The following is a 98830-nucleotide window of genomic DNA, read 5'->3' as shown; positions in this document are numbered from 1 at the left end:
TCCAATATTCACCTCGGGGGTGCTACATGAAAAAGTTGAAAAACAAAACCAAAAATAAGAACGACGATAAGCAAACTATTCTTTGTTATTGAACAAGGTAACGAGGACTGAACCACTCATTACGGTCTGGCTCTCATAGGTGCKTTACTGGCTAACACCAAGTTAAAAACACGCCTAAACAAAACAATGGCTACTGAGCAAAARAATCCCCATATCTCTATATGGAGCGTTGCTATTGCCTACATTGGCTTGKTGTGCCAGRGTAAGAGTGACTTTGACCATATAGAACCGTTCCGAGAAGATAAWTTTTTCTCCATCTCATTACAGGAGTTATGCAGTATCAGGAAAATAGTTCCAACTCCATAACCCCAGTTTCAAATATTGCGGCCAGAATTTATCAATAAGACTTGAAAAACGCTCGGTTGCCGTGTCAAAATAGACTTGGATCAACTGCTCACAGCAGCGGATCCGACAGCTGGCGTTGAAAAAGTACCTTACCAYTTYGMWKWGGGAWSKKGCATGATTAACCAGRCCRCWAATGTAGGCAAAAGCTAGAAGCCAGGCYGGAGTCCCGGAGTGYTTGCGTATTCCGGACTGGGAAAACAGCAGAGACAGGTCAAACAAATCCCAGATTGACTTAAGGACCGGTATTCCGGCACCTTGACCATGATCCTTTTTCTCGAAAGTCGGTTTACATAGTTCCTTCATTCGTATCACCCATATCACCAGAGTGATGGTAGAAAGTACCATCCAAAGCGATTATGGGGGACTTCCAGAAATGTCAAGTCTTTTTGCCAGTTATCAGAGTCTTTTTAAAAAAAACTTTTTGGGGTTATGAATTTCCATTTATTCCCATCAAGTGCATAACTCCTGTTATTAACGGAAAAAAAGATTATTCAGAGCAATGAGGATCAAAACTAAGACAAGAGAGATCTACCGGCACAGACATGGAGGGATCAGATTGGGTTACTCTCTCTGGCGTAAAGTGATTGCCAGTTTACTATGCATTTTTCTGCTAACCATTGGACCCCCGGCCCAGGCAGCCGGGACGGAGGATGCCGTCCGGGCGGAAAGGGTTGTATTGGTCCTGATTGACAAAATAAACGTTCAGGATTACGAAGGCACCCAATTAGCCAACATAAAAGCTTTAGCCAACCGGGGTTCCACGGGGCTGCTGAACAATAATACCGGCGCCGGCATTTATTCGGAACATACCTATCCCACCATTGGCGGCGGAGCCCACCTGATTGGTGCCGGGGAAGCCTTCAATGGTTTTAATGCTTATGAACAAGTTACGGGCACTTCGGCCGCTAAGGAATACCATCGCCGGACCGGCTGGCAGGCCCCGGAGGGGTCCGTCCTTCAGTTGGCCATTGGCAAGTTGACCCGTACCAATGAAGCCCTGCCTTACCCTGCGATACCCGGCGCCCTGGGCCAGGCCCTGCAGGAAGCGGGAAGGAAAACCGCAGTCATCGGCAACGCCGACACCGCCGGGATTCACAGAAGGTTGGCCACCACCATCACCATGGATAAACAGGGTTTGACGGCTATGGGATGTGTAGATGAAACAGTCCTGCTGCAGGACCAGGCCGTTCTTGGTTCCTATCGCACCAATTTTGCCAGGGTATTAAAAAAGTTTAACGAATACCGGCATAACGGCGCATCTTTTATTGTTATTGAAACAGGAGATGCCACCAGAATCTATGAAGAAAAGGACAAAGGCACCGATTTCACCTATGCCAGGCAAAGGGCCGATGTCCTTAGTGGGATCGACAGGTTTGTGGGTGATTTAGCAGATGAAATGGATTTTTCCAGGGAAGTTTTGCTGGTGGTTACCCCCACCCCTACAACTGAGGCGGTCAAGGAAAATAACAGTTTAACTCCCATCATTGCCGTGGGGCCGGGTTTTCAACCGGGCTCCCTGTTAACCTCCGGCACCACAAAGAGGGACGGCATTGTCATGAACACCGATATCGCTCCCACCGTTCTCAGATACCTGGGGTTGGAGCCGGTGGTTAGCATGTCGGGACGCCCACTCCTGGTGTCCGGTTTAAAGTTACAGGAAACCGGCTTAAATTATCTGAGCACTTTAAACAAGCAGCTGGTTACAACCTACCAGGCCAGACCTCCGCTGCAGTCAGCCTATGTTTTGCTGCAGCTGATTGTGTTGTTTACGGCCATGTACGGCATCTTCTTCAGGCGGCATATGGCGGAGCTTATCAAACCTTTCCTGCTGGTGGTTATGGCGGTTCCCCTGGCCGAACTCTTAATGCCGCTGTTACCCCGGCATTCGGTGGCAGTGATGGCCGTCATGCTCGTTATCACCACTCTGGTGGTTGCGGGTGCGGCGATCCTAGTTAACAGAAAGCTGGGATTAGATCCCTTTATCTTTATCTGCATCGCCAGTGCGGGAACCATTTTAACCGACCTCCTAAATGCGTCTTATTTACAGAAACAGTCCCTGTTGGGGTATGACCCCATTGTGGGGGCCAGGTTCTATGGCATCGGCAATGAGTACATGGGGGTCTTAATTGGTTCCATCATCATTGGCACCACCGCTCCATTCAATACTGGGCCAAATGGCGCCGGCCACTTATTGCAGCCAGCGGTTTGCTGTTCCTTTTTACCGTGTATGCCATGGCAGCGCCCAACATCGGGACCAATGTGGGGGGCACCATCGCGGCCGCCTCTGCCCTGCTGGTGACATTTCTTTTGCTGATGGGCGTTCGTTTCCGGTTCCGCACCGTCATGCTGGTAGCCTTGCTGGTGGTGGTGGCGGTCCTTGGTTTTATCGCCTTTGATCTTTCCAGGCCGCCGGATTTGCGTTCACACATGGGAACACTGCGTCCCTCGTCTTAAATGCAGGACCCGGCCAGGCATTGGAGATCATCCAGCGGAAATGGGCCATGAATATGAAACTGCTGCGCTATACCGTCTGGAGCAGGATACTGCTGGCCAGCCTGGCGGTCCTGGCCCTATTGTTTTACCGGCCCAGGGGTGTAATGGAAAATATCCGGTTAAAATACCCTTACCTGTTTAAAGGTTTTATCGGGGTGGTTACCGGCGCCCTGGTTGCTTTCGCCTTTAACGATTCCGGTGTTGTGGCTGCGGCCACCACCATGATTTTTGGCGCCCCGCCGCTGGTTTACCTGGTGTTATCGGAACAAAGGCCGGACAACAAGCATACCATTTAGTAAAACCTGCTTTCGGTTAAAGAACTTCCTTAAGTAATTTTTGATGAACAGGCATGACCCTGGGATACTATAATAATTGAATATAGGGGTGCAGGAGTGAGAAAAACCCTTAAATTGTGGCAGAATATTTAGTTAAATTCATAAATCACGTGAATAAAGTTGCAAATAAATATATTCGCCAATTAGAGGCAAAATTTGCGTAAAATTTTATTGACAAGGAAAAAGTTTATGCTAAAATTGATTTTGGTTGGAATTAGCCAGCCCGGAAAAAATGGTAAATGGGCTTGTTAGTTCCAACATTTTATTAATTAAAGGAGGAGGATAACTATAATGAAACCTTTGGGCCGCCATGTCTTGGCTGAAATCTATGGCTGTGATTTTGAAGTCCTCAATGATGTGAAGAAGGTTGAGGAAATTATGGTTAACGCAGCACTGGAAACGGGGGCTGAGGTCCGCTAAGTCGTATTCCACAAGTTTAGCCCACAGGGTGTTAGTGGCGTTGTAGTCATCAGTGAAAGCCACCTTGCCATTCATACATGGCCTGAATTAGGCTATGCTGCGGTCGATGTATTCACCTGCGGGGATACAGTGAATCCCTGGGATGCATGCAACTTCTTAACCAGAGAATTTGGTGCTAAGGATATGGCTGCTCAGGAGACTAAGAGAGGAATCCTGCCTGGAATGGCGCCGCGTATGGTGGCCGTAAACTCATAGGAGGGATATTTATTAGTACCAAGAGTAGTAGGAACTGACGAGCCTGGCTCATCGGAAAGATGGAGCGAGGCTCGTTAGTTTTTTTGTGCCTTTTTTCAGGCCCTGAAGGGAGGAAATTTGTTAAGCTTAACGAAATAATAATAAGTTAACCGCCAAAAAGGGGGCTTTTTGATGTCAGGCGACGTTTTTGCAAGCATCAGAGAAGATATTCAGATTATTCATAATACGATTAAAAGTCAGTTATCTATTAAAGCCGGGCATGTAGATGAGTATGCGCATGTGGAATTTTCCCCGATGGAAAATTTTATTCGCCCAGCGGTGGTTTTGATTGCGGCCGGATTATACAACTGCAGGTCTCCTAAGGTGATTTCCCTTGGTGCCATTGTGCAGTTTATTTTTATGGCTTCCCATATTCATAAGCAGATACCGGAAACCTCCGTCCAGTCTCGCCTGGGGGACCCCCGGGACGGCACCCAATTTCCTGTCCTGGTGGGGGATTACCTTTACGGCAAATTTTTTACCACCCTCTGTGATGCTGAACTTTTGCGCTTCCTGCGCCCCCTGGCCGAAATCATTGGCTTTATGCATGAGGGCGGCATCCTGCACAAAAAAAGCCTGCACAAGTTAGAAGACAATAACCAACTGGTTAATGACATAGTACGATTGGAAACAGCGGAATTAATGGCCGGCGCCGCCCGTTTGGCGGGGGACCTGGCCGGGGCTCCGGAAGAAGACCGGGAATCCCTTTACGAGTTTGGGGTAAATCTGGGTATGGTGTACGGTCTCCTGCAAAGGAACCGTTTAAACGTTCAGAGTATGAAATACTTCGATCAAGCCTTAATGGCTCTGGACAAGTTGCCCAACCGTCCGGAAAAAGCCATGTTGAATTATCTTGTGCATGCTTTGCGTTTAACGGAAGAGGACGTTCGTAAGGTCGTGTAAAGAAGGGAGAACTACCGTCTTGCAGCAGTACAACGGGAAAAGCAAAGAAGAGTTTGTGCACGGGGTGTTTTCCACCATCGCACACCGCTACGATCTGATGAATACCACCCTGAGCTTTAACAGGGACAAATACTGGAGACGTTTTGCCGTATCGCAAACCGGTTTGCAGCCAGGAGGGACCGCCCTGGATGTAGCCTGCGGCACGGGCATGTTGTCCATTGAGCTGGCCAAGGCCGCAGGGACCTCCGGCCGGGTGACCGGGCTGGATTTTTGCGAGAACATGTTGGCCCAGGCTGTTCGCAACATTGAAAAAACACCTTATAAAAATAACATTGAGCTAATCCAGGGCAACGCCATGGCCTTGCCCTTTGCGGATAATACCTTTGATTGTGCCACCATCGGTTTTGCTTTGAGAAACGTTCCTGATGTAGAAGGCTGTATCGCAGAAATGAGGCGGGTGGTAAAGCCGGGGGGAAGGGTGGTTTCCCTGGAACTGGCCAAACCCAGAGCTCCGGTCTTTAAGCAGCTTTACTACCTGTACTTTGAACAACTGGTACCCCTGCTGGGGAAATTGGGCGTGGGGAAGGACGGCCCGTACCAGTGGCTGCCCAATTCGCTGAAAATTTTCCCTCACCAGTCCGCAATCAAAGACATCTTCACCAAAGTGGGGCTCAAAGACGCCGTCTATCACGAGCTCACCGGCGGCATTGTGGCCGTTCACGTTGGCATCAAGTGAGAAGAGAGATGTGGGAAGTGAGAAATTTTTCATTTAAGGTCCAAAAAAGTCCCTCTATAAATATTCAGTCTAGGGATGGTGCATAGAACGTGGCGTATCAGGACTTAAGAGATTACTTGAAAACCCTTGAAAACAAAGGCTTATTGAAGAGAATTAAAACTGAGGTCAGTGTGGACCTGGAAATTACTGAAATTACGGACCGGATTTGCAAAATGGGCGGCCCTGCACTGCTGTTTGAAAATGTGAAGGGCTACCCGATGCCGGTGGTCACCAACCTGATGGGGTCCCTGGAACATATGAAAACGGCCCTGCAGGTGAAAGAACTGGACGACATCGGCAGGGAAATGATGGAATTTCTGCAGCCGCCCGAACTTCCCACCAGCTTCATGGACAAGCTGAAAGCTTTGCCCAAGCTGGCACAGCTTTCTTCCTTTATACCGAAAACCGTCCGTACTGGCCCTTGCAAGGAAGTGGTTGTCAGGGACAAGCCTTCTCTGGCTTCGCTGCCGGTTCTCAAGTGCTGGCCCCTGGACGGTGGCCCCTTTATTACATTGCCCCTGGTGTTTACCAAAGACCCGGACACCGGCCGGAGAAATGTCGGCATGTACCGCATGCAGGTTTATGATGAAGTAACCACCGGCATGCACTGGCACAAGCATAAAGATGGCGCCGAAAACCACCGCAAACAAAAGCAAAAAAAGCAGCGCCTGGAAGTGGCTGTGGCCCTGGGGACCGACCCGGCCTGTATTTTCTCTGCCATTGCGCCGATGCCGCCGGGCATTGATGAAATGCTGCTGGCCGGCTTTATCCGCAAGGAACCGGTGGAAATGGTCAAATGTGAAACCGTTGACATCGAAGTGCCGGCCCGGGCTGAAATTATTCTGGAGGGCTATGTGGACCATGAGGAAACCCGCTGGGAGGGTCCCTTTGGCGACCACACCGGCTATTATTCCCTGGCGGACTACTACCCGGTCTTTCACTTAACCTGCATTACTCATCGCAGGGACCCCATTTACCCGGCCACCATCGTAGGCAAACCACCCATTGAAGATAACTTTATCGGCAAGGCCATCGAGAGAACCTTTTTGCCCCTGCTGCGGCTGCAGCTGCCCGAAGTGGTGGACATGAACATGCCGCCGGAGGGCGTTTTCCACAACTGTGTCATTGTTTCGATAAAAAAGCGTTATCCCGGTCATGCCAAAAAAGTTATGAATGCCCTGTGGGGGATGGGTCAGATGATGTTTGCCAAGCTGATCATCGTAGTGGATGACCATGTGGATGTCCAGAATCCCTCTGAAGTGGCCTGGCGGGTTTTCAACAACATTGACGCCCGGCGGGATGTCATGATTGTGGACGGACCCCTGGATGCCCTGGACCATTCCTCTCCCATGCCCTACTACGGCGCCAAGATGGGCATTGATGCAACCAGGAAATGGCCCGCCGAAGGACATACCCGGGAGTGGCCCGGTGACATCGTGATGAGTGAAGACATCAAGTCCCTGGTGGACAGGAAGTGGAAAAGCTATGGCTTCTAAATTTAGGGTCTTTCTCGAAATGATTAAGTTTGAACATACCATTTTTGCTTTACCCTTTGCCTACATCGGGGCGCTGCTGACCGAACAGCAGATTCCCTCGCTGCATGATTTCCTCTGGATCACCCTGGCCATGGTGGGCGCGCGGACGGCGGCCATGTCCTTTAACCGGCTGGTGGACCGGCATATTGATGCCAAAAACCCTCGCACGGCGGCCAGAGCGCTGCCTAGGGGCCTGCTGGGAGTGACCGAGGTATGGGTTTACGTGTTTGTATCCTTCGGCCTGCTGGCCGTGTCTGCCTATAATCTGAGCCCCCTGGCTTTTAAACTGTTCCCGGTGGCGGTCTTTGCCCTTAGTTTTTATTCATTTACCAAGCGATTTACCTGGACCTGTCATTTTTGGTGCGGCATCGCCCTGGGGTTGGCTCCCCTGGGAGCCTGGGTGGCCATCACCGGCAGCTTTCACCCGGCCCCGGTCCTGCTGGGGGTGGGTGTCTTGCTCTGGGTAGCGGGTTTTGACATCATTTACGCCTGTGATGACTTCAACTTTGACCGGCGGGAGGGCATTTTTTCCATTCCGGCCCGGTTTGGCATTAAGAATGCCCTGAAAATTTCAACCCTTGTGCATGTTTTAGCCCCCCTCTGTTTCCTGGGGGTAGGCGTTATGCTACATTTAGGTTTGTTTTATTTTATTGGTGTTGCCATTGCCACCGGCCTGCTGGTCTACCAGCATATTCTGGTTACACCCGAAGACCTTTCAAAAACCGGACTTGCCTTCTTTAATTTAAACGGAACCCTGAGTGTCGTGATGTTTGCCTGCACAATGGCAGACATTTTGCTTCCTTTGAAGGTGTTTTAGGAGGCCTCCCTAGCAACCAGCCGCAGCAACCTGGCTGGCAAAGAAAGGAGAAAACCATGGATTATCTTTTTGCAAACAGTCAATTGCGAGATATCAAGGCAAAGGTAGAAGCCGGAGAAAGGCTGTGCAGAGAGGACGGCTTGCGTCTTTATCAATCCAATGAATTATTGGCCATCGGTTACCTGGCGGACATCGTGAGAAAACGCAAGAACGATGATAAAACCTTTTTTATCGTAAACCGGCATATCAATCATACCAATGTTTGTGAGAATCTTTGCAAACTATGTGCCTTTGGCAGGAAAGCAGAAGATGCAGCAGCCTATACCTTGTCCCTTGACGAAGTGGAAGCAAAGGCAAAAGAGAGTCATGGATTAAAGGTTTCTGAAATACATATAGTAGGAGGCCTAAATCCAGAGCTTAAAATCGATTATTATGTGGAAATGCTGCAGCGTGTCCGTGCTGCAGCGCCCGGGGCAATCATTAAGGCCTTTACCGCTGTAGAGATTGACTATTTAGCCAGAACCCATAACCTGTCCCTGGAACAGGTATTCAAAACGTTAATGGATGCGGGGTTGGATTCTTTGCCCGGAGGTGGGGCAGAGATTTTTGCTCAACGGGTACGGGACATCATTTGTGAGAAAAAGATCAGCGGGGAACGCTGGCTGGAGGTTCATGAAGCAGCCCATCGTGTTGGAATGAGAACCAACGCCACCATGCTTTACGGGCATGTGGAGACAATCGAGGAGAGAATTGATCATCTGCTTCAATTACGGGAATTACAGGATAAGACCGGTGGCTTTTTAGCATTTATCCCGCTGGCCTTCCATCCTAAAAATACCGCTTTGGCATCTCACAAGTTGTCGTTGACCACCGGCTACGATGACTTAAAAACCCTGGCCATCGCAAGACTGATGCTGGACAACTTTGATCATATCAAGGCCTTCTGGGTCATGATTGGTCCAAAGATTGCCCAGGTATCTTTGTCCTTTGGGGTAGACGATTTGGATGGCACCGTTATTGAGGAAAAAATTGTCCATGATGCCGGGGCGGAAACCGCTCAATTTATGGCTAAAAATAAATTAATCAACTTGATTAAGGCTGCAGGTAAGCGACCCGTTGAACGAGACACCCTGTACAATGTAATTGGGGAGGGTTTTTAGTGGCCAGAATACGGTTTGGGCAGGTGGATTACCTGAACACGCTACCGGTCTTCCATGCTTTGGAGGATGGCATTCTGCCCTTTGATGGTGAGCTGGTCAAAGGACCACCCACCATGTTGAATAAAATGTTTTTGGACGGTCAACTAAACGTAGCCTCGATATCCTCGATTGAATATGCCAGAAATATTGATAAATGCATGATTCTGCCTAACTTATCGGTCAGTGCCGACGGGCCGGTCAAGAGTATTCTTTTATTCAGTCATGTACCTGTCACCGAACTGGACCGAAAAAAAGTCTGTCTGACCTCTTCTTCCGCCACCTCCGTGGCTTTATTAAAGGTGCTCTTTGACCACTATTATCACGTGGATGCCAATCTTGTTACCGTACCGCCGGATCTGGAGAAAATGATGGCAGAAGGAGATGCCGCTTTGTTGATTGGCGATGATGCCATGCGGGCCCACCGGAGGGTCCTGCAGGATCAGCTGCCTTATCACGTGACGGATCTGGGTGACGTTTGGAAGCAGTTTACCGGCGAAAAAATGGTTTATGCCCTGTGGGTGATCCGCAAGGATTTTGCCAAAGAGCATCCCAAAGATGTTCAGGCCCTTTGCAACCTGCTGGTTGAAGCAAAGCAGATTTCTCAGGACACCATGGCCGTACTGTTGAAAAAAGCAGGCGCCGCACCGGTTTACCCATGGATTATCTCGAGGACTATTTTAAAACCATTAACAATGAATTTGAAGAGGACCACCGCAGCGCCCTTTTAACTTTCTATGATTACTGTTACAAAAGCGGCCTGATTGAGGAACGGGTGCGTTTGTCTTTTTGGGGTGAAGAAGATGTCTAAGGTGAAAGAAATACTGGCAAAGGCTGTGGCAGGTCAAAGGCTGAGTGTGGAAGAGGGCGTTGCCCTCTTAAATTCTTCTGATCTGATTGCTTTGGGGGCGGCAGCAGACGCTGTCCGGCAAAGATTGCACCCGGAAAACCGGGTAACCTTTATCATTGACCGTAATATTAACTATACCAACATTTGCGGCTGCAAATGCCGTTTCTGCGCCTTCTGGCGGGAACCGGGCGCCGGGGATGCCTATGTGATCACCCGGGAAGAGTTATATCAAAAAATTGACGAGACTGTTGCCGCCGGGGGAACGGAGCTGCTGATTCAGGGTGGGCTGCACCCTGATTTGGGATTGGACTATTATGTCGGGCTGCTGAAAGACATCAAGGAACGATACGACATTCACATCCATTCCTTCTCGCCCCCGGAAATCTGGCATATCGCCAGAAAAGAAGGTCTTTCACTGCGGGAGGTTTTGCAGAAGCTTAAGGATGCCGGTTTAGACTCACTGCCGGGCGGCGGCGCTGAAATCCTGGACAACCGGGTGCGTAAGGCCATCAGCCCGGAAAAGATCACCTGGGAAGAATGGATGGAGGTCATGACCACCGCCCATGGTCTGGGGATGAAAACCACCGCCACCATGATGTTCGGGCATATTGAAACGGCAGAAGAACGCATTCTCCACCTGGTCCGGGTCAGAGAGGCCCAGGAGAAAACCGGCGGGTTTACGGCCTTTATTCCCTGGAGTTTCCAACCCAGGAATACAGACCTGGGAGGGGAAACCGCCTCCGGGGTGGAGTACCTGAAGACCCTGGCGGTGGCCCGGCTGATGCTGGATAACGTGAAGAACCTGCAGGCTTCCTGGGTGACCCAGGGGGCCAAGCTCGCCCAGGTGGCGCTGCGTTTTGGCGCCAACGATTTCGGCAGCACCATGCTGGAGGAAAATGTGGTGCGGGCCGCCGGGGTTACCTACCGGGTGGCTCTGAAGGAGATCCTCCACTGCATCCGTGATGCCGGATTTAGACCGGCCCAGAGGACAACGGATTATAGGATTATCAGGGAAATGTAAAACAAAAGAAGTGAGATGTTTGCCCCATCTCACTTCTTAAATCCACCTCCCAGGGGGTGGCTTTTGTTATCCCAGGTTTTTAAAAGCGCTGCCGTTGGTGCCGCAGATGGGGCACTTCTCTGGGGCTGTGCGCTCGTGAATGTAGCCGCACACGGGACAGAGATAGTAGTCGATGTCTTCCTTCTTCTCCAGGGCCTCTAAGGCTTTCTTATACAGGTCGGCGTGCACCTTTTCGGCTTCATTGGCATAATGGAAGGCGCGCTTGGCTTGTTCATTGCCTTCTGTTTCTGCTGTCTCGATAAAGCCGGGGTACATCTGGGTAAATTCATAGGTTTCCCCGTCAATGGCTGCCTGCAGGTTTTCAGCGGTGGATTTAATGCCACCCAGGGCTTTCAATTCACTCAGGGCATGCAGGGCTTCCGCTTCGGCGGCGGCTCTGAATAACTTGGCGACGGCAGGATAGCCTTCCTGGTCAGCCTTGGCGGCAAAGGCAAGATATTTGCGGTTGGCCTGGGATTCCCCGGCAAAAGCGGCTTTCAGATTGTTTTCGCTGGTCATTGAAAAATCCTCCTTACTTATCTTATTTGTTTTTTTATGCCTGTTAAGACAGTTAATAGTATAGTATTACCAAATTATATGCGCAAGAACCTGGCACAAGAGTTAAGATTGTTGTAAGGAATCGGAAAACAATTTGTTATTTCCCATTTATGCAACACCAGTTATAATAAAACAATAGACAAAATACATTTTGACAGGGTGATGATAAAAGATGAAGATTTCAACACTGTACCAGCAGAAAAAAACAGTTATTTCCTTTGAGATATTTCCTCCCAAAAGCACCGCCCCCGTGGAGACAATTTACGCAACCCTGGAGGCTTAATTAAATTAAACCCGGATTTTATCAGTGTTACCTACGGTGCCGGCGGGAGCAGCCGGGACAGGACCAAAGAAATTGCATCCAGGATTAAAAACAGGTACCAGGTAGAGGCCCTGGCCCATTTGACCTGTGTGGGACACTCCTGCGGAGAAATTGATCAAATTTTAAAGGGCCTGCAGGAAGAAAACATCGAGAACGTGCTGGCGCTGCGGGGCGACCCGCCGGCAGACAACCCGGATTATGATTTTTCCGGTTGTGACTTTCAATATGCCTCCGATCTTGTCAAATATATCAAAAACAACGGCGATACCTGTGTAGCCGCGGCTGCTTACCCCGAAGGCCATGCCTGCTGCAATCGTTTGAGCGAGGACTTGGAACGGTTAAAATTTAAGGTGGATCAAGGGGTAGATTTTTTAATTACCCAGTTATTCTTTGACAACAGAGTTTTTTATAACTTTATGGAAAATGCCCGTAGAATCGGCATCCAATGTCCGGTAGCTGCCGGTGTCCTGCCTGTGTTGAACGCCAAGCAGATTAAGCGGATTATTTCCTTGTGCGGGGCTTCCATGCCGGCCAAACTTCTGATGATGGTGGATAAATACGTAGACAACAGTGAGGATATGGAAAAAGCCGGCATTGAATTCGCCAGCCGGCAAGTCCAGGATTTACTTGATAACGGTGTGGAAGGCATTCACCTGTACACCATGAATAAACCCCAGCAGATTACCGAAATACTAAGAAATGTGGGCAAAGCCTAAAATAACCCCAATACCGCACCCCAAAGTGCGGTATTTGCTTAATACTATTTCAAGTCAAGAACCGTCCCCAACTTGAAAAGGGATAGCGTTGAGGTTTAATTATGCAGAATATGAGAATTGCCCTGGTCCAAATGAAATCAAAATTGGGGCAGGTGGAAAAAAACCTGGCCACCATGCAGCGATTTGTACGGGAGGCCGCGGAAAAAGCGGTGGATATCATCTGTTTTCCCGAAATGTGTGTACAAGGTTATGACCGGGAAGCGGCCTGGGAGCTTGCGGAAGACATTGCCACGAGTCAGTTCATTGCTTCCCTGGTGCAAATGGCCAGGGAAGGTAATATAACGCTGATTACAGGTATGGCAGAAAGGAATCATGAAGAAAAGAAGCCCTTCATAACCCAAGTGGTAGTGCATCCTGACAGCACGGTGGAAAAATATCGCAAAACTCACCTAGGAAAAAGCGAACAGCCATATTTTTGTGCAGGGGATGAATTTAAGGTTTTTTCAACCCCCAAGGCGAAATTCGGCATTCAAATCTGCTGGGATATGCATTTTCCGGAAATGACGACCATTCTGTCCCTGAAGGGATGCGAAATTATCTTTGCTCCCCATGCCTCTCCCTCCATTGTGGGTGACCGCAGAGACATCTGGTTGAAGTACCTGCCGGCCAGGCTTATGATAACACCGTCTTTATCGGGGCCTGCAATCTGGTGGGGGACGATGGCCGGGGACATCATTTTTGCGGGGGAGCTCTGATCATTGACCCTAAAGGCAATGTCATAGCGGAGGATTTCCGGGGAGCAGAGTCGATGGTGATGGCGGATTTAGACTGCACCAAAATTAACATGATCAGGGAACAGAATTCCAAATCCATGGCAAACAGTTTTTATTTGCAGGCCAGAAGACCGGAACTGTATAAAGAATTGGTAGGAAAACCAAAAAATCAAGCACGGATTCATTAAACCATGATTAAATTTTGTGATTTAATACGAAATAAACATTGATTTTTTATCGATTTTTTTAATATACTGAAAACTAACAATACTCGGACAAACTTATGCAATCTATGTGGTCAGACCATCATAATACTTGACTACTTTACCGGATGCTTTTATAATATTGCATTAATTGGTTAACAATTTAAAATATTTAGTTCCGTTTTCCCTAAGACTTCTTATCTCCGGCTTGACATTAGGGGGTATAGCTGTCCAGTGCGGCTTGTTCTCCTGCATAATTATACATTTGCTTGCAATAAACTGAAGATACCGAATGTTAAAGAAAAGATATCAATAATATCAGAAGAAATCGTTCAACTTTATGACAACCAATAAAATTTTTGGCTCCAACATGGTTACACCAGTAAGCCAGGAGGCTGTTAAACCTGTTGGCCAAAAGAACAAATCAGGGAGGTGGAGATGAACGAAACATTAAGGGATTTAGGCGTTTTTTATTATCGTGATTTCACCACTGTTTTGTATCTTTTTGTATTGTTTGTTTTTATTATTTTGCTTTTTACTTGATTCCTTACTTGCAGTCTACAACATTGAGCAAAGGAGACGAAATTATGGAATGGACACAAGTCATTAACCCGTTAGATAACTTGTTCCTGTCTGCCCTGGTGGCAGCTATTCCGATCTTATTTATGTTTTATGCCCTGGCCATTGCCAGGATGAAGGGTCATATAGCAGGTAGTATTACCTTACTTCTGGCCATTGGTGTTGCTGTCTTTGTGCACGGGATGCCCGCCAATTTGGCAGTTTGGTCCTCCATTTACGGTGCCTTGTACGGATTGTTTCCCATTGGTTGGATTGTTCTTACCGCAGTATTCCTTTACCAGTTAACTGTTAAAAGCGGTCAGTTTGAAATCATTAAGGACTCCATTGCAGCCATTACCGATGACCGCCGCCTGCAGGCCCTGTTAATCGCCTTCTGCTTTGGTGCGTTCCTGGAAGGCGCCGCCGGATTTGGTACCCCTGTGGCCATCACCGCCGGTATGCTGGTGGGCTTGGGCTTCAACCCCCTGTATGCTGCCGGTCTCTGCTTAATCGCGAACACCGCGCCGGTTGCCTTTGGCGGTATCGGTATCCCTATCATCACCGCCGGTGCGGTTTCCGGCATTGATGCCATGGCCATCTCCCAAATGGTTGGTCGCCAGTTACCCTTCCTGTCCGTATTTGTACCCTTCTGGTTGGTATTTATCATGGCAGGCTGGAAAGGCGCCAAGGAAGTTATGCCCGCTATCATGGTATGCGGTGTGTCCTTCGCAGTTGCCCAGTGGTTCTCGGCCAATTACCTGAGCCCCATGCTACCCGATATTATCTCCGCCCTGGTATCCATCGTAGCTATGGTACTCTTTTTAAGAACCTGGAAACCTAAAAATGTGTGGCGTTTTAAAGATGAGCCGCCAGCTACTCTGCAAGTCAAGAAGCATTCCTTTGGTGTAATCGCCAAGGCCTGGTCTCCCTTTATCGTTCTGACCATTCTGATCGGTGACTGGGGCCTTAAGTCCGTAAAGACTCTGTTGGATGTTGTCACCATCAAGATTCCTTTTGATGCCATTAACAAAGTGATTATTGCCGGCGGAAAACCCATTGAAGTGGTTTACAAGTTCAACTACCTGTCTGCTGCCGGTACTGCCATCCTAATTTCTGCCATCATTACCGCCTTAATCCTGAAGATCAGCTTCGGTGATTTTATGAAGACCTTCAGGGAAACCGTGAAAAGCCTGACTTTCCCGCTCATTACCATTGCCTGCGTATTAGGCTTTGCATATGTAGCAAACTGGTCTGGTATGACACCTACACTGGGTAAAGCATTTACCGTAACCGGAGCCCTGTTCCCGTTAGTTTCTCCAATCCTTGGCTGGCTGGGCGTGTTTATAACCGGTTCTGACACCTCTGCCAACGCGCTGTTCGGTAAAATGCAGGCCGTTACCGCTACCGATATCGGGGTGGATCCTGTGCTGACAGTGGCTGCCAACACTTCCGGCGGGGTTGCGGCCAAGATGATTTCTCCCCAGTCCATCGCTGTTGCCACCGCTGCATGCAACCTGGTAGGCAAAGAAGGCGACCTGTTCCGCTTCACCGTACTGCACAGCTTGTTCTTTACATCCATCGTTTGCGTCATCACCTACCTGCAGGCCTATGTATTCACCTGGATGATTCCCGTTTATGAAACCACCAAGCAAGCTGCAGCCAAGTTGTCTCCGGAAGCCGTTGCCGCCGCTGAGGCCGCCCTGCGCAGCCAGGGAGCCCTGATTATGGCTGCTACCGCCGTGGTTGTGCTGGCGATCGCCGTTTATGCTTACAAACAAGTAGGCGACGGCAAGTTTGGCAAAGACAGCGCCAAAATCAGCGTTCACTAAAAGTTAAGTAAGAAAGTTATGGGATCCATGATTCCATAACTTTCTTCCGAAAAACTGGTTTTTCATGTGTTTTTATTCCATACTATAAGGATATAGAAAAGTCATTAAGCAAAATGCACACCTGGAGTGTTGCCTGTGGACTTTAAACCAATTAAAGCAAAAAAAATCTATGAAGAGATCGTCGACCAGATCAAAGGTATGATTGCCCGGGGCGAGCTTAATCCAGGCGACAAACTCATTCCGGAACGTGAACTGGCCGAACGTATGGGAGTAGGACGTTCGGCGGTACGCGAGGCCTACCGTGCCTTGGAAGCCATAGGTATCATTGAAATCAAACCGGGTGAGGGAACCTTCGTCCGAAAAATAGGTAACAAGCCTATGACAGATATTATGTCGCTGGCGGTTTTGACCGGTAAGGACACTCTTTTTGAGCTTCTGGAATTAAGAAAAATTGTTGAAACAGAAGCAGCTGCCCTGGCCGCCGTCAGGCGAACGGACGAGGATTTAAAGGAAATAAAAAACTGGCTTGAGCAGATGAACCAGGACATCGAGAACGCTAATCTGGGCGATCTGTCTGATTTAAAATTTCATTATGCGATCACAGATGCTGCACATAATTCATTGCTGACAAGGCTGATGAATTCGATCTCGGAAACCATGAAACAGGAAATGAAAACCGCCCGGGAAAACCTGTACCTGACTCCCGGGACTCCCAGCAGGTTGTATGAACAGCATAAAGTGATTTATGAGGCCATTGCCAGAGGTGATGAGATCGCCGCCCGGTCTGCAATGTTAAAGCATCTGTCAAGAACGGAAAAAGAACTAAAAGAAAAATTGATTCTATCCAACCTTTCATAATAAAATCCGGCTTCGGCCGGATTTTGTTTTTTCCGAAATATCTTTGGTTTGAGTCTCTGTTTTGTGCTACAATATTTACAGTTATTAATTATTTGGATTTTTATTAAAGTAAGATAAAATTTATTCTATAAACAGTCAGCTTGGAGTGTTTATTGTGGACTTTAAACCAATCAAACCCAAAAAATATACGAAGAGATTGTTGAACAAATTAAAGAAATGATCGTGCGGGGTGAACTGAACCCGGGCGACAAGCTGATTCCTGAAAGAGAGCTGGCAGACCGGCTGCAAGTTGGTCGCTCCGCTGTTCGGGAGGCTTACCGCACCCTGGAAGCCATTGGCATTATCGACATAAGACCCGGCGAGGGGACCTTTGTGCGGGAGATCGGCACAAAATCCATGACAGATATCATGTCCCTGGCGGTGCTAACGGGGAAAGATACGCTGTTTGAACTTTTGGAGCTGAGAAAAATTATTGAAACAGAGGCGTCCTCGTTGGCGGCCTTGCGTCGGACAAAGGAAGATCTGAACAATATGAAATACTGGTTGGACAAAATGAACGAGGACATCAATAGAGGCAGCCTGGGGGATTTGTCCGACTTGAAGTTTCATTATGCCATAACCGACGCGGCCCATAATTCCCTGCTGATGAGATTGATGAACTCCATCTCTGAAACCATGATAAAGGAAATGAAGAATGTTCGGGAGAAATTATACCTTACCCCGGGAACGCCAAAACGTCTTTATGAACAGCATGTAATTATTTACCAAGCAATTTTAAACGGGGATGAAAAAGAGGCCAGAGACGCCATGATGAATCATTTGATTAACGTGGAAAAAGGCCTGATTCAAAATATGAGTAGACCGGTATCGTAATAAAACTCACCCGCCCAGCCCGAGCTGGGTTTCTTGCTTTTTAGGCATTTTATGCCATATAATGAGTGGAGAACGTGAGTACGGAGGAACAAAATGAGGTCTGTAATTGACAAATCGTTGCTTAGGGAACTGCCAAAAGTTGATGAAATCATGAAACACCACAGGATTGCCCGGTTACTGGAAATACACCCGAGGCCGGTGGTGGTTGACGGGGTCAGGGGGGCCCTCGATTTTTATCGAAAAGCTATTTTAAACGGGCATTATACCGGGAACCCTGAAGAACTTAATGAACTGGTGCTTGAAAAGTCATTGGCCCTGGTAGCAGCGGAAACCAGGTTTAATTTGCGCAGGGTGATCAATGCCACCGGCGTGGTGCTGCATACCAACCTGGGACGGGCGCTGCTTTCCAAATCAGCCCGCCATGCTGTTGACGCCGTAACCTCTGCCTACTGCAATTTGGAGATCAATCTTGACACAGGAAAACGGGGGTCCCGGTATGAGCCAGTGGAAGAACTGCTCACACGGCTGACCGGCGCCGAAGCGGCCCTGGTGGTAAATAACAATGCGTCGGCGGTGCTGCTGGCCCTGGGAACCCTGGCCAGGGGCAAAGAAGTCATTGTGTCCCGGGGGCAACTGGTGGAAATCGGAGGCTCCTTCAGAATTCCGGAAGTGATGGAGCAAAGCGGCGCCACATTGGTGGAGGTAGGGGCCACCAATAAAACCCACCCGGCGGACTACCGCAAAGGCATTACGGAGAATACAGCGTTATTGCTTCATGTCCATACCAGCAACTATCGCATTGTGGGTTTCACCCGGGAGACCTCTGTTGAAGAACTTGTGGAAATCGGCAGGGAGTCCGGTATCCCGGTCATGTCCGATTTGGGCAGTGGTTTTTTGGTGGACCTGGCCCGGTATGGTTTGCCCAAGGAACCCAGTGTGCAGGAAACCGTAGCCGCCGGAGCGGATGTTGTGACCTTTTCCGGTGACAAACTGTTGGGCGGTCCCCAGGCGGGAATTATCGTCGGAAAACGCCAATATATAGAAAAAATGAAGAAGAATCCCCTCACCCGTGCTGTCCGTATCAACAAATTTACCGTGGCGGCCCTGGAAGCCACCCTCAGGGAATATTTCGATCATGATAACGTTCTGAACAAGATTCCCACCCTGAGAATGCTGACAGAATCCACAGACGTCATCTTGCAAAGGGCGGGGGAGTTGGCTGCCAAGCTTAAATCAAAACTTACCGCCGGCGTGGAGGTCAAGATTGTCCAGGGGTCATCCCAGGTGGGCGGGGGGTCCATGCCGACGGCAGAATTGCCCACCTATTTAGTTTCCTGTGTAACGGAAAGCCTGTCGGTGGACGAGCTTGCCATTCAACTGCGCGGGGCGGAACCTGCGGTGGTGGCCCGGGTGCAGGACGGCCAATATCAGCTGGATTTACGGACAGTTCAAGCGGAAGAAGTGGACCTGCTGGCGGAAGTGATGGCCGGCGTACTAAATTCTGCGGAGGTGTCCCGGTTATGAAACATATTGTTATCGGTACAGCAGGGCACGTGGACCACGGCAAAACCCTGCTGATCAAGACCTTAACCGGCACCGACACAGACCGGTTAAAGGAGGAGAAAAAGAGAGGCATTTCCATTGAACTGGGGTTTGCACAGTTAAAACTGCCCAGCGGCAAGCAGGCAGGTATTGTGGATGTGCCTGGGCATGAACGGTTTATCAAAAATATGCTGGCCGGGGTAGGGGGCATTGACCTGGTTTTGCTGGTCATTGCCGCCGATGAGGCGTGATGCCCCAGACCCGTGAACATGTGGACATTATTCAATTGCTCCAGGTAAAGAGGGGGATTGTGGTCTTAACCAAGGTGGACCTGGTGGATGAAGAATGGCTGGGGTTGGTCACCGAGGAGCTAAAGGAATTCCTGAAGGGTACAGTCCTCGGCCAGGCCCCGGTGATTCCGGTATCCTCCGTCACCGGGCAGGGAATCCCCCAGTTGCTGCAGTTGATTGACAAATTCGTCGATGACACTGAAGAGAAAGTCAGTACCGGGAAATTAAGGTTACCAGTAGACAGGGTGTTTTCCGTTACCGGCTTTGGGACAGTGGTTACAGGTACCCTTTTGGCAGGCCGGATTACGGTGGGAGACACTGTACAAGTTATGCCCAACAATTTGGTGTCCCGGGTGCGCTCTGTCCAGGTGCACGGCAGAAAAGTGGAGCAGGCCCGGGCAGGACAGCGTACCGCGGTGAATTTGACGGGGTTGGAAGTGGAGGAAGTAAAAAGGGGCAGTGTCCTGGTCACCCCCAACAGCGTAGAGCCGTCGCACCGGATGGATGTACGGTTCCTGCTGCTGGAGAGCGCCCCCAAAGTCCTGAAAAATAGGGCCAGGGTAAGGCTGTATCTGGGCACCGATGAGGTCCTGGGCAGGATCAGGCTGCTGGACAGGGAGGAATTGGAGCCGGGACAGGAAGTCTATGCCCAGTTGGAGTTGGAGGGAGAAGCCGTTGCCGGTAAGGGCGACAGGTTTGTCATCCGCTCCTATTCTCCCATGCGGACTATCGGGGGAGGCACTGTCATTGATGCCAATGCGCCCAAACACAAACGTTTCCGACCCGAGGTGCTGGAGGCGCTGGCCACCAAAGAAATGGGGACCCCCGAAGAATTAATCGACCAGTTCCTGACCGGCAAGCAGGGGTTGTTTACCGCTGAGGAATTGATGTCTGCCACCGGGTTGCCGGCTCCGGATGTCAGCGCCGGTTTGCAAAAGCTGACCGCAGAGGAACAAATTAAAGTCATTCCGGCGGATAAGAAGGACCTGTTTGTATCGATGTCGGTCTATCGCACCTGGGGCCAGGAAATGAGAAGCATGTTGGAAAGCTACCAGCGGGAATATCCCCTGAGGGAGGGGTATCCCAAGGAGGAGTTGCGTTCCAGAAGGTTTTCCTTCGTTACCCATAAGAATTTCCAGCATCTCTTACAGGCTTTCGAGACCGACGGCGTGGTTAAACTCCATGACAAAACCCTGGCCGGCCCCGACTTTACCGGAGAACTGTCCGCCGGGCATAAGAGACTGGTTGACTCCATGATTAATACCATTCAGGAGGGTCATTTTCAACCCCCTTCCTGGAGTGAAGTGGTGAAAAATCATAAATTGAAGGACAGCGAAGCACAGGAGTACCTGCAGTTTCTGTTGCGGACAGGCAAATTGGTAAAGCTGGGCGATGATGAACTTTATTTTTCCGCCGAACGGTACCGGCAGGCCAGGCAAATGATTATTGATTTTCTGAAAGAAAACAAGGAAATCTCGGTGGCCCAAACCAGAGATTTACTCAACACTTCCCGCAAATTCACCCTACCCTTGCTGGAATCATTTGACCGTGAAAGGATCACCCGCCGGGTAGGGGATAACCGTGTTCTAATATAGGAGACAGTCCGTGACTGTCTCTTTTAAATAGGCCCCGGTCTATTTTATTTTGGCCGAATTCCCGAGGGATCGCCATGGTAGATTCTGTCATGATGCACTCCAGGTTTGTTTTAGCCCGCTGGAGCGGTTTAGCCCGGCTGGAAAACCTGCTGGGCGGCAAAGTTATGGCGCCCCGGTGTTCTCACTGCCAGAAAGGATGAATCCAATGATAAAAACCTTAACCGTATCCGCCGGGGAAGGCAGATACCGGGTGGAACTTGTCACCAGTTTTACTGCGGAGGGGTTGGTATGCCAGTTGTATGGAGGCGAAAGACCCCATGTGGGAGCGGTGGTTCTTTCCATACCCAGGCCCAGTTTGCAGGATCCTTGTCAATGGAGCAGCAATTCCAGTGTTTTGCCCATGCTGGGACACAAGGAGGATGAACTGGCCAAACCGGTTGCAGAAAAATTAGCCAAATATTTTAAGCAGCCGGTGGTGCTGGTAGCAGGCATCCATATTGATCATGCCACCGGGGAAGAAATAAAACTCCTGGTGGATCACTGCTGGCAAACCGTGGACAAGCTTTTAAATTACCCGGAAAGGGACACAATATCCCTAGAAAAGTGACGGGGTGAAAAACCTTGGAAAAATTATGTGTGTTATGTAATAGGCTTTACACGCTAACCATTGGCTGTCCCAACTGCGGCCATGACCTTGATGATCTGGGAGTGGTCCAGGACTTTTATGACCCTTACAGCGCCTATGAAGATCAAAAAAATTTTGAAGATGGCTACAAGGGTTATACCGAAGAATGCTGTGTCCATTTGCTTGCTTGCGATTCCTGTGGCTGGAGTGAATTCCGCCCCATGAAGCGCTTCCAGGAAGAGGTCTTAACCAATGAAATACCAGTTTTGACAGACATTACGTTGAGAGACAATCCTGTTCACTGTCCATAATAACAGTGGAGGTGAATAAAATGCGGCAGAATATGAATTTCACCGAGCGTTTGCTAAGCGTGGTGGGAGGTCTCGCATTTACCGGATTGGGTCGCTCTGAAAACTTTCGTAAATCGATGCTGGGAAAAGGGATGGCGCTGCTTGGATTGAAGACTACGGCAGTGGGGATCATCGGATATGATCCCGTCATCGACTGGCTGGGTCAGGAAGATGAAGATGAGGATTTCTTTTAATAGGTAAACGTCCGGTTCCTGCCGGACGTTCTTTTCTAGGAAATTTTCTGAGGAGGGATACCGGTGTCATTTGATCGGAGAAAGGAGAAGGGACCCTTTGATATCATCGGAGATGTGCACGGCTGCTTTGACGAGTTGACGGAGTTACTGGTCAAACTGGGCTATCATAAACAGAATGCAAGTTATCGGCATCCTCAAGGCCGTAGAGTGATTTTCCTGGGTGACATGGGAGACAGGGGACCACACTGCCTGAAAAGCATAGACCTGGCCATGCAGATGGTACACCGGGGCGATGCCCTGTACGTGCCGGGGAATCATTGTAAGAAATTAAGCAAGGTTTTAAAAGGAGGGAATGTTCAGGTCAAATACGGCTTGGAAAAAACGGTGGAGGAACTGGCAGCATTGTCTCCTCCGGAAAGAGAAATCTTTACCAATGAATTTTTATCCTTTTATAATGCCGCCCACCCTTATTTGATTCTGGATGACGGGAATTTGGTGGTGGCCCATGCAGGAATCAAGGAGGACATGATTGGCCGGTTAAACAAACGGGTCGAAAGTTTTTGCCTGTACGGCGACCCCACCGGTGAAGTAACGCCGGAAGGACTGCCGGTTCGAAGGGACTGGGCCAAGCATTACAGTGGTAAAGCCCTGGTGGTTTACGGGCATATGCCTGTGGAGGCGCCGGAATTTCGCAATAATACCATCGATATCGATACCGGTTGTGCGATGGGCGGCAAGCTCACGGCGCTGCGCTATCCGGAGCGGCAAATTGTACAAGTTTCGGCCAAAGAGGTGTATTATTTACGGCCGGAAATGAGAGCGTTGTCTGCGACAAGGTAGTTTAATTCATTTGATCCGATAAATCAGCATCACACAGGGGGCAGAATTTTAATATCCCGGTGGCTGCAATCTCCTGGCTGCAGCGCTTGCATTTGTAGAAGTAAATCATGGTGACTCCACAATGGGGGCAGGTATCCAGGCCCAATTCAATTTCCCTCTGGCAGTAAGGGCAAACAACCATACCAATGACCTCCGTTTTGAGAAGTGGGAAGTGAGATGAGAGGTGAGATGCTATACACTCCTTTGTTGTCTCAGAGCCTGCAATATAGTATGCAAAGAAAAATAAAAAGTCCGGTTTTTTCCGGATTTTTTATTGCTCTTGTGAGGTATAAAAGTGTTTTGCAAAGATGCTCTTACTTTGTCGAATGTAGATGTTTGCTCGTTGACAAATATTCACGGTCTTGGTAGTATGAGTTTGGACATGTTAATTAATCCGTATATGCTTGGGAATTGGCTCAAGTGTTTCTACCGGGCAACCGTAAATTGCCCGACTACGGAGGGAAAGTGTACCTAGGGTTCCACAATCTTTAGAGTTGGTTTGGTCCAAGCGGTACAGGCGTTTTTACGCTACACCTATAGGGATAAAAGCCCAGGAGGTAGGTTTCGCTCTGATGAGTATGAAAACCTATCGTCCTGGGCTTTTTACTTACATAAGGATCAGAAAAGCGAAGGCTCCAACAAGCCGCCGGGCTTTTCTCAGCATTATATCTTTGTTACGTTAGCTGCCTGCGGTCCGCGATTGCCGTCTACGATTTCAAACTCAACCGGTTGACCTTCCTCAAGGGTACGATAACCATCGGTCTGAATAGCAGAGTAGTGAACAAAGACATCGGTGCCGGATTCGGCTTCAATAAAACCGTAGCCCTTATTGGCATTAAACCATTTAACCTTACCTTGCAATGTATTTCCTCCTCAAAATTAAATAAAGCATTAACGCTTCCATCCTAAAGTATGGGCAATAAGTTACCAAACTATTCCTGACAAAAGAAATTATTTGACTTATGCTTAAAACTTTTCCTTCATAATTTTACACAAAGTGATTTTTAAATAAATTAAAAACAAAATATCGCCCGTCATGCAGGTCGGTATTTCCAGGGGGTGGGATAAGAAACGTCCGGTTTGTGATTTTTCTTAAAATTATTAAGGAGGGGTAAAAGGGTGAAAAAAATCTGGTCTTTTGTATTGATGCTGGTATTATCCGTTGTTCTGGTCGGCTGTGGCGGCGGCGAGAAGCCGAAGGCGCAGGAAGGTCAAAAGGAACCCGCAGCCAATGAAAAGTTAAAAGTTGCCTTTATTTACGTTGGTCCCGTCGGCGACGGCGGCTGGAGTTATGCCCATGACCAGGGCCGTCAGTTCTTACAACAACAAATGCCGGATGTAGAAACCAGCTATATTGAGTCTGTTCCTGAGGGCGCCGATGCCAAGCGTGTTTTAACCGAACTGGCCGAAAAGGGCAACAAGATCATTTTTGCCACCAGCTTTGGTTACATGGATCCCATCATCGAAGTAGCAAAAAATTACCCTGATGTGAAGTTCTTACACTGCTCCGGTTACAAGACCGCAGACAACGTCGGCACTTACTTCGGCCGCATGTACCAGGCCCGTTATCTCACCGGTATTATTGCCGGTAAAACCACCAAGAGCAACACCATAGGCTATGTTGCCGCATTCCCCATTCCCGAAGTTATTCGCGGCATCAACGCCTTTACCCTGGGTGTTCGCTCCGTTAATCCCAACGCCAAAGTAAAAGTGGTTTGGACCAACACATGGTATGATCCCGCCGCTGAAAAAGAAGCCGGCAAGAGCTTGCTGGAAGCAGGCGCCGATGTGGTTACCCAGCACCAGGATACTCCCGGCCCCCAGCAGGCTGCTGAAGAAAAAGGTAAATTCGGTATCGGCTATAATAGCGACATGAGCAAAATGGCTCCCAAGGCCGTTATGACCTCTGCCGTTTGGAACTGGGGTCCCTACTATGTTGAAACTGTCAAAGCCATTAAAGAAGGAACCTGGAAGAGCAGCCAGTACTGGGGCCCATGTCTGATAAAATCGTTGACCTGGCTCCCTACGGCCCGATGGTTCCTGAAGATGTGAAGAAAATGGTAGAAGCCAAAAAGCAGGAAATTCTGGACGGTAAATTCGATGTCTTCACCGGTCCTATCAAAGATCAAACCGGTAAAGAACGTGTGGCTTCAGGACAAAAGATGACCGACGCAGAAATGCTTTCCTTCGACTGGTTTGTTGAAGGCGTAGAGGGTACCATTCCTAAGTAAAAATAAATCGCTGCTGGCAGGGAATCCTGCCAGCAGCTGAATTTAAGGGGCGAAGGGACTTGACTGCCGATTTTCTGGTGGAAATGAAACAAATCACCAAAAGGTTCCCGGGGGTGCTGGCCAACGACCGCATTGATCTGCAGGTAAAGAAAGGAGAAATCCTTGCTTTGCTTGGGGAAAACGGTTCCGGCAAAAGCACCCTTATGTCCGTTCTGTCAGGACTTTATCGACCGGACGCCGGTGAGATTTATGTTGAGGGCAAAAAGGTGACCTTTAAGTCACCCCGGGAAGCCATTGACGCCGGGATTGGTATGGTACACCAGCACTTCAAGCAGGTGGATACCTTTTCAGTGGCGGAAAATATCATTTTGGGCAGTAAAGAAGCGAAATTCCTGCTGAAGGCAGGCAAAGTGGAAAAAGAGATCGAAGAACTCTCCCGGGGCTATGGTCTGCAGGTGGACCCAACCGCCAAGATCTGGCAGTTATCCGTTGCTGAAAGGCAAAGGGTGGAGATTGTCAAGATGCTGTACCGGGGGTCCAAACTGTTGGTCCTTGATGAACCCACGGCGGTTCTTACCCCCCAGGAGGCCCGGGAATTGTTCCAGGTGGTCCGGCAGATGACGGCCCGGGGACAGTCCATTATTCTGATTACCCATAAATTAAATGAAGTCATGGAAGTGGCGGACAGGGTCACCGTTTTGAGAGGCGGCATGGCTGTTGCCACCAGGGAAAGAGAGCAGGTAAATCAACGGGAACTGGCCAGACTGATGATGGGCCAGGATATGGTCGTTCCCAGCCAGAAGAACCCCGGTCAGTTTGGCCAAACGGTACTGCAGCTTGACCGGGCCTCTGCGGACAGTGACAGCCGTCGGCCCGGGTTAAGGGAGATTACCTTAACCGTCAGGCAAGGGGAGATCCTGGGAATTGCCGGTATCGCCGGCAACGGGCGGCGGGAACTGGCGGAGGCCATAGTGGGTTTACGCCCAATTTCCAGCGGTAAAATTCTCATCGGCGGTAAAGATGTTACCAATCTTTCACCCCTGGAAATCATTGAAGAAGGCGTCAGTTATATTCCGGAAGACCGCCTTGGTTCCGGACTGGTGCCCAACCTTGGTGCCGTGGATAATCTGATTTTAAAAGAATACCGCAGACCTGGGCTGGGCAGGGGTCCGTTCATCAACCGTCGCAAGGCCAGGGAGTTTGCCACCCGGTTGATCCGGGAAGTGGACGTTAAAGTTACAGGCCTGGAAGCGCCGGTTAAAATGCTCTCCGGCGGCAACCTGCAAAGACTTCTTCTGGCCAGGGAACTGGCGTCCTCCCCCAAGGTGATTGTGGCCGTTTACCCGGTGCGGGGACTGGACATTGCCGCAGCGGAAGCGGTCCATAAAATGCTCCTGGAGCAAAGGAACAAGGGCGCAGCCATTGTTTTGATATCCGAGGATCTGGAGGAACTTCTCAAACTCTCCGATCATATCGGCGTACTGTATAAAGGGACGCTGATGGGGATTCTGCCGGTGGAAGAAGCGGAACCGGAGAAAATTGGACTGATGATGTTGGGGTCACAACCAGGGGAGGTTATGGCATCATGATAAGGTTGGAAAGACGCTCCGCACCCTCTCCTGCAGGGTTGATTTTAATTCCTCTGACAGCCATTCTTCTGGCCCTGCTGACAGGGGCTGTTTTTCTCTATATTAACGGCCTGGGGTCGCCCAAAGGCATTAGCTGGGGGCAGGTGCTGGCGGTCTATACCGGCATGCTGGACGGGGCCTTCGGTTCTGCCTACGGCCTTTCGGAGACCATTGTAAAGGCCATCCCCTTAATGATTTGCGGTCTGGGCGTGTCCATTGCCTTCCGGATGCAGTTGTGGAACATTGGCGCCGAAGGCCAATTTTATATGGGAGCCTTTGGGGCAGCCTGGGTGGCTTTAAGCTTTTCGGACCTGCCCGTCTATGTGATGCTGCCTGCCATGGTGCTGATGGGAATGCTATGCGGCGGGCTGTGGGGACTAATCCCGGCCATCCCCAGGGCCTATCTGGGCGTTAACGAAACCATTACCACCCTGATGCTGAACTATGTGGCCATTTTATGGGTGAACTATCTTGTTTTCGGTCCCTGGAAAGACCCCCAGGGCATGAACTTCCCGCTAAGCAAGCCCTTTACGCCGGCGGCCGTTTTACCCACATGGGGAAACAGCCGTGTCCATCTTGGTTTGGCCTTTGCGCTGGTGCTGGCGGTGGTGCTCTGGATTGCCTTACGACAGTCCCGCTGGGGCTATGAGGTGACCGCAATCGGGGAAAGTCCCAGGGCGGCCCGCTATGCCGGGATGAATATTACGAAGAATATTTTGCTGGTGATGTTTTTCAGCGGAGCTATGGCCGGACTGGCGGGGATGGCGGAAGTTTCTGCCATTGCCCAAAGGATGCAGCAGGGGCTGAGCCCCGGCTATGGCTATACCGCCATCATTGTGGCCTGGCTGGCCAAATTAAATCCCTTTGCCGTCCTTTTGGTCTCGGTGCTACTGGGCGCCTTGCAGGTCGGGGGGTATAGTGTGCAGTCCAGCGGTGTGCCCGCCGCCATTGTCTTTATGATTCAAGGGGCGTTGTTATTCTTTGTTCTGGGCGGCGAATTTTTCAACCGTTATAAAATTGTCTGCAAGGGCAAAACAAAGATGGAGGTGTAGCCGGTGACCCAGGAATTTCTGATAACCATTTTGGCTACCGCCATTACTGCAGGCACTCCCATCCTCTATGCCGCACTGGGGGAACTACTGGCAGAGAGATCCGGCATCCTTAACCTGGGTGTTGAGGGGATGATGCTGGTGGGCGCTGTAACCGGTTTTGTATTTGCGGTCCGGACCAATGACCCCTGGGTGGGTATTCTGGCAGCCATGCTGGGTGGCGGGGCACTGGCCCTGGTTCATGCTTTTTTGACAGTAACCTTGCAGGCCAACCAGGTGGTCAGCGGTCTCGCTCTGACTTTATTTGGTACGGGGCTTTCCGGGTTTATCGGCAAACCCTATATCGGCATTCCCGTCGAAAATGCCTTCAAGCCGGTAACGCTGGGATTCCTCAGTGATATTCCCGTCCTTGGACCTGTTTTCTTTCACCATGATCCACTGGTTTATATTACCTATATTTTGGTACCGGTCCTCTGGTTTTTTATTTATTACACTCGTCCCGGTTTGCACCTGCGGGCTGTGGGAGAAAACCCCGCTGCCGCTGATTCACTGGGAGTCAGTGTCTATCGAGTGAGGTATCTCTATGTTACCCTGGGCGGCATGTTGGCGGGGATAGGCGGCGCCTATCTTTCCCTGGCCTATGCTCCTACCTGGCTGGAAAACATGACCGCCGGCCGGGGCTGGATTGCGGTGGCCTGGTAATCTTCTCTATCTGGAATCCTCTGAGGGCCATGCTGGGCAGCTATATCTTCGGGGGCATCGATGCGCTGGGTTTTCGCGCCCAGGCCATGGGTGTGATGATACCGTCCTTCTTTTTAAAGATGTTGCCCTATATCTTCACCATTCTCGTATTAATCATGGTAACTCGCAAAGCTATGGCCAACCGAGTGGGTACCCCGGGAGCGTTAGGCTTGCCCTACGACCGTGAAGAACGCTAAACAGAAGGGGGATCCTAATGCAGCTTTTAATAGATAAAATCTTAAACAACAGTCAAGTTGTATCCGATGAAATTTTGCGTGTGGATTCTTTCATCAATCATATGATCGACCCCAACGTGATGCTGGAGATTGGCCGTGAATTTGCCAGACGGTTTTCGGATGCCAAGATTACCAAAGTACTAACGGTTGAAGCTTCCGGCATCGCCGTCGGTTTGACCACGGCCATGGCGCTTAACGTACCTTTGCTGTTTGCCAAGAAGAAAATGCCTTCTACCCTGCAGCATTATTATTTGTCCAATATTTATTCCTTTACCAAAAACGAGTCCGTGGACATCTATGTGGCCAAACAATATTTGAACCGTCATGACAGGGTTTTGATCGTAGATGATTTCCTGGCCCGGGGAGAAGCCCTGAAGGGCCTGACTCAACTGGTCAAGCAGGCCGAAGCGGAGTTGGTGGGAATTGGCATTGTAATTGAAAAGGCATTCCAGGGCGGGGGCAAGGCCCTGCGTGACTCCGGAGTAAGAATTGAATCGCTAATTAAAATTAACAGCTTGGAAGGCGGAAAACTTCATCTAGAAGAATAAAGACCGGGACCCCCGGTCTTTATTCTTCTATCCCGATCCCCCAAAAAGCTATTCAAATTTTGTCGTTTCCCTAACCACATTATGGAACTTTCTGTTCAGACATTACGTCAATAAGGTAACAGGAGGGAAATCTATGCAAAAGACCTTGGGCTATGTCCTTATCGGCGCTTTGTTCATGAGTGCCGCAGCATTTTGGCCTATTGGGTTGGGGCAAGCTGACGAGACCAATAAAGTAACAGTACCGCAAACCCCAAAACAAAGTGCCACTGCAGACAATTCGATAAAAATACCGCTCCGGCCGGAGCTGGCACAAATAAATCCAGCCCCTATGTCACCCGGGGAGAATTTGCCGTAAAGCTGGTCAACACGCTGGAGTTAAACCTTGACGGCTATCGTTTCTTTAAAGCCCCGGAGGTGACGGACTTTTTTGATGACGTTCCAACCGGTGATCCACAAGCCAGTGCCATTATGATCCTGGGTTATAACGGTGCCATCCAAACCTCGGACAGGTTCTTCCGCCCGTCAGAAATGATCCTTCGCGAGGAACTGGCTCAGGTTTTGGGCAGTTTGCTGAAGCAAAAAGCCCCCAACCAGCTGGGTCCTGTGGCCAACGAACCCCAGATTAAAGATTTGGCCCGGGCAGGCAGCGAGGCAGCGGATGATATAAAGCTTATGGTAGGCTTAAATATCATGTACTTGAACCAGGACGGCAACTTCCGGCCCAAACAAGGGGTAACGCCACAGGAACTGGCAGCCGTTTTAAAGGAAATGAAGCGGACTGTCGGTATACATGACAGCGGCGTTGCTGCTAAAATCATAACGGCAAAAGAAGGCGGCCGGGAATTGGAGATTTCCTGGGGTGAAAAGCCTTCCAGCGGTTATGAGATTTACATCGAGGACATGAAATTAGACGGCAATACATTAATGGTAAACTACCGCACAAAGGAACCGACTCCCGGCTCCTATAACTCAACGGTGATTACCGAACCCAAGGATACCAAGCCCATCCCCTTCAATTACCCGGCCCAATTAAACATTCAACTGAACAAATTATAGGAAAAAAGCCGAAAAAAACCGACCGCCAACAGGTCGGTTTTTTCCTTCAGTATTAGGAAAAGCTTGGTTTCGCCAAGCTTTCCATGAATGGTATTTACTTGTCAGCGAATGATTAAAACCGGGCAGGAGGCGTGTCGGGAGACACGGTTGCTTACACTTCCCATGATATAGCCCTTAATTTCTCCTAAACCACGGCTTCCGACAACAATCAAATCATAGTTTTCGGCCCTGGCTTTTTCTAAAATTTCGTCTGCCGGTTGGCCCATGACAATAAACGTATCAACCTGTATGGTTTTATCCGAAATGGAAGAAACATATTGTTCAAGCATTTCTTTGCCATTCCTCATTAACTCATCAATAATAGCTTGCTGTGCATGACCTAATCGATCCACTGCCGTATTAACATAGGGAGGTAGACTGGGTACCACATGCATGAGCGTCATCTTAGCTCCCAGCTTTTTTGCTAACTCAACTGTATGGGACAGGGCCTTTGTAGCACGATCCGAACCGTCCAGGGGTACCAAAATTTTGTTATACATGGCATTCCCTCCTTGTTTTTACGATCATATTTCTCTTTTTAGTTGGGAATTCCTGCAACTTCCGGAGGGGATGAAAAATTTGATCTACCCCTTGGACGTGTAAAAGCGTGGTATTAAAAATTTAAACCGGTGCTCCATCGATCACCCCCTTCGTACTTCGGTTGTTAAACTTTATGAAGGTATTCACATGATTAGAATGAACTTTTTGCAGGGAAAATTTACGAGCAAGGTTAAAAGAAGGTAAAAAAAAGCACAAGAAAGTTCGAATTCAATAGGATTATGTTTTGACAAGGTTAAATATCTATGTTATATTATTTTTGTCAATGCGGAAGTGGCTCAGTGGTAGAGCATCGCCTTGCCAAGGCGAGGGTCGCGGGTTCGAATCCCGTCTTCCGCTCCAGTATGTAAGCAGGGAAGCGTCCCTGCTTTTTTAGTTCTGTCACTACCTTTTACGGTATCCTTATTCCGGCGTTATAAGTGCTTGTTTCTTGCTAATGATATCCGGTGAATCATGGTTGCCTGCCACAAATACATAGGGGACCGGTAAATCTTTAAGCTGACCATTCTGTTATATACTATATAGCGTAAATTTTCTGTCATGAGTCTTTCAAGAAAGTAAGGGAATAAAGTGAAGGTACGAGTTTTTAAACGCGCAACCGGAGACGGCTATGATCTGAAAGTTTTACATCCCGGGGCCACGGTGCAGGATTATTTGGATGCCATGAATGATTTTATAGATAAAAACTCTCAACCTCCTTGCCGTGGGTGTGATGAATGCTGCTGGGAACGTATTCCCCTTACCAGCATCGATGTGATAGGCTATGTTGAAAAGTTGGGAGATCAACTAAAGCTGGATTCCCAGTGGCCTCTGCTGGATTTCCTGAAAAAGTATGCCTACATTTATGTTGAAGGTGGCGCGGTGGATATTAGTTTAGGTTTTACCATAGAAGGGGCCTGTGGTTTTCTCAATCAAGAGGACCGTATTTGTTCCAGCTATGCCGCTCGTTCTCTGGTTTGTCAAAGCTTCATCTGCATGGAAAGCACCCAGCGGGCCCGGGAACTGCGTTCCGAGTTGGTGAATACCGGCATGGATGAATTGGTCCGTCTGTGGCTGGTGCAAAGTCGACAGGCAGGCCGTAAGCCTATGCTCATGAAAAACATCATGCAGATCCTATTCTGGAAGACTATCCTGCCAACGGCTTCACCAAGAAAACCAGCTATAGCCAGGTACTTCTGGCAGAGGTTTGCAGCCAAAGGTTATGGAACAAATTAATCAGGCATGGTTTCCAGCAACTTTCTCCGGTTAATCCGGGGTCCAAGGCAGGGATTGCCAAAAGGAATGTCGAAAAAAATATCTGGTGATCGCAATGGTTACGGAAATCATGGAAATCCGCAAACGCAACCAGTTGAAAAAATTAAATGCCCTGGTGAAGGAGATCATCGAAGTAAGGCAATACCTGAAGTATTTTGAAGGTCTCAACTTGCCCGACTACCAGGCTATGATTTCTCAGGTTCCCCTGGGCGTCGAGCCAGGTTGTTAATTCATTTGCAGCAGCGGCAGTCTGTTGAATATTATGGTTTTTTGAACTTAAGTCAAAAGAAACGGCATTAAAGGAAGCCATCCAAAAAACTTCGGAGGATTTGGATAATCTATTAAAAACAGGGAAATAATAGAGACATGATTACTGATCTCAATTCTTACCGGCATAAACAGAAACTGGCTCATATCAACGAACTGGTCAAGCATTTGACAGCTGTACGGGCGGACATTCGCAGGTTAAAGATGGAAGAATGTCAATTGCGAAATACCATCAGAGAATTGGCGCAGGAGTTAGACTGGCCGGAGTAAAAATATGTCCTTATTAATTTGTAAATAGAAAGATACCGGGTGTTTGGTCAATTGACTAACACCCGGTTATTTATCCGGGGCACTGCAGCAGATGGTTGTTAAAGTAGAAGAGCTGAACCAGGTTGCTGAGGAATTGACTAATTGCATTAACAAAAACCGATCACGGCTGTTAATGGCAGGTATAAAAATTAGAGAGGAATAGAGTGAGGTGGAAAATACTGGGGATAAATCAGTGAATAATGTGGATAAGATGGAATTAATTTACAGATTGTGAATGGATTTTACATTTTATACTGTACCCTGGGAACCTTAAATATCGTGTGTCCGGTTACTAATGTTAGCAGAAAGTAGTTAATTTATTTAATGTAAACCTATTTAGATAGTTATAATTATAACGGCGCCCGGATAAGCAAGAAAATATAAGTTAGGTTTTGGGTGATAAACGTGGCATAATAATGTGAAACATAGGGGGACACCCGGAAGGAGTTTAGACAATGCCGTAGTCAGGGGCCTTATTATAATACTGGTTCAAGACCCTAAAGACACCTCGAGGGGGGAATCCGGCAGGGATTAAATAGGGTCAAGAACCTTCTACTCCAATATATGGTAAGTATTTGCAGGTGTTACTGGTACGGATGAAAAATTACAAAACAAAAAAGAAAAACTTTTACTAATTACTCCAAACACAAAACCCTGGCTTCATACGGCCAGGGTTTCAGTTTCTCACTTACTGATTGTATCCACCATAGGATCCATTTCCGAAGAATAGCAGGATCAGTACTAATAAGAAGATGATAAAAGAGAAGTTACTGCCATATCCAGTTCCGCCGCCTGCAGCACAGCCGCCACTATAACCAAAACCCATAATTTAGCCCCCTAATATTTTTTCGGACCCTTGCCCGATAGGATATATTATGACTGGCTCAACCGGAATGTTACACGAAATAGGTTTTTAATGATTCCAGTACCCTACGGTTAGTTTTAATTTCTTATACCTCAGCGTGTTTCGTTTGACCACTCATTATGGACCTCCGAATTAATCAAGTGTTATTTTACAGTATGTGGATTAAATATATTGGGTTACTTTTTATGCGAAAAAGCCAAAATAGTGAGCCCTTTGCAACTATTAGGAAATATATGCCGGATATTACAATAAAGTTTATGAAATAGAAGAAACACAAAAGACCTCCCGGAACTTCGGAGGTCTTTACTTACCCGGACTATGCAGTCCAGTCGGAAGCCTTGAATTTACTGGCGGGAGTGTGTGAGAATCGAACTCACCATGGACAGGAACGCTGCCCAACGACTGGTTTTGAAGACCAGGAGCACCACCAGGCACCATCCACCCCCATGAATTTTAAACCTATTTAACAAAAGCAAATGCAAAAACTATTATAGCATGGTAAGGACTTAAAGGCAACAAACCACTGTACTTTTAGTCTTGAGAACTTCATAACCCAGTTTGTCTAGATTCGGGTTATAATAAGGATGAGACTGGCTGTCCTCTACGTGCTTTAGAACTTTATGGAGGAAGCTTCGTATGGTTTCCGCATCTAACAGATCAACAAGATCATTTCTTTGGATAAATCTTTTCGTCATTGTTGATCTCCCCTAACCGTAGGATATCTATGTTTAAAACCTAGTATTTCAACCCCGGGGTATAATTTTCCTGCTTGGATAATCCACTGCCAGCTTTGGAAAGATACTCTTATAAAGGAAATTTCTCAGAATAAAGAAGGTCTTTCTTAATAAAGAGGAATTTATTAACTACTGGCGAATAAGTACCTGTTACGGTGGTAAGATAAGTAATCAAGTAGGTGACAGATTGCATTATGCTGGATTTTTTTAGCCAGGTCAGGGAAGATTTACAGGTGGTTGAGCATGAGATTAAAGCCATTGTTCAATCCCGGGACCCGCTTTTAACCCAAACTTCGATGCACTTGTTAAATGCCGGAGGAAAGCGTTTGCGTCCGGCTTTTGCGCTTTTGGCCGGTAAATTATACAACGATAATCTGGATAAACTTTTGCCCCTGGCTGTGGCTTTAGAACTGATTCATATGGCCACCCTGGTGCATGACGATGTGGTGGACGACTCCCTGACCAGAAGGGGTACCCCCACGGTAAAAGCCAATTGGGGCAATAAAATCTCCATGCATACCGGAGACTATCTTTTTGCCAAATCCCTGGTATTGATTTCCCGGTATGAAAATCCTATCATTGCAAGGGTATTGGCGGAAACCAGTGTGAAGATGTGCGAAGGAGAAATCCACCAAATTTCCACCGCCTACAGTGCGGGGCAAAACTGGCGGGACTATTTCTATCGCATTGAGCGTAAGACAGCCCTGCTGATTGCCGCCAGCTGCCAGTTGGGTGCCGTGGCCGCCGGAGCACCGGAAAAGGACCACAGGCGGCTGAGAAGATATGGCCACCAGCTTGGGATGGCCTTTCAGATTACGGATGATATTTTAGACATGGTGGCAGACCAGCAGCTTCTTGGGAAACCCATAGGCGGTGACCTGCGCCAGGGGATTTTAACCATGCCGGTGATCTACTCGCTGGAGAAAAGCCCGCAGCGCAAGCGCCTGCGTGAACTGGTTGAGATTCAAGACAAGACGGACGAGCAGGTTTCAGAAGCCATTGAAATCATCAAGGAAGCGGGAGGTATTGAATTTTCCTTTCATGCCGCCCGAAGATATATTGAAAAGTCAAAGAGTAATTTGGTGTCCCTGCCTGATAAGCCGGTGAAGCAGACCTTTTATCAGATAGCGGATTTTATTGGTATCAGGAGGTTTTAAAGGGTACCCGAAGATGGAAAACTTATATCCGATTTATTTAAAGCTGGCAGGTCAGCTTTGCCTGGTGGTGGGCGGCGGCAAAGTGGCCGAGCGAAAGGTTGGTTCACTGCTGGAGTGTGGAGCCAGGGTAAGACTGGTCAGTCCTGCGGTTACGTCCCAAATAGAGGAATGGGCCAACCAGGGCAAATTGGAACTGCGGCAGCGGCAATACCAAACTGGCGATCTGGAAGGGGCTTTTCTGGTATTTGCCGCCACCAATCAGGAAAAGGTCAACCGCAGGGTCTCTGAGGAGTGTTTGTCAAGAAACCTGGCGGTCAATGTGGTGGATGACCCGCCCAGATGTAATTTTTTTGTACCCTCGGTGATTCGTCGAGGAAAACTGTCCATTGCGATTTCCACCAGCGGCGCCAGCCCCGCGCTGGCTGCCAAAATCAGGCGCCAGTTGGAACGGCAGTTTGGACCCGAGTACGAGGAATTCATGGAAATCCTCGCGGACCTGCGCCGCCAGGTATTGGCCGGCGAAGCGGACATCCAGCAGAGGAAACAAATTTTTAGCCACCTGGTGGAATCCGATATTCTCGATCTCTTAAGAAAAAAGAAGTATGACCAGGTAAAGGAGCGCATTCAAAATGCTTATCGCGGTAATCGGAGTTAACCACCGCACAGCACCGCTGGAAGTGCGGGAGAAACTGGCTTTTCCGGAATGGGGAATGAAGGAATGGCTGGGAAAACTGCTGTCATGCCCAGGCATTGACGGCTGTGCCATTGTTTCTACCTGTAACCGGACCGAAATCTATATCGCCCCGGTGGAATTGGACACCGGCATGAATTCCGTGTGGTCTTTTTATCTGAGAAATCCGGCCTGGACATTTCTGAGATAAAAACTACACCTTTTGCCATACGCTTTATGACGCCATCCGTCACCTGTTCCGGGTGGTGTCCGGTCTGGATTCCATGATCCTGGGAGAGACACAAATTCTCGGCCAGGTCAAAAAGGCTTATGAAATCGCTCTGGAAGCCCAGACTACCAACGTTGTCCTTAATACCTTATTTCAACAGGCTATTACCACCGGTAAAAGAGTCAGGACCGAAACCGGTATCGATCAAAACCCGGTCTCCATTCCCTATACCGCCGTTGAGTTGGCCAAGCAGAATTTGGCTCCCTGGAGGGCCGTTCTGTTCTGGTGGTGGGGGCCGGCGAAATGAGTGAGTTAACGGTGGTCAATTTAGTGGCCAACGGCGTCTCCAGTGTCATTGTTTCCAACCGCTCCTACGACAGGGCAATGCAGCTGGCAGAAAAGTTTAACGGGGCTGCGGTAAAATTTGACCAACTCTTTCATTATATGACCCAGGCCGATATCGTGATCTCCAGTACTGCGGCCCAGCATTGTGTGATCAAATATCCCGACATGCAAAAGGTCATGGACCGGCGGGGCGGCAGAGCCATTATGATGATTGACATCGCGGTACCCAGGGATATCGATCCGGCAGTCCGCAAAATTCCCGGTGTCAACCTGTATGACGTAGACCATTTGCAAAACGTCGTGGACGCCAATTTGGCCGAAAGACGAAAAGCGGCGGTGCAGGCCGAGGGAATTATTGAAGAAGAGTTAAATGAATTCATGTGTTGGGTTTCCACCCGGTTTGTGGTGCCAACCATCACGGCATTAAAAAAGATGGGGGAAGAAATCAAGCAGCGGGAGCTGCACCGGGCCTTTAACCGGTTAGGTGATTTGGATGAGCGGCAAAGAAAAATTATCAGCTCCCTGGCCAATTCAATTGTCAACCAATTACTCCATAACCCGGTGATTAAGCTTAAACAGTCTGCCTTATCACCGGAAGGTCATCTATACATCGAAATTGCCCAAAACATTTTTAATCTGGATGTGGAAGGGCAGCGGCCCCAGGTTAAAAACATCACCTCGGAAAAAAAGAAAAAAGTAGCATCCTGTTCCGCCTCCGGCTGGGACAAGGGAATCACAGCAATGGTGGCAGACGGCAGGTTGAGGGAATAAATTTTGGGAGGCGCCATGAAACGTAAAATTACCGTAGGGAGCAGAGACAGCGCCCTGGCTCTGTGGCAGACCCGCTGGGTGGTTGAACAACTGGAAAAGCAAAATCCGGAAGTAACATTTGAAATCGTAACCATGAAGACCAAGGGCGATAAGATGCTGGATGTGGCCCTGGCGAAGATTGGCGATAAAGGGCTCTTTACCAAAGAGCTGGAAATAACAATGCAGCAAAAGGAAATTGATTTTGCTGTGCACAGCCTGAAAGATTTGCCCACTGTGCTGCCGGAAGGGCTCACCATCGGGGCGGTCTGCAAGCGGGACAATCCCGGGGACGCGCTGGTCTCCAAGGATGGCCGCAAGCTGGAGCAGCTCCCCAGAGGGGCGAGAATCGGCACATCTTCTCTACGCCGGTGTGCCCAGCTGTTAAACTACCGGCCTGACTTTCAACTGGAAGCCTGAGGGGAAATTTAAATACCCGTATGAAAAAACTGGTGTCCGAGAGCCTGGATGCCATTGTCCTGGCTGCGGCCGGCATTACCCGTATGGGTTGGGACGATATGATTGCTGAGATAATTCCTTTCAATATATGTTTACCTGCTGTGGGGCAGGGAGCCATTGCCGTGGAGTGCAGGGAAGACGATCAGGAGATGGTGCAACTTCTTCAAGGGGTGGAGCACTCTGCCACCAGAGCCGCCACCGATGCCGAGAGGGCGCTGCTGCGGCACCTGGAAGGGGGCTGCCAGATCCCCATCGGGGCCTTTGGAGAAGTGGTAAAAGAAAGACTTACGCTAACCGCCGTTGTCGCCACGCTGGATGGCAGCCAGGTGATCCGGACCCAGGGAGAAGCAGCGGCGGGTCAGGCAAAACAACTGGGGATCGAAGTGGCTGAGAAACTACTGGCCCTGGGCGGCAAAAAAATATTGCAACAAATTAGGTCAGGGGAATGATGAAGATGACAACAAAGGGTTTCGTTTATCTGGTTGGCGCCGGTCCCGGAGATCCCGGCCTCATTACAGTAAAAGGATTAAATTGCATCCGTAAAGCTGACGTGCTGGTTTATGACCGCCTGGCCAGCCCGCGATTGCTGGCCTATGCACGTCCGGAAGCCGAACGAATCTATGTTGGAAAATCACCCGACCGGCATGCCATGGTGCAGGAGGAGATCAACCAACTGCTGGTGGATAAAGCGAAGGAAGGCAAAGTTGTTACCCGGTTAAAGGGGGGCGACCCCTTTGTCTTTGGCCGGGGTGGTGAAGAAGCGGAACTTCTGGTGGAAAATCATATTCCCTTTGAGGTGGTGCCGGGGATTACTTCCGCCATCTCAGTACCGGCCTATGCCGGCATTCCGGTCACCCATAGGGGTTACACATCTACGCTGGCCATTATCACCGGCAATGAGGATCCCAGTAAAGATGATTCCAGCATTGCCTGGGATAAGATTGCCACCGGTGCCGGAACACTGGTTTTCTTAATGGGGATGGGGAATTTGCCAGGCATTTGCGCCAGGCTGATGGAATTTGGCCGGCCCCCGGAAACTCCCGTTGCCCTGATCCGCTGGGGCACCCGGCCGGAACAAAGGACCATTACCGGCACGCTGGAGAATATCCATCAAAGGGCCACCGAAGCAAACTTTAAAAACCCTGCCGTGATCGTGGTAGGGGAAGTTGTTAAGCTGAGAGATAAACTGGCATGGTTTGAGAACAGGCCGCTGTTTGGCAGGCGGGTCATTGTGACCCGTTCCCGGGAACAGGCCAGTGTCTTATCTTCTGCCATCGAGGCCCTGGGCGGCGAAGCATGGGAATTTCCCACCATTCAAATCGCTCCCCCGGAGGACTTTACCCCGCTGGATAAGGCCATCACGGATGTTCGTTCCTATCGCTGGGTCATTTTTACCAGTGTCAACGGTGTAAAAATGTTCTTTGACCGGATGCGTGAGAATAAAAAGGATATTAGAGATTTAAGCGACGTGCGGCTGTGTGCCATCGGACCCCGGACAAAGGAAGAGCTGGAGATGCGGGGACTGATGGTGGACTATGTGCCCGGTGAATACCGGGCGGAAGAGATTGTGGAGGGCCTGAGGGGCAAGGTACTGCCCGGCGACCGGGTGCTGCTGCCCAGGGCGGACATTGCCCGCAAGCTGCTGCCCCGGGCGCTGGAAGAGATGGGTGCCGTGGTCCATGAGGTGGTTGCCTACCGTACCGTTTTAGGAGACAGGGATGCCGCAGCCATCCGGCAGGCCCTGGCTGACGGTGAAGTCAGTGTGGCTACATTTACCAGCTCGTCCACTGCTCAAAATTTTGTTAAACTATTAGGTGAAGAAGGTTTACCACAGTTAATGGAGAAAGTGACGGTAGCCAGCATTGGCCCCATTACCTCCCGCACCGCCAGGGAACTGGGACTGCGGGTGGATATTGAAGCAAAGGAATATACCATTAACGGCTTGGTACAAGCCATGACTGATTATTTTACCGGCCGGGAAGATGCCTAGCATCTCCCGACCGGATTAAAATTTATAAAAAGCTCTTTTGGCAATGTTGCTTATTGGAAAAGCCCGTTTTATTATAAAGGCATAAAATCTATAGGATTTTTATAAACCGTAAATGAACGCTTTGCTTTGTGTTAATGACATTAGGCATCTTACGGGTTTTCTAATAGCAACAGTCTTTTAGAAAATAGCGTATAGAAAAGTGGGAGCATTATGATAAGTATTAGTAAATTACTTTGCGGTTCAGAAAACTTTGGGGACTCCCTGCGTTACGCCCACGGCTCCAAAGGGCAGGTCCACGGCGCTGTGGCCGGCCACGGGCCGGTGGTGGTATGGAACTCCACCCGCACCTGCAACCTCAAGTGCCGTCACTGTTATTCTGAATCCGACAGCAAAAAATATGATGAGCTGAGCACCCGGGAGGCAAAACAGTTTATTGACGATTTGGCTGAATTCAAGGTGCCCGTATTGCTGTTTTCCGGCGGGGAACCCTTGGTGCGGCCGGATTTCTTTGAACTGGCCCAGTATGCCAGTGAAAGGGGCATTCGAACTACCATTTCCACCAATGGTACCCTCATTACACCCGAGGTTGCCCGGCGCATTAAGAACATTGGCGTCGGTTATGTAGGCATCAGCCTGGACGGCATCGGGGAAGTCAATGACGAGTTCCGGGGACGCAAGGGTGCCTTTGAGGCAGCGTTAAACGGCATTCGAAACTGCCTGGCCGTGGGCCAGCGGGTGGGCCTCCGTTTTACCATTAACCGTCATAATCATAAAGAACTGAACAGTGTTTTTGACCTGATCGAAAAAGAAAATATCCCCAGGGTGTGTTTTTACCATCTGGTCTACTCCGGCCGGGGCAGCGAAATGATTAAGGAAGACATTACCCATGAAGAAAGCCGCGCCGCCCTGGATTTAATTATTGAGCGGGCCCTTGATTTTCACCGCCGGGGTTTGGACAAAGAAATACTTACCGTAGACAACCACGCTGACGCCATCTATATCTACCTGAAACTGCTGAAGGAAGACCCGGAGCGGGCCCGGCAGGTCTTTGAACTACTCTCCCGCAACGGCGGCAACCGGACCGGGATTGCCATCGGAGAGGTGGATTGGGAGGGGCATGTTCATGCGGACCAGTTCACTCGCAATCACCGCTTTGGCAATGTGCGGCAGCGGAAATTCGGAGAGATCTGGACCGATCTCAGCCATACCATCCTGGCCGGCCTGAAAAACCGCAAACCTTTGCTGCAAGGCCGCTGCGCCAAGTGCAAGTGGTTGGACCTTTGCAACGGCAATTTCCGCGCCCGGGCGGAAGCAGTCCACGGCAACTTCTGGGCCGAAGACCCCGCCTGTTATTTAACCGATGAAGAAATAGGAGCAAATGGCTAGACTTATGGGTCTTTTCTCTGGGGTCTCGTTGTTACTGAATCCGGAGCCTAATAATACACCCTAAAGGAATGCCCAAATGACCAGCAACGAGATTCGTAAGAAATACGCAAAAGTCTAGCAACAGGACCCGTAAGCATTACCTATAAGGCTAACAGTGGAGGTGTTCACCGTGCCCCTTTTCCCAAATATCCGGCACCGCCGTTTACGACTGAATGAAAGGGTCCGGCGGCTGGTGCGGGAAAACCACCTGTCAGTGGATGATCTCATCTACCCGGTATTTGCAACCTATGGCCGGGGCGTGCGCCGGGAGGTGCCCAGCATGCCCGGCGTCTATAATCTTTCCATCGACATGCTGCTGAAAGAGTTAAAGGTTGTAGAGGAACTGGGGATTCCCGGCATTCTTGTTTTCGGTGTTCCCGAGGAGAAGGATGAGGCGGGGTCCGGCGCCTATGACCCGGACGGCATTGTGCAGCAGGCAGTGTGCGCCATTAAAAAGTCTTTCCCGGATTTACTGGTGATTACCGATGTCTGCCTGTGTGAATATACCAGCCACGGGCATTGCGGCTTGATAAAAGAACAAACGGTGGACAACGACTCCACCCTGGAATTGATTGCTGAAACCGCCCTGTCCCATGCCCGGGCCGGGGCAGATATGGTTGCCCCTTCCGACATGATGGACGGCCGGGTGGCGGCCATCCGCGCCAAACTGGATGCCGGGGGATACGCCGATATCCCGATCATGGCTTATTCGGCAAAATATGCTTCTGCCTATTACGGCCCCTTCCGGGAAGCCGCCGGCTCCACCCCCCGGTTCGGGAACCGGAAAACCTATCAAATGGACCCGGCCAACGGGGATGAGGCCATCCGCGAGACGGCCCAGGACATTGAGGAGGGTGCGGACATTGTAATGGTGAAACCGGCCCTGGCCTATATGGACATCATCCGCCGGATCAATGACCGGTTTGGCTACCCGCTGGCTGCCTATAATGTCAGCGGTGAGTATTCCATGGTCAAAGCGGCGGCCAAACTGGGCTGGATCGACGAGCGGCGGGTTGTGCTGGAGACATTAACAGGCTTTAAGCGGGCCGGGGCAGATATCATCATTACCTACCATGCCCTGGAGGTTGCCCGCTGGCTAAGGGAGGCTTAAATCATGATCATTTCCTGGAACACCACCAACGCCTGTAACCTCTACTGCGCCCACTGCTACCGGGATGCCGGCGTGAAAGCGGAGGAAGAACTCAGCACCGAAGAGGGCAAAAGACTGCTCGATCAAATTGCCGAGGCAGGCTTTAAAATCATGATCTTCAGCGGCGGCGAACCGCTGATGAGACCGGACATTTACGAACTGGTGGCCCACGCCAGGTCAAAGGGCTTGCGGCCGGTTTTCGGCAGCAACGGCACGCTGATTACCCCGGAGGTGGCCCGGCGTCTTAAAGAATGCGGCGCCACCGGCATCGGGATCAGCCTGGACAGTGTGGACCCGGCCAAGCACGACCGTTTCAGGGCCCAGGAGGGGTGCTGGCAGGCCGCCGTAGAAGGGATGCGCAACTGCCGCCAGGCCGGGCTGCCCTTTCAAATTCATACTACGGTAATGGATTGGAATTACCACGAGGCCGAAGAACTGACCGATCTCGCCGTCAGGGAAGGCGCCGTAGCCCATCACTTTTTCTTCCTGGTGCCCACCGGCAGGGCGGTCAACATTGAACAGGAGTCCCTGCGGGCCGAACAGTATGAGAACTTATTGGCCAGGATTATGGAAAAACAAAAGCAGGTGGACATAGAGTTAAAGCCCACCTGTGCGCCCCAGTTTATGCGGATCGCCAAGCAAATGGGAGTCAATACCCGGTTTCAGCGGGGCTGCCTGGCCGGCACCGCTTACTGCATCATCAGCCCCAAGGGAGATGTGCAGCCCTGCGCCTATTTAAACATTCCCCTGGGAAATGTAAAAGAAACATCCTTTGTGGACATCTGGCAGAACAACCCTGTGCTCAAAGAACTGCGCACCCTGGATTATAAGGGAGGCTGCGGCACCTGCGGCTTTAAGAAACTGTGCGGCGGCTGCCGGGCCAGGGCGCATTTTTATCACGGAGACTATATGGCCGAGGAACCGTGGTGCCTATACCATGGTCGAAAGGGGTATTAAATGCAGCTGGATCATCTCGACAGGCGACTTCTCAATCTGGTTCAATCGGATTTCCCCATTTGCCCGCAGCCCTATCAGGTATTGGCGGAGCAGTTGGGAATCACCGAGCAAGAGGTCTTGCAACGTTTGGAGCGATTAATGCAGCAGGATGTGATCCGCCGTTTGGGAGGCGTTTTTGATTCCCGCAAATTGGGATACAAGGGGACCTTGTGTGCCGTTAAAGTTCCTCAAGACCGTATCGATGAAGTGGCTGCAGTGATCAACAGCTATTTGGGGATTACCCATAATTATTTACGGGATCACGAGTACAATATGTGGTTTACCATTTTGGCCCAATCTCCAGCTAAAGTGGAACAAATTCTGAAAGAAATCAAAGAAAAAACGGGCATTGAGGATATTATTAATCTTCCTTCCCAAAGGTTCTTTAAGGTTTTGGTGAATTTTGATGTCCGAGATGAAGATTAAGCTTGCGAGGGAGAATATGACGTTAAGCGAACTGGATCAGCGCATCGTGATGGAATTGCAGTCGGGTTTGCCCCTGGTCAGCAGGCCCTTTGAGGCTCTGGCCAGGAGGTTGGGGATCACCGAAGAAGAATTTTTGGCCAGGGTTCATGCCATTCAACAGGCCGGCATTATGAGGCGGATTGGCGCTGCCCTGCGGCATCACCGGGTTGGTTTTACCGCCAATGCCATGATTGTCTGGCAGATCCCCGAAGAAAAGATTGTAGAAGTGGGAGAACAAATGTCCCAATTGCCGGAAGTGACCCACTGTTACCAGCGGGTATCTTTGCCCCAGTGGCCCTATAACTTTTATACCATGGTGCACGGCCACAGCCGGGAAGAATGCAGGCGGATTGCAGAGCAGTTAGCACAAATGGCCGGTGTAAACGACTACCGACTTTTATATAGCGTGGCTGAATTGAAGAAAAGCAGCATGAAATATTTTATGGATTAGGAGGGTACCCGATGGCTCCCAGTTACCAAAAATCCAAGGAGTTGTTTGAACAGGCCCAAATGGTGATCCCCGGTGGCGTCAACAGCCCGGTGCGGGCCTTCAAGTCCGTAGGAATGCCCCCCCCTTCATTGCCAGGGCCAACGGTTGCCGCCTGTGGGACATGGACGGTAATGAATATATTGATTATGTCGGCTCCTGGGGACCCCTTATTTTGGGCCACCGTCATCCTGCGGTGATCCATGCCATTCAAAGGTGCCTGGAACGGGGCACCACCTACGGCGCTCCCACCGACCTGGAAGTAACCCTGGCCCAAATGGTGGTGGAGGCGCTGCCTTCGGTGGAGATGGTCCGCATGGTAAACTCCGGCACCGAGGCCACCATGAGCGCCCTGCGTTTGGCCAGGGCCTATACCAACCGCAGTAAAATCGTCAAATTCGAGGGCTGCTACCACGGCCATCACGATTCCCTGCTGATCAAAGCCGGGTCCGGGGCCTTAACCACGGTGTGCCCACCAGCCCGGGGGTGCCGGAGAATATCGCCGGCAGCACCATCAATGCCCGTTACAACGACCTGGAACTGCTGGAGAAAATCTTTGCCGAAGCGGGCTCTGAAATTGCCGCGGTGATTGTGGAACCCCTGGCCGGCAATATGGGGGTTGTGCCCCCCGCAGAGGGATTCCTGCAGGGCCTGCGCAGCCTGTGCAGCAAACATGGCGCCCTGTTAATCTTTGACGAAGTCATCACCGGCTTTCGTTTGAGCTATGGCGGGGCACAGTCCTACTATAACGTGCTGCCGGATTTAACCTGCCTGGGCAAAATTATCGGCGGCGGTTTGCCCGTGGGTGCCTACGGCGGTCGCAAGGAAATAATGCAAATGGTATCACCCGCAGGCCCGGTGTACCAGGCGGGCACTCTGTCCGGCAATCCCCTGGCCATGACAGCGGGCATCGCCACCCTGGAACAGCTGCAGCAGCCGGGGGTTTATGAAGAATTAAACCGCAAGTCTACCCTGCTGGCCCAGGGATTAAGCCAGGCAGCCAGGGCCGCCGGTGTGCCGGCCAGCTTTAACCGGGTGCAGTCCTTACAGACTTGTTTCTTTACCAGGCATCCTGTGAACGATTTTGCCAGCGCTTCCACCTCCGATACCAGGCGTTACGCCGCGTTCTTCAGAAGCATGCTGGAGCAGGGCATCTATTTGGCTCCTTCCCAGTTTGAAGCGGCCTTTGTTTCCACCGCCCACACCGACAAAGACATTGAACGCACCGTGGAAGCCGCTTACCATGCATATAAGGCTGCGGGTAAAATAGAATAGTATAAAACACAGTAAGGACAGGCACAGACAAAACCTGTCCTTCTATTTACCCTTACCCTGTGGCCTGGTAGAGATTGGGGAGAGGTGAGAATTTTGGCAGAGGCGGCCATCACAATAATAACCGCCTTTTTGGTTAACCTACCCTTAGGACGCTGGCGTGCCAGGACCCGTAAATATTCACTGCCCTGGTTTCTGGCCATTCATTTATCCATTCCCTTAATCATCTGGCTGCGCTATCATTTTCATTTGGGGATAGGGTATATACCTTTTACAGTAGGGGGTGCTGTGCTGGGGCAGCTGGCAGGGTCCTACAAATATGTTGTCATAACAAAATACACTTGTAACAGGAGGGAAATGCCATGATTATTACTACCACACCATCCATTGAAGGAAAACCCATTAAGCAGTATTACGGGCTGGTTTGTGGGGAAGCCATTATGGGTGCCAACATTGTCCGGGATATTTTTGCCAGTATCACCGACATCGTCGGGGGACGGAGCGGGGCCTACGAGGACAAATTAGCCCGCGCCCGGGAAATCGCCGTGGAAGAAATGACAGAGCAGGCAAAGCGTATGGGGGCCAATGCGGTGGTCGGCGTGGACCTGGATTACGAAGTCATCAGGGAAGGCATGCTGATGGTAACCGCCAGCGGCACGGCGGTAACCATCTAAAACATCTGTAAATTAAAAGGAAAGCACGGCCATCGCCGTGCTTTCCTTTTGAAAGATTAAAGAACCGTGTCAAGGTTAACCAGCAGCCAGAGCTGGTCGCCCTTTTTAACAACGCCCTTCAGGAAGTCGATATTGTCGCCGATCATGTTGGGAGGTTCCACTTCGCTTTCGGTATAACGTCCTACCTCAAGAACACTGTCCACGATCATGCCCACTTTGCTGCCCTTATTTTCTACCACAATAATTCTGGTATCTTCATTTTGTTCGGTTTCCGGCAGGCCAAGACGACGGTTGAGGCTGATCACAGGCAGAATGGTCCCCCGCAAGTTAATAATGCCCTCGATATAATAATTGGTATTGGGTAGGCGGGTCACTTCAGCCATGCGAATAATTTCCTGGGTTTCGTTAATGGGGAGGGCGTACTGTTGATCGTTGAGCTGGAATACCACCAGTTGGTCTTCCTGACCGACTGCCATAATAATCACTCCTTTAATTGATAGCACAAGCTGCAACCGTTAAAAGCTTAGATAAATATTCTACACCGGCAGAATATTTCCTCTGTGGGAAACGGTGTCTAACTTTGTTATTTTTTACTTAAAAGAATTACAAAAAGATTAATTTTCATGAAAAAACCCAAAATCAATTGACTGATAATTCTTTACAGATATAATAAAAGTAAGACCTGACAAAACCGGGGTTTCCTGCTGGTTTGGAGGGTTGTGACAACGCAGGATATTCCCTGAGGAGAAGGGCCAGGGGGCCTTGGACCAAGGGGTATGCCATTTACTGGTGTACACTACCCGTCTATGCCTTTCTCCGGCATAAACGGGTTTTATTTTTTTGGGGGTGTTTGCTATCAATCGTCGCATCGGTGTGGTGGGAATTGTTATTGAGGACCGAAACAAGGCCCCGGAGATTAATCATATCCTGAGCCAGTACTCGGATATCATCATTGGCCGTATGGGGATCCCTCATAAAGAACGGGCACTTTCCGTCATCTCCCTTATCGTGGAGGGAACCAATGATGAAATAGGAGCCATGACAGGAAAGCTGGGAAATATTAAGGGAGTCCAAGTAAAGTCTGCTCTAAGCACCAAATATTAGGGGGTGGGCAAGCTGAAATACCGGATTGAACAGGATCTCATCGGGTTCAAAGAAATTCCCCTGGATGCCTTCTATGGCATTCATACCGCCAGAGCAGCGGAAAATTTCAGCGTGTCCCGGCAAAGGGTTCATCCTGAACTGATTAAAGCCATGGCAGTGGTCAAACAGGCAGCGGCGGAAGCCAACATTTCCCTGGGTCTTTTGGATCCGACCCTTGGCAGTGCCATTTTCCAGGCCGCCGCGGAAGTGGCGGAGGGGAAATTTGCCGACCATTTTATCGTGGATGCCTTGCAGGGCGGCGCTGGCACCTCAACCAACATGAATGTCAACGAAGTGATCGCCAACCGGGCCATCGAGATCCTGGGGGGGAGCAAAGGGGACTATACCCTGGTGCACCCGGTGAACCATGTCAACATGTCCCAGTCAACCAACGATGTTTATCCCACGGCCCTGCGGATTGCGGCCATCCGCCTGCTGGTGCACCTGTCCCAGTCCTGCGCCAACCTGCAGGGGGCGCTGCAGGCCAAGGAAGCGGAGTTTGCCGGAGTGTTGAAGGTTGGCCGCACAGAAATGCAGGATGCCGTTCCCATTACCCTGGGGCAGGAATTCTCCGCCTGGGCCGAGGCCATCGCCCGGGACCGCTGGCGTTTATACAAGGTAGAAGAGCGCTTGCGCCAAGTGAATCTGGGCGGCACAGCCGTCGGTACCGGGTTAAATGCCGAGCGCAAGTATATCTATTCCGTTATTGAACGGCTGAGGGCGCTCACCGGCCTGGGTCTGGCCCGCAATGAAAACATGATTGACGGCACCCAAAACGCCGATGTATTTGTGGAAGTTTCCGGACTGGTGAAGGCAAACGCCGCCAGCCTGGCGAAAATTGCCGGGGATTTGAGGCTCCTCTCCTCAGGACCCAGGGCAGGCCTGGGAGAAATCAGACTGCCGGATTTGCAGGCCGGTTCCTCCATTATGCCGGGGAAAGTGAACCCGGTGCTGCCGGAAATGATTACCCAGGTGGCCTACCAGGCCATGGCCCAGGACCTGGCCATCACCCTGGCTGTGCAGGCGGGGCAGCTGGAACTGAACGCCTTCCTGCCCCTGGTGGCAGCCAACCTGCTGCCGGCCATGGAGACCCTCAGCAAGTCCATGAACCTGCTGGCAGAGCGTTGTATCAAAGGAATTCAGGCCGTGCCGGAAAAATGCCTGGATCACCTGCACAACGGCGTCGGCATTATCACCGTCATTTCGCCCCATGTGGGTTATGATGTAGCCTCGGAACTGGCCAAAAATGCTTTAAAAACCGGCCGGCCGGTTAGGGATGTGATTTTAGAGGCAGGCCTGTTCACCGAGAACGAATTAGATGATCTGCTCAGGCCGGAGGAGGTAACCCGGCCGGGTATCGCAGGCAGACGCAAAAAAAGAAATTTATCATAACAAAGGAGGCGAGAATATGGACAGTACACCAAGGGGAAACCGGCTCCATATAGCCATCTTCGGACGCCGCAACGCCGGTAAATCCAGCCTCATTAACGCGCTAACCAACCAGGATATTGCCGTTGTCTCCAACGTGCCGGGAACCACCACCGACCCGGTTTACAAGGCCATGGAGATACTGCCGGTGGGTCCTGTGGTGATTATCGATACGGCAGGCATTGACGACACCGGTGACCTGGGGGAACTAAGGGTACAGCGTTCTTTGGACGTATTAAATAAAGCGGATATGGTGCTGTTAGTCATTGATGCCGGGGCCGGCGTAACCCAATTTGAACAGGACATCGCCGAACGCTGCAAGGAGAAAAAGCTGCCGGTGGTGGCGGTGCTCAACAAAATTGACGCTCTCCCGGTGACTGAAATACAAATCAATGAAACCAAAGAAAAACTGGGTGTGGAACCGGTGGCCGTCAGCGCACTGACCGGAGCAGGGATCTCAGATTTAAAGATCGCCATTGTGAAGTCCGCCCCACCCAGCTGGGATGACCAAACCATTGTGGGGGATTTGCTCAATCCCGGTGACGTGGCGGTGCTGGTGGTGCCCATTGATTTGGCGGCACCCAAGGGACGGTTAATTTTACCCCAGGTACAGACCATTCGGGACATTTTGGATCACGATGCCATGGCCTATGTGGTAAAGGAACGGGAATTAAAGGAATGCATCGCCACGTTAAACAAAAAACCGAAAATCGTCATCACCGACTCCCAGGCCTTTCTTAAAGCGGATGCCGATACGCCGCCGGATGTGCTCTTAACTTCCTTCTCCATTCTTTTTGCACGCTATAAAGGAGATCTGGAATCCCTGGTGGCAGGGGCCAAAGCCATTGAGAAATTAAAACCCGGGGACAAGGTGCTGATTGCCGAGGCCTGCACCCATCACCGGATGGAAGACGATATCGGAACCGTCAAGATTCCCCGCTGGCTGCGCCAGATCGTGGGGGGCGAACTGGAGTTCCACTGGAGCAGCGGTCACCGTTTCCCGACGGATTTATCCGAATACAAACTGGTGGTCCACTGCGGCTCCTGTATGATCAACCGCCGGGAAATGCTCTCCCGGATTATGCAGGTCCAGCAGGCCGGCGTGCCCATCGTCAACTACGGGGTGTGTATCGCTTACGTCCAGGGGATTCTCAGGCGAGCGCTGTCCCCCTTCCCCATGATTCAGGAAATGTTGGATGACGAGGAATAGATCGGGTTAAAAGGAAGGGGTGATACCCTTGAGAAAGGAATTTGCCACTGCTCTGGACAAAGCGGCCAGTGGAGTTGAGTTAACCAGGGAAGAAATCATTACGCTGCTGCAGGCCCGGCCCGGGGAAGAAGAAAGACAGCTGTTTGAGCTGGCGGACCGGGTACGTCGGGAAAATTTCGGCGACGAGGTGCACCTGAGGGGATTATTGAGTTCTCCAACTACTGCCGAAACGACTGCCACTATTGCGGCCTGCGGCGCAGCAACAAAGAAATCCAGCGGTACCGTATCCCCCTGGAGGAAATCGTTGATACAGCCAAATACGCAGCGGAGCTCGGTTATGGCACCATCGTTTTACAGGCCGGCGAGGACCCCTATTACTCGGGTGAAGACCTGGCAGAAATGATCCGTAAAGTAAAAGAGGCGGGGGACTTTGCCGTTACCGTTTGCGTCGGCGAGCGCAGCCGCAAAGATTATGAACTGATGAAAGAAGCCGGTGCCGACCGTTACCTGTTAAAGCATGAGACCGCAGACCCGGCGCTGTTTGCCGAATTAAGGCCCGGCACCTCCCTGGACGAAAGGATGAAACGGCTGAAATGGCTGCGGGAACTTGGCTTCCAGGTGGGCTCCGGCAATATGGTGGGCCTGCCGGGGCAGACGGTGGAGACCCTGGCGGATGACATACTGCTGTTAAAGGAACTGGACGTCGAGATGGCAGGCATTGGGCCATTCATCCCCCATGACCAGACGCCTTTAAGGGACGCTCCTGCCGGTGATTTAAACCAAACCCTCAAGGCGCTGGCCGTGGCAAGATTGGTCCTGCCGAAAACGCACCTGCCGGCCACAACGTCAACCGGAACTCTGCACCCGGCAGGCCGCAAGATGGCCCTGGGCTGTGGCGCCAATGTCATTATGCCAAATTTGTCGCCGGCTAGTTATCGACAGATGTATCAGATTTATCCCGAGAAGGCCGGCAGCAAAGAAAATGCGAACGAATCCCACGAAAAAATTACCTCTTTGGTAAAGGAAGTGGGTCGCAAGATCGGTACGGGACGGGGCGACAGCCCCAAGGAACATTTTAAAAACCGTCCGGCCCGCAGGGCCGGGGAAAGGTAGGGTTATCGGAATGGCAGTGAACAAGGCGGAGATCTACAATAACCAGTGGGAACCGGCCGACTTTATTAATGAAGGGGAAATTAACCGTTTGCTGGAGGAAGCCAAACAAGCGTCACCGGCCAGGGTACGGGAGATCATTGAAAAGGCCAGGCAGGCCAAGGGGTTAACCCCCGAAGAAGTGGCCATTTTACTGCAAAACGAGGACCAGGAACTGCTGGACCTGATGTACCGGGTGGCCAGTGAAATCAAGCTGAAGATTTACGGCAAGCGCCTGGTGCTCTTTGCCCCCCTGTATATCAGCGACCATTGTGTCAACAACTGCGTCTACTGCGGTTACCGCCGGGATAACAAATTTAAGCGGCGCAAGCTGACCCAGGCGGAAGTGGCGGAAGAGGTAAAAGTGCTGGAATCCCTGGGACACAAAAGATTGGCGGTAGAGGCAGGGGAACATCCCGGCGAGTGTCCCATCGAGTATGTGCTGGAGTGCCTGAAGACCATTTACAGTATCAAATTTGACAATGGCAGCATCCGCCGCTGCAACATCAACATTGCCGCCACCACCGTTGAAAATTACAAAAAACTGAAGGAGGCCGGCATCGGTACCTACATTCTGTTCCAGGAAACCTACCACCGGGAAACCTACAAAAAAATGCATCCCAGCGGACCCAAGGCCGATTATGACTGGCACACCACCGCCCATGACAGGGCCATGCTGGCCGGCATCGACGACGTGGGTTTCGGCGCTCTGTTTGGCCTCTATGATTACAAATTTGAAGTCATGGGCTCATGATGCACGCCCTGCATCTGGAAGAACGCTTTGGTGTGGGACCGCACACGATTTCCGTGCCGCGGCTGCGCCCGGCCCGGGGAGTGGATTACGACAACTTCCCCTATTTGGTCAATGATGAGCAATTTATGAAGCTGGTTGCCATTATTCGCCTGGCTGTTCCCTATACCGGTATGATTATTTCCACCCGTGAGCGACCTGAATACCGGGATATGCTGTTAAATTACGGTATTTCTCAAATTTCCGCCGGTTCCTGTACCGGCGTGGGCGGCTACAAAAAAGAATCAGAGCGCAAACAGTGCATTGCCGGCGGAGGTGCCAATTGTGACGCTGGCGAAGAAGATGCCCCACAATTTTACGTGGATGATCACCGGAGTCCCGACGAGGTGCTGCGCAATGTCTGCAAGTCCGGCTGGCTGCCCAGCTACTGCACCGCCTGCTACCGCAAAGGACGCACCGGCGACCGGTTCATGGCCCTGGCCAAGAGCGGCGAAATTCAAAACGTCTGCCAGCCCAACGCCATCCTGACCTTTAAAGAATACTTAATGGACTATGCTTCCCCTGAAACCAGGGAGGTCGGGGAAGAAACCATCCGCCGGCACCTGGATGAGATCGGCAACCCGCATATTCGCAAGATCACCGAAGACAGACTGAAACAAATCGAAGCCGGTGAGCGGGATCTATATTTCTAAAATCCTGTATACTTGGTTGGTAAATATTGAAAAGCAAGCAAAATCGTGCTAATATTGAACTAGACTTGACAAAGAAGTGGGTCAGCAAAGGTGCTATTTATCAATAGCGCCTTTTTTATACATTTTAGTTTTATAAATATTAAAAATTTTCAAGTCAGAGTAAAAGCGTTAAATGTTGGTCAAAACCAAAAGATTATAACCTGTAATTTGAGGTGGGACAATGCCCGTTAATCATGAACAAAATCTTCTTTATATATCATTGGGGTTTAAGATTCGCGAATTAAGAAAGGAAAAACAAAAGACGCTGCAAGAACTTGCCAGGGAGGCGGGTATTTCCGCCGGCCTGTTAAGCCAGGTGGAAAGGGGGACGGTGCAGCCTTCCCTGGACACCCTTTGGAAGATAACCAAAGCCCTTAACATCCCACTTTTTTATCTGCTGGAACAGGTGGAAAACAAAAGTGTGGTTGTGGTAAAACAAGAAAATCAAAAAAAGCTGGAAACACCCAACAGCAATGTGGTCTACCGGTTCCTGTCGCCTGACCTGAATCGAAAGATCGAGTTCATGATGATTACACTCAAGCCCGGCCATAACCACGGAGAATTGCTAAGCCATGCCGGCGAGGAGTGCGGGGTTGTCATTCAAGGCACCATTGCGGTCCGCATAGGGGAAGAGCTTTATATCCTTAACCAGGGTGACAGTATTTATTTTGACAGCAACATACCGCACCGTTTTTATAACCCGGGTAATGAGGAGGCCGTCGGGATCTGGGCCATGACACCTCCTACGTTTTAATAAAAACCAAGTCAATCTGGAGGTGATTGCAAAAAGAATTTTTAACCAGCTAATTAATCATTTAGTATTTGATGAGGAGGAAAGAAGATGAAAAGGTTATTACCGGTATTGCTGGCGCTGCTCGCTTTGCTGGTCAGCGGCTGCGGCGGCGGAGGGGAAGAAAAAAAGCAGAATGTCTCTAAATCTCCCTCCGACACCCTGATTATCGGGATGGCCATGGACCTGGCCACCCTTGACCCGGCTGTCTCGATGGACAACGCTTCATGGAAAATCACCTACCCCTGTTATGACAGGCTTGTGAAATACAAAACCGAAAACGGCAAGGGAAGTACGGAAGTGGAACCCATGGCGGCCGAGTCATGGCAGGTGTCGCCGGACGGCAAAGAGTGGACCTTTACACTGCGGAAAGACATCAAGTTCCACGATGGTTCACCCTTAAATGCCCAGGCCGTAAAGTTCTCCTTTGACAGGGTGCTGAAAATGGCGAAAGGCCCGGCTGATTATTTTCCCACACTGGCCTCGGTTGATGTGGTGGATGACAACACTGTAAAATTCACGCTTAAAGAGGCCTTTCCGCCGTTCCTTTACACACTGGCTACCAACGCCGGCAGCATTATCAACCCCAAGGTAATTGAGCACGAAAAGGACGGGGACATGGCTTCCGGCTGGCTGGGGGAACACACCATGGGCAGCGGACCCTATCAATTGGTTGAGTGGAACCGGGAACAACACCTGAAGCTGGCGGCAGTGGACAATTACTGGGGAGGTCAACCGGCCCTCAAAACCATTCTGACGAAGATTGTCAAAGACCCGTCCGCCCAGCGGCTGCAGTTGGAAAACGGTGATATTGACATTGCTGAGGGAATCCCGGTGGACCAGTTGGAACCGTTGGAGGGCAACCAGGATATTAAAATTCTGGAAAACCCCAGCCTGCTGGTGAACTATGTCTATCTTAACAACAAGAAAAAGCCCCTTGATAACAGTAAAGTCCGCCAGGCTCTCAACTATGCGGTTGACTATGACGGAATGATCAAGGGTGTGATGCAGGGAAACGCCACCCAGGTTAAAGGGCCGATTCCCCAGGGGTTATGGGGTCACGATCCCAACGTAAAGCAGTATAAGTTGGATTTGGACAAGGCCAAACAGCTTCTGGCAGAGGCAGGCTATCCCCAGGGCTTTACCTTAAAGCTGCTGTACTCCGACTATAAGCTGGTGGGAGCAGGAGGCCCTGACCATTCAGGACAACCTCTCCAAGATAGGGGTCAAGGTGGAGTTGGAAAAACTTGCCTGGGCAACGCTGAGAGACAAGGTGGACCGCGCTGATTTTGATATCTGCCTTGGTGTTTGGAGTCCCGACTATGCTGACCCGCACATGTTTATGAATTACTGGTTTGACTCCAACAACCACGGCTTGGCCGGCAACCGGGCCTTCTATAAAAATGATCAAGTTGACCAACTCCTAAGGGAAGCGGCCCGCATCAGCGACCAGAAGAAACGCACCGAGCTGTACCGGCAGGCCCAGGACATCGTGATGGAAGAAGCTCCCTATATACTGTTATTCCAAAACAATACTCTGTTACCCATGCGCAAAAACATTGAAGGCTATGTGTACAACCCCATGCTGGAAAGCATGTATAACTTCGAGGGTATGAAGAAGTAACAATAAAAGGGTTTGCGGGAGCCGCTCCGGTGGCCCCGCAAAATCCCTATGGGAGTTAAATCATATGTTTTTACTACAGTATTTATTTAAAAGGATACCCCGTCTCCTGTTTGTGCTGTTTGGCGTAACTCTTTTTACTTTCATCATCTCGCATATGATACCCGGTGACCCTGCCAGGATGTTAATCGGTCAGCGGGCCAGCGAGGAAACCCTGAACCGGATGCGGGCCGAGATGGGATTGGACCGGCCGGTATACGTCCAGTACCTGCAGTACATGAAAAATTTATCCCAGGGAGATCTGGGCCTTTCCATCAGAACCCAGCAGCCGGTTGTCAAGGAATTGAAAACTTTTTTTCCCGCCACTCTGGAGCTGACGCTGGTAAGCATGATCATTACCCTGCTGATGGGTATTCCCCTGGGGGTTCTGGCTGCTGTCAAACGAGACAAAATAGCCGATCACCTGAGCAGATTGGTGGCCCTGCTGGGGGTTTCAACCCCATTATTTTGGTCCGGTCTGATGGTGCTGCTGCTTTTTTATAAACACCTGCAACTATTTCCGGCAGCGGGCAGGATTGACGTTTTTCTTACCCCGCCCCCTGCGGTCACCGGCATGTATTTGCTGGACAGCCTGCTGGCCAGGGATTTCACGGTGTTTTTCAACGCCCTGCACCACATCATGCTGCCCGCCTGCTGCCTGGCCTACATTCAACTGGCCATTATTGCCCGGCAGGTGCGGGCCAGCATGGTGGAGGTTTTAGAACAGGACTATATTCGCACTGCCAAGGCCAACGGTATTCCAAGGTACAAAATCATCTACCAGTATGCCTTGAAGAACGCCTTGCTCCCCACGGTAACGGTGGCCGGTCTGATTTTTGGCGAACTGCTGGGCGGCGCCATTATCACGGAAACAATTTTTGCCTGGCCGGGTATGGGCAAGTATGTAGTGGACTCGGTAAGTTTTCTGGACTTTCCGGCCATTATGGGCTTTACCCTGGTGGTTGCCTTTTGCTATGTAATGATAAACTTGCTGGTTGATCTCCTGTATAAATTACTGGATCCACAGATACGGGAGGTGGGGTAAGCATGCCGTCAGGCAAGTTGGAGTTTTACCGGTATGTTCTCATGAAAAACCCGTTAACGTTGGTAGGATGCTGTATTGTCTTTCTGATGGCAGCGGTTGCAATTCTCGCCCCGGTTCTGGCCACCCATGATCCGGTTGCCATTAATATGACCGAAAAACTCAAAGCCCCCGGCGCTGGCCATTTTTTTGGCACCGATGAGATGGGCAGGGACATCTTCAGCCGTATTATTTACGGCAGCAGGTACTCGCTGGGGGTCGGCATATCCATTGTGCTGGTGGCCGCGCTGGTGGGGACAGCCCTTGGCAGTACGGTGGGATACATCGGCGGCAGGACCGACCAAATTGCCATGGGGATCATGGATGTTATTCTTTCCTTTCCCTCCCTGGTACTGGCCATGGCCCTGGCGGCTGCCCTGGGACCAAGTCTGTTTAATGCCATGCTGGCTGTTTCGCTGGTGAAGATTCCGGTCTACGTGCGGCTGGTCAGAGGTCAAGTCCTTTCCTTAAAGGAAAAACAATATGTTAAGGCTGCCCGCTCCTTTGGCTCTTCCACCGGTTGGGTTATTTGTAAGCATATTCTTCCGAACTGCACCTCCCCCGTCTTAATACAGGTAACCCTGGGGATCGGAGAAGCCATCCTCATTGCGGCTTCACTGAGTTTCATCGGGCTCGGCGCGCAGCCTCCGGCCCCCGAGTGGGGGGCCATGATCAACACGGCCCGCACATATATCCTGGACCAATGGTGGTATGCAACATTTCCCGGCCTGTCCATTTTCATTACGGTAATGGGATTTAACCTTCTGGGAGACGGTGTCAGGGATATCCTGGATCCCAGATCAAAAAATAAGCCGGGAGCGATCAAAATGACTGCACTTCTATCTGTTAAAAATTTAACTGTGGATTTGCCCACGGGCAGAAAGACGGCCCGGGTCCTGCACGGTGTATCATTCGATATTAAACCCGGCGAGGTGCTGGGTCTGGTGGGCGAATCCGGGTCGGGAAAATCCGTGACCGCCCTTTCCATATTGCAACTGCTGCCCGGCGGTAAAGGGGGCATATCCGGCGGGAGTATCTGCTTCAAGGAGCAAAACCTCATTGACAAAACGCCGCAGGAAATGAGGAAGATACGGGGCAAAGACATCTCCATGATTTTTCAGGAACCAATGACCAGCTTAAACCCGGCTTTCACCATCGGCAAGCAGATCATGGATGTCATTCTTGCCCATAATAACATCTCCAAAAGGGAGGCCAAAGAACATGCCCTGGATATGCTGGGCAGGGTACAAATTCCCGACCCGGCGAGGACCTTTGCCAGCTACCCCCATCAACTGAGCGGTGGAATGCGCCAGCGGGTCATGATTGCCGGGGCCTTGTCCTGCGGGCCCGGCCTTTTAATAGCGGACGAACCCACAACCGCGCTGGACGTAACCATCCAGGCCCAGGTTCTCCGGTTAATCAAGGAGGCTACCATGCAGGCAGGCGCCTCTGTTTTACTGATCACCCATGACCTGGGGGTGGTGGCCCAAATCTGCGCCCGGGTGGCTGTGATGTATGCCGGGGAAATTGTGGAAATAGGGGATGTTAATGAGACCCTGCTGTCTCCCCGTCACCCCTACACCAGGGCGCTGTTAGAGACGGTGCCTGAGCTTACACCGGGTTACCGTAAGAAACTGGCATCCATACCGGGTTCAGTGCCGGATGTTTTTGCCCGAATTTCGGGATGCCGGTTTAATGACAGGTGTTCAGTAAAAAAAGATATTTGCCTTGCACAAAAACCGCAATTGGTATGTGTTAACGGCAATCACAAGGTAGCGTGCTGGACCTGAGTTCAGTTGGAGGATGCACAGATGGAATATATTCTCGAACTTTATAATCTGAAGAAGCATTTTACAGTCAAAGAAGATTTCTGGGGGCGGCAAGAAAAGATCATCAAAGCCGTTGACGGGATTGACCTGAAACTGGTTAAGGGGGAAACCCTGGGGTTGGTAGGGGAGTCAGGCTGCGGCAAAAGCACTTTGGCCAATCTAATTACCAAACTGGAGGACCCCACCGAAGGACGCATTATTCTGGGGGGAACGGATATTACCTGCCTGCCTGAAAAACAACTGAGGCCTTTGCGTTCACGCATGCAGATGATTTTCCAGGACCCCTATTCTTCGTTAAATCCCCGCATGAAGGTGGAACAGATCCTTACCGAGCCAATGGCTGTCCTGGGGCGTTGGACAAAGGGCGAGATGAGGGACAAAGCCCTGTATCTTCTGGAGAAGGTAGGGCTGTCGGCCCAGCATCTGGACAGGTATCCCCATGCCTTCAGCGGGGGTCAGAGGCAGCGTATTTCCCTGGCCAGGGCACTTACCACCGACCCGGAGCTGTTGATCCTGGATGAGCCCACATCGGCGCTGGATGTTTCGGTACAGGCCCAGGTGTTGAATTTACTGTCGGAGTTGCAGGCTGACCTGGGTTTGACCTATATCTTCATTTCTCATAACTTATCTGTGGTGAACTACCTGTGTCACCGGGTGGCTGTGATGTACCTGGGAAAAATCGTTGAAATGGGACCCGTGGAAAATGTTCTTCATGATCCCCGGCATCCTTATACCAGGGCTCTCATTGACGCTGTACCCAGAATCAAGAGGGAAACAAATTGTGGCCTGCACGGAGGTAAATCATTAGGAAGATGAACAAAGTAAAACAAAACCTGATCGACGCCCTGTCAACCGGTCGGGAACCGGTCACCGGTGTTCTGGTGGCCTATCAATTCAACAGAGATATTGCTGAAAAAATAGCACAGATTTTGCCCTTTCCGGTACAAATGCTGGACGCAACCAGGGACGTTTCAGTATTGGAAATGATCAACGGCAATTACAGCCACGTCATAGAACTTTATCATCCTGCCAAGGATGGGTACAGTATTTGCAAGCAATTACGCAACTACTTCTGGGACAGGGGCTACAAAACGCTCTCACTCTTTGACTGGGCAGAGGAGTACCTGCAAGATGATTTCTGGGGGGATACAGATTACCCCAAACTGGCGGCAGACATTGCCGAGCTCAGGAAAAAAATGCACCGGGCCAGAAGATTTAAAATTACTTCCGAACAGGGTACGAATATCAGTTTCTCAACGGAAGGAAGGCGGTGGCTGGATGCCGGCGGGCTCAGTAAAAACGGCAGCATCTCTCAAATGCCCGACGGTGAAATCTATACCTGCCCCGTGGAGGAGACTTTTAACGGGGTTATCGTGGTGGACGGTACCGTTACCCGCTCCTGGATTCCGTCCAAACCTGTAAGACTGGAGTTTAGCGGGGGGAAACTAATAGACTGTTCCAAGGAATTCAGGGAATACATTCAGGGGTTCCCGGAGGCCATCAAGACCATCGGGGAGTTTGCCATCGGGTTAAACCCGGCTATTACCACAATGGTGGGCAACATTTCGGTGGATGAGAAGGCTGCCGGCACAGTCCATTTTGCCCTTGGAGACAGCTATGGCCTGGGTATTAATAAATGCGGCTGTCACCTGGATTTTGTGGTAAGAAGACCGTTGCTGCACATGGAACCGAAAATTGAGATTCCGTTTATGAATGTTAGAGAGCTTATTGAAGAATCCTTATGATTGTTTAAACCGTGATGCTGCGAAATAAATCCCGGCGTCACGGTTTTGCCTTTTTACAAATTCATTAATTGAAATTATTGCAAAATGTTATTTAATATCTTTTTTATTTTTTATTTCAAGGTTATAATACATATTTAGATTTATCTTTTCTGGAGGGGTTTTGTTTTGCCAAACACCGAGGTGCATTTAGCAAGATATATAACCATTGCCGCGGACCTGGCGGATCGAATTGTACGGGGTGAATACCAGGAAGGTCAGAAAGTCTTTGGCCGTTCAACCTGGCAGGGAAATATAATGTTTCTCCGGAAACCATTCGACGTGCTTTAACGCTGCTGCAGGAAGTCGGCATTGTTGAGGTGGCTCCCGGCGTGGGAGTGGTGGTAAAGTCCTCAGAGGTTGCCCGCAAGTATTTGGATGACTTTGATCAGCGGAGGGTGCTGGCGGGTATTCATGAAAGACTACATCAATTAGTAAAGGAAAGAGACCAGCTAAATCACGAAATTTCCAGGTTGATGGAAGAATTAATGGAACATACCATCCACCTGGAAGCCAAGCTGTATAGAATTGAAGAATGGAAGGTATTGCCCGATTCTCCTCTGGTGGGACAAACCCTGGCCGAGAGCAAGCTGCACAACAGGAAGGTGCTGGCCATCCAGCGGAAGGGGCAGGAAGATATTTTCGACCCGGCCCCGGACAGCCGGATTCAAGATGGCGATATTTTAACCATTTACGGACGGTTGGATCCCGCTGCCAGGGAAGGATTGGTCAGAGTATAAAAAAGGCGCTGCACTGCAGCGCTTTTTTGCTATATCAGAAAGTATAAGTTTTAGGGTATCCTTTTACTTGTTGCCGGACAAGCCACCTTATGATATAATGATAGTGGCAACTTATAATTTTTTTGGCATTGTCTGGGAAATATTAGCTTAATCCATAAAATGGGAACGGAGGAACCGATTTTGGGGTGAATTCTGTGCATCGCACAGGTAGGGTTTTAACCTTTCGACCCGAACCCGTCAGCTAACTTCGTAAGCTATAAAGAAAGGGAGGGATACTCATGTCTGTTCACCTACGGCATGAAGAAGTACGTTTAGGGCAGGAAAAAAGATTGATTGCCCTGAAAAGGGCAAGGGAGCTGAAGTCCCGTATCACTGGTTATTTAAGCAACAAAGCCAACATCCCAAACGGCTTTGAGGTGCAAGAGGAATATAACCAGGCCAGGGATAAGGTGATGAATTTCTTTCAGGCCGGTGAAGAGCAGTGGAATGACTGGCACTGGCAAATGGCAAACCGCATCAGGGACGCCAGGGTATTAAGTCAGTTGGTTGATTTGAACCAGGCAGAAATTGAGGCCATTGAGCGGGTGGGCCGGCAATACCGCTGGGCAGTATCCCCTTATTACATGGCACTGGCCATGGTGGGCGGGCCCAGGGGACCAATCTGGCTGCAGGCCGTCCCAAGTGCAGAGGAAATTAAAGACCGCTGCGGCTTGGAAGACCCGATGGGAGAAGAATTTACCTCTCCTGCGCCGGGAATCACCAGGCGCTACCCCGACCGTTTAATTATCAACGTCACCAACCAGTGCGCTATGTACTGCCGCCATTGCCAACGCCGCCGCAACATCGGAGAAATCGATGTTCATAAACCACGCAAGATCCTGGAAGCTGCCCTTCAGTACGTCAGGGAAAATGAAGAAATCAGAGATGTGTTAATCACCGGTGGGGATGCTTTGCTTTTATCGGACCAGCAAATTGACTGGTTGTTAACCGAGCTGGACAATATCCCCCACGTTGAAATTAAACGCATCGGAACCCGTACCCCTGTTACCATGCCGCAAAGAATCACCCCTGAACTCTGTGCCATTTTGGAAAAACACCCGCCCGTTTATATAAACTCCCAGTTCAACCATCCTCTGGAGATTACGCCGGAGGTTAAAAAGGCCTGCGACATGCTGGTAAAGGCCGGGGTTGTGTTGGGGAACCAGACGGTGCTGTTGAAGAACATCAACAACCACCCGGACGTTATGAAACGACTTAACCAAAGCCTGCTCCAGATTCGCGTGCGACCCTACTACATTTTTCACGCCAAAGCCGTCAAAGGAACCAGGCATTTTATCACCGGCATCGATGAAGGAATCTCCATTATGGACCAATTACGGGGATATACCTCCGGGCTGGCTGTTCCCACCTATATTATTAACGCACCCAACGGCTATGGAAAGACGCCGGTTCTTCCGCAATATATTATAGAAAACAAAAACGACCATGTAACCTTGCGGACCTGGGAAAAAAGAATCATACCGTACAACGTGAGGGGCAAACATTAAAATACAAGACCCGCAAAATCCTGCCAACTTTTTTGGTAGGATTTTCATTTTTTTATTGACAAGAACATGTGTTTGGTTATAAAATCAGTGTAACAAAAACAAATGTTCGGGGGGTTTTGATATGATAAAGAGTGCGGAAATTAATTTAACTTTTCCTGCCGTAACCAAGGATATGTCCAGAGAGGCCCAGGAAGGCTCTGTTGTGGAAGAAGTGCTGGACTGGTTAGAACATGAAGACTCACCCGTGGTCAGGAGGGCTGCGCTCGGGTTCTGCGCAATGAGCGGGTTCTTTTTTGCCGCTCAACTGGTCAGGTTTTTAGCTTCTTAGACCCGGATCAACCCAACCCCGGGTTAATTTTTTTGCCCCGGTACCATACTAAAGTGGATGGATAAGTATTGGGGAGGTATCCAGTGACGAAAGTATATGTCTTGGGAGCAGGTGCAGGGGCCGCCTATACGGGCTCTTATCTCGGAGAAACCAGCCCGGTGGCGAAAAACTTTTTTCAAAAGGCGATGCGTGTCATCAACATTCATCGTATTAAAGACCGGCATTTTGGAGATGAAAACCTGCAGTTTCATCATATCTTTGAATTTATTGAAAAACTCTGGGGATCCCCCGGGAACAGGTGCACCGGTCAGACCTGGATATGGAAGAAGTCCTAACCCTGCTCAACATTGAAATGGAAGAGGACATACCGGGAAGGGACCGCTTACGGCAAGCCTATGAAGAGTATCTTTTGTTGATGGCCCTTACCTTCGATAAAATCCTTTACGGCGAGCCCTGCCCGCATCACCGGCGCATTGCTCAATCCCTGGGAGCCGGAGATACCGTCATTTCATTTAATTATGAATTGCTGATGGATTATGCCCTGCACCATTTGCAGCGGGACGGTATCCAATGGCATATCAAGGACGGCTATGGCATTTCCTGTGATCCTCTTGCGGGGATGCCTGCCACGGAAGATCTTCAAAGGGTTCAGGAAACAGCAGCAACGGCAGCCGGTGGCTCTAATGTAAAACTTTTAAAACTCCATGGTTCTTTGAACTGGCTTTACTGCCCGCAGTGTGGTCAACTCTATGCCTATGAACACAGTGACGCCAGGGGACACAGTGTGATCATCAACGGTATGGCCAACATGATTCAGTGTACCACCGAACACTGCTGTCAAAGGTTAAGTAGGGTTATTATTCCGCCCACCCTGATGAAGAACTATCAATCCATTCCCTTTATACCGGAGTTGTGGCAGCAGGCGCGGCAGGCATTGCAGCGGGCCTCGGAAATCATTGTTATCGGTTATTCCTTTCCCACCACCGATTTTAGGTCCAATTGGATGTTTCGCAAGGCCATGGTCGATAACAAATCCCTTAAAAAAGTAACCATTGTAGATGCCGCCGAGGGTTACGCACGACAGGCCCTGCTGACAAAACATAAAAGCATCTTTCGAGTGGATCACCTGGCCTTTCATCATGATATCGCCGAATTTACAAGTACGCTGGAACGATAGAAATGAGCAACCCGCCGGGGATACCGTGAATTTGTTTGGAATATACTAAAACAAATACCCACCCGTCGCTTGTGGGATGCGCGGAAAAGTTAACGGGCAAAGGTGTCAACAAAACCACTGGAAAAACCGACACCCGGGGAAAGGTATGGGGTTGCCTTTCCAGACAGCTCCCTGGAATTATTCCTGGGAGCTGTTTTATGGCGGAGGAACGCATTAGTATATAATAAATAATAAATGTGACATATTAATATTGCGCAAATCCCTCTAATAGGAGTATAATTAATTCATAACAGAATATACACATCTTAAACTAACTGACTATTCAGTTAGTTTAGATACGGTTACCGACAAAATTTTTTTAGGAGGGATACCGTTACATGACACAATTTATTAAAAACTGCCCGGTTTGCGGCGAGATTCTGGTTGAGAGGTTGGTTAATGTGGATGTGCAGGAAGACGTTAACGTCTGTCACGCGGAATCCATACCGGCCCTCGTCTGCGAGAACAAAAGCTGCAGCAATCAAGAGAGATATTTTGCTCCCTTTTCCTATAATCTTTTGAAAATGAAGTGCCCTGAAATTAACAAACTGTAATCCCCGGCCAAAGAGCCGGGTTTTTTAATTTTCTTAAAAACTGCTCTGCCGGATGGGACAGCCTTGAAATAGTATTAAATGAAACCCTATAATAGAATGTAGAGTTTAACAGCAGGGGGGATTAAGGTGAAGATAGGTAATGTTGAAAAACCTACCTTTCATGCATTTCGCAGTGATTTTTTAATGTTGGTGGGGCAAATCACCGGTATGCAGGTCAAGCCTGAGGATGGTTGGATTGAAATCAGCAACAGTGAGATCAGAGAAAGAATTATCAAGGAGTTTATCCGTTTGATGGAAGAACGGTATGGCTTTGAAATTGCCTGAAAGGCCAACTGAATAACCGGCAGGGCTCTGTTGAAGGGGTTGCCGGTGAGCTGTACCATATCTTTTCAACCATGTTTCTGGTTGAAGTCATTAACTCTAAAATTCGCTCAGGGCAAAGACAGGTGGATATGTAAAGATACAGTGGTAACCGGTCATCCGGGTTACCGCATTATTTTTTCCAATAATAAAAAACACCTGGTTTCACAACCAGGTGTCAATTTTGGTGCGGCAGAAGGGACTTGAACCCCCACACCTAACGGGCATAAGAACCTGAATCTTACGCGTCTGCCAATTCCGCCACTGCCGCATATTCAACTTGAATCAGTGCAATTGCCCCACCGACAAATGTTATTATACCTCACTAAATCGGGACATGCAAGAGTTAATTTAATGAAACAGTAACATTTATTATTACAAGAAGGCATAAAAGCAAAAACCCCGGGTGATAACCAGGGTTTGTTTTGGTGCGGCAGAAGGGACTTGAACCCCCACACCTGACGGGCATAAGAACCTGAATCTTACGCGTCTGCCAATTCCGCCACTGCCGCATATTTTACTGGAAACACCGATTGAATCAGTGCAATAGTGATTATAGCAAAGATTATTATCCAGCGCAAGTGTTAATTCTTAATAATTTAAACTAACATTTCTTTTACATTTTGTTATACGATCTTTTATACTTTGATAGCAAAAAAAAGCCCGGCACAATTTTTTTTACCGGGAAAGAGCGTAGCTTTCAAGTACTTTTATTATGTCACATTTTGGCGAATCATACTGGTAGCTGCCTGACAATCCCGTTAAATTCCGATAAAAGATTTTCACTAAAATAAAATTGAGAAATTAAGGAGACACTAGTGGTGAGACTGAATCAGGAGGCCAGAAAAAATGCGTAAAAAAGTTAAAGGCATGATTAAAAACCCGGGTACTACGGGCGAATCCGCCCCGGTTGGAAGAACCGGAGGATACCATGAAACATGGGATGTGGGCAGAGCTAATGACAGAAAGAAAAAACAAAAACTGAGCGGCATGAACCGACCTTCAACTTAGAGGTGAGAAGTGAGAGGTTAGAGTTGAGATTTATAAGGAATAACGATGGATGATCTAAAAAAAGAAGAAAGGTGAGATATATTCTCACCTTTCTTGCTGGCTGGGGCGGCTGGATTCGAACCAACGAATGCCGATTCCAAAGACCGGTGCCTTACCGCTTGGCGACGCCCCAATATGGTGGAGGGAGAAGGATTCGAACCTTCGAAGTCGTCTGACGGCAGATTTACAGTCTGCTCCCTTTGGCCGCTCGGGAATCCCTCCATATGAAATTGGTGACCCCTACGGGATTCGAACCCGTGTTACCGCCGTGAAAGGGCGGTGTCTTAGGCCGCTTGACCAAGGGGCCAAAATCCTATTTTGCCGGCGACGAAGTTTATTATAACAAAACATTTTGCCGGTAGCAAGTATTTATGTTAGGAAATTTATACAAAGTGAACTATTTTTTTCACAGTAGAGATTAAGTCTCTTCCAAAAAATTAATCTTTTTGTAAGCCTTTAGTTAACCAAAAACAATAGATCTCTGATACGATCCTTATAGTAAAGGAAGCGGCATCGAAATTTTATTTTCCAATAAAAGAATAAAGGGAAAGTAAAAATAATGTCAAAATTTAAGCTTATTATGGTTTGTAGGGGGTAGCGGCGTGAGAGAAAAGGTCGTGGAAATACTCACCCGAAATGAAGACAAAATTATTGAAAAACTCATCGATTACGCTAAAGCCGGCGGCTTTACCAAGTATAATTCTACCCGTCATGAGGACTGGCGGCTCTCCGTACATGAAATTATTCACAGCTTGTCCTACTATCTGAATCATTATATCAATGATGTGATTGATATAGATGAAAATGTCGGGGACGACCCCGTCACCCAATTCGGTATAAAAAGCGCAAGGACTCACCGGGCCAGGGGAATCACCATAAAAATGTTTTTGGGAATGTTCAAGTATTATCGCCGGGCCTATCTGGATGTCATCAACGAAAGCGATCTTGTCCCCGCCGAAAAAACCGAAGCCAAAAAGGCCATGAATACTTTTTTGATCGTTTTGAAATGGGGTTTTGCAGCGAATGGGTCGGAGAAGGACCGGAGTCCAGACTTCTTGAATTACAGACTGTAAATCGTAGTCTAACCAACGAAAAAAATAAACTACGCACCATCTTTGAAAGCATGACCGAGTGTGTTTTTGTGGTTAATTCCAACATGGAAATCACGGAAATTAATGCGGCAGCCGCTGCCTACTTCGGGGTAAACCAGGAAGATGTTTTGGGAATGAGTTGCTCCCACTTGATGGGCTGCGAGTGTAAGAAAGAAAAATGCCACCTCCATCACGCCATGACATCCGGCGTATGTTACAAAGACATGGAGGTCGAGATCAATACCAGGCGGGGGCGGCGGCGTATCCTTACCAGCGGTTCTTTTCTCCATGATATCAGTGGCAAATACGCCGGTGGGGTGCAAGTTTTTGTGGACATCACCGAGCGCAACGTCATGGAACAAAACCTGCGCTTGCACATGCATGCCAATAACAGCTCCATCGAGTGTGTTACCATCTTCGATGAAAGCGCCCAGTTAATTTATGCCAACTTTGCTGCTCTGGAGTTGTTTGGACGCAGCCAAATGGAAATATTGGGCCAGAGGATCGAAGACGTTTATCATGGCGGAGAGAAGGTGCTGATGTCTCTTATCCGCGGGGATTCCTGGAAGGGAGAATTAAGCCAAATCGGCTATATCCTTTATATTATTGCCAACCCCATTCGCCTTCCCGGGGGAAAAATCATCGGCTTTTATGTGGCGGCCAGGGATATTACCAACCATAAAATCACCCAGTTAAAATTGCAGCAGGCCCGGGAAGAAACCGAACGGGAAGCTGCCAAACTGCGGGCCATCGTTTCTGTGATGAATGCATCCATTGCTTTAGCGGATGCCAATGATGTGATTACCGAAGTCAATGAACAATGGACGGCACTGCTGGGCAAGACCCGGGAAGAATTAATCGGCAAAAAACTGTGGGATCTGCATAGCGGAGAAGCGCTGGAAAAAATCCGTGAATTGGTTCGTAATTATCGCACCCAGCCCCACCAACCCCGGAGCACCATCACCCGTCGTTTAGGCGATATGGATGTGATTATGAGCATCCAACACGTTTACCGCGATAAAATTTATGACGGCATTTTACTGATGGTGGTGGATGTTACGGAAGTGGCGGAAGCCAAAAGACAGGCCGAGCAGGCCCGGCAAATTGCGGAAGCGGCCAGCAAGGCCAAATCGGAGTTCTTAGCCAATATGAGTCATGAAATCAGAACTCCCATGAACGGAATACTTGGTTTTGCGGAGGTATTACTGCAGCAAAATCTGACACCTCAGCAGGAAGAAAGCGTTAAAGTGATCCAGCAATGTGGCGAACAATTGATGGAACTGATTAACGATATCCTGGATCTTTCCAAGATTGAATCCGGCAAGCTGGTATTGGAAGAAACCATTTTTAGCCTGCGTAACCTTATCCACAAAGCAGTGAGTATGGTAGAACCCAGACTGGCGGAACGTAATGTTGAAATAAAGATCGATATAGAGCAGGATCTGCACGATGATTTCAGGGGCGATCCGACGAGGATTCGTCAAATACTGACAAATTTACTTTCCAATGCCGCAAAGTTCACCCACCAGGGTCATGTTGGAGTTGTGGTAAGCGGTGAACCGGTGGTTCAGAATAACAGTGAAATGAAGTTAAAATTTACTGTGGAGGATACCGGCATTGGTATTCCTAAGGAAAAACTTGATGTGATCTTCCAGGCCTTCACGCAGGCGGACGGTTCAACCACCAGAAAATATGGTGGAACCGGCCTGGGCCTCACCATCAGTAAAAATCTTGCTCAGCTGATGGGCGGTGAGATCAATGTCGAAAGTGAAGTAAACCGGGGATCGAAATTTTCCTTTACGATTCCGATTTCCATGGTAGAAGGAATCAGTCCTGATCCTGCCAAAGAGCAGATACATTCAGGTTTTGGCGTTGTTTTGGTTGTGGAGGATGATTGGACGACCAAACGATTAATCGCTAACTATCTGGAAAAAGCAGGATATGCAGTGATCGCCACTGACCAGGGCAAACAGGCTTTAACGATGGCGAAAATATACCGTCCGGATGTGGTCATTTTGGATATCCTGCTGCCGGACTTGAGCGGTTGGGAAGTCCTTGAGAAAATTAAAAAGCATGAACAAACCCAGGATATTCCCATTGTGGTTTGCACGGTGCTGCCGGAGAAGGAAAGGGCCTTTTCACTGGGAGCGGTAGATTTCATTCAGAAGCCGGTTTCAGAAAAAATTCTTATCGGGAGGCTGAACAAGCTGACCATGTCACAGAAGACCAATGACACTCATATTGTGCTGGTTGATGATGAAAAATCCGCTCTGGAGTTTTTGAGGACGGTCGTGGATGGCGCCGGCTATCAAACCCATCAGTTTTTGGAGGCGGAGGAAGCTTTAAACTATATTTTTTCCGGTGGAGAAACCCATGCTATTATTTTGGACCTCATGATGCCTAAAATGGATGGCTTTGAGTTTCTCGACAGACTGCGCATGGAACCTGAATGTAAGCATATCCCTGTGTTGATCAATACAGGAAAGGACTTAACACAACAAGATTATCAAAAATTAAATGACAAGTATGAGCGGATCTTAAGCAAAAGTTTCGTGCGCTCGGATATCTTGTTGGAAGAATTGGGTCACCTTGTTAAACATGGCGTTGCCAGAAATAGTGTAGAGCAGCAGGAACAAAGGTGCATTCATATTCTGTTAGTAGAGGACAATGTTTTTAACCAACGCCTGATTGTTCAACTGTTGTCCGATGAATATCAGGTTACCCTGGTTGAAAATGGGCTACAGGCCCTGGAAATCCTTGAACAGGAACGGTTTGACATCATTTTGATGGATATGCAAATGCCTGTCATGGACGGCTATGAAGCCACCAGGCGAATCCGGGTTATCGAGAAATATAAAACGTTGCCCATTGTGGCTTTAACGGCCCATGCCATGAAAGGGGATCTCGAAAAATGTATAGAAGCCGGATGCAACGGGTATATCACTAAACCGGTGAAGCGGGATATGCTGGTAAAAACCATTAAACAACATGTTTTACCCCCTGTCGGCACAACTAAAAAGAATCGCAACAGGGATAAAGGAGTGGAATCACTGGTCCCCTGGTACTTGCAGGATCTGGCTGAAGAAATTGAAAAGCTGAAAAACGCTGCCAAAATGAATGATTTTGTAACGGTACGGTACATCGGTCATGGTCTGAAGGGTTCCGGCGGTGCTACGGTTTTCCTGAATTCTCTGCCATAGGCGCTGACATTGAGAGGGCGGCCATGCAGGAGGACCCGGAACAAATCAGAAGCTTGGTCAGCCAACTTCGAGAGTTATACACCGAAGTGTTGGAGGAAGAACTTTAAACGGCCGGTGAATGACGTAGGCAGTATTTAGAAATTCTTCTTTAGCCCCGGTTCATTTTACCGGGGCTATCGTTGACTATGTAAAAATTATATTTAGTCCACTCCGACAGGATAATGGACATAATAGGCGAATACTCTAATAAAAATAGTCCATCGGCTGAATAGGACAGGGAGTGAGAATATGAAGATAACGGTAGAACAATTGCAGGAACAGGAACTCAAACCTCTGTATCAAGACGCTTCTCAACTGGGCTTTGGCCGGATTTTTACAGATCGCATGTTTACCATGCGGTTTGAAGAAAATGCTTGGGTTGAGTCCAGAATTGAAAAATATAAGAACTTCAGTCTGGACCCGTCCGCCTGCGTATTTCACTATTCACAGGAAATCTTTGAAGGCATGAAAGCTTACGCAGCAGAAGATGGCCGGATCCTGCTGTTCAGGCCGGAACAGAATGTAAAGAGAATGAACCGGTCCGCAGAACGTTTGGTGATGCCAACCATTCCGGAAGAAGATATGCTCCAGGCCATTGCGGAACTGGTTGTGACAGAAAAAAGATGGATTCCCCGGGCCCCAGGTACATCCATATACATTCGGCCAACCATGATTGCCACAGAGCCCTTCCTGGGTGTTCACCCCTCATCTCAGTACTTGTTTTACATTATTTTAAGTCCGGTAGGTGCTTATTATAAGGGCGGCTTCAATCCTGTAAGGCTTTACGTTGAAGACGTTTTTGTAAGAGCAGCCGTATGCGGCGTAGGGGATATTAAGACCGGTGGCAATTATGCTGCCAGCTTGATGGCAGGTTACCGGGCTCAGCAGAAGGGCTTCTCACAGGTACTGTGGCTGGACGCCCGGGAACGAAAATATGTTGAAGAAGTCGGAGCTATGAACATATTCTTTGTTTACGGCAATAAACTGGTAACTCCGGAACTGACCGGTTCTATTTTGCCTGGCATTACCCGGGCTTCCGTTCTTGAACTGGCAAAACACCTTGGTTTGGAAACGGAAGAAAGGGCCATCAGCATTGACGAAGTGATTGAAGCATTGCCGGTGGCGAGATTACAGAAGCCTTTGGCTCCGGCACCGCAGCGGTTATCTCACCGGTAGGCTCACTGTTCTTTAAAGAAAAAGAATACACCATCAACAATAATGTGGTTGGTTCTGTTACTCAGAAACTTTATGACAAATTAATTAATATTCAATATGGTAAAGAAGAAGACCCCTTTGGTTGGGTTCGGGAAATTGGACATTTGTAAATTTTATCACAGAGGAGGCTGTTGCCTCCTCATAAAACTTTCGCCAGGATTATTTTGTTTGCAAACAAATGTTAAATATTTCAAAATTTTTTAAAAAATTAAATGGGTAGGAGGAAGGAGTTTTATTAATATAGTAGAAAATAAAAAGTATAATTGTAAACCGGGTGGGAGGTATTTGTAATGAAAGCATTGTTAGAGCAACTCTCCAAGGACAGAGATAAATTTTTGGCTTTTTTGCAATACCTCATAGATACTGGAAGACTAACAGAAGACGAAGTCATTAGCATCATCAGGCAGTGTCAAGATTACTCATCCGTCAATACAATAGAGGATAAAGAGTAGCCAAACCACTTGCGCTTGTTAGAAAGTTCAGCATTTTCAATATTAAATTATCTTTTTATTTTCCCTTAGCAGGAAAACGCTTGTGAAATGTAGAATATGTCTTAAAAAAGACATTGAATATTCTATGACATAGATTGGGGGTCATGACCATTTTTAAGCTTCATGAACTGCTAAGTGAAAATGAGGACATGCTCATGTGTTTTTTGAACTATCTCCAGCTTAATAAAAAGATTACCGAGGACGAAATCAAAGCATTCATGCAGCTCTATGAAGAGCAGAAAAACGTAACCAAAAGTGAAAAAAGAAAGTATAAAAGTCTTAAGGATTTACAGTTTATCAAGTAAACACCGGGCCAGGGTCCGGTGTGTTATTTTTTTCGTTAAAACACCGTAAAAACAGAAACTATCGGGAAGAAAAAGATGCTTTCTGCGTTATTTATATAGAGAAACGAGAGGGGGGCTGGGGCGTTATTGGGTCTTTCCCTCCTCGCAGTACTGACAAACTTACCTGTTGTAGGGTTCTTTTTTAAGCTTGTTGTTATCGCTGCCGGCTTAGGTTCCCTTGTTTTAGCCCATTGAAACCGGCCCGGCAGAATGCCATATAAAACCAGTCCGCCCTGGCATGGCTGTCAGGGCTTTAAAATTTTATCGATCTTACTGGGATGCCGGATAAAAAGGACCAACCTGGATTACACTATCTTCATGAAAACGAACACACAAAACATTTCCACCTTTAAGGTAGCGGCGGCCTACATCGGAACTGTGGTGGGAGCGGGGTTTGCCTCGGGTCAAGAAGTTCTCCAGTTTTTCAGTTTTTTTGGAACAACCGGCATCCTTGGTTTGATCCTATCCACGATATTATTTGTCTTTTTCGGACTGATTATCTTGGATTTGGGTCGCAGGTTAGGCGCTGATTCGCACGAGCAGGTTATTCGATATGCCGGGGGGCGATGGGTCGGCGGTATCGTCGACGGCATCATTACATTCTTCTTATTTGGTGCTTTAACAGCCATGGCCGCCGGGGCCGGTGCAATTTTTCAAGAACAATTTGGCTTGTCTCACTTACTGGGCAGCCTGCTTTTGGTGATTGCCACCGGATTTACCGTGCTGCTTGGCTTATCGGGAGTCATTACCGCCATCAGTTATGTGGTGCCGGTGATGCTGGTATCTGTTTTGGCCATTGCCATCGCCACCCTAGTCACGTCGCCCATTAATTTTGACGCCGTGAACCAGTGGGCCCAGGCCAACCGGGCACCGGTTCCTTTCTGGGTCTTTTCGGCCATCATCTATGTATCCTACAACCTGGTATTGGGAGTCGCGGTTTTGGCACCCTTAGGCCGGCACGTGAACGATCCAAAAACACTGCAGAAAGGAGCTTTATACGGGGGAATTGGGTTAGGAATCGGTGCTTGATCATAAATCTGACCCTGCTGGCCAATATACCGGGTGTTTCCCAATATGAAGTTCCCATGGTAGCAATTGCTGCTCAGTATTCGCCTGCAATCATGGCAGGCTACAGTATCATACTGTTGGCCGAAATCTATACCACCGCAGTTGGAAGTTTATTTGGTTTTGCCGAAAGAATTACCGATCAGGGAAAGCCTATGTTTAAATGGGTCGTGATAGGGACCAGCGTGGTCGCCTTTGGCGCCGGGCAGCTGGGCTTTTCCACTCTGGTCCGGGTACTCTATCCCGCTGTAGGTTATGCCGGCCTGCTGATGCTCGGCGGACTGCTTTACGGCTATGCCAAAGAGCGTGTCATTGCCCAACCGGCCTTTAAACCAAAGAAGTAAAACCAAATAATGAAGCCGGTCATGCAGGGGAAGCAACAAAAACAAAAGGGTTTAGAGCAAAACGCTCTAAACCCTTAAGATTTTTATAAAACATTGGTCGGGGTGACACGATTCGAACGTGCGACCCCCTGCTCCCAAGGCAGGTGCGCTACCAAGCTGCGCTACACCCCGATGGTTTAACTGACAACTGCTATTGTAGCAAATTTGCTGGTTGTTGGCAATAGTTAAAAACCGCCGGAAAACAAAAAAACAGTCCAGCTACGTTGCTGGACGGGGAGAGATAGAACTCACCAAAGCGGAGTATTAGTATTTTTGACAAATAAAATAAAACTTATTCACTATAATTTGGAAAAAGTAAAACTTGTTAAGAAATATAGGAAAATATTGGTCATAACTTGGACAAATCCCCTATATATATTTATTAAAATGCCAGCCCGGAGGGGGTTTTAGGTTATGTACCGTTATAAGGTTTTAAGCTTATTCATGGTGTTGCTGATATGGTTTACTTTTTCATCCCTGGCCATGGCGGAACCGCAATCAAATAACCCACCAGACAAAGAGGATGTGCCTAAAGTCACCAGTAAAGTTTTTATAATTATTGCTGACGGTCTCCAGGCAGAGACCCTGCAAAAGACTTCCGCTCCCAATATAAATGGGATTGCCAATGCCGGGGTCAGAACCACCAAAGTCATTTCGGTATTTCCGGACAGCACCCAGGCCACCGTGGCTTCCATCTTAACCGGTATGCTGCCTGAACAACATAAATTTGTCCAGGTGGGAGACAAACTGGAGGGTCAAACCATCCAGGATTTAATGGAGAAGAGGAAGATCAATACAGCATTTTTTGGCGCTGATGGTGAATTGAAGAAGTTAATAGCCCAGGGAGGACACAACTGTACCGGTCCCTTTAATGGAAAGGATGAACTGGTTGTAACCAATCTCTTAAACGAGTGGTCCCAGAGTCAGTCCTACTTAAACATCGTCGTGTTGCCTGAACTTCGCAGTGTTCTTGACAAACACGGGGTCAACAGCAATGAGTATAAGATGGCGGTGACAAAAACCGACAGCCAGATTGGGCGGCTGTTAAAGAAACTACATGATGAGAACAGCTACGAGAACAGCATGATTATCATTACTGGGACATTAGGGTCACCGCCTTTAATTATGAAGGGGCTGCCCTTTAAAGAGAGTACGCAGCTTCCCCCGGTCAGTATCTGCGATGTTGCTCCTACGATTGGCTACCTGAACGGCATAAAGCTGGAAAGAACTGATGGCCTGGTATTATGGAATTCCTTTAAAGAGATTGCCGGTCAGTCCAGTGAGTACTTGATGAACGAAAGAATAAAGGATCTCAGTCTGGCCAATGCGCACCTGCTGGAAGAAATGAGTCGGCTGCAAGAGGAAAAACTGCGGGTTAAACAGCAGCAGGAAATTGTGGCCAGGGAAAAGGAAGATATCCAAAGGCAAATTGGAGTGAGGGATCAAAAGATAGACGGCCTGAAAAACAGGATCAGCTTGTATCATATGACGGCCATTGTTTTGTTTGGTCTTTTGGGACTGGGCTATATCGTCCTTTACAAAATACTGCGCAAGAGATTTTTAATGTTTTAATAAAATAAGATGTGGTGTAATTCGCACACCACATCTTATTTTTCGTTAATTTTAAACTGTAAAGAAATGTTGTTTAACCGGTCAATATACCGCATCAGTTTTTTGGAGGCATTGCGGATTTCCCTGAGGCATTCCTGCTGGCTCATGGTTGTTTCCGCCAGTTTATCTGAACCCACCACACAAGGATGATCCGGTTGGGGTATTTTCTGCAGTTCTGCCGGAGAAGCCTGCGGGCTGTTTAAGGACTTGACAAATTTTTTCGCAGCTATATCCGATTGTTCTGAGCGATTGATAATCACCTGGGCTGTATGATTAATATCATCCACCGAAGAACGAATGGACTGAAATAAAACTCCCAGGTGCCCGGTCATGGTATTGAAGGCGGTGGCGAGCCTGCCCAGTTCATCCTGGTTAAGCACCTGGACCTCCCCCGAAAAGTCGCCGGTGGAAACACGGTCGGTGGCTTTCACCAGTTCTTTGACGGGTCGTTGCACCACCCTAAGGATGATCAATCGGCTGACGATGAGACCCGCCAGGATGGCCAGCAGGGAAGTGTACAGTTGGTTATAAGCCGTATCAATCAGGTGGGCGCTGATATAACGTAAATCCGTCTCCATCCAGAAGTAACCTACGGGTGATTCACCCCGGGGAGCGACGGGAGAAATAAATTCCATGGCCAGGGGCCGGCCCTTAATGTCTGACATGTATTTAAGGGTATCTTTGTTTTGCACCATGGCTTCTTTTATCTCGGATCGGTCCAGTTTTTGATTCAGTAAGCTTTGGTCCGAAGACATGACGATTTTCCCGGTTAAATCCATGACGGCCACCCTTTTGACAAAGGGATCCCGTTCCAGGTGATCCATGATGTTGCTTAAAAGGACGGTATTGTTTCCCCGCAGGTAATCAGCCGCAAAGGCGCTGACAGTTCTGGCCGTGAGCCAACCGCGGCTTTGGGCTTCTTCCATCATGATGGCGCGGTTACGGGCATAGGAATTGATTCCGACACAGATCATTAAAAACATGATTAACAGGGTGATGCCCAGGCTCAGTTTAAAACCCAGGGAGAATTTGCCAATTCGTTTGGATTTTCGGGAAGTTGTATGTTTAAACATTTGAAACACCTCCGACCAATATCAGTGTATCACCTGATTTGATACAACCGGCCTCAATACTTCCAGGAGGTAATTCCACCACCGTAGCTGCTTTACGTACAATGGGAGTAAAACGCCAGGGGATTAAATTTTCCTGCAGATAAACAACTCTTCCTTGCCGGTCCAGAAAAACCACATCAATGGGAAACTTCATGAAACAGGTATGAACCGATGAGCAGGGATGCAGAACCAGCCTTCGCCGGGAGGAAAGTCTTTACGGCCCAACAACCCCTTTAACCTGGACCGGAAGGTATCTGCCACATGAACGGTCTTTGCCACAACCCTGTCTTTGGAGCGGTTAATCACTTGCATAAGCATACTCCTTAGCTGGCAAAGGCCTTCATAATTTGCAGTACCGCCGGACCCAGCAAAATGACGAATATGGCCGGAAAAATGAAGAATACCATAGGAAACAGCATTTTGATGGGAGCTTTCATGGCCATTTCTTCGCTTCTTTGACGGCGCTTTTGGCGCATTTGCTGGGACTGGGTGCGTAAAACGTTGCCAATGCTGATCCCCAGTGTATCCGCCAAAATAACGGAGCCACAGAAACTGGACAGGTCGTCCACTGCGACCCGGTCGGCCATGTCCCGCAGGGCTTCCCGGCGGGGCTTTCCCATATGACACTCCTGCAGCATGATGACAAACTCATCGCCTAAAACCCCTTTGGTTTTTCGGCCACTTTCATCAGTGCCCCGTCAAAGCCCAGGCCTGCCTCTACACTTACCGTCAATAAATCCAGCGCATCGGGCAGGGCTTTTTCCACCTGGTTTTTCCGCTGTTTAATCCTGGAATTAATAAAAAGTTCCGGACCAAACCAGCCCAGAGGAATTCCCGCAGCGGTCAGAAAGACGGCCTGGGAAAGGGATTTGCCCACCACGTCGGCAAAGGTCCAGAACAGAAACCCAATTCCCACAGCAACCAGGTACTTTAAGACCATCCATTCCCTGGCGTTGAGGTTGCCCGGGCTGCCTGCGGCCATAATTTTTTTCTGCAATTCCGCCTCCCGGGCAGCGGGGATAAACCTTACCAGCAGCCTGGCGATGCCGGCCAGGGCGGGCCGTATGGCCCGCTGGTAAAGGGGGACGCTCAGTTCCAATTCCCGCACCGGCACAGGGGACCCCACCACCTGGTCGATACGCTGGGCTATTTGGATACGTTCGCCAAAAAGAAATCTGTAGACGACCAGTGTTCCAAAGGAAACAGCAAAAAAAACCAAACTCAGAGAAATATGCAGCCAGCTGTCCATGTACTACACCTCGATATCAACAATCTTTTTAATCAAGATCACTCCGGTGATCTCGGAAAAATGGCGGCGGCCACCAACAGCAAACCTATTTGGTTGGTAAACAGGGTCATAATATACCCCGGGCTGATCGCAAACATGACCGCCGCCAGGCCAACCGGCAGCAGGCCGATCACAAACCCCGATATTCTGCCCTGGGCAGTCAACGTGCGGATCTGTCCTTTGATGCGCACCCGCTCCCGGATGGTCTCGGCAATATTGTCCAGAACCTCTGCCAGGTTGCCGCCCACCTGCCGCTGAATCAGTACCGCTGTAACCAGCAAATCAAGGTCATCGCTTTTTACCCGCTGGGCCATATTCTGCAGGGCTTCTTCCGCCTGGGTCCCCAGGTTCATTTCCTTAAAAGTGCGGCCAAATTCCTTGGAAATAGGGTTGGGCAGTTCCTTACGGACCATATCCATGGCCTGCAGAAAACTGAAGCCGGAGCGCAGCGAGTTTGACATAATCACCAGGGCGTCGCCAATTTGTGCATTAAATTTGGCCAACCGTTTTTGGCTGGTCATGCGTACCAGCAGGAAGGGGACGATAAAGCCGCAGATTCCTGCAATGACGCCAAAGGCCAGGTTCAAGGTGAGCATTAAGAAAAATATGGAGCAGCCTAAGCCGGCCAGCAGCACCAGCACAACAAATTCTTCACCCCGCAAGGGAATATCCGCTTTGGTCAACTCACCTTCCATCCGTTTGCCGATGCCGCGTTTGGCAAAAAACGGGCCGCACGTTCCAGCAGCCGGCGCCAGGTGGTTTTGGGAATATCCTCACCGCTCCGGGCCAAACGCTGGCGAAAGGTTTTGGCCGTTAATCTGTTCATGCGCCGGCTGATTTCCGAACTGTCCCTGGTTAAGAGCTGGTGGAGCCCTAAAACCATTAAATTACCGGCAATAAATATAAGGACAGCGATCTTTTCCGGGGACATCAAAAGCACCTCCCTATGTTTGAGCAGTTTTACCCGGTTTAAAAAATAGAAGGACTGAAAATATCCGCAGGAAGTTTAATACCGCTGGATTCCAGCCTGTGAATAAATTTAGGCCGAATGCCGGTGCTCTGGAAGGAGCCTTTAATCCTACCGTTTTCGTCCACCCCGGTCTGCCGGAAGGTGAATAAGTCCTGTAAAATAATGACTTCCCCTTCCATGCCCTGCACTTCCGTAATATGTGTAATTCTTCGGGAACCGTCCCGGAAACGGTTTTGCTGGATAATTAAATCAATGGCAGAGGATATCTGTTCCCGGATGGCCCGCACGGGCAGGTCCATGCCGGCCATCAGCACCATGGTTTCCAGGCGGGACAGCATATCCCTGGGGGCATTGGCGTGACCGGTGGTCAGGGAACCGTCGTGACCGGTGTTCATGGCCTGCAGCATGTCCAGTGCCTCGCCGCTGCGCACCTCACCCACCACAATCCGCTCGGGCCGCATACGCAAACTGTTGCGCACCAGGTCCCGAATGGTGATGGCGCCTTTGCCTTCAATGTTGGGCGGGCGGCTTTCCAGGGTAATGACGTGTTCCTGCCGTAATTGGAGTTCCGCTGCGTCCTCGATGGTGACAATCCTTTCATCCGCCGGAATGAAGGAGGAGAGTACGTTTAAGGTGGTGGTTTTACCACTGCCGGTACCGCCGGAGACCACAATGTTCAGCCTTGACTTAACACAGGCTTCCAAAAACTGTGCCATTTGGGGTGTAATGGTGCCAAATTTGATCAGATCGTCAACGGTATAGGGGTCCTTGGAAAATTTTCGTATGGTGACGGTGGGTCCGTTTAAAGCCAGGGGAGGGATAATGGCATTAACCCGGGATCCGTCCGGCAAACGGGCATCCACCATGGGCATACTTTCATCGATGCGGCGGCCAATGGGGGCGACAATTTTTTCGATGATATGGAGAACGTGGGCGTTATCCCGAAATTTTACACCGGTAAGAACCAGCTTGCCATCTCTTTCCACATAAACCTGGTTCGGCCCGTTCACCATCACTTCCGATATATTGGGGTCGTTAAGCAGGGGTGTGATGGGGCCGAAACCGATGGTTTCATCAATGATTTCCGCCACAATGAGCTGTCTTTGGGTACGGGCAATATTCTCATTTTCTTCATCCAAAAGTTCGTTAACCAGAGCTTCAATTTTTTGCGCTAACAGGTCGGGGTTTTCTTTACTATCCTCCGAGGTGTCGTTTAATTTTGAAATTACCTTTTTGTGCAGGTTTAAGGTCAGTTCCTGGAGTTGACCTCGATTCTGCTGGCGCAGGTCGCGCCGGGTGAGGGAAAGTTCCTGCTGTTCCGCCTGTTCCTGCTGCAGTGATTTTTGCTTTTCCAACCGTTGTAACAGCGACATTTGGATCACTCCTAGAAGCTAAATAACCGGCCAATAATGGAACGCTTGGGTTCCTCGGCCTCTTTGCTATCCATGTTTTCCGGTTTGACGCCCGCAATTTTATAGGCCAGATCCATGATGGCTTCGCCAATTTTGCTGCTGGACTGGGTCATGACCGCCGGCAGGCCTTTGTTAATGGAACTGCGGACAACCTTTTCTTCGTAGGGAATGACTGCGTAAGCAGCCTGGTGGAAGGATTTTTCCAGGTCGGTAATTTTAATGCCGCCTTCCAGGCCGGCACTGTTAATCACCAGTTTTATTTTTTCGTTATAGCCCAGGGTGCTGAGGATATCCATCGTGGTTTTTACGTGTTTCACACAGGGTAAGTCCTGACTGAGCAGCACCAAGATCTGATTGGCGGCATCCAGCGCGGCCAGGTTGATGTCGTTATACAGGGGAGAAGTGTCTATGACAACGTAGTCAAAGTTTTGCTGTAATACCTGCAGCAGTTCTTCAACCCGCTGCAGAGTAATTAACTCGGCCTGTTCCGGGCTCAAGGGCGCCGGCAAAATTTTCGCCCCGGACAGGTGAGGCAGCAGGTAGCTGTCCACCAGGCCGATGTCCAGGGCATCGCTTTCCTGGGCCAATTCGGCAATTGTGCCCTTCACCGTGATATTGAGCATAACACCGATATCGCCGCCCTGCAGGTCCAAATCCACCAGGACCACTTTTTTCTTGGTGGTCTGGGCCAGAGCAATGGCCAGGTTGGAGGCCAGGACGGTTTTACCCACACCTCCCTTGGAACAAAACAGGGTGATGATTTTACCCTTTTGAATTTTTATCCGGGGACTGGCCTGGCTCTGCAGTCCCATGAGACCCAGCCGTTTTTTGTTGGCCTCGTATACCCGGCGGATGATGTCGGCCAATTCGTTGCTGCTGAAGGGTTTTACCAGGTATTCCCTGGCGCCCGCAGCCATGGCCCGGCGCAGGTATTCCTGCTCTCCTTGAATGGAGACGATAATGATGGAACATTCCGGGGAACTGTTGGCAATGGTTTCGGTTGCCTGAATGCCGTCCATTTTGGGCATGTTGATATCCATGAGAATAATGTCCGGCTTCAGGCTGGCGGCCATGGCGATGGCTTCCTCACCGTCGGCGGCTTCGCCGATGACGGTGATATCGTCTTCAAAATAGAGCAGGCGTTTTACATCTTCCCGGGTATTGGCGATATCATCCACCACCAAAACATTGATTTCCGGCATGGCGACAACCTCCTTAACTAACGAACCAGATTTTGCATACGGGCGGAGGGCAGGCTTACGGTGCCTTCGTCCTTGGGTGAGCGCAGCATAAGTCGAATCGTCCCGTTTTCAGAAGCCAGGGTAAGGGGAGGGGCCTGATCCGGTTTGACAGCCAGGGTAACGGTTTGGGTATTCACCTTTTTGTCACCCTTTTGAGCGCCGTCCAACGATTGCCCAACGGCCAGTATGGTGATATTTTGCATAATCAAAGAAGTGAGGGTGGCCTTTTCCGCCTCATGATCAAAGGTAACCAGCACATCCACATGGTCCCCGGGCCGCAGCAAGCCGGCCACCCCGCTGATATCATCCACGGCAACTGTCAGGGCTCGCTGGCCATGGGGAATGGTAAGGGCCAGGCCACCGCTGAGGTCATTGTCTTTATGGAGGCGGCTTAGTAAAATAGGTTCTTCAGCAAACAGTTCGCTACGGGATATTTTACCGACCACCTCATTGAGCTCCATAGCGGTGCCGGGCTGGATCAGTTCCACCGGAATATCTTTAACCTTAACCATTTGTTCGGTAACCATGGTCCTGGGTCCGATCATTTGCTTGGGAACCACCACCTGCTTAAAGTTACCGGAAGAACGGTAGGATTTTTTCAAATTGTCCAGGTATTGATAAACGCCAAAGGCAGCTGCCAGTCCAAATACAATGGCAAGAATGAGAATCAGTTTACTGCGCATTTTATTTCCTCCTGTTATTCAACCAGTTTTGCAGTTCGTAATCCGTAGTCTGTCTGTTCAAGGCTTCCTTCACCTTCGGCGAGGGTCTTTACAAAACGCCCGGTGATGTCAATGGAACCGGAGTCCCGCACATCATCCACTAAAAATGCCGCAAAACCAACCACTGTTACAGGTTTGTGCCCATTCAGCTTATCGTAGTGAACCACCGGTAATTTTATTACTCTGGGGCAGTCGGGTTGAAAGTTATCGTAAGTGCAGCCGTGTTCACACTTAGAAATACGTGCTGTAATTCCGTCAATGGTTTTTTGTTTTTTAACACCGGTTAAAGTATCAATTTCGTAACTTACCTTAATGATTCCATCATAACCATTCGCCAGGTAGTATTGAAAATCTTTAGCACCTGAACTATCGGGAAAATCCAGAGCGCCGAAGTTACCCGGCCCGAAATCGGAGTCCTTTGACCTTAAAGTGTATTGCTGGCCAAATACTAAAGGCTGGGTATCCGGAATAAAGAGGGGGGCCGCGCCGTAGACCGAAGTGATCGGCATCACCCGGGCAGTGGCTTTGGCCTGTAAATCAACAGAAGTAAAACCCAGGGCCTTAGCCATGATGTAATCTACGGTCTTACTGGCGGTTACCTGTACCCCCACGAACTGGGAGGTTGGCAGATTCGGGACCAGTTTTATGACCACCTGTTGATCGTTTAGTCCATTCTGAAGTGCATAGTTACGGGCTACAGATTCGGCATTGGCAGGATACTCGGGTAATTCCTGTACTCCGGCTAATGCCGCCGCATCTGCAGCATTGGCCAGACGGTTTTTGTTTAAGGCCACTAGACCAAAGTCCGTTACCAGTGCAACTGCGCCGATCAGAGCGGTCATGGCGAGAGAAACCAGAACCACCGCCAGTCCCCGCTCCTCATTCATTAGCCTTTTTATAATTCTGTAAACTTTCATACCGGGTCACCTCATTCAATACGCATGGTCGTTTGAGCATGTACTGTAAAGGGGTTTGTCATAATATCACTCAGTACAGGGGTATATAACTGCACCGGGTATTTTACTGAAACAGTCAGCGAAACACCGGTGGTCCGACTGGCGGGAGAGGAGGGGGTCACCTCCACAACCAGGTCGGCGGCGTTTAACCAGGAAGCGGATTCCTGTACCTTCTGTTTAATAAAGGCATCATCTTTGCCCGTATAAATCACCGTAGCCCGGGCAGCCTCTCGGGAAGCGTGGGTAACTGTTAAATAAGTAAAGAAAATCCGACCAAATTCAATGGTACCCATGAGGAGAATGATTACTATCGGTAAAATAAGAGACAACTCCACCAAGGTTTGGCCCTTTTCACTTTGCCTAATTTTTCTCAAGAACGCACTCAATGTCATCACCTCAAAAAATACGTGGCCAGGGTACCAGCAGCTATGGCTACACCATAGGGAAAGGCCTCACCGGCTTTGGCGGTGGCAAGGGTGCCAAAAGCATTTACTTTTGGGGTACCGGGAAGAAAGGCAAAAAGAATGTATTTTAAACTTTGCCATAAGCGACCGCTTTTTGAGAGAAGGACCAAAGAAATAATTCCTCCCACAATGGCAGTAGAAAGAAAACAGAGCCATACAAAATGGGGACCCTGCCAGGCACCGATAACAGCCAGCATTTTAACGTCACCAGCTCCCATACCTCCCAACATAAAGGGAATTAAAAGAAGTGCAAGTCCAAGGGTTGCCCCCTTGATGCTGAAAAGAAGCCCCGTCAGACCACCGCTGGTTAGACTGTATAACAGAGCCAACATAAAAGCCGGGAACAGTACGATATTATATATTTTTTATATCGCAGGTCGGTGTAAAGGGAAATACCGACCACCAGGACTAATACCAGATCAGGTAACATTTGCCATCAGCCCCTTATTAGCAGGCGACCCTACTTAGTTACTAAGTAGGGTCGCAGCACTTATTGTGCAATATTAGTTATATTATTGTTGAGCAGGCGTGAGGCTGCCATTTACGGCGGTAAATTTGTCTCTTAGACCGCCACCTAATGCAGTCAGAGCCGCTACACAAACTACAGCTATTAAAGCGAGAATAAGACCATATTCAGCCATACCTTGACCACTTTCTCCTTTTAAAAGATTCATCATCATTTCTTTCATTGTTTTAAATCCCCTTTCAATTTAATTTGAATTGTCTGATGATAGATTGTTGGCTACCGGCTCAATACCCGAAGGAATTGCTCTTACCATAAGCTGAAAAGAAGCTAGAATAAATAAAACCACAAGTGCCAAAATCAGACCATACTCAGCCATTCCCTGGGCGCATTCCTCAGACCACAAGTGCATTATTCGATCCAGTTTTAGCCACCACCTCTCTCCCAGTGGAGTTGCCGTATTGCTTCTGTGTCTATAGATTAACAGTTTCTACCGAATCTTACATGATTCAATAGACCCATTTTATGGTAACCCGTAGTCACCTTCCAAAGTTCCTTAAAGTCATGCCATATTGGGCTGAAAGTCCCAAAAAACACCCTGGAGCAACGCTCAGGGTGTTTAAAGGTCCACAAGTTTTTCTCTGATGGCGTACAGCGCGGCCTGGGTTCGGTCTTCTACTCCGATCTTGTTAAATATATTGGTCAGGTGGTTTTTCACAGTTTTCTCACTTATATACAAGATTTTTGCAATTGCCTTGTTGCTCTGGCCCCTGGCCAATTGCCTGAGAACCTCAATCTCCCGGTCGGTCAGTGACTGGTGTTTCCTGTCGTGATGGTCTCCGGAGGTAAGGCGGCTGAACTCGGCCAGTACACGGGCGGTCAGGGCGGGAGGGATAAAGGAATCGCCCCGGGCGGCCCCGAGGATGGTCTGAATAAGCTGGTTGGGGTCCACATCCTTCAACACGTAGCCGGATATACCATGTTTTATTAACTCAAACAAATACTCATCTTGGTCATGAATGGTAAGGGCAATAATAACGATGTTTGGCCTCAGTTCTTTAATTCTCCGGCAGGCTTCAATGCCGTTCATAACAGGCATGTTGATGTCCATCAATACAATATCCACTACATTATGAGTGCAAAATTCCACGGCTTGCTGTCCATCGGCAACTTCTCCTACAACATGAATTCGAGGTTCTATGGACAGTATTTTTCGCAAGCCTTCCCTGATCAGGGCATGGTCATCGGCAATTAATAAATGAATTGACTGGTTCATAACAGCGCCTCCCCGATTAAGATTGGTCGTCCAGTGGCAGCCAAAAGCTTATCTCCGTTCCTTTTCCGGGAGCTGAATAGACTGCCAAACCTCCCTTGAGAAGTTGAACTCTCTCCTTTATTCCCATCAGTCCGTAGCCGCTGCCGTCACTTCTGGGTTTTGTGGTCTCCAAATTGAAACCACAACCGTTATCCTTTATATATACGTTAATGCGGGATGGTATCAGCTCCATTTTTATGATAACATGTCGAGCTTTAGCATGTTTTTTAATATTTGTCAGAACTTCCTGGATAATTCTAAAGGATGCCACTTCCAGAGAAGTGTCAAACCTCCGTTCTTTACCAAGAAAAATAAATTCTACACAAATATCGTTTTGTGCTCTGTAGTCTTCCAGGTACCGTTTGACGGCGGGGACTAATCCCAGGTCATCCAGTACCATGGGACGCAGGTCAAAGATAATTTACGCACATCCTGCAGGCTCTGACGAACCAATTGCTGCAGGGAAACAAGTTCCCCGCCGACCAGGCTTGGGTTCATCTCCAGAAGCTTTAAGCAAAACTCTGCCCTCATGACGATATTGGCCATGGACTGGGCCGGACCGTCGTGAATCTCCCGGGCCACCCGTTTTCGTTCTTCCTCCTGGGCCCGGATAATGGAGATCCCCAGCTGCTGCATTTCGTGCAAGTTCCCCAGCTTTTCGCTTAACCCGGACAAATCGTGGCTGAGGAACTGCATGGCCACGCCCACCTGAGACACCAGTTTCTCAGCTTTATTTGCGGTATCCTTCATTCTTTTTAAGGAAAGTTCCAGGTGGTCACGCTTAAAACGCAGGGTTTTTTCTTCTTCCCTGAGCATGACCAATTTTAGTTGAATAGTCTGGGCATTCTCGTAGGCTTCTTTAATATCCTCCTCGGAAAAACGACGAAAGTCCTTGCTTACTTCCATTAACCGAATCCGGGCTTTCCGTTCGGACAGCTCCAGTTGATTCACTTGATCAATAATTATTGCCACTTGAACCTTTATCTCACTAATATCTTCTTTCACCCTCTGGCATTCCAAGCGGGCGGACTCGGCAATTTGATAAATCTGTTCCTTGCTCTTTTCTATCATTAAAACGGTCTCTTTAATGATGTTGTCCAACGCTTTAATGTCAATATCCATAACCAGACCTGCCATTCGTAGTTAATTAAACCTATCATCCGTATTCGTGGAAAAAATTCATTATCCTCCTTAATTAAACAATATTTGGTAGAAATTGCAGTGGGAAATTTATCCCATTTTTTGGTTCCTTTAGTCCTAACGATAGTTTTACTTCTTGTTAGAGAAATTTAACGTTACCTTTATATTCCCATAAATCCACCATATTAAGCTTTAATTAGTAAATAACGGTGTTACCGGGGAGGAAAAAGCTTTTGTTAAAGATGATGAAATCTGTAAAAAACTGGACGTTACAGTCGAAGTTGGTCTTAACCTTTGCTATGATTATCATTCTAATCAATATCGGCATGGGAGTCACCATCTTTGAGGAAGCGAAATCAACGGTCAGTGAGTTGATGGTCAACAGAATAAAAATTACCGCAGCGGATAATGCCGATAAAATTTCTATTATGCTGCACAGTATGGATAAAAGGGAGATAGCCAACAAGACGGACTACTATCTGACTAAACAGCGAAACTCTTATAAGGTTCTCAACTATCGAGCGTATGTAGATGTTGTAGATACAGAAGGGAAGGTAGTTGTTCCTGCGAAACAGGGACAACCCATTAAGCCCAGTAATGCGGAACTGGTCTCATTGATTAAGAAAAATTCCGGAGGGGGCACCTACTCTGCCGGTCTGGGGGGTACCCGGTGCACCGTTGTCCTGGAGCCAATTGCCGGGCGACCATGGTTTTTTGTAGCCGGGGTGGCTGAAGAGGATTATCTGACCCTGGTAAAAAGGATGCAAACCACCGCCTTTTTGGTAGGTTTGGCCGCCTTTATCTTTGCAACCGCGGTTTGTGTTTTTGGTACGCGTAAATTTATTCAACCGTTGAACCAAATGATGGCAACCATGGAACAAGCCCGCAGCGGGGATTTAACGGTGAGAGTGAAGGAAACCGGCACAGGTCCGGAGTTTAACCAATTGGGAACCTCCTTTAACGCCATGCTTTCTGATTTTTCCTCTTTACTATCGGAATTAAATCAAACCTCCTCTGTATTGCTGGAGAGCAGCCGGGGAATGACTAATGTTGCCCAGCAGCAGCTTCATGCCGTAGAAAAGACCGATCAGGCTGTCCGGGTGATGTCTTCTTCTGTTCAGCAAATCACGGAAGTTGTGAAGGAGACGCAGGTTTCCAGCCGGGACATGATGGACTCTGCGGAGGAAGGGACCGAGGCGGTGAAAAAGCTTGTCCAGGTTATCAACCAGAACCACCGGGTGATTTCAGAAGAGGTCATGGCCATTGGCAATTTAGGCCAACGTATTCAAGAGATCAGCCAACTGCTGGATTTAATCCGTAAAATTTCCAAGGATACTCACCTGCTGGCTTTAAACGCGTCCATTGAGGCGGCCAGAGCCGGTGAACACGGCAGGGGGTTTGCCGTGGTTGCAACGGAAGTCAGGCGCCTGGCAGAGGAAACGGCAGCCACCACCAAAGATGTGGAGCAAATTATTGCAGCCATTGCCCGGGAAAGTTCCGAGGTTTTAGACAAGGTTGATCTAAGCAAGAAGATCGCCGAAGAAGGTTTAACGGCCACCTTGAGTGCCGAGGAAGCATTGCGTCGTATTTATGAGACCATTGATTTAACAGGACAACAAATTACCCGTATACACAATGGCGCCGAACAAATCAGCCGGGGAACTTCCACCGTAGAGGAACTGATCAGAGAACTGGCCGGTGACATCAATGATGCCGGCACAGATGATGAAACGGCCACAGCGCGTCAAATTAGCAACACCGCCAAAACACTGGATCAATTGTCAGAATCATTACGGAGAAGGTTGGAGAGCTTTACCCTGGATGAAGGTCCTGAACAGGACTTGTTGTGGCAGCTTCCCCAGGCAGAGGAAAGCAGCCTTTCAGCCGGTCAGGCAGATGGGACGAACGATGAAGATGGTTGCAAAAGCCGGGTTGCCTGGCGCAAGCCCACCTTAATAGAAACTTAACATCTGTTTAACGGATTGTTTACTGGAAACAACTTGTTTATTAACAAAAGACAGATAAAATACAATAGGGAGGTGGGGACAAGAGGAGAAAAGCGGGACTCAGTAAATTTTAAAGGGTTCCTATATTTATAAAAGCTTACTTTAAAAAGATATAAAATAAGGAGGAATATCATGTTTAAGAACACCAAAAAATTAATGCTGGTATTTGCCCTTATCCTGGCCGCCGCTGTTGCCTTTGCCGGTTGTGGCGCCAAGAAAGAAGAGGCCCCCAAGACTGATGGCGAACAAAAAACTCAGGGCCTGTCCGGTTCCATTACCGTTGCCGGTTCTACTTCGGTACAGCCCCTGTCTGAAGAATTAGCCAAAGCTTTCATGACAAAGAACCCCGGCGTAACTGTTAACGTACAAGGTGGAGGTTCTTCCGCCGGCGTAAAGGCTGCTAACGAAGGTGCTGCTCAAATCGGCGCTACTTCCCGCGATCTGAAAGAAGAAGAAAAAGGTCTGGGTCTCACTGAAACCAAGATAGCCCTTGACGGTATCGCTGTTGTCGTTAACTCCAAGAACCAGGTTGCTGAATTAACCATGGAGCAAGTAAAGGGTATCTTCTCAGGCAAGATTACCAACTGGAAAGAAGTAGGCGGTAAAGATGCTGCCATTGGCGTTGTAAACCGTGAAGAAGGTTCCGGCACCCGTGGTGCTTTTGAAGAACTGGTATTAGGTAAAGATACCAAGTTCACCGACAAAGCTCTGACCCAGCCTTCCACCGGTGCTGTGCGTACCACCGTTGCCGGTGACGAAAATGCTGTTGGTTATGTATCCATCGGTGCTCTGAGCGAAGAAGTAAAAGCTGTAAAAGTTGACGGTGCTGAAGCTACCATCGACAACGTGAAGAGCGGTTCCTTTAAAATCTCCCGTCCCTTCCTGTACCTGACCAAAGGTGAAATGAATGAAGTTACCAAGGCTTACATCGACTTCGTAATGGGCGAAGAAGGCCAGAAGATTGTTAAAGAAGCTCACTTCGTCCCTGTGAAGTAATTTAAGGACAGGTTTCAAGACTCAGCAGGACAAAATGAATGGGAAGAGGGTTGTTTTTCGGCAACCCTCTGTCCCTGTTTTTGTGAGGGGTTAAAGGGCATGAAAAAAATTCATGAAAGTATCATTGAAAAATTATTGTTAATCAGTGCCGTGGTTGCTGTTCTGGTGGTGGCTTTGATCACCTATTTCATTTTTGCCGGCGGTTTGCCCGTTATGCAGAAATACGGGATTGCTCATTTTATTACCAGCAGTGATTGGCATCCCCTGGATAAGCAATTTGGTTTACTGCCGATGATTGCTGGTTCCTTTTGGTGACGTTGGGAGCGCTTGTCATCGGGGTTCCTCTCAGTGTGGGCTGTGCCATTTTTTGGCAGAAATTGCCCCGAAGCAAGTGACAAGAATTATTCGACCGGCAATTGAACTGCTGGCGGGTATCCCTTCGGTGGTCTACGGGTTTTACGGACTGGTCATTCTGGTGCCATTAATTCGAGAACTATTTGGTGGTAGGGGTTTCAGCATTCTGGGCGGCTCGGTTGTCCTGGCAATCATGATCCTACCCACTGTTGTGAATATATCCGAAGACGCCATTCGCGCCGTGCCAAGGGAGTATAAAGAAGGCTCCCTGGCCCTGGGTGCCACCCACTGGCAAACCATTAAAAAGGTGATTGTGCCCAGCGCCCGCTCCGGCATATTGACAGCCATCGTATTAGGGATGGGGAGGGCCATTGGGGAGACCATGGCCGTTATTATGGTGGTGGGCAACGTGGCCACCCTGCCCGAAAGCATCCTCGACCCCATTCGGACCCTTACCGGCAATATCGCCATTGAAATGGGTTATGCAGCCGGAGAGCACTCACAGGCCTTATTTGCCACAGGGATTGTTTTGTTTGTTATTATTATGATCTTAAACTTTATGGTCACTCTGGTGCCTAAAAGGGTAGGTGAATAGAGATGGAAAGAGTCAGATCCGCCGTATATTTGGAAGAAAAGATTGCCCGGGGATTTTTATGGGCTTCGGTACTGGTGACCCTGGGGGCAATGCTGGCCATTGTCTTTCACATTCTTGAACAAGGTCTGGTGCACGTCAATTGGACCTTTTTAACCGACGAACCCCGTTTTATGGGCAAGGAAGGCGGTATTTTTCCTACCATCGTCAGTACCGTTTATCTCATCTTACTTTCGCTGGCCATAGCCACCCCCATTGGCATTATGGCCGCCATACAGCTGACGGAATATACCCAAAAGGGCCCCCTGGTAAAAACCATCCGGTTTGCCACCGAGACTCTGGCCGGTATTCCTTCCATCATTTTTGGCCTGTTTGGTTTTGCCTTTCTGGTACTGTTTATGGGTTTCTCCTGGTCTTTGCTTTCAGGGGGGTTAACCCTGGCCTTTATGGTTTTGCCTACCATTGTGCGGACCAGTGAGGAAGCCATTAAAAGTGTGCCTTTAAGCTACCGGGAAGGAAGTATGGCCCTGGGGGCAACCAAATGGCAAACCGTTTGGAAGATCGTACTGCCCAGCGCTTTACCCGGTATCGTGACAGGTGTTATTTTAAGCATCGGCCGGGTTGTGGGAGAAACCGCAGCAGTGATCCTGACAGCCGGCAGTTCCCTTAATATTCCTACGTCGGTGATGGACCCGGCCCGCAGCATGTCGGTACACCTGTATATTTTGGCCATGGAAGGCATTTCCATGGAAAAGGCCTATGCCACAGCGGCGGTACTAATCATCCTTATTTTTATTATCAATACCATTGCCAACCGAATTATGCGTAAAATGAGTTCCAATCTGGCAGCGTAAAAAAGCAGTACCTCTGTCGGGGCACTGTTTTTACATTTTAACCCTATAGGATGTAATATTAAAAGATATCCAGGTTATAAAGACCCCGGTCATGATCTTCATCTTCCAGAAACAAATGGTCCAACAGATGGTTAACCAGAAATCTTTGGTCTTCAGGCGGCAAAGATTTAATTTGCTCCAATAAACCCTCCGGTGCCATGGTATACACTCCCCGTTTTTATTATATAATTTCCGATAGCAATAATCCTATTCTGAAGGAGAGGGACCTTTGTATTTAGCAGATTATCATGTTCACCCCGGTTATTCTATGGATGCCGAGCCTTGGTCCATTCATCACTACTGCCAAAGGGCAGTGGAGTTGGGGCTACAGGAAATATGTTTTACCACCCACTTTGAGTGCGACCCGCTGCGTAAGCACATCGACTGGTTGGTACGCTTGAACGGCCGGTTGCTCCCTATGGATCAGTGGTCCTGGGTTGATCATTATCTGAGTGAGATTGAAAAGGCCAAAGGTGTTTTTAAACCAGCGGGTTTGACGGTAAGGGCCGGGGTGGAGGTAGGATATGGCCTCGGGCTGGAACCGGTGATTGAAAAACTGGTTACTGACTATCCCTGGGATTACGTGCTGGGATCCGTGCATTGCCTGGACCACATTGCCATCTCGTCAAGAAAAGAAAGCCCTGCTTACTTCCAGGGTCGCACCGCCAAACAGGTCTGTCAGGATTATTATAAAATCATGGCAGAAGCCGTAGGCACAGGTTTTTTCGACTGTGTAGGTCACCTGGATATATATAAAAGATATGGTCTTGGCTACCTGGGAGAGGAAATTAACGAGGTGGAGTTGGAGCACGGGGAAAGGATTTTAAGGCAAATGGCCCGGCAGGGAATGGGCTTAGAGATCAATACATCCAGGAAACGAAAGGGTCAGGACTTTTTTCCTTCCGTAAGACTATTGAAGTTGGCCAGGGAATGTGGCGTCAAGATATTTACCGTGGGCTCCGATGCCCACAGCGTATCCGAACTGGGCCAGGGTTTGCTGCAAGCAGTGGAACTGCTTTATGAACACGGCTTGTCTTTGCATGGTTTCCATCAAAGAGTCCCTACGGCCATACGATAAGTAAATCATATTTTGTTAGAAATTCTCGAATTAAGGCTAATGGGAGTAAAACCAAACCATCCTGCAAATTCGTGTATGACAGAGAGCTTTTCCTGCAACTTTGTCGACAAACAGATATGGACAAGGCTGCCAACCTTACCATAAAATAAGGAAAGGAATTGGGAGGGGGTTGGGGCATGTTGCAGAAAAATGGTCGCGCTTTAAAAAAAGAATTTGATGCTACCAACATGACCGTATATTTTGGTTCCGCCATCTTTACGGGCGGCATGACAAGCATACCAAATTTGTTCCTAAAATATTACCGTGACGTGGGCATCACAGATTCCGAAATGATGCTGATTATTCAGTTGTTGAGACTTCGCCATGAAGAACACCAGCTGATGCCCGGCATAGAAACACTGGCCGGCTGCCTGGCTGCGGAACCGGCAAAAATAGAAAGACAGATTAAAAGCCTGCTTGATAAAAGCGTCATCGGCATCACAAATTATTTTACCGATGACGGCTCTGTCAAACAAGGGTATGATTTTGAACCATTGGTATTTGAAATTTCGGAAGTCTGGGCCCTGAATCAAAAAAGGGAATTGGACAGCATCGCCGAGAGATTAAATTCTTCTGCCGGCAATGCAGGCCGTAAAAATGAAGAACCTGGAATTGTTTTGACCTCCCAGGAACAAGACCTGTGCCATACCTTTGAAAATGAGTTTGGCCGGTTGCTTTCTCCCATGGAGATCGAACAAATTGTCGGCTGGCTGGAAGAACAAGAGACGGAATTGATTTTAGAAGCATTACGGCAGGCAGTGATCAGGGGAAAACATAACTTTAAATATATCGGCAGCATCCTCAGGGAATGGCATAAAAACAATGTCAGGACCCTTCAGGAAGTGGAAGCTACCAGCGCCGGTTTGAGCAGAACCGGGCCAAGCAAATTCAGCGGAAGACCGGTCCGGAATCTGCCAATAGAGCGGATCAAAAGAAAAAACATTAATGAGATCGATGTACAGCTAGTGAATTGATAACGCCGAAGGGCGTTATTTTTATTATTTTCCTTTTTAAAATCCCATTTTGTTTCCTTGGACAGCCCAAGTAATTAGAAACCGGCAATTTTTCTTATCGTTACTGTGTATATTCTTAACAGAATTGTACAAACTATCATATGGGTAAGAAAGGAGGAAGTGATGAACAAGAAGTACCGTAAAATCGCCACTGTACTGGCGATTGTGGTAGCAGTCACCTCTGGATTCGTTGGTGCTACGGTAGCTGCGGGGGAGACTAGCGACGGTGCGGGCGGTTTAGATTATGAGGGGTCTGATCCGGACCGATCATGCCAGGAAGTCAGTTACATGGTCCGACCGGGAGATACCCTTTACCAGGTGTGCAGAGACTATAATGTATCGCTCGGTCAATTGATGCGTGCCAATAATTTAAAAAGTACCGTAATTTATCCAAATCAAAGGTTAATTATTCCGGCTGCCAGTGTTTCCGCATTTGGCATGGTACTGTCCCGGGGGGATGTCTCCAGGGATGATATCGAGCTGCTGGCAAGACTGATTCATGCTGAAGCAAGGGGAGAATCCTTTGAGGGAAAAGTTGCTGTGGGGGCAGTGATTATCAACCGCCTGGCAAGCTCGGATTTTCCTAAAAATATTCGCGATGTCATTTTGGAAAACAACAACCGGGTCTATCAGTTTTCACCCGTTCAGGACGGCTCCATCAACCTTAAGCCTGATGAGGAATCCACGAAGGCTGCCCTGGAGGCCCTGATGGGACGCGACCCTACCGGTGGAGCGTTATTCTTTTACAATCCGGTTGTTGCTACAGATAAATGGATAAAAACCCTTCCCGTCGTTACCCGAATCGGAAACCATGTATTTGCTACCAAAGTATAATACCACAAAAGGCTAACCCTTGTAAAAAAGGTTAGCCTAATTTATTTTATCAATCATTTATCCGGTTATTTTTTAGATTCGCTAATCGGGAGTTGACAACCAGCCAATCAATGTTTCTGAAAAAAGCATCCATATAGCTGGCGCAATTGGTTCCATAGTCAAGAAAATAGGCATGTTCATGTACATCCATCACCAGCAGGGGCTCAAGACGAACCACCGGTGCCGGACTGTCCTGCCCGTAATTATGGAGGTGGCCGTCATCGTAATCGTGACCCAGAATAACCCACCCGCGGCTGGCCAATCCCGTTGCCCGAAAATCCTTTTCCCAAAACTCGTAGGAACCAAAATCCCTCACGATTGCCTCCAGCATCCCTCCGGTGGCAGATCCTCCCTTGCCCCCGAGATTTTCAAAATACAGTTCATGCAGCTTGTAGCTGCCCACCGAATAGGTCTCTGCATTTTTTAAAGAGCGCAGGTCACTGTAGGTAGAATTGCTCTCGCCATGTTCCAACGAGCGTAACTTTGTCCTGATTTCATTGGTTTTATTGATATAGCCCTGGTAAAGTTTATAATGCTCTTGAATTTGCCTGGGTGAAAAACCGATCATGGACAAGAGCTGGGTCTTCAGGGGACGAGTTTCAATGAGGCTGAATGTACCATCCGAAGGATCGGGAATATAGATAACATCTCCTGGGTTAAGACGATCCAGGTTTTCCAGATGCGTGTTGGTAATGGAAAGATTGCTGAAACTGACGTTATATTTCTTTACGATGGCTTTTATCGTATCACCCGGCCTGATGACGTGCTTGGCATAAAATCACCATCCTAAACTTTGTATTGTAACATAATATTCTTCTAGCACATTTTGGTTCCACCTTTGACAAGCATAAGGAACTGTTTGAGTGAAATAATAGTTAGGATCACAACAACGAACTGAAACAGTGGAGGAAAAGATTGAACCGGGTCAATAAATTTTTTTCATCATGAGTTTCATTATGATATTCAACTGCATTTCCGGTTGTGCCGCCGTGGATCAAATGCAGCCTCCGGATATCCCTATGCCTTCCAAAATTGTTGATGCAAACAACAGGTTAATCACTACGGTCTCCCAGGTGAATACTGTGCCGGTGGAATTGGATCAAATCGCCCTATCTATGCAGCTGGCCATCGTGGCCATCGAAGATGAGAGGTTTTATCAACACCGGGGCATTGATTTTAGAGGTTTGGCCCGGGCAGCCTATCAAAACCTGCGCAGCGGCGGTATCGTACAGGGGGGCAGCACCATTACCCAGCAATTGGCCAAAAATTTATACTTGGGTCCGGAACGAACACTGGGCAGGAAAGTAAAGGAACTCTACTATACCATTCAACTGGAGCGGACCTATACAAAAAAAGAAATTTTAAACATGTATCTCAACCGTGTTTATTTCGGCCAGGGCGCCTATGGTGTGGAAGCCGCGGCACGGACCTATTTCGATAAGTCCGCCAAAGAATTGACCCTGGGTGAAAGCGCCCTACTGGCGGGTTTACCCAGGCGCCCAGTTATTATGCCCCCACCACCAACCTGAAAGGGGCGAAGGAACGGCAAAAACTCGTATTGGGACGTATGGTGCAGCTGGGCATGATTTCCGCTGCGGAGCAGGAAGAGGCCCTGGCTGAACATATTGAACCCCAGGCCAGGACCGAGGCCTTTCAACAGGCGCCCTATTTTGTGGCGGAGATTATCAAGTATTTTAAAAACAAATATCCCAACGGCATGGAGATGTTATATTCCAGCGGGTTAACCATTCAGACGACGTTGGACCTGTACATGCAGAAGAGCGCTGAAAATGCTCTGGAGCAAGGTTTGGCAAAGGTAAATCCGGAAATTAACGGGGCACTGGTGGCCGTTGACCCCAAAAACGGCTACATTAAGGCTATGGTAGGGGGCAGGAACTGGCAGAGGTCGCAGTACAACCGTACCCTGGCCAAAACACAGCCGGGTTCTGCCTTTAAGCCCTTTCTTTATACCGCAGCCATTGATTCCGGCTATACCGCTGCCAGCACGATTTTTTGCGAACCGGTTACCTACCGGCAGCAAGGGGCCGAGCCCTATACGCCAAAGGACCATAAGGTTGGGTACCACTACCGACCCTTCATCCTGAAACAGGCCCTGGCCGTCTCTGATAACGTCATTTCCGTCCGTTTGGCAGACGCCATAGGCCCTGGCGCCATCATAAGGTATGCCAGGGCCATGGGCATCGAAAGCCCCTTAAGGCCCTATCTTTCTCTGGCATTGGGGACCTCGGAAGTAACTCCCCTGGAAATGGCGGTTGGTTTTGGACCGCTGGCCAACCAGGGAATTCGCACCAAACCCTTGTATATTATAAAAGTCACCGACAGCGCCGGTGGCGTACTGGAGGAACACCGGCCCCAACTGGCGAAGGTCATTGATGAAAAGGTGGTATATATCGTTACGGATATGCTGAAGGCCGCCGTACAACCGGGCGGCACAGCCGCCCAGTTGTCCTGGATGGTGTCAAGGCCGGTGGCCGGGAAAACCGGTACCACCGAAGACTATACCAATGCCTGGTTTGTCGGCTATTCCCCGGATTTAGTGGCATCCGTATACGTGGGATATGATGATAAGAAGAAACGGGTTGGCCTGACAGGGGGGGACATTGCGGCTCCCATCTGGGGACAATTTATGGAAGAAGCCTTAAGGGGACCAAGGCTACAGACTTTGTAGTCCCCGATGGGGTTGTTCAGGAACAAGTATGTACCACGGACGGTCTCAAGGCCTCGGCCCTATCCAGCCGCACCATGTCCGCCTACTTCATCCAGGGCACCGAACCCAGGATCCCCTGTTTTGGGGATTTCTGGTGGAAGAAACCTGCGGATTCCGGAGAAGGTCCCCGGGATCTAATCTACAATCCCGCTTCACCGCCACCGGATGACAACCCTTACCGCCCTCAGTGGCCCTGGCTGCAGGAAAAGCGATGACGCCGGGCCATAAACAAAAACAACAGGCCTCCAGGGGCCTGTTGTTTTTGCTGTGCTATTCCTTTGAGTATTCAGTAAGGTAACAATTCTCGCAGTAACTGTTATCCATTTCCTCATCAAGGACCATCTTTGATTCAACATCTTCTTTACAACAGACACAGCACTTTAACAAGATGGTTTTCCTCCTTAATACCGCTCAGGCTAAGGGTAGTGGTTAGCTCCTAAGACTGACTTCCTAAGAAGAAAACCAGTCGGAACCGGTGATTTACAAGACCTGCAGGCATCTTTGCCGGGCTTCTTCCAGCAAAATGCCTGTTTTTGGCACAATTGAGCAAGCTGCTGTTTTTCAGGCGCATTGGCGGGAAGCTTATCAATCATTCTTCCCATATCCATCATGCAGTTTTGCGCGTTTTGGATACAGTTTTTTAATTCTGCCGGATTGCTTGTATTGACGATGTTCTTCACCCCCCTTTAAATTATTTCCCAAAATACTTGCAAACGTGTCCACTACTTCTCCAAATCCGGCCCCCCGGTCGTCCAATTGTCCACCTCCTCCTCCACAGTAAGACGCGGCTCAAGGCTTGAGACACCTAAAACATGGTAAAGAGGACTGTAACCCAGGGCAGCCACCACCAGTACCTCAATACCCAGCAAACTAAAAAAAACAGACCAAAAGGATCCAAAAATTCTTAATACCCCCAGGGCAAGAAAGCTGATACCAAAGGTAACCCGCAAAATTCGATCCGCAGTACCAACATTTTTTTCCATAAATCATCCCTCCCCAGGGTAAATGCTTGAACTTATTATTTTGCAATTGGGGGCTGCTTATACGGTCGGAGTCCTTCTTTTACCAATGCCTTTAACAGAAAACATCCTATCGGAAAACATCCTTGACAAAAGGAAAACAATCCGTCATAATATATTCTGTTACCGTAAATAACGTTTTCGGGATGTAGCTCAGTTTGGTAGAGCGCACGGTTCGGGACCGTGAGGCCGCAGGTTCAAGTCCTGTCATCCCGACCATTTGCTTTAAATCAAGAAACCCGCGAATGCTTGAAATCAAGCACTCGCGGGTTATAATGGATAAAGAAAACTAGACAAAAAAACAGCTTTATTTAAGGTGGATCGTTGCCGTGAGAAAATCATATTCTGGGGAGTTCAAAGCCAAGGTTGTACTGGAAATTCTCAAGGAAGAGAAAACCATATCCCAGATTGCTTCAGAGTATGGGATTCATCCAAATCAATTGCTTAAATGGAAAAAAGAGGCAATAAGATCTCTGGCAG

100 protein-coding genes, 9 tRNA genes, 15 pseudogenes and 2 riboswitches are annotated in these 98830 nt (G+C 49.1%); of the genes and pseudogenes, 90 read left to right on the top strand and 34 right to left on the bottom strand.

Features of this window, described 5'->3' with window-relative positions; genetic code table 11:
* Window positions 1–26: 26 nt before the first annotated feature.
* The 12 genes and pseudogenes from P378_RS04315 to mqnC all read left to right on the top strand — a co-directional run.
* Window positions 27–324 (top strand): annotated as a pseudogene (locus P378_RS04315) (IS1380 family transposase); the annotation flags it as partial.
* Between the two features lie 637 nt (window positions 325–961).
* The gene (locus tag P378_RS04305; RefSeq protein ID WP_238472869.1) at window positions 962–2704 is read left to right on the top strand and encodes a hypothetical protein; all 1743 of its coding nucleotides are present in this window, start codon (window positions 962–964) and stop codon (window positions 2702–2704) included.
* Entirely contained in the window at window positions 2665–2859 is a 195-nt protein-coding gene (locus P378_RS20930; RefSeq protein WP_238472868.1) for a hypothetical protein, read from the top strand. The genes P378_RS04305 and P378_RS20930 overlap by 40 nt, the downstream gene beginning before the upstream one ends.
* A 47-nt stretch (window positions 2860–2906) precedes the next feature.
* Window positions 2907–3194, top strand: a complete 288-nt coding sequence (locus P378_RS20925; protein ID WP_238472867.1) for a hypothetical protein — start codon at window positions 2907–2909, stop codon at window positions 3192–3194.
* A gap of 330 nt (window positions 3195–3524) precedes the next feature.
* Window positions 3525–3908, top strand: a pseudogene (gene speD / locus P378_RS04300) (adenosylmethionine decarboxylase).
* A gap of 171 nt (window positions 3909–4079) precedes the next feature.
* The gene (locus P378_RS04295; protein ID WP_099082387.1) at window positions 4080–4850 is read left to right on the top strand and encodes a polyprenyl synthetase family protein; all 771 of its coding nucleotides are present in this window, start codon (window positions 4080–4082) and stop codon (window positions 4848–4850) included.
* Between the two features lie 19 nt (window positions 4851–4869).
* Entirely contained in the window at window positions 4870–5586 is a 717-nt protein-coding gene (locus tag P378_RS04290; protein WP_099082386.1) for a demethylmenaquinone methyltransferase, read from the top strand.
* Between the two features lie 89 nt (window positions 5587–5675).
* Window positions 5676–7121, top strand: a complete 1446-nt coding sequence (locus tag P378_RS04285) for a menaquinone biosynthesis decarboxylase (RefSeq protein WP_099082385.1) — start codon at window positions 5676–5678, stop codon at window positions 7119–7121.
* Window positions 7111–7977: a UbiA-like polyprenyltransferase gene (locus tag P378_RS04280; RefSeq protein ID WP_099082384.1), complete on the top strand. Its 867-nt coding sequence runs from the start codon at window positions 7111–7113 to the stop codon at window positions 7975–7977. The genes P378_RS04285 and P378_RS04280 overlap by 11 nt, the downstream gene beginning before the upstream one ends.
* Window positions 7978–8033: 56 nt before the next feature.
* Complete coding sequence (gene mqnE, locus P378_RS04275) at window positions 8034–9137, top strand: aminofutalosine synthase MqnE (protein WP_099082383.1); 1104 nt, start codon at window positions 8034–8036, stop codon at window positions 9135–9137.
* Window positions 9137–9984: pseudogene (locus P378_RS04270) on the top strand (menaquinone biosynthetic enzyme MqnA/MqnD family protein). The gene mqnE and the pseudogene P378_RS04270 overlap by 1 nt, the downstream one beginning before the upstream one ends.
* Window positions 9977–11044 carry a cyclic dehypoxanthinyl futalosine synthase gene (mqnC, locus tag P378_RS04265; protein ID WP_180260982.1) on the top strand — a complete coding sequence of 356 codons (1068 nt, stop codon included), beginning with the start codon at window positions 9977–9979 and terminating at the stop codon, window positions 11042–11044. The pseudogene P378_RS04270 and the gene mqnC overlap by 8 nt, the downstream one beginning before the upstream one ends.
* Window positions 11045–11110: 66 nt before the next feature.
* On the opposite strand, the gene P378_RS04260 is transcribed toward mqnC, so the two are convergent.
* Window positions 11111–11602, bottom strand: a complete 492-nt coding sequence (locus P378_RS04260; RefSeq protein WP_099082381.1) for a rubrerythrin family protein — start codon at window positions 11600–11602, stop codon at window positions 11111–11113.
* Window positions 11603–11813: 211 nt separating this feature from the next.
* Between P378_RS04260 and metF the strand changes: the two are divergent.
* The 13 genes and pseudogenes from metF (at window position 11814) to prpE (ending at window position 23209) form a co-directional block, all read left to right on the top strand.
* A pseudogene (metF, locus tag P378_RS04255) lies at window positions 11814–12679 on the top strand (methylenetetrahydrofolate reductase [NAD(P)H]).
* 101 nt (window positions 12680–12780) lie between these two features.
* Window positions 12781–13434: a nitrilase-related carbon-nitrogen hydrolase gene (locus P378_RS04250; protein WP_338013828.1), complete on the top strand. Its 654-nt coding sequence runs from the start codon at window positions 12781–12783 to the stop codon at window positions 13432–13434.
* Window positions 13389–13640, top strand: a complete 252-nt coding sequence (locus P378_RS23390) for a carbon-nitrogen hydrolase family protein (RefSeq protein WP_338013827.1) — start codon at window positions 13389–13391, stop codon at window positions 13638–13640. The genes P378_RS04250 and P378_RS23390 overlap by 46 nt, the downstream gene beginning before the upstream one ends.
* Window positions 13641–14242: 602 nt before the next feature.
* Window positions 14243–16042: an L-lactate permease gene (locus P378_RS04245; RefSeq protein WP_099082380.1), complete on the top strand. Its 1800-nt coding sequence runs from the start codon at window positions 14243–14245 to the stop codon at window positions 16040–16042.
* A gap of 135 nt (window positions 16043–16177) precedes the next feature.
* Window positions 16178–16900, top strand: coding sequence for a FadR/GntR family transcriptional regulator (locus tag P378_RS04240; protein ID WP_099082379.1), 723 nt, complete (start codon window positions 16178–16180; stop codon window positions 16898–16900).
* A 154-nt stretch (window positions 16901–17054) separates the two neighbouring features.
* Window positions 17055–17773, top strand: a pseudogene (locus P378_RS04235) (FadR/GntR family transcriptional regulator).
* Between the two features lie 93 nt (window positions 17774–17866).
* Window positions 17867–19297 (top strand): L-seryl-tRNA(Sec) selenium transferase, encoded by a 1431-nt coding sequence (selA, locus tag P378_RS04230; protein ID WP_099082378.1) that lies wholly within the window; start codon window positions 17867–17869, stop codon window positions 19295–19297.
* A pseudogene (selB, locus tag P378_RS04225) lies at window positions 19294–21200 on the top strand (selenocysteine-specific translation elongation factor). Before selA ends, selB begins: the two are co-directional and overlap by 4 nt.
* Before the next feature lie 74 nt (window positions 21201–21274).
* Complete coding sequence (locus tag P378_RS22745) at window positions 21275–21400, top strand: hypothetical protein (protein WP_274378637.1); 126 nt, start codon at window positions 21275–21277, stop codon at window positions 21398–21400.
* 5 nt (window positions 21401–21405) lie between these two features.
* Window positions 21406–21807 carry a prenylated flavin chaperone LpdD gene (gene lpdD, locus P378_RS04220; RefSeq protein WP_099082377.1) on the top strand — a complete coding sequence of 134 codons (402 nt, stop codon included), beginning with the start codon at window positions 21406–21408 and terminating at the stop codon, window positions 21805–21807.
* A 14-nt stretch (window positions 21808–21821) separates the two neighbouring features.
* Window positions 21822–22136: a hypothetical protein gene (locus P378_RS04215; protein WP_180260981.1), complete on the top strand. Its 315-nt coding sequence runs from the start codon at window positions 21822–21824 to the stop codon at window positions 22134–22136.
* 20 nt (window positions 22137–22156) lie between these two features.
* A complete protein-coding gene (locus tag P378_RS04210) occupies window positions 22157–22369 on the top strand; it encodes a DUF2892 domain-containing protein (protein ID WP_099082376.1) in 213 nt (70 codons plus the stop codon).
* Window positions 22370–22432: 63 nt separating this feature from the next.
* On the top strand, window positions 22433–23209 hold the full coding sequence (gene prpE, locus P378_RS04205; RefSeq protein WP_099082375.1) for a bis(5'-nucleosyl)-tetraphosphatase PrpE: 777 nt from the start codon (window positions 22433–22435) through the stop codon (window positions 23207–23209).
* A gap of 1 nt (window position 23210) precedes the next feature.
* Here prpE and P378_RS04200 read toward each other — a convergent pair whose 3' ends face one another.
* Window positions 23211–23390 carry a zinc ribbon domain-containing protein gene (locus tag P378_RS04200; RefSeq protein ID WP_099082374.1) on the bottom strand — a complete coding sequence of 60 codons (180 nt, stop codon included), beginning with the start codon at window positions 23388–23390 and terminating at the stop codon, window positions 23211–23213.
* Between the two features lie 232 nt (window positions 23391–23622).
* Window positions 23623–23723: riboswitch (purine riboswitch) on the top strand.
* A 188-nt stretch (window positions 23724–23911) separates the two neighbouring features.
* Window positions 23912–24109, bottom strand: a complete 198-nt coding sequence (locus P378_RS04195; RefSeq protein WP_099082373.1) for a cold shock domain-containing protein — start codon at window positions 24107–24109, stop codon at window positions 23912–23914.
* Between the two features lie 258 nt (window positions 24110–24367).
* Here P378_RS04195 and P378_RS04190 point away from each other — a divergent pair.
* The 7 genes and pseudogenes from P378_RS04190 to P378_RS04165 all read left to right on the top strand — a co-directional run bounded on the left by P378_RS04190 (window position 24368) and on the right by P378_RS04165 (window position 30737).
* Window positions 24368–25479: pseudogene (locus P378_RS04190) on the top strand (BMP family ABC transporter substrate-binding protein).
* 59 nt (window positions 25480–25538) lie between these two features.
* On the top strand, window positions 25539–27068 hold the full coding sequence (locus tag P378_RS04185) for an ABC transporter ATP-binding protein (RefSeq protein ID WP_099082372.1): 1530 nt from the start codon (window positions 25539–25541) through the stop codon (window positions 27066–27068).
* The gene (locus P378_RS04180; RefSeq protein WP_099082371.1) at window positions 27065–28159 is read left to right on the top strand and encodes an ABC transporter permease; all 1095 of its coding nucleotides are present in this window, start codon (window positions 27065–27067) and stop codon (window positions 28157–28159) included. The genes P378_RS04185 and P378_RS04180 overlap by 4 nt, the downstream gene beginning before the upstream one ends.
* 3 nt (window positions 28160–28162) lie before the next feature.
* A pseudogene (locus P378_RS04175) lies at window positions 28163–29094 on the top strand (ABC transporter permease).
* A gap of 17 nt (window positions 29095–29111) precedes the next feature.
* Window positions 29112–29681: a xanthine phosphoribosyltransferase gene (locus P378_RS04170; RefSeq protein ID WP_099082370.1), complete on the top strand. Its 570-nt coding sequence runs from the start codon at window positions 29112–29114 to the stop codon at window positions 29679–29681.
* 133 nt (window positions 29682–29814) lie between these two features.
* On the top strand, window positions 29815–30036 hold the full coding sequence (locus P378_RS20920; RefSeq protein ID WP_238472866.1) for a hypothetical protein: 222 nt from the start codon (window positions 29815–29817) through the stop codon (window positions 30034–30036).
* Window positions 30037–30095: 59 nt separating this feature from the next.
* Entirely contained in the window at window positions 30096–30737 is a 642-nt protein-coding gene (locus P378_RS04165; RefSeq protein ID WP_238472865.1) for an S-layer homology domain-containing protein, read from the top strand.
* Between the two features lie 101 nt (window positions 30738–30838).
* Here P378_RS04165 and P378_RS04160 read toward each other — a convergent pair whose 3' ends face one another.
* Window positions 30839–31276 (bottom strand): universal stress protein, encoded by a 438-nt coding sequence (locus P378_RS04160; RefSeq protein WP_099082369.1) that lies wholly within the window; start codon window positions 31274–31276, stop codon window positions 30839–30841.
* Window positions 31277–31601: 325 nt separating this feature from the next.
* On the opposite strand from P378_RS04160, the gene P378_RS04155 reads away from it, so the two are divergent.
* The 4 genes from P378_RS04155 to P378_RS19395 all read left to right on the top strand — a co-directional run bounded on the left by P378_RS04155 (window position 31602) and on the right by P378_RS19395 (window position 33125).
* A tRNA-Gly gene (locus P378_RS04155) sits at window positions 31602–31676 on the top strand.
* 228 nt (window positions 31677–31904) lie between these two features.
* Complete coding sequence (locus P378_RS04150; RefSeq protein ID WP_238472864.1) at window positions 31905–32549, top strand: YkgJ family cysteine cluster protein; 645 nt, start codon at window positions 31905–31907, stop codon at window positions 32547–32549.
* Between the two features lie 94 nt (window positions 32550–32643).
* Window positions 32644–32817, top strand: a complete 174-nt coding sequence (locus P378_RS20915; protein ID WP_238472863.1) for a hypothetical protein — start codon at window positions 32644–32646, stop codon at window positions 32815–32817.
* A 137-nt stretch (window positions 32818–32954) separates the two neighbouring features.
* Window positions 32955–33125: a hypothetical protein gene (locus P378_RS19395; protein WP_180260980.1), complete on the top strand. Its 171-nt coding sequence runs from the start codon at window positions 32955–32957 to the stop codon at window positions 33123–33125.
* Between the two features lie 727 nt (window positions 33126–33852).
* Here P378_RS19395 and P378_RS19390 read toward each other — a convergent pair.
* Window positions 33853–33990 carry a hypothetical protein gene (locus P378_RS19390; RefSeq protein ID WP_180260979.1) on the bottom strand — a complete coding sequence of 46 codons (138 nt, stop codon included), beginning with the start codon at window positions 33988–33990 and terminating at the stop codon, window positions 33853–33855.
* 387 nt (window positions 33991–34377) lie between these two features.
* Window positions 34378–34475, bottom strand: a tRNA-Sec gene (locus P378_RS19385).
* A gap of 482 nt (window positions 34476–34957) precedes the next feature.
* On the opposite strand from P378_RS19385, the gene P378_RS04135 reads away from it, so the two are divergent.
* From P378_RS04135 to P378_RS04075, 13 genes and pseudogenes are all read left to right on the top strand, one after another.
* A complete protein-coding gene (locus P378_RS04135) occupies window positions 34958–35920 on the top strand; it encodes a polyprenyl synthetase family protein (protein ID WP_099082367.1) in 963 nt (320 codons plus the stop codon).
* Window positions 35921–35933: 13 nt separating this feature from the next.
* Window positions 35934–36575 (top strand): precorrin-2 dehydrogenase/sirohydrochlorin ferrochelatase family protein, encoded by a 642-nt coding sequence (locus tag P378_RS04130; RefSeq protein WP_099082366.1) that lies wholly within the window; start codon window positions 35934–35936, stop codon window positions 36573–36575.
* Window positions 36550–37935, top strand: a pseudogene (gene hemA, locus P378_RS04125) (glutamyl-tRNA reductase). The gene P378_RS04130 and the pseudogene hemA overlap by 26 nt, the downstream one beginning before the upstream one ends.
* A 15-nt stretch (window positions 37936–37950) precedes the next feature.
* Window positions 37951–38879 (top strand): annotated as a pseudogene (gene hemC, locus P378_RS04120) (hydroxymethylbilane synthase).
* Entirely contained in the window at window positions 38879–40420 is a 1542-nt protein-coding gene (gene cobA, locus P378_RS04115) for a uroporphyrinogen-III C-methyltransferase (RefSeq protein WP_099082365.1), read from the top strand. Before hemC ends, cobA begins: the two are co-directional and overlap by 1 nt.
* 210 nt (window positions 40421–40630) lie before the next feature.
* Entirely contained in the window at window positions 40631–41806 is a 1176-nt protein-coding gene (gene nirJ1 / locus P378_RS04110; RefSeq protein ID WP_099082364.1) for a putative heme d1 biosynthesis radical SAM protein NirJ1, read from the top strand.
* Window positions 41807–41975: 169 nt separating this feature from the next.
* Complete coding sequence (gene hemB, locus P378_RS04105) at window positions 41976–42956, top strand: porphobilinogen synthase (RefSeq protein WP_099082363.1); 981 nt, start codon at window positions 41976–41978, stop codon at window positions 42954–42956.
* A 3-nt stretch (window positions 42957–42959) separates the two neighbouring features.
* Entirely contained in the window at window positions 42960–43952 is a 993-nt protein-coding gene (gene nirJ2, locus P378_RS04100) for a putative heme d1 biosynthesis radical SAM protein NirJ2 (RefSeq protein WP_099082362.1), read from the top strand.
* Entirely contained in the window at window positions 43953–44417 is a 465-nt protein-coding gene (gene ahbA, locus P378_RS04095; RefSeq protein WP_099082361.1) for a siroheme decarboxylase subunit alpha, read from the top strand.
* A gap of 16 nt (window positions 44418–44433) precedes the next feature.
* Window positions 44434–44907, top strand: coding sequence for a siroheme decarboxylase subunit beta (gene ahbB / locus P378_RS04090; protein ID WP_099082391.1), 474 nt, complete (start codon window positions 44434–44436; stop codon window positions 44905–44907).
* Between the two features lie 11 nt (window positions 44908–44918).
* Window positions 44919–46218 (top strand): annotated as a pseudogene (gene hemL, locus P378_RS04085) (glutamate-1-semialdehyde 2,1-aminomutase).
* A 93-nt stretch (window positions 46219–46311) separates the two neighbouring features.
* On the top strand, window positions 46312–46581 hold the full coding sequence (locus tag P378_RS04080; RefSeq protein WP_238472862.1) for a hypothetical protein: 270 nt from the start codon (window positions 46312–46314) through the stop codon (window positions 46579–46581).
* Entirely contained in the window at window positions 46578–46889 is a 312-nt protein-coding gene (locus tag P378_RS04075; protein ID WP_099082360.1) for a YbjQ family protein, read from the top strand. The genes P378_RS04080 and P378_RS04075 overlap by 4 nt, the downstream gene beginning before the upstream one ends.
* A gap of 56 nt (window positions 46890–46945) precedes the next feature.
* Here the strand turns inward: P378_RS04075 and P378_RS04070 are convergent, their stop codons facing one another.
* Window positions 46946–47365: a chemotaxis protein CheW gene (locus P378_RS04070; RefSeq protein WP_099082359.1), complete on the bottom strand. Its 420-nt coding sequence runs from the start codon at window positions 47363–47365 to the stop codon at window positions 46946–46948.
* Between the two features lie 379 nt (window positions 47366–47744).
* Here P378_RS04070 and P378_RS04065 point away from each other — a divergent pair, with 379 nt between their 5' ends.
* From P378_RS04065 to P378_RS20895, 20 genes and pseudogenes are all read left to right on the top strand, one after another.
* Window positions 47745–47993: a TM1266 family iron-only hydrogenase system putative regulator gene (locus P378_RS04065; protein ID WP_099082389.1), complete on the top strand. Its 249-nt coding sequence runs from the start codon at window positions 47745–47747 to the stop codon at window positions 47991–47993.
* Window positions 47994–47996: 3 nt separating this feature from the next.
* Window positions 47997–49424 carry an aspartate ammonia-lyase gene (locus P378_RS04060; RefSeq protein ID WP_099082358.1) on the top strand — a complete coding sequence of 476 codons (1428 nt, stop codon included), beginning with the start codon at window positions 47997–47999 and terminating at the stop codon, window positions 49422–49424.
* Between the two features lie 16 nt (window positions 49425–49440).
* Window positions 49441–50670, top strand: coding sequence for a [FeFe] hydrogenase H-cluster maturation GTPase HydF (gene hydF / locus P378_RS04055; protein WP_099082357.1), 1230 nt, complete (start codon window positions 49441–49443; stop codon window positions 50668–50670).
* A gap of 22 nt (window positions 50671–50692) precedes the next feature.
* Window positions 50693–51783: pseudogene (gene hydE, locus P378_RS04050) on the top strand ([FeFe] hydrogenase H-cluster radical SAM maturase HydE).
* Between the two features lie 10 nt (window positions 51784–51793).
* Window positions 51794–53262: pseudogene (gene hydG, locus P378_RS04045) on the top strand ([FeFe] hydrogenase H-cluster radical SAM maturase HydG).
* Between the two features lie 220 nt (window positions 53263–53482).
* Window positions 53483–54055, top strand: coding sequence for a cupin domain-containing protein (locus tag P378_RS04040; RefSeq protein ID WP_099082356.1), 573 nt, complete (start codon window positions 53483–53485; stop codon window positions 54053–54055).
* 87 nt (window positions 54056–54142) lie between these two features.
* Entirely contained in the window at window positions 54143–55378 is a 1236-nt protein-coding gene (locus P378_RS22740; protein WP_274378636.1) for an ABC transporter substrate-binding protein, read from the top strand.
* Window positions 55323–55715, top strand: a complete 393-nt coding sequence (locus P378_RS22735) for an ABC transporter substrate-binding protein (RefSeq protein WP_274378635.1) — start codon at window positions 55323–55325, stop codon at window positions 55713–55715. Before P378_RS22740 ends, P378_RS22735 begins: the two co-directional genes overlap by 56 nt.
* 64 nt (window positions 55716–55779) lie before the next feature.
* Window positions 55780–56796, top strand: coding sequence for an ABC transporter permease (locus tag P378_RS04030; RefSeq protein ID WP_099082355.1), 1017 nt, complete (start codon window positions 55780–55782; stop codon window positions 56794–56796).
* Window positions 56797–56798: 2 nt separating this feature from the next.
* Window positions 56799–58622 carry a nickel transporter permease gene (nikC, locus tag P378_RS20910; RefSeq protein ID WP_099082354.1) on the top strand — a complete coding sequence of 608 codons (1824 nt, stop codon included), beginning with the start codon at window positions 56799–56801 and terminating at the stop codon, window positions 58620–58622.
* A gap of 21 nt (window positions 58623–58643) precedes the next feature.
* Window positions 58644–59477, top strand: coding sequence for an ABC transporter ATP-binding protein (locus P378_RS04020; RefSeq protein WP_099082353.1), 834 nt, complete (start codon window positions 58644–58646; stop codon window positions 59475–59477).
* Window positions 59474–60406 (top strand): aminopeptidase, encoded by a 933-nt coding sequence (locus tag P378_RS04015; protein WP_099082352.1) that lies wholly within the window; start codon window positions 59474–59476, stop codon window positions 60404–60406. Before P378_RS04020 ends, P378_RS04015 begins: the two co-directional genes overlap by 4 nt.
* 165 nt (window positions 60407–60571) lie before the next feature.
* Entirely contained in the window at window positions 60572–60733 is a 162-nt protein-coding gene (locus P378_RS20905; protein ID WP_238472861.1) for a hypothetical protein, read from the top strand.
* A 41-nt stretch (window positions 60734–60774) separates the two neighbouring features.
* Window positions 60775–61182 (top strand): TrkA C-terminal domain-containing protein, encoded by a 408-nt coding sequence (locus P378_RS04010; protein WP_238472860.1) that lies wholly within the window; start codon window positions 60775–60777, stop codon window positions 61180–61182.
* Between the two features lie 134 nt (window positions 61183–61316).
* A riboswitch (cyclic di-AMP (ydaO/yuaA leader) is annotated at window positions 61317–61453 on the top strand.
* 7 nt (window positions 61454–61460) lie between these two features.
* Window positions 61461–62729, top strand: coding sequence for a glutamate 2,3-aminomutase (gene eam / locus P378_RS04005; protein ID WP_099082351.1), 1269 nt, complete (start codon window positions 61461–61463; stop codon window positions 62727–62729).
* 121 nt (window positions 62730–62850) lie between these two features.
* Window positions 62851–63057 carry a hypothetical protein gene (locus P378_RS04000; protein WP_099082350.1) on the top strand — a complete coding sequence of 69 codons (207 nt, stop codon included), beginning with the start codon at window positions 62851–62853 and terminating at the stop codon, window positions 63055–63057.
* Between the two features lie 83 nt (window positions 63058–63140).
* Window positions 63141–63392, top strand: a complete 252-nt coding sequence (locus tag P378_RS20900) for a hypothetical protein (protein WP_238472859.1) — start codon at window positions 63141–63143, stop codon at window positions 63390–63392.
* Window positions 63356–64234: an SIR2 family protein gene (locus P378_RS03995; protein WP_238472858.1), complete on the top strand. Its 879-nt coding sequence runs from the start codon at window positions 63356–63358 to the stop codon at window positions 64232–64234. The genes P378_RS20900 and P378_RS03995 overlap by 37 nt, the downstream gene beginning before the upstream one ends.
* Before the next feature lie 377 nt (window positions 64235–64611).
* Window positions 64612–64827, top strand: coding sequence for a hypothetical protein (locus P378_RS03990; RefSeq protein ID WP_099082349.1), 216 nt, complete (start codon window positions 64612–64614; stop codon window positions 64825–64827).
* A 126-nt stretch (window positions 64828–64953) separates the two neighbouring features.
* Window positions 64954–65151, top strand: a complete 198-nt coding sequence (locus P378_RS20895) for a hypothetical protein (RefSeq protein ID WP_238472857.1) — start codon at window positions 64954–64956, stop codon at window positions 65149–65151.
* Between the two features lie 221 nt (window positions 65152–65372).
* Here the strand turns inward: P378_RS20895 and P378_RS03980 are convergent.
* Both P378_RS03980 and P378_RS03975 read right to left on the bottom strand, forming a co-directional pair.
* Window positions 65373–65458 (bottom strand) — tRNA-Leu (locus P378_RS03980).
* Between the two features lie 155 nt (window positions 65459–65613).
* Window positions 65614–65699: transfer RNA gene (locus P378_RS03975), tRNA-Leu, on the bottom strand.
* 337 nt (window positions 65700–66036) lie between these two features.
* On the opposite strand from P378_RS03975, the gene P378_RS19380 reads away from it, so the two are divergent.
* A complete protein-coding gene (locus P378_RS19380) occupies window positions 66037–66198 on the top strand; it encodes a hypothetical protein (protein WP_180260977.1) in 162 nt (53 codons plus the stop codon).
* Between the two features lie 97 nt (window positions 66199–66295).
* On the opposite strand, the gene P378_RS03970 is transcribed toward P378_RS19380, so the two are convergent.
* The 3 genes from P378_RS03970 to P378_RS03960 form a co-directional block, all read right to left on the bottom strand.
* Window positions 66296–66370 (bottom strand) — tRNA-Gln (locus P378_RS03970).
* A gap of 3 nt (window positions 66371–66373) precedes the next feature.
* Window positions 66374–66459 (bottom strand) — tRNA-Tyr (locus P378_RS03965).
* A gap of 9 nt (window positions 66460–66468) precedes the next feature.
* A tRNA-Glu gene (locus tag P378_RS03960) sits at window positions 66469–66544 on the bottom strand.
* A gap of 295 nt (window positions 66545–66839) precedes the next feature.
* Between P378_RS03960 and P378_RS20890 the strand changes: the two genes are divergently transcribed.
* From P378_RS20890 to P378_RS20025, 7 genes and pseudogenes are all read left to right on the top strand, one after another.
* Window positions 66840–67310 carry a hypothetical protein gene (locus P378_RS20890; RefSeq protein ID WP_238472856.1) on the top strand — a complete coding sequence of 157 codons (471 nt, stop codon included), beginning with the start codon at window positions 66840–66842 and terminating at the stop codon, window positions 67308–67310.
* A gap of 68 nt (window positions 67311–67378) precedes the next feature.
* Entirely contained in the window at window positions 67379–70528 is a 3150-nt protein-coding gene (locus P378_RS03955; protein WP_238472855.1) for a response regulator, read from the top strand.
* A 288-nt stretch (window positions 70529–70816) separates the two neighbouring features.
* Window positions 70817–71892: pseudogene (locus P378_RS03950) on the top strand (branched-chain amino acid aminotransferase).
* Window positions 71893–72072: 180 nt separating this feature from the next.
* Window positions 72073–72234 (top strand): hypothetical protein, encoded by a 162-nt coding sequence (locus P378_RS19375; RefSeq protein ID WP_180260976.1) that lies wholly within the window; start codon window positions 72073–72075, stop codon window positions 72232–72234.
* A 143-nt stretch (window positions 72235–72377) separates the two neighbouring features.
* Entirely contained in the window at window positions 72378–72578 is a 201-nt protein-coding gene (locus tag P378_RS03945; protein ID WP_180260975.1) for a hypothetical protein, read from the top strand.
* A gap of 357 nt (window positions 72579–72935) precedes the next feature.
* Complete coding sequence (locus tag P378_RS03940) at window positions 72936–73646, top strand: YkvI family membrane protein (RefSeq protein WP_207653992.1); 711 nt, start codon at window positions 72936–72938, stop codon at window positions 73644–73646.
* Window positions 73643–74026: a hypothetical protein gene (locus P378_RS20025; RefSeq protein ID WP_207653991.1), complete on the top strand. Its 384-nt coding sequence runs from the start codon at window positions 73643–73645 to the stop codon at window positions 74024–74026. The genes P378_RS03940 and P378_RS20025 overlap by 4 nt, the downstream gene beginning before the upstream one ends.
* Before the next feature lie 94 nt (window positions 74027–74120).
* Here the strand turns inward: P378_RS20025 and P378_RS03935 are convergent.
* Window positions 74121–74197 (bottom strand) — tRNA-Pro (locus tag P378_RS03935).
* 282 nt (window positions 74198–74479) lie between these two features.
* Between P378_RS03935 and P378_RS03930 the strand changes: the two genes are divergently transcribed.
* The gene (locus tag P378_RS03930) at window positions 74480–75637 is read left to right on the top strand and encodes an alkaline phosphatase family protein (protein ID WP_099082347.1); all 1158 of its coding nucleotides are present in this window, start codon (window positions 74480–74482) and stop codon (window positions 75635–75637) included.
* Between the two features lie 35 nt (window positions 75638–75672).
* On the opposite strand, the gene P378_RS03925 is transcribed toward P378_RS03930, so the two are convergent.
* The 17 genes from P378_RS03925 to P378_RS03860 form a co-directional block, all read right to left on the bottom strand.
* Entirely contained in the window at window positions 75673–76749 is a 1077-nt protein-coding gene (locus P378_RS03925) for a HAMP domain-containing protein (RefSeq protein ID WP_099082346.1), read from the bottom strand.
* Window positions 76742–76942: a DUF192 domain-containing protein gene (locus tag P378_RS20885; protein ID WP_238472854.1), complete on the bottom strand. Its 201-nt coding sequence runs from the start codon at window positions 76940–76942 to the stop codon at window positions 76742–76744. Before P378_RS20885 ends, P378_RS03925 begins: the two co-directional genes overlap by 8 nt.
* Window positions 76939–77100, bottom strand: a complete 162-nt coding sequence (locus P378_RS20880; RefSeq protein WP_238472853.1) for a DUF192 domain-containing protein — start codon at window positions 77098–77100, stop codon at window positions 76939–76941. The genes P378_RS20885 and P378_RS20880 overlap by 4 nt, the downstream gene beginning before the upstream one ends.
* A gap of 11 nt (window positions 77101–77111) precedes the next feature.
* Window positions 77112–77408: a type II secretion system F family protein gene (locus P378_RS20875; protein ID WP_238472852.1), complete on the bottom strand. Its 297-nt coding sequence runs from the start codon at window positions 77406–77408 to the stop codon at window positions 77112–77114.
* A gap of 35 nt (window positions 77409–77443) precedes the next feature.
* A complete protein-coding gene (locus P378_RS20870) occupies window positions 77444–78037 on the bottom strand; it encodes a hypothetical protein (protein WP_238472851.1) in 594 nt (197 codons plus the stop codon).
* A gap of 38 nt (window positions 78038–78075) precedes the next feature.
* Complete coding sequence (locus tag P378_RS03910) at window positions 78076–78759, bottom strand: type II secretion system F family protein (RefSeq protein ID WP_238472850.1); 684 nt, start codon at window positions 78757–78759, stop codon at window positions 78076–78078.
* The gene (locus tag P378_RS20865; RefSeq protein WP_238472849.1) at window positions 78756–79007 is read right to left on the bottom strand and encodes a hypothetical protein; all 252 of its coding nucleotides are present in this window, start codon (window positions 79005–79007) and stop codon (window positions 78756–78758) included. The genes P378_RS03910 and P378_RS20865 overlap by 4 nt, the downstream gene beginning before the upstream one ends.
* A gap of 38 nt (window positions 79008–79045) precedes the next feature.
* The gene (locus P378_RS03905) at window positions 79046–80419 is read right to left on the bottom strand and encodes a TadA family conjugal transfer-associated ATPase (RefSeq protein ID WP_099082345.1); all 1374 of its coding nucleotides are present in this window, start codon (window positions 80417–80419) and stop codon (window positions 79046–79048) included.
* 11 nt (window positions 80420–80430) lie between these two features.
* Window positions 80431–81660: a CpaE/TadZ family protein gene (locus P378_RS03900; protein WP_099082344.1), complete on the bottom strand. Its 1230-nt coding sequence runs from the start codon at window positions 81658–81660 to the stop codon at window positions 80431–80433.
* 17 nt (window positions 81661–81677) lie between these two features.
* The gene (gene cpaB / locus P378_RS03895; protein WP_099082343.1) at window positions 81678–82382 is read right to left on the bottom strand and encodes a Flp pilus assembly protein CpaB; all 705 of its coding nucleotides are present in this window, start codon (window positions 82380–82382) and stop codon (window positions 81678–81680) included.
* A 14-nt stretch (window positions 82383–82396) separates the two neighbouring features.
* Window positions 82397–83338: a pilus assembly protein TadG-related protein gene (locus P378_RS03890; RefSeq protein ID WP_099082342.1), complete on the bottom strand. Its 942-nt coding sequence runs from the start codon at window positions 83336–83338 to the stop codon at window positions 82397–82399.
* An 11-nt stretch (window positions 83339–83349) separates the two neighbouring features.
* On the bottom strand, window positions 83350–83751 hold the full coding sequence (locus tag P378_RS03885; protein WP_238472848.1) for a TadE/TadG family type IV pilus assembly protein: 402 nt from the start codon (window positions 83749–83751) through the stop codon (window positions 83350–83352).
* A gap of 17 nt (window positions 83752–83768) precedes the next feature.
* Entirely contained in the window at window positions 83769–84173 is a 405-nt protein-coding gene (locus P378_RS03880) for an A24 family peptidase (RefSeq protein WP_238472847.1), read from the bottom strand.
* A gap of 180 nt (window positions 84174–84353) precedes the next feature.
* On the bottom strand, window positions 84354–84530 hold the full coding sequence (locus P378_RS03875) for a Flp family type IVb pilin (protein WP_099082340.1): 177 nt from the start codon (window positions 84528–84530) through the stop codon (window positions 84354–84356).
* Between the two features lie 393 nt (window positions 84531–84923).
* On the bottom strand, window positions 84924–85580 hold the full coding sequence (locus P378_RS03865) for a response regulator (protein WP_099082338.1): 657 nt from the start codon (window positions 85578–85580) through the stop codon (window positions 84924–84926).
* Between the two features lie 16 nt (window positions 85581–85596).
* A complete protein-coding gene (locus P378_RS23385) occupies window positions 85597–86019 on the bottom strand; it encodes a sensor histidine kinase (protein WP_338013826.1) in 423 nt (140 codons plus the stop codon).
* Entirely contained in the window at window positions 85995–86741 is a 747-nt protein-coding gene (locus tag P378_RS03860; protein ID WP_338013825.1) for a sensor histidine kinase, read from the bottom strand. The genes P378_RS23385 and P378_RS03860 overlap by 25 nt, the downstream gene beginning before the upstream one ends.
* 260 nt (window positions 86742–87001) lie before the next feature.
* On the opposite strand from P378_RS03860, the gene P378_RS03855 reads away from it, so the two are divergent.
* The 4 genes and pseudogenes from P378_RS03855 to pstA all read left to right on the top strand — a co-directional run bounded on the left by P378_RS03855 (window position 87002) and on the right by pstA (window position 91561).
* On the top strand, window positions 87002–88726 hold the full coding sequence (locus P378_RS03855) for a methyl-accepting chemotaxis protein (RefSeq protein ID WP_099082388.1): 1725 nt from the start codon (window positions 87002–87004) through the stop codon (window positions 88724–88726).
* 171 nt (window positions 88727–88897) lie between these two features.
* On the top strand, window positions 88898–89761 hold the full coding sequence (locus P378_RS03850; protein WP_099082337.1) for a phosphate ABC transporter substrate-binding protein: 864 nt from the start codon (window positions 88898–88900) through the stop codon (window positions 89759–89761).
* Between the two features lie 99 nt (window positions 89762–89860).
* Window positions 89861–90710: pseudogene (gene pstC, locus P378_RS03845) on the top strand (phosphate ABC transporter permease subunit PstC).
* A gap of 2 nt (window positions 90711–90712) precedes the next feature.
* A complete protein-coding gene (pstA, locus tag P378_RS03840; RefSeq protein ID WP_099082336.1) occupies window positions 90713–91561 on the top strand; it encodes a phosphate ABC transporter permease PstA in 849 nt (282 codons plus the stop codon).
* 58 nt (window positions 91562–91619) lie between these two features.
* On the opposite strand, the gene P378_RS19370 is transcribed toward pstA, so the two are convergent.
* Complete coding sequence (locus P378_RS19370; RefSeq protein WP_180260974.1) at window positions 91620–91760, bottom strand: hypothetical protein; 141 nt, start codon at window positions 91758–91760, stop codon at window positions 91620–91622.
* A gap of 69 nt (window positions 91761–91829) precedes the next feature.
* Here P378_RS19370 and P378_RS03835 point away from each other — a divergent pair, with 69 nt between their 5' ends.
* The 3 genes from P378_RS03835 to P378_RS03825 all read left to right on the top strand — a co-directional run bounded on the left by P378_RS03835 (window position 91830) and on the right by P378_RS03825 (window position 94564).
* A complete protein-coding gene (locus tag P378_RS03835; RefSeq protein ID WP_099082335.1) occupies window positions 91830–92678 on the top strand; it encodes a histidinol-phosphatase in 849 nt (282 codons plus the stop codon).
* A gap of 176 nt (window positions 92679–92854) precedes the next feature.
* Complete coding sequence (locus P378_RS03830) at window positions 92855–93691, top strand: DnaD domain-containing protein (protein WP_238472846.1); 837 nt, start codon at window positions 92855–92857, stop codon at window positions 93689–93691.
* 162 nt (window positions 93692–93853) lie between these two features.
* Window positions 93854–94564, top strand: coding sequence for a cell wall hydrolase (locus tag P378_RS03825; protein ID WP_099082334.1), 711 nt, complete (start codon window positions 93854–93856; stop codon window positions 94562–94564).
* Window positions 94565–94613: 49 nt separating this feature from the next.
* Here P378_RS03825 and P378_RS03820 read toward each other — a convergent pair whose 3' ends face one another.
* Complete coding sequence (locus tag P378_RS03820; protein ID WP_238472870.1) at window positions 94614–95171, bottom strand: superoxide dismutase; 558 nt, start codon at window positions 95169–95171, stop codon at window positions 94614–94616.
* 388 nt (window positions 95172–95559) lie between these two features.
* Here P378_RS03820 and P378_RS20855 point away from each other — a divergent pair, with 388 nt between their 5' ends.
* The 3 genes from P378_RS20855 (at window position 95560) to P378_RS20845 (ending at window position 97546) form a co-directional block, all read left to right on the top strand.
* A complete protein-coding gene (locus tag P378_RS20855) occupies window positions 95560–96132 on the top strand; it encodes a transglycosylase domain-containing protein (RefSeq protein WP_238472845.1) in 573 nt (190 codons plus the stop codon).
* A 38-nt stretch (window positions 96133–96170) separates the two neighbouring features.
* Window positions 96171–97292: a transglycosylase domain-containing protein gene (locus P378_RS20850; RefSeq protein ID WP_238472844.1), complete on the top strand. Its 1122-nt coding sequence runs from the start codon at window positions 96171–96173 to the stop codon at window positions 97290–97292.
* A gap of 74 nt (window positions 97293–97366) precedes the next feature.
* Window positions 97367–97546: a hypothetical protein gene (locus P378_RS20845; RefSeq protein ID WP_238472843.1), complete on the top strand. Its 180-nt coding sequence runs from the start codon at window positions 97367–97369 to the stop codon at window positions 97544–97546.
* Between the two features lie 201 nt (window positions 97547–97747).
* Here the strand turns inward: P378_RS20845 and P378_RS03810 are convergent, their stop codons facing one another.
* Both P378_RS03810 and P378_RS03805 read right to left on the bottom strand, forming a co-directional pair.
* On the bottom strand, window positions 97748–98011 hold the full coding sequence (locus P378_RS03810) for a hypothetical protein (protein WP_238472842.1): 264 nt from the start codon (window positions 98009–98011) through the stop codon (window positions 97748–97750).
* A gap of 42 nt (window positions 98012–98053) precedes the next feature.
* Entirely contained in the window at window positions 98054–98314 is a 261-nt protein-coding gene (locus P378_RS03805) for a YgaP family membrane protein (protein WP_099082332.1), read from the bottom strand.
* A gap of 178 nt (window positions 98315–98492) precedes the next feature.
* Between P378_RS03805 and P378_RS03800 the strand changes: the two genes are divergently transcribed.
* Window positions 98493–98569, top strand: a tRNA-Pro gene (locus P378_RS03800).
* Between the two features lie 110 nt (window positions 98570–98679).
* Window positions 98680–98830, top strand: a 151-nt coding sequence (locus tag P378_RS03795; RefSeq protein ID WP_143338401.1) for a transposase, incomplete at its 3' end; no start/stop codon positions are given.

The sequence above is a fragment of the Desulforamulus profundi genome (assembly GCF_002607855.1).
The sequence above is the reverse complement of the archived record's forward strand: the minus strand, read 5'-3'. Positions and strand labels throughout refer to the sequence as shown.

Excerpts from the sequence above, each read along its gene's own strand:
- P378_RS20925 (WP_238472867.1), top strand. The coding sequence starts at position 2,907 with ATGAATATGAAACTGCTGCGCTATACCGTCTGGAGCAGGATACTGCTG.
- P378_RS04295 (WP_099082387.1), top strand. The coding sequence starts at position 4,080 with ATGTCAGGCGACGTTTTTGCAAGCATCAGAGAAGATATTCAGATTATT.
- P378_RS04280 (WP_099082384.1), top strand. The coding sequence starts at position 7,111 with ATGGCTTCTAAATTTAGGGTCTTTCTCGAAATGATTAAGTTTGAACAT.
- mqnE (WP_099082383.1), top strand. The coding sequence starts at position 8,034 with ATGGATTATCTTTTTGCAAACAGTCAATTGCGAGATATCAAGGCAAAG.
- mqnC (WP_180260982.1), top strand. The coding sequence starts at position 9,977 with ATGTCTAAGGTGAAAGAAATACTGGCAAAGGCTGTGGCAGGTCAAAGG.
- P378_RS04260 (WP_099082381.1), bottom strand. The coding sequence starts at position 11,602 with ATGACCAGCGAAAACAATCTGAAAGCCGCTTTTGCCGGGGAATCCCAG.
- P378_RS04250 (WP_338013828.1), top strand. The coding sequence starts at position 12,781 with ATGCAGAATATGAGAATTGCCCTGGTCCAAATGAAATCAAAATTGGGG.
- P378_RS04245 (WP_099082380.1), top strand. The coding sequence starts at position 14,243 with ATGGAATGGACACAAGTCATTAACCCGTTAGATAACTTGTTCCTGTCT.
- selA (WP_099082378.1), top strand. The coding sequence starts at position 17,867 with ATGAGGTCTGTAATTGACAAATCGTTGCTTAGGGAACTGCCAAAAGTT.
- P378_RS22745 (WP_274378637.1), top strand. The coding sequence starts at position 21,275 with ATGGTAGATTCTGTCATGATGCACTCCAGGTTTGTTTTAGCCCGCTGG.
- lpdD (WP_099082377.1), top strand. The coding sequence starts at position 21,406 with ATGATAAAAACCTTAACCGTATCCGCCGGGGAAGGCAGATACCGGGTG.
- P378_RS04210 (WP_099082376.1), top strand. The coding sequence starts at position 22,157 with ATGCGGCAGAATATGAATTTCACCGAGCGTTTGCTAAGCGTGGTGGGA.
- P378_RS04200 (WP_099082374.1), bottom strand. The coding sequence starts at position 23,390 with ATGGTTGTTTGCCCTTACTGCCAGAGGGAAATTGAATTGGGCCTGGAT.
- P378_RS04180 (WP_099082371.1), top strand. The coding sequence starts at position 27,065 with ATGATAAGGTTGGAAAGACGCTCCGCACCCTCTCCTGCAGGGTTGATT.
- P378_RS04170 (WP_099082370.1), top strand. The coding sequence starts at position 29,112 with ATGCAGCTTTTAATAGATAAAATCTTAAACAACAGTCAAGTTGTATCC.
- P378_RS20920 (WP_238472866.1), top strand. The coding sequence starts at position 29,815 with ATGCAAAAGACCTTGGGCTATGTCCTTATCGGCGCTTTGTTCATGAGT.
- P378_RS04160 (WP_099082369.1), bottom strand. The coding sequence starts at position 31,276 with ATGTATAACAAAATTTTGGTACCCCTGGACGGTTCGGATCGTGCTACA.
- P378_RS20915 (WP_238472863.1), top strand. The coding sequence starts at position 32,644 with ATGGTTACGGAAATCATGGAAATCCGCAAACGCAACCAGTTGAAAAAA.
- P378_RS19395 (WP_180260980.1), top strand. The coding sequence starts at position 32,955 with ATGATTACTGATCTCAATTCTTACCGGCATAAACAGAAACTGGCTCAT.
- P378_RS19390 (WP_180260979.1), bottom strand. The coding sequence starts at position 33,990 with ATGGGTTTTGGTTATAGTGGCGGCTGTGCTGCAGGCGGCGGAACTGGA.
- P378_RS04135 (WP_099082367.1), top strand. The coding sequence starts at position 34,958 with ATGCTGGATTTTTTTAGCCAGGTCAGGGAAGATTTACAGGTGGTTGAG.
- P378_RS04130 (WP_099082366.1), top strand. The coding sequence starts at position 35,934 with ATGGAAAACTTATATCCGATTTATTTAAAGCTGGCAGGTCAGCTTTGC.
- cobA (WP_099082365.1), top strand. The coding sequence starts at position 38,879 with ATGAAGATGACAACAAAGGGTTTCGTTTATCTGGTTGGCGCCGGTCCC.
- nirJ1 (WP_099082364.1), top strand. The coding sequence starts at position 40,631 with ATGATAAGTATTAGTAAATTACTTTGCGGTTCAGAAAACTTTGGGGAC.
- nirJ2 (WP_099082362.1), top strand. The coding sequence starts at position 42,960 with ATGATCATTTCCTGGAACACCACCAACGCCTGTAACCTCTACTGCGCC.
- ahbA (WP_099082361.1), top strand. The coding sequence starts at position 43,953 with ATGCAGCTGGATCATCTCGACAGGCGACTTCTCAATCTGGTTCAATCG.
- ahbB (WP_099082391.1), top strand. The coding sequence starts at position 44,434 with ATGACGTTAAGCGAACTGGATCAGCGCATCGTGATGGAATTGCAGTCG.
- P378_RS04075 (WP_099082360.1), top strand. The coding sequence starts at position 46,578 with ATGATTATTACTACCACACCATCCATTGAAGGAAAACCCATTAAGCAG.
- P378_RS04070 (WP_099082359.1), bottom strand. The coding sequence starts at position 47,365 with ATGGCAGTCGGTCAGGAAGACCAACTGGTGGTATTCCAGCTCAACGAT.
- hydF (WP_099082357.1), top strand. The coding sequence starts at position 49,441 with ATGGACAGTACACCAAGGGGAAACCGGCTCCATATAGCCATCTTCGGA.
- P378_RS04040 (WP_099082356.1), top strand. The coding sequence starts at position 53,483 with ATGCCCGTTAATCATGAACAAAATCTTCTTTATATATCATTGGGGTTT.
- P378_RS22740 (WP_274378636.1), top strand. The coding sequence starts at position 54,143 with ATGAAAAGGTTATTACCGGTATTGCTGGCGCTGCTCGCTTTGCTGGTC.
- P378_RS04030 (WP_099082355.1), top strand. The coding sequence starts at position 55,780 with ATGTTTTTACTACAGTATTTATTTAAAAGGATACCCCGTCTCCTGTTT.
- nikC (WP_099082354.1), top strand. The coding sequence starts at position 56,799 with ATGCCGTCAGGCAAGTTGGAGTTTTACCGGTATGTTCTCATGAAAAAC.
- P378_RS04020 (WP_099082353.1), top strand. The coding sequence starts at position 58,644 with ATGGAATATATTCTCGAACTTTATAATCTGAAGAAGCATTTTACAGTC.
- P378_RS04015 (WP_099082352.1), top strand. The coding sequence starts at position 59,474 with ATGAACAAAGTAAAACAAAACCTGATCGACGCCCTGTCAACCGGTCGG.
- eam (WP_099082351.1), top strand. The coding sequence starts at position 61,461 with ATGTCTGTTCACCTACGGCATGAAGAAGTACGTTTAGGGCAGGAAAAA.
- P378_RS04000 (WP_099082350.1), top strand. The coding sequence starts at position 62,851 with ATGATAAAGAGTGCGGAAATTAATTTAACTTTTCCTGCCGTAACCAAG.
- P378_RS03990 (WP_099082349.1), top strand. The coding sequence starts at position 64,612 with ATGACACAATTTATTAAAAACTGCCCGGTTTGCGGCGAGATTCTGGTT.
- P378_RS19380 (WP_180260977.1), top strand. The coding sequence starts at position 66,037 with ATGCGTAAAAAAGTTAAAGGCATGATTAAAAACCCGGGTACTACGGGC.
- P378_RS19375 (WP_180260976.1), top strand. The coding sequence starts at position 72,073 with ATGAAAGCATTGTTAGAGCAACTCTCCAAGGACAGAGATAAATTTTTG.
- P378_RS03945 (WP_180260975.1), top strand. The coding sequence starts at position 72,378 with ATGACCATTTTTAAGCTTCATGAACTGCTAAGTGAAAATGAGGACATG.
- P378_RS03940 (WP_207653992.1), top strand. The coding sequence starts at position 72,936 with ATGAAAACGAACACACAAAACATTTCCACCTTTAAGGTAGCGGCGGCC.
- P378_RS03930 (WP_099082347.1), top strand. The coding sequence starts at position 74,480 with ATGTACCGTTATAAGGTTTTAAGCTTATTCATGGTGTTGCTGATATGG.
- P378_RS03925 (WP_099082346.1), bottom strand. The coding sequence starts at position 76,749 with ATGTTTAAACATACAACTTCCCGAAAATCCAAACGAATTGGCAAATTC.
- P378_RS20885 (WP_238472854.1), bottom strand. The coding sequence starts at position 76,942 with ATGAAGTTTCCCATTGATGTGGTTTTTCTGGACCGGCAAGGAAGAGTT.
- P378_RS20880 (WP_238472853.1), bottom strand. The coding sequence starts at position 77,100 with ATGCAAGTGATTAACCGCTCCAAAGACAGGGTTGTGGCAAAGACCGTT.
- P378_RS20875 (WP_238472852.1), bottom strand. The coding sequence starts at position 77,408 with ATGGGAAAGCCCCGCCGGGAAGCCCTGCGGGACATGGCCGACCGGGTC.
- P378_RS20870 (WP_238472851.1), bottom strand. The coding sequence starts at position 78,037 with ATGGACAGCTGGCTGCATATTTCTCTGAGTTTGGTTTTTTTTGCTGTT.
- P378_RS20865 (WP_238472849.1), bottom strand. The coding sequence starts at position 79,007 with ATGTCCCCGGAAAAGATCGCTGTCCTTATATTTATTGCCGGTAATTTA.
- P378_RS03905 (WP_099082345.1), bottom strand. The coding sequence starts at position 80,419 with ATGTCGCTGTTACAACGGTTGGAAAAGCAAAAATCACTGCAGCAGGAA.
- P378_RS03900 (WP_099082344.1), bottom strand. The coding sequence starts at position 81,660 with ATGCCGGAAATCAATGTTTTGGTGGTGGATGATATCGCCAATACCCGG.
- cpaB (WP_099082343.1), bottom strand. The coding sequence starts at position 82,382 with ATGCGCAGTAAACTGATTCTCATTCTTGCCATTGTATTTGGACTGGCA.
- P378_RS03890 (WP_099082342.1), bottom strand. The coding sequence starts at position 83,338 with ATGAAAGTTTACAGAATTATAAAAAGGCTAATGAATGAGGAGCGGGGA.
- P378_RS03880 (WP_238472847.1), bottom strand. The coding sequence starts at position 84,173 with ATGTTGGCTCTGTTATACAGTCTAACCAGCGGTGGTCTGACGGGGCTT.
- P378_RS03875 (WP_099082340.1), bottom strand. The coding sequence starts at position 84,530 with ATGAAAGAAATGATGATGAATCTTTTAAAAGGAGAAAGTGGTCAAGGT.
- P378_RS03865 (WP_099082338.1), bottom strand. The coding sequence starts at position 85,580 with ATGAACCAGTCAATTCATTTATTAATTGCCGATGACCATGCCCTGATC.
- P378_RS23385 (WP_338013826.1), bottom strand. The coding sequence starts at position 86,019 with ATGGTACTGGATGACCTGGGATTAGTCCCCGCCGTCAAACGGTACCTG.
- P378_RS03860 (WP_338013825.1), bottom strand. The coding sequence starts at position 86,741 with ATGGATATTGACATTAAAGCGTTGGACAACATCATTAAAGAGACCGTT.
- P378_RS03855 (WP_099082388.1), top strand. The coding sequence starts at position 87,002 with ATGATGAAATCTGTAAAAAACTGGACGTTACAGTCGAAGTTGGTCTTA.
- P378_RS03850 (WP_099082337.1), top strand. The coding sequence starts at position 88,898 with ATGTTTAAGAACACCAAAAAATTAATGCTGGTATTTGCCCTTATCCTG.
- pstA (WP_099082336.1), top strand. The coding sequence starts at position 90,713 with ATGGAAAGAGTCAGATCCGCCGTATATTTGGAAGAAAAGATTGCCCGG.
- P378_RS19370 (WP_180260974.1), bottom strand. The coding sequence starts at position 91,760 with ATGGCACCGGAGGGTTTATTGGAGCAAATTAAATCTTTGCCGCCTGAA.
- P378_RS03830 (WP_238472846.1), top strand. The coding sequence starts at position 92,855 with ATGTTGCAGAAAAATGGTCGCGCTTTAAAAAAAGAATTTGATGCTACC.
- P378_RS03825 (WP_099082334.1), top strand. The coding sequence starts at position 93,854 with ATGAACAAGAAGTACCGTAAAATCGCCACTGTACTGGCGATTGTGGTA.
- P378_RS03820 (WP_238472870.1), bottom strand. The coding sequence starts at position 95,171 with ATGATCGGTTTTTCACCCAGGCAAATTCAAGAGCATTATAAACTTTAC.
- P378_RS20855 (WP_238472845.1), top strand. The coding sequence starts at position 95,560 with ATGATATTCAACTGCATTTCCGGTTGTGCCGCCGTGGATCAAATGCAG.
- P378_RS20850 (WP_238472844.1), top strand. The coding sequence starts at position 96,171 with ATGGTGCAGCTGGGCATGATTTCCGCTGCGGAGCAGGAAGAGGCCCTG.
- P378_RS20845 (WP_238472843.1), top strand. The coding sequence starts at position 97,367 with ATGTCCGCCTACTTCATCCAGGGCACCGAACCCAGGATCCCCTGTTTT.
- P378_RS03805 (WP_099082332.1), bottom strand. The coding sequence starts at position 98,314 with ATGGAAAAAAATGTTGGTACTGCGGATCGAATTTTGCGGGTTACCTTT.